Annotated in this window: 75 protein-coding genes, 6 pseudogenes and 1 riboswitch; of the genes and pseudogenes, 44 read left to right on the forward strand and 37 right to left on the reverse strand. The window is 37.3% G+C overall.

Translation table 11 applies throughout. The features are described 5' to 3' along the window. Positions 1-807 (forward strand): hypothetical protein (locus tag AVJ19_RS06860; protein ID WP_162626557.1); only part of this gene is annotated, 807 nt, incomplete at its 5' end. A 45-nt stretch (positions 808-852) separates the two neighbouring features. Here AVJ19_RS06860 and fadA read toward each other — a convergent pair. Then, the gene (gene fadA, locus AVJ19_RS06865; RefSeq protein WP_087512598.1) at positions 853-2025 is read right to left on the reverse strand and encodes an acetyl-CoA C-acyltransferase FadA; all 1173 of its coding nucleotides are present in this window, start codon (positions 2023-2025) and stop codon (positions 853-855) included. Between the two features lie 12 nt (positions 2026-2037). Beyond that, positions 2038-4191 (reverse strand): fatty acid oxidation complex subunit alpha FadB, encoded by a 2154-nt coding sequence (fadB, locus tag AVJ19_RS06870; RefSeq protein ID WP_111859026.1) that lies wholly within the window; start codon positions 4189-4191, stop codon positions 2038-2040. Positions 4192-4591: 400 nt separating this feature from the next. On the opposite strand from fadB, the gene AVJ19_RS06875 reads away from it, so the two are divergent. The 4 genes from AVJ19_RS06875 (at position 4592) to AVJ19_RS06890 (ending at position 8119) form a co-directional block, all read left to right on the forward strand. Continuing rightward, positions 4592-5617 (forward strand): hypothetical protein, encoded by a 1026-nt coding sequence (locus AVJ19_RS06875; protein WP_111859027.1) that lies wholly within the window; start codon positions 4592-4594, stop codon positions 5615-5617. Between the two features lie 229 nt (positions 5618-5846). Then, positions 5847-6764, forward strand: a complete 918-nt coding sequence (gene lpxO, locus AVJ19_RS06880) for a lipid A hydroxylase LpxO (protein ID WP_111859028.1) — start codon at positions 5847-5849, stop codon at positions 6762-6764. Positions 6765-6914: 150 nt separating this feature from the next. Next, a complete protein-coding gene (locus AVJ19_RS06885; RefSeq protein ID WP_111859029.1) occupies positions 6915-7538 on the forward strand; it encodes a PH domain-containing protein in 624 nt (207 codons plus the stop codon). 56 nt (positions 7539-7594) lie between these two features. Next, positions 7595-8119, forward strand: coding sequence for a hypothetical protein (locus AVJ19_RS06890; protein ID WP_111859030.1), 525 nt, complete (start codon positions 7595-7597; stop codon positions 8117-8119). A 96-nt stretch (positions 8120-8215) separates the two neighbouring features. Here AVJ19_RS06890 and AVJ19_RS06895 read toward each other — a convergent pair whose 3' ends face one another. Continuing rightward, positions 8216-8944: an AAA family ATPase gene (locus AVJ19_RS06895; protein ID WP_111859031.1), complete on the reverse strand. Its 729-nt coding sequence runs from the start codon at positions 8942-8944 to the stop codon at positions 8216-8218. 137 nt (positions 8945-9081) lie between these two features. Here AVJ19_RS06895 and AVJ19_RS22000 point away from each other — a divergent pair, with 137 nt between their 5' ends. From AVJ19_RS22000 to pgsA, 5 genes and pseudogenes are all read left to right on the forward strand, one after another. Then, positions 9082-9234, forward strand: a complete 153-nt coding sequence (locus AVJ19_RS22000) for a hypothetical protein (protein WP_162626558.1) — start codon at positions 9082-9084, stop codon at positions 9232-9234. Positions 9235-9261: 27 nt separating this feature from the next. Beyond that, positions 9262-11061, forward strand: coding sequence for an excinuclease ABC subunit UvrC (gene uvrC, locus AVJ19_RS06900; protein ID WP_111859032.1), 1800 nt, complete (start codon positions 9262-9264; stop codon positions 11059-11061). An 86-nt stretch (positions 11062-11147) separates the two neighbouring features. Next, complete coding sequence (locus tag AVJ19_RS06905) at positions 11148-11468, forward strand: DOPA 4,5-dioxygenase family protein (RefSeq protein ID WP_111859033.1); 321 nt, start codon at positions 11148-11150, stop codon at positions 11466-11468. A 100-nt stretch (positions 11469-11568) separates the two neighbouring features. Beyond that, positions 11569-12363, forward strand: a complete 795-nt coding sequence (locus AVJ19_RS06910) for a thioesterase family protein (RefSeq protein WP_111859087.1) — start codon at positions 11569-11571, stop codon at positions 12361-12363. Positions 12364-12482: 119 nt separating this feature from the next. Then, a pseudogene (pgsA, locus tag AVJ19_RS06915) lies at positions 12483-13069 on the forward strand (CDP-diacylglycerol--glycerol-3-phosphate 3-phosphatidyltransferase). A gap of 123 nt (positions 13070-13192) precedes the next feature. Here pgsA and AVJ19_RS06920 read toward each other — a convergent pair. Further along, the gene (locus AVJ19_RS06920) at positions 13193-15493 is read right to left on the reverse strand and encodes a DUF4132 domain-containing protein (RefSeq protein WP_111859034.1); all 2301 of its coding nucleotides are present in this window, start codon (positions 15491-15493) and stop codon (positions 13193-13195) included. Continuing rightward, complete coding sequence (locus AVJ19_RS06925) at positions 15451-16914, reverse strand: hypothetical protein (protein WP_111859035.1); 1464 nt, start codon at positions 16912-16914, stop codon at positions 15451-15453. The genes AVJ19_RS06920 and AVJ19_RS06925 overlap by 43 nt, the downstream gene beginning before the upstream one ends. 158 nt (positions 16915-17072) lie before the next feature. Between AVJ19_RS06925 and AVJ19_RS06930 the strand changes: the two genes are divergently transcribed. Beyond that, complete coding sequence (locus AVJ19_RS06930) at positions 17073-17462, forward strand: hypothetical protein (RefSeq protein WP_111859036.1); 390 nt, start codon at positions 17073-17075, stop codon at positions 17460-17462. 33 nt (positions 17463-17495) lie between these two features. On the opposite strand, the gene AVJ19_RS06935 is transcribed toward AVJ19_RS06930, so the two are convergent. Continuing rightward, entirely contained in the window at positions 17496-19298 is a 1803-nt protein-coding gene (locus AVJ19_RS06935) for an ABC transporter ATP-binding protein (RefSeq protein ID WP_111859037.1), read from the reverse strand. 134 nt (positions 19299-19432) lie between these two features. Between AVJ19_RS06935 and AVJ19_RS06940 the strand changes: the two genes are divergently transcribed. Then, positions 19433-20065: an alpha-ketoglutarate-dependent dioxygenase AlkB family protein gene (locus AVJ19_RS06940; RefSeq protein ID WP_111859038.1), complete on the forward strand. Its 633-nt coding sequence runs from the start codon at positions 19433-19435 to the stop codon at positions 20063-20065. A 91-nt stretch (positions 20066-20156) separates the two neighbouring features. Further along, the gene (locus AVJ19_RS06945; protein WP_111859039.1) at positions 20157-20399 is read left to right on the forward strand and encodes a hypothetical protein; all 243 of its coding nucleotides are present in this window, start codon (positions 20157-20159) and stop codon (positions 20397-20399) included. A gap of 4 nt (positions 20400-20403) precedes the next feature. On the opposite strand, the pseudogene AVJ19_RS06950 reads toward AVJ19_RS06945, so the two are convergent. Together AVJ19_RS06950 and AVJ19_RS06955 are read right to left on the reverse strand one after the other, a co-directional pair. After that, positions 20404-21112: pseudogene (locus AVJ19_RS06950) on the reverse strand (NAD(P)H-dependent oxidoreductase). Positions 21113-21440: 328 nt separating this feature from the next. Next, complete coding sequence (locus AVJ19_RS06955; RefSeq protein ID WP_111859040.1) at positions 21441-22256, reverse strand: IclR family transcriptional regulator; 816 nt, start codon at positions 22254-22256, stop codon at positions 21441-21443. A gap of 549 nt (positions 22257-22805) precedes the next feature. Between AVJ19_RS06955 and AVJ19_RS06960 the strand changes: the two genes are divergently transcribed. The 3 genes from AVJ19_RS06960 to AVJ19_RS06970 are packed head-to-tail and all read left to right on the forward strand — an operon-like array spanning position 22806 to position 26148. After that, the gene (locus AVJ19_RS06960) at positions 22806-24908 is read left to right on the forward strand and encodes an FUSC family protein (RefSeq protein ID WP_111859041.1); all 2103 of its coding nucleotides are present in this window, start codon (positions 22806-22808) and stop codon (positions 24906-24908) included. Then, positions 24905-25111 carry a DUF1656 domain-containing protein gene (locus AVJ19_RS06965; protein ID WP_111859042.1) on the forward strand — a complete coding sequence of 69 codons (207 nt, stop codon included), beginning with the start codon at positions 24905-24907 and terminating at the stop codon, positions 25109-25111. The genes AVJ19_RS06960 and AVJ19_RS06965 overlap by 4 nt, the downstream gene beginning before the upstream one ends. A 29-nt stretch (positions 25112-25140) precedes the next feature. Next, the gene (locus tag AVJ19_RS06970; protein ID WP_111859043.1) at positions 25141-26148 is read left to right on the forward strand and encodes an HlyD family secretion protein; all 1008 of its coding nucleotides are present in this window, start codon (positions 25141-25143) and stop codon (positions 26146-26148) included. Between the two features lie 146 nt (positions 26149-26294). Here the strand turns inward: AVJ19_RS06970 and AVJ19_RS06975 are convergent, their stop codons facing one another. Beyond that, complete coding sequence (locus tag AVJ19_RS06975) at positions 26295-27587, reverse strand: OprD family outer membrane porin (RefSeq protein WP_111859044.1); 1293 nt, start codon at positions 27585-27587, stop codon at positions 26295-26297. Positions 27588-27875: 288 nt separating this feature from the next. Between AVJ19_RS06975 and AVJ19_RS06980 the strand changes: the two genes are divergently transcribed. Both AVJ19_RS06980 and AVJ19_RS06985 read left to right on the forward strand, forming a co-directional pair. Beyond that, entirely contained in the window at positions 27876-28604 is a 729-nt protein-coding gene (locus AVJ19_RS06980) for a TorF family putative porin (RefSeq protein ID WP_228203309.1), read from the forward strand. A gap of 405 nt (positions 28605-29009) precedes the next feature. Next, positions 29010-29780, forward strand: a complete 771-nt coding sequence (locus AVJ19_RS06985) for a TorF family putative porin (protein WP_111859046.1) — start codon at positions 29010-29012, stop codon at positions 29778-29780. 110 nt (positions 29781-29890) lie between these two features. On the opposite strand, the pseudogene AVJ19_RS06990 reads toward AVJ19_RS06985, so the two are convergent. Continuing rightward, positions 29891-30553: pseudogene (locus tag AVJ19_RS06990) on the reverse strand (ATP-binding protein); the annotation flags it as partial. A 61-nt stretch (positions 30554-30614) separates the two neighbouring features. Between AVJ19_RS06990 and AVJ19_RS06995 the strand changes: the two are divergent. Genes AVJ19_RS06995 through AVJ19_RS07010 form a run of 4 tightly spaced genes read left to right on the forward strand, consistent with a single transcriptional unit; the run spans position 30615 to position 35170 of the window. Beyond that, the gene (locus AVJ19_RS06995) at positions 30615-31316 is read left to right on the forward strand and encodes a TnsA endonuclease N-terminal domain-containing protein (protein WP_213067205.1); all 702 of its coding nucleotides are present in this window, start codon (positions 30615-30617) and stop codon (positions 31314-31316) included. A 5-nt stretch (positions 31317-31321) separates the two neighbouring features. Continuing rightward, positions 31322-33229, forward strand: a complete 1908-nt coding sequence (locus AVJ19_RS07000) for a Mu transposase C-terminal domain-containing protein (RefSeq protein ID WP_162626559.1) — start codon at positions 31322-31324, stop codon at positions 33227-33229. Continuing rightward, positions 33222-34100 (forward strand): TniB family NTP-binding protein, encoded by an 879-nt coding sequence (locus AVJ19_RS07005; RefSeq protein WP_171334174.1) that lies wholly within the window; start codon positions 33222-33224, stop codon positions 34098-34100. Before AVJ19_RS07000 ends, AVJ19_RS07005 begins: the two co-directional genes overlap by 8 nt. 23 nt (positions 34101-34123) lie before the next feature. Further along, positions 34124-35170, forward strand: coding sequence for a TniQ family protein (locus AVJ19_RS07010; protein WP_111859048.1), 1047 nt, complete (start codon positions 34124-34126; stop codon positions 35168-35170). A 58-nt stretch (positions 35171-35228) separates the two neighbouring features. On the opposite strand, the pseudogene AVJ19_RS07015 reads toward AVJ19_RS07010, so the two are convergent. Further along, positions 35229-35357 (reverse strand): annotated as a pseudogene (locus tag AVJ19_RS07015) (transposase); the annotation flags it as partial. 58 nt (positions 35358-35415) lie between these two features. On the opposite strand from AVJ19_RS07015, the pseudogene AVJ19_RS22865 reads away from it, so the two are divergent. After that, positions 35416-35523: pseudogene (locus AVJ19_RS22865) on the forward strand (type II toxin-antitoxin system death-on-curing family toxin); the annotation flags it as partial. A 274-nt stretch (positions 35524-35797) separates the two neighbouring features. Here AVJ19_RS22865 and AVJ19_RS07020 read toward each other — a convergent pair. From AVJ19_RS07020 to AVJ19_RS22480, 3 genes are read right to left on the reverse strand one after another with little or no spacing between them, the layout of a single operon-like run. Then, positions 35798-37180: a hypothetical protein gene (locus AVJ19_RS07020; protein ID WP_111859049.1), complete on the reverse strand. Its 1383-nt coding sequence runs from the start codon at positions 37178-37180 to the stop codon at positions 35798-35800. Positions 37181-37183: 3 nt separating this feature from the next. Then, positions 37184-39364, reverse strand: coding sequence for a DEAD/DEAH box helicase (locus AVJ19_RS22475; protein WP_228203310.1), 2181 nt, complete (start codon positions 39362-39364; stop codon positions 37184-37186). Beyond that, positions 39361-42369: a nuclease-related domain-containing protein gene (locus AVJ19_RS22480; RefSeq protein WP_228203311.1), complete on the reverse strand. Its 3009-nt coding sequence runs from the start codon at positions 42367-42369 to the stop codon at positions 39361-39363. Before AVJ19_RS22480 ends, AVJ19_RS22475 begins: the two co-directional genes overlap by 4 nt. Positions 42370-43175: 806 nt before the next feature. Between AVJ19_RS22480 and AVJ19_RS07030 the strand changes: the two genes are divergently transcribed. Continuing rightward, complete coding sequence (locus AVJ19_RS07030) at positions 43176-44459, forward strand: RES family NAD+ phosphorylase (RefSeq protein WP_111859050.1); 1284 nt, start codon at positions 43176-43178, stop codon at positions 44457-44459. Here the strand turns inward: AVJ19_RS07030 and AVJ19_RS07035 are convergent. The 5 genes and pseudogenes from AVJ19_RS07035 to AVJ19_RS07055 form a co-directional block, all read right to left on the reverse strand. Further along, a complete protein-coding gene (locus AVJ19_RS07035; RefSeq protein ID WP_111859051.1) occupies positions 44456-45361 on the reverse strand; it encodes a DUF6685 family protein in 906 nt (301 codons plus the stop codon). The genes AVJ19_RS07030 and AVJ19_RS07035 overlap by 4 nt on opposite strands. A 15-nt stretch (positions 45362-45376) precedes the next feature. Further along, positions 45377-46216, reverse strand: coding sequence for a hypothetical protein (locus AVJ19_RS07040; protein WP_111859052.1), 840 nt, complete (start codon positions 46214-46216; stop codon positions 45377-45379). Next, positions 46158-47108, reverse strand: coding sequence for a hypothetical protein (locus AVJ19_RS07045; protein ID WP_111859053.1), 951 nt, complete (start codon positions 47106-47108; stop codon positions 46158-46160). Before AVJ19_RS07045 ends, AVJ19_RS07040 begins: the two co-directional genes overlap by 59 nt. 95 nt (positions 47109-47203) lie before the next feature. Further along, a pseudogene (locus AVJ19_RS07050) lies at positions 47204-48049 on the reverse strand (YifB family Mg chelatase-like AAA ATPase); the annotation flags it as partial. Between the two features lie 77 nt (positions 48050-48126). Then, complete coding sequence (locus AVJ19_RS07055; RefSeq protein ID WP_111859055.1) at positions 48127-48348, reverse strand: accessory factor UbiK family protein; 222 nt, start codon at positions 48346-48348, stop codon at positions 48127-48129. A gap of 275 nt (positions 48349-48623) precedes the next feature. Here AVJ19_RS07055 and glnK point away from each other — a divergent pair, with 275 nt between their 5' ends. The 7 genes from glnK (at position 48624) to AVJ19_RS07090 (ending at position 55017) form a co-directional block, all read left to right on the forward strand. Continuing rightward, positions 48624-48962, forward strand: coding sequence for a P-II family nitrogen regulator (gene glnK, locus AVJ19_RS07060; protein ID WP_005094485.1), 339 nt, complete (start codon positions 48624-48626; stop codon positions 48960-48962). Positions 48963-49022: 60 nt separating this feature from the next. Beyond that, a complete protein-coding gene (locus tag AVJ19_RS07065) occupies positions 49023-50411 on the forward strand; it encodes an ammonium transporter (RefSeq protein ID WP_111859056.1) in 1389 nt (462 codons plus the stop codon). A 153-nt stretch (positions 50412-50564) separates the two neighbouring features. Then, a complete protein-coding gene (gene nrdR, locus AVJ19_RS07070) occupies positions 50565-51035 on the forward strand; it encodes a transcriptional regulator NrdR (protein ID WP_111859057.1) in 471 nt (156 codons plus the stop codon). Between the two features lie 21 nt (positions 51036-51056). Next, positions 51057-52154, forward strand: coding sequence for a bifunctional diaminohydroxyphosphoribosylaminopyrimidine deaminase/5-amino-6-(5-phosphoribosylamino)uracil reductase RibD (gene ribD, locus AVJ19_RS07075; RefSeq protein WP_111859090.1), 1098 nt, complete (start codon positions 51057-51059; stop codon positions 52152-52154). Next, entirely contained in the window at positions 52151-53455 is a 1305-nt protein-coding gene (locus AVJ19_RS07080; protein ID WP_111859058.1) for a DNA adenine methylase, read from the forward strand. The genes ribD and AVJ19_RS07080 overlap by 4 nt, the downstream gene beginning before the upstream one ends. Before the next feature lie 252 nt (positions 53456-53707). Further along, the gene (locus tag AVJ19_RS07085) at positions 53708-54367 is read left to right on the forward strand and encodes a riboflavin synthase (RefSeq protein ID WP_111859059.1); all 660 of its coding nucleotides are present in this window, start codon (positions 53708-53710) and stop codon (positions 54365-54367) included. Between the two features lie 104 nt (positions 54368-54471). Beyond that, positions 54472-55017, forward strand: coding sequence for a VTT domain-containing protein (locus AVJ19_RS07090; RefSeq protein ID WP_111859060.1), 546 nt, complete (start codon positions 54472-54474; stop codon positions 55015-55017). A gap of 83 nt (positions 55018-55100) precedes the next feature. Here the strand turns inward: AVJ19_RS07090 and AVJ19_RS07095 are convergent, their stop codons facing one another. The 4 genes from AVJ19_RS07095 to AVJ19_RS07110 form a co-directional block, all read right to left on the reverse strand. Next, entirely contained in the window at positions 55101-55319 is a 219-nt protein-coding gene (locus AVJ19_RS07095; protein ID WP_111859061.1) for a hypothetical protein, read from the reverse strand. Between the two features lie 137 nt (positions 55320-55456). Continuing rightward, positions 55457-56080, reverse strand: a complete 624-nt coding sequence (locus AVJ19_RS07100) for a hypothetical protein (RefSeq protein WP_111859062.1) — start codon at positions 56078-56080, stop codon at positions 55457-55459. 33 nt (positions 56081-56113) lie between these two features. Next, positions 56114-56521, reverse strand: coding sequence for a DNA polymerase III subunit chi (locus tag AVJ19_RS07105; RefSeq protein ID WP_111859063.1), 408 nt, complete (start codon positions 56519-56521; stop codon positions 56114-56116). Further along, positions 56514-57968, reverse strand: a complete 1455-nt coding sequence (locus AVJ19_RS07110) for a leucyl aminopeptidase (protein WP_111859064.1) — start codon at positions 57966-57968, stop codon at positions 56514-56516. Before AVJ19_RS07110 ends, AVJ19_RS07105 begins: the two co-directional genes overlap by 8 nt. Before the next feature lie 147 nt (positions 57969-58115). Between AVJ19_RS07110 and lptF the strand changes: the two genes are divergently transcribed. The 4 genes from lptF to AVJ19_RS07130 all read left to right on the forward strand — a co-directional run bounded on the left by lptF (position 58116) and on the right by AVJ19_RS07130 (position 63153). After that, positions 58116-59216, forward strand: coding sequence for an LPS export ABC transporter permease LptF (gene lptF, locus AVJ19_RS07115; RefSeq protein ID WP_111859065.1), 1101 nt, complete (start codon positions 58116-58118; stop codon positions 59214-59216). Then, positions 59216-60286 carry an LPS export ABC transporter permease LptG gene (gene lptG, locus AVJ19_RS07120; protein WP_111859066.1) on the forward strand — a complete coding sequence of 357 codons (1071 nt, stop codon included), beginning with the start codon at positions 59216-59218 and terminating at the stop codon, positions 60284-60286. Before lptF ends, lptG begins: the two co-directional genes overlap by 1 nt. Before the next feature lie 124 nt (positions 60287-60410). Beyond that, positions 60411-61958 carry a 2,3-bisphosphoglycerate-independent phosphoglycerate mutase gene (gene gpmI, locus AVJ19_RS07125; RefSeq protein ID WP_111859067.1) on the forward strand — a complete coding sequence of 516 codons (1548 nt, stop codon included), beginning with the start codon at positions 60411-60413 and terminating at the stop codon, positions 61956-61958. Between the two features lie 19 nt (positions 61959-61977). Continuing rightward, positions 61978-63153 carry a S41 family peptidase gene (locus AVJ19_RS07130; protein WP_111859068.1) on the forward strand — a complete coding sequence of 392 codons (1176 nt, stop codon included), beginning with the start codon at positions 61978-61980 and terminating at the stop codon, positions 63151-63153. Between the two features lie 14 nt (positions 63154-63167). Here the strand turns inward: AVJ19_RS07130 and AVJ19_RS07135 are convergent, their stop codons facing one another. The 3 genes from AVJ19_RS07135 to AVJ19_RS07145 are packed head-to-tail and all read right to left on the reverse strand — an operon-like array spanning position 63168 to position 66826. Then, positions 63168-64577 carry a sigma-54-dependent transcriptional regulator gene (locus tag AVJ19_RS07135; RefSeq protein ID WP_111859069.1) on the reverse strand — a complete coding sequence of 470 codons (1410 nt, stop codon included), beginning with the start codon at positions 64575-64577 and terminating at the stop codon, positions 63168-63170. Positions 64578-64594: 17 nt separating this feature from the next. Further along, positions 64595-66169 (reverse strand): sensor histidine kinase, encoded by a 1575-nt coding sequence (locus AVJ19_RS07140; protein ID WP_111859091.1) that lies wholly within the window; start codon positions 66167-66169, stop codon positions 64595-64597. 21 nt (positions 66170-66190) lie between these two features. Next, positions 66191-66826, reverse strand: a complete 636-nt coding sequence (locus AVJ19_RS07145; RefSeq protein WP_111859070.1) for a response regulator — start codon at positions 66824-66826, stop codon at positions 66191-66193. Positions 66827-67058: 232 nt separating this feature from the next. Between AVJ19_RS07145 and AVJ19_RS07150 the strand changes: the two genes are divergently transcribed. Beyond that, positions 67059-68123: a serine hydrolase gene (locus AVJ19_RS07150; RefSeq protein WP_111859071.1), complete on the forward strand. Its 1065-nt coding sequence runs from the start codon at positions 67059-67061 to the stop codon at positions 68121-68123. Positions 68124-68195: 72 nt separating this feature from the next. Then, complete coding sequence (locus AVJ19_RS07155) at positions 68196-68966, forward strand: hypothetical protein (RefSeq protein ID WP_111859072.1); 771 nt, start codon at positions 68196-68198, stop codon at positions 68964-68966. A 278-nt stretch (positions 68967-69244) separates the two neighbouring features. Here the strand turns inward: AVJ19_RS07155 and thrC are convergent, their stop codons facing one another. From thrC to xerD, 4 genes are all read right to left on the reverse strand, one after another. After that, entirely contained in the window at positions 69245-70384 is a 1140-nt protein-coding gene (thrC, locus tag AVJ19_RS07160; protein WP_111859073.1) for a threonine synthase, read from the reverse strand. A 134-nt stretch (positions 70385-70518) separates the two neighbouring features. Next, positions 70519-71823 (reverse strand): homoserine dehydrogenase, encoded by a 1305-nt coding sequence (locus AVJ19_RS07165; RefSeq protein ID WP_111859074.1) that lies wholly within the window; start codon positions 71821-71823, stop codon positions 70519-70521. A 129-nt stretch (positions 71824-71952) separates the two neighbouring features. Then, complete coding sequence (locus AVJ19_RS07170) at positions 71953-72762, reverse strand: DsbC family protein (RefSeq protein WP_111859092.1); 810 nt, start codon at positions 72760-72762, stop codon at positions 71953-71955. Positions 72763-72893: 131 nt separating this feature from the next. After that, positions 72894-73811, reverse strand: coding sequence for a site-specific tyrosine recombinase XerD (gene xerD / locus AVJ19_RS07175; protein ID WP_111859075.1), 918 nt, complete (start codon positions 73809-73811; stop codon positions 72894-72896). Between the two features lie 170 nt (positions 73812-73981). Here xerD and AVJ19_RS07180 point away from each other — a divergent pair, with 170 nt between their 5' ends. The 6 genes from AVJ19_RS07180 to ftsW all read left to right on the forward strand — a co-directional run bounded on the left by AVJ19_RS07180 (position 73982) and on the right by ftsW (position 79601). Continuing rightward, a complete protein-coding gene (locus AVJ19_RS07180; protein ID WP_111859076.1) occupies positions 73982-74251 on the forward strand; it encodes a FeoA family protein in 270 nt (89 codons plus the stop codon). After that, on the forward strand, positions 74248-76110 hold the full coding sequence (feoB, locus tag AVJ19_RS07185; RefSeq protein WP_111859077.1) for a ferrous iron transporter B: 1863 nt from the start codon (positions 74248-74250) through the stop codon (positions 76108-76110). The genes AVJ19_RS07180 and feoB overlap by 4 nt, the downstream gene beginning before the upstream one ends. Before the next feature lie 51 nt (positions 76111-76161). Then, a complete protein-coding gene (locus AVJ19_RS07190; RefSeq protein WP_111859078.1) occupies positions 76162-76410 on the forward strand; it encodes a DUF6587 family protein in 249 nt (82 codons plus the stop codon). A 77-nt stretch (positions 76411-76487) separates the two neighbouring features. After that, the gene (locus AVJ19_RS07195; protein WP_162626560.1) at positions 76488-76871 is read left to right on the forward strand and encodes a hypothetical protein; all 384 of its coding nucleotides are present in this window, start codon (positions 76488-76490) and stop codon (positions 76869-76871) included. 137 nt (positions 76872-77008) lie between these two features. After that, a complete protein-coding gene (gene murD / locus AVJ19_RS07200) occupies positions 77009-78355 on the forward strand; it encodes a UDP-N-acetylmuramoyl-L-alanine--D-glutamate ligase (RefSeq protein WP_111859080.1) in 1347 nt (448 codons plus the stop codon). Positions 78356-78377: 22 nt separating this feature from the next. After that, on the forward strand, positions 78378-79601 hold the full coding sequence (ftsW, locus tag AVJ19_RS07205; RefSeq protein ID WP_111859081.1) for a putative lipid II flippase FtsW: 1224 nt from the start codon (positions 78378-78380) through the stop codon (positions 79599-79601). Positions 79602-79663: 62 nt separating this feature from the next. Here the strand turns inward: ftsW and gluQRS are convergent, their stop codons facing one another. From gluQRS to AVJ19_RS07240, 7 genes are all read right to left on the reverse strand, one after another. Continuing rightward, on the reverse strand, positions 79664-80602 hold the full coding sequence (gene gluQRS, locus AVJ19_RS07210; protein WP_111859082.1) for a tRNA glutamyl-Q(34) synthetase GluQRS: 939 nt from the start codon (positions 80600-80602) through the stop codon (positions 79664-79666). A gap of 2 nt (positions 80603-80604) precedes the next feature. After that, positions 80605-81132: an RNA polymerase-binding protein DksA gene (dksA, locus tag AVJ19_RS07215; RefSeq protein WP_111859083.1), complete on the reverse strand. Its 528-nt coding sequence runs from the start codon at positions 81130-81132 to the stop codon at positions 80605-80607. Between the two features lie 208 nt (positions 81133-81340). Beyond that, on the reverse strand, positions 81341-82150 hold the full coding sequence (gene cpdA, locus AVJ19_RS07220) for a 3',5'-cyclic-AMP phosphodiesterase (RefSeq protein WP_111859093.1): 810 nt from the start codon (positions 82148-82150) through the stop codon (positions 81341-81343). Positions 82151-82161: 11 nt separating this feature from the next. Continuing rightward, positions 82162-82782 (reverse strand): NUDIX domain-containing protein, encoded by a 621-nt coding sequence (locus AVJ19_RS07225; protein ID WP_111859094.1) that lies wholly within the window; start codon positions 82780-82782, stop codon positions 82162-82164. 77 nt (positions 82783-82859) lie between these two features. Continuing rightward, the gene (gene thiC / locus AVJ19_RS07230) at positions 82860-84755 is read right to left on the reverse strand and encodes a phosphomethylpyrimidine synthase ThiC (RefSeq protein WP_111859084.1); all 1896 of its coding nucleotides are present in this window, start codon (positions 84753-84755) and stop codon (positions 82860-82862) included. 143 nt (positions 84756-84898) lie between these two features. Further along, a riboswitch (TPP riboswitch) is annotated at positions 84899-85008 on the reverse strand. Positions 85009-85068: 60 nt separating this feature from the next. Then, entirely contained in the window at positions 85069-86085 is a 1017-nt protein-coding gene (locus AVJ19_RS07235; RefSeq protein WP_162626561.1) for a hypothetical protein, read from the reverse strand. A 118-nt stretch (positions 86086-86203) separates the two neighbouring features. Next, on the reverse strand, positions 86204-87286 hold the full coding sequence (locus AVJ19_RS07240) for a hypothetical protein (protein ID WP_171334175.1): 1083 nt from the start codon (positions 87284-87286) through the stop codon (positions 86204-86206). A 290-nt stretch (positions 87287-87576) separates the two neighbouring features. Between AVJ19_RS07240 and phoU the strand changes: the two genes are divergently transcribed. Further along, the gene (gene phoU, locus AVJ19_RS07245; RefSeq protein WP_111859086.1) at positions 87577-88299 is read left to right on the forward strand and encodes a phosphate signaling complex protein PhoU; all 723 of its coding nucleotides are present in this window, start codon (positions 87577-87579) and stop codon (positions 88297-88299) included. The last annotated feature ends 435 nt before the right edge of the window (positions 88300-88734 follow it).

Raw genomic sequence — 88734 nt, forward strand, 5'->3', positions numbered from 1 at the left:
ATACACCACCAAATATTTAAACAAATTTATAAAAATGCTTCTCTACATGATGATTTACTGTTTCAACAAATATTTCCTGTTTTCATCACACAATTTGATTATTCTAATGAAGCATATCAGTTGATTAGTGCGATACAGCTTAATGATCTTGAACGCGTCAAAAGCATAGTGAAATTATATAGTCAGCTTTATGACAATCAATTATTGGCAGATGAGTTTCATAAAAAATACCCACATGCAAACTTTGAAGAAGTCATGCGAAATGAAGCGGTTGCTGAACATTTGACCTATGCATTTTATAAGTTGAATGATAGGGAAAATGTACAAAAATGGATTGAACGCGCCGATTTAATCGGTGCAAGTGAAGTATCTTGCACAGCGAAAACATTAGTGGCAGATACTAATTTAAATAAATTTCTGAAACAGGATCAGGCTTGGTATCGCCCTAAATTTGAGAAACAGATGAGCAGATGCGATGAGATCTTTGCTGATATGGAGATATTATCCAAATTTGATTTTCAAAAAGTCATGAATAATTATGAACAGCATTGTGGTGCACTGTATGCTGAAAAAATTCCTTTATTACGCGTACAAAATTCTAAATTTTGGAATGATTCAGACTTTTATTTTATTATTACAATGATGAACTTACAAGCTGAGTCAGCCCGTGAACCTACTAAAGATCAATGCATCAAAGCGATTCATGCCAATCAGATTGAAATGTTACAATACTATGTCGATCATATGAAAGCTACTGCATCTAACTATGAAGATGCAAAGAATGAATTGAAAATTATAAGAAGATAAAAGAAACCCCGCACTCAGCGGGGTTCTTTTTCACGTATTTAAAACTTAAACACGTTCGATAATGGTTGCAATACCTTGACCAAGACCGATACACATGGTCGCAAGACCGATTTGCGTATCTTGTTGCTCCATTACGTTAAGCAATGTAGTCGTAATACGCGCACCAGAACAACCCAATGGGTGACCAAGCGCAATCGCACCACCGTTCAGGTTAATGATGTCTTGCTTGTCATAGATGTTCAGACCTTTCATAACAGAAAGACCTTGAGCAGCAAACGCTTCATTTAACTCGATGGTTTGGATGTCATTCATAGACAAGCCAGCACGTTTAAGTGCTTTCTGAGTTGCAGGAACTGGACCATAACCCATGATCGCAGCATCACAACCTGCAATCGCCATAGAGCGGATGACAGCACGTGGCTTAAGACCAAGCGCTTGAGCACGTTCAGCAGACATGAGCAACATTGCAGATGCACCATCAGACAAAGCTGAAGATGTTGCAGCAGTTACTGTACCGCCTTTCGGATCAAATACAGGACGTAATGCTTTGAACGCTTCAAGGTTAGCATCGGCACGGATCACTTCATCGATATCACAAAGTTGTTTAAAGCCATTTGCATCATGACCTTCAACACCAACGATTTCATTTTTGAAACGACCTTCCTGAGTTGCAGCCCAAGCACGACGGTGAGATTCAACACCGAACGCATCTTGTTCATCACGAGAAATACCATTCATACGACCTAACATTTCAGCCGTTAAGCCCATCATGTTAGATGCTTTTGCATAGTGCTTAGATGCTTCAGGGTTCAGGTCGATGCCGTGCATCATGCCTACGTGGCCCATGTGCTCAACACCACCGATGATGAAAATATCACCTTGGTTGGTTGCAATCTGTGCCGCAGCAGTGTGGATCGACTGCATAGAAGAACCACAAAGACGGTTAACCGTTTGACCGCCTACAGTCTTAGGAAGATCAGCTAAAAGCACGATGTTACGAGCAATGTTCATACCTTGCTCTAAAGTCTGGTTCACACAGCCCCAGATTACATCTTCAACTTCATTGACATCAAACTGGTTACGAGCAACTAAAGCACGAACCAATTCAGCAGATAAGCTGTCAGCACGTACATTGCGGAACATACCGTTTTTGGTTTTACCCATTGCAGAACGTACGCCATCAACGATGACAACGTCACGTGGATTTAAAGTAGCCATTCACGTTGCTCCTTAACCGTAGAATTTTTTGTTGTTAGCAGCCATGTCACGCAACATTTGTGGCGCTTCATAAGCCTTACCTAAGTGTGCATATTTGTCACAAAGCGCAACGTATTCAGCAACACCTGTCTGGTCGATGTAACGGCATGGACCACCACGGAATGGAGGGAAACCTACACCCATGATCATTGCCATATCTGCTTCAGACGCAGTAGATACGATGTTGTCTTCTAAGCAACGAACAGTTTCGTTACAGAACGTTAGCATCATACGGTCAATGATTTCTTGAGCATCAAACTCATGCTTTTCAGTGGTTGCCATAGAAGCAACAAGCTCGTATGCAGTTGGATCAACCACTTTGGCTTTTTTGCCTTTACGATCAAGTTCATACTTGTAGAAACCAACGTCATTTTTCTGACCAAGACGTTTGTTTTCGTACATGATTTCGATCGCGCCTTTAAAGTCAGGCTTCATACGGTCAGGGAAACCTTCCGCCATCACTTCTGCGCCGTGTACACCTGTATCGATACCCACAACATCGATCAAGTATGCAGGACCCATAGGCCAGCCGAATTTTTCCATCACTTTATCAACTTGCTGGAAGTCAGCACCGTCTTTAAGCAATAGGTCAAATGCACCGAAGTAAGGGAACAAGACACGGTTTACAAGGAAACCTGGGCAGTCATTGACAACGATCGGCGTTTTACCCATTTTCTGAGCTAAAACAACAGTCGTTGCAATCGCTTCTTCAGATGTTTTTTCACCACGGATCACTTCCACCAAAGGCATCATGTGAACAGGGTTAAAGAAGTGCATACCGACGAAGTTTTCAGGACGCTCTAATGCATTTGCAAGACGCGTGATTGAAATCGTAGAAGTATTTGATGCAATGATCGTATTTTCACGAACTTTTGCTTCTGTATCACGTAATACAGCTTCTTTGATTTTTGGATTTTCAGTCACCGCTTCGATCACGATATCGACTTCTTTAAACTCATCGTAGCTTAAAGTTGGACGGATACGTGCAAGGGTTTCACCCATTTTCGCAGGTGTCATTTTTTTGCGTTCAACTTGTTTGGTCAACAAGCCATTTGCTTCTTTCATACCCAAAGCAAGTTGTGGATTACCAATATCTTTCATGATGATTGGTGTACCTTTGCTTGCCGCTTGGTAAGCAATACCGCCACCCATAATACCCGCACCTAAAACGGCAGCTTGGTTTACAGGATGCGCACCTTTTTCATGTTTTTTCGATGCTTTTTTCACAACTTGGTCATTGATGAATAAACCAATCAATGCGCCTGCTTGTGGGGTAATCGCAGCTTTAGCAAACGCTTCAGCTTCAACTTTCAACGCAGCATCACGACCTTGGCTCACACCCGCTTGAAGTGAATCAAGAAGAAGTTTCGGCGCAGGGTATTGAGCAGGGTTTGCTTTGGCAAGGACCACACCTTTAGATGAGTTAAACGCCATCATTTGTTCAAGCATGTCAAGTTTAACAGGCTCTAATTTTTCTTGACGTTTTGCTTTCCAGTTTAAACGACCTGAGATTGCTTGTTTAACAAGGTCAATGGCAGCATCTTGTAATTTGTCCGCAGCAACAACTGCATCTACAGCACCATCTTTCAGTGCAGCATCAGGGCGTTTCGTTGCAGAAGTGGCAATCCACTCAACTGCATTGTCGATCCCGATCAGACGGCTTAAACGCACTGTACCACCGAAGCCTGGAATGATCCCAAGCTTAACTTCTGGTAAACCTACAGATGCAGTTTGTGACATGACACGGTAGTCACACACCAAGCACATTTCAAAACCACCGCCCAATGCAATACCATTGATCGCAGCAACTTTAGGAACTTCTAAATCTTCAAATGCGTTGAAAATATCATGTACAGGCATCGCCCATTCAATAATAGCTTGTTCGCCTTGAGCAAAGTTATCACCAAACTCAGTGATGTCTGCACCAACGATAAATGTAGATTTGCCAGAGGTAACAATTAAGCCTTTTACTTCACTGTTATTTTTTACAGCTTCAATAGCAGCTTTAAAGTCTTCAAGCGTTGCACGGTTGAATTTGTTAACCGACTCACCTTGTAAGTCAAAGCGGAATTCTGCAATTCCGTCCGCAAGCATTTGGACGGTAATGGCATTGCCAGCGTGGATCATGCCCTGATCTCCTTTTTTGGAGGACTTCTTAAATTGATGTTTTGAAGTACGTGTGCGTTTTTCCTACACACATTTCGACTTCTCTAATCTTACGATAACTATATCTAAAAATAACCTAACAAGTTGTATCAAGCCGTGACGCAAGGGTCATGAAATTTTTACATACTTTTGCTTGAAGTCTGTAGGTGATATCAAGAAAGTGATGGATAGGTTATTCTTAAAATATTATTTTTATTAATAATTTATTAATTTGTAAACGTATTTTTATGATTTTAAAACTTTAAAATATGTACATCATGTTTTGTCTATTTTGTCACTTGGGTCAATGCTAGATACAAAAAATAATGCTTTTTACAAGAAATGTTTAAAAATCAAATTGAGCTTGGTGAGGGGGCTCGTTATGATTCTAGCTTTAAAAAGAGAATTTAGTGAACCTCAAATGCTTGCAAAAAAAATATTATTTTCAATGGTTGCGACCTCTTTGATTCTGACAGGTTGTGGTGGCGGAGGTAGTGACTCAGACGATGATTATTCTTCTGTATCGAAAGATTCTTTAGTGAATGGCACACGTTATTATTATATGAATTATTCAACATCTAAAAATTCAGATGATTTCACAGCCAGTTATGAAGAAGTGCAAAATAAACAGTTTAAAGATCCAAGTAGTAGCCATAAAGCATTGGGCTATTATTTACTGACCAATAGTAAACTTTATACACCTAATGATATTGCAGAAAGAACCATTGATTTAGATGACTTAACGCGTTGGACAGTCAATACCATTGGCAATGTAAAATCGGACTGGCGCTTTGAAAAGGTGAATTTATCAGGTCGTAACATGTTTGATACTGTTTTGCCAGGTTATCGCCAAGTCGGTTTTGATGATCAAAATACCTATGGTTATGCTCGTATTTTCTTAAGTGCGTATGGCAAAGAAAAGTTTCCAAATGGCAGTAGTTGTTATCGCCTCGTTTCACAAAAAGATCGTGTAGATTCGATTAGTTTTGATGTTGATGCCGACTACGAAATTAAACAGTCTTTTGAAGACTTTGATGATGAAAATATAGACTATATCGATGACTTAAATGCTGCAAACAATGGACTTCAATATCGTTATGCCAGTGGTATTTGGCAAGCGATTCCGTGGACAACGATTTATGATTTAGATTTTGCGTTGAATGCAAAAGATGCTACCGCAGTTGAATTTCAAAATAAACTTTATGAGGCTGAATTTACACCAAGTCTGGAAAAAACAGCAGCACAAGAATATAAAACGTTGGGTAAATTACTCAATTCAGCAAAAGGCGATCGAGAAAAACGTACTTTCCAACTGCAAATGGCACAAAACCAGTCAGGTTGTTATATCTATAATGAAACAGCTGCAAAATCATTGCTTGAATTTAGATTATTGCGTTGGACAAATTAAATTTTTAGTTTAATAAGTTCCTTATTTTTCAGACATTTTTTTGAATAATAATCCCATTTTTTGTATTGAAAAATGGGATTTTTTACAATTTATTCTCTTGATATGAGAAAATAATTCAGCTTTTATGTTTTGGATTTGTTAAAATTTGTCCATCCTCGAGGTTTTAAACCTCAAAATTTCATCTAGATCAGATGAAATTCCTCCCTAAAGATTTGATAAAGAGTGCTATATGATTAAATGGATCATATTGGCGATTTTTGTGATTTCAGCGCTGTATATCCAAAATCGCGGTAAAGTGCGTCATTCGTTTTATCGTCAATTTTTTGACCATTCTACGCTGCTCGCACCGATTAATTTTTTGATGTATATGTTTTCTAAAGTGCCGAATCAGCCTTATATCGAAACACAACATTTTCAAGATTTAAAAGTGTTAGATGAAAACTGGGAAATGATTCGAGATGAGGCGCAAGCACTGTATGCGCAAGGTGGTATTAAGGCATCAAGTAGTTATGATGATTTGGGCTTTAACTCGTTCTTTAAAACAGGTTGGAAACGTTTTTATTTAAAATGGTATGACTCAGCCCATCCGTCGGCTGCGGATCTTTGTCCAAAAACGACAGCATTATTAAAAACATTACCGACCATTAAAGCAGCGATGTTTACTGAGCTTGCACCTGATAGTCGTTTGGTGCGTCATCGTGATCCTTATGCAGGGTCATTGCGTTATCACTTAGGTTTGATTACGCCAAATGACGACCGTTGTTTTATTGATGTGGATGGTCAAAAATATTCATGGCGTGATGGTGAAAGCGTGGTATTTGATGAAACTTATATTCACTATGCTGAAAATAAAACTGATCAAAATCGCATCATTTTCTTTGCGGATGTTGAGCGTCCATTAACAACTTTATGGATGGAGCGTTTTAACCATTGGTTTGGTAAAAAGGTGATGACTGCGGCAAGTTCACCGAATGAGGCAGGCGATCAAACAGGTGGCTTAAATAAAGTTTTTGGCTATGTGTACCAAATCCGTATCAAAGCCAAAGCATTGAAAAAGTCCAATCGTCAACTGTACTATGTTTTAAAATGGTTCTTAATGTTAGGGCTATTTTTCTTGATTTTTATTCGACCTTATGTTTTTCATTAAATGATAGAGTTTTGAATTTAAACGCCTTTCGGGGCGTTTTTTGTATTTTAAATTTGGAAAAACAAGGGTATTTGAATAACAATTATCAACTTGTAGCCACGTTTAAAACTGCTAAATTCTTTAACAGGATAAATTATAAGGAAATCGTATATGTTTAAAAATTTAGCCTCAGAAATGATGGGAACAAGTGATATCGGTACAATTATCGAGCCACATGATTTTAATAAAACTGATATTGATGATTATATTTTTCATGAAGATAATGAAAAAATCTTTTTTGTGATTAAAAGCAAAACCGATGAATATTGCTTTACCAATGTGGCTTTTATGCACTTGGATGGTAAAAGTGCCATGAGCAAAAAGCGCATGTTGTATCGTTATTTATATAAGCATAATCCGATCAAAAATGTATTGTTGGAAACCGCAGGTACAGTGGATTTGGATGCAGAGATTAAGTTTCAATTGGGTGAACAAAACTTCTCGATTGATATTGATAAAAAGCAAATTGAAAAAATCCGTGATCTGTACAAAGCTTTATTTACCATTGGTGAAACCTGTAAAGAGATTAATCGTAAGCGTAATATCTTGCTGCAAAGTAATGAAAATGTGCAGAAAATGTTTAATTTACGCGAGTTGAGTGAACAGGTGATTTTAAATTTACCTGAAATTATTAATCAAACTTCACATCAAGTTGAAGAATATGCCAATCAACGGATTAAAGAGATCGAAAATTATGATTTCTCTGAGATTTTTGAGCGTTATTTAAGAAATTAACATCCATTTATATTGATGAAACGCTCGAAAGGGCGTTTTATTTAGAAACTTTAAAAATGAATAATTCTCAACAAGATAATGAAAATAAACCTGCCATTTTTCAAGAGAAAAATGAGAATCTTAATCGGATACTTTATTTTATTATTGCAGCTGTGATGCTTGCGCCCTTTTTTATTTTTCCGCATTTGGATGTGAAGCCGTTTGAGGATGAAGACAAAGTGACTTTAGAGCAGCGTTTGGACTATTTACCCGATGTCATGACGCAGCTATATCAAGATGCAACATTGATTTATCAGGAAAAACTCCCAGCTTATCAATATCATCAGTTCACATGGATTACGAGTACCAAAAGCTTTGCCGAGGATCTTCCACTGTCACAGTTATCTTTGAGTGATCTTCAACAAGAGATTCTGCCACGTTATCAGCAGCAGGGCTGGAAAATGGTAGCCAATGATTTGGCGGAACCATTGACTACAGGACAGACCATTCGATGGATTAAAAATAATTGGGTGGCTGAAGTTCGATATGTTGATTCTGAGCAACATTATTGGCACATTACATTTCGTTTGAGGCAGAGATAAAAATATCGACAGACTATTAACTTTGAATCAAAAGTTTATTCTTAAGTAATAGTAATAAAATATCAGTTTGGACAGATAAGGCAGGATTAATACAGTTTAGGAATTTAGGATATGCCTTAAGAAGTCACCTTTTGAATTGATTAACTCTTTAAGCAAATAATAATGATTAGTTTCCGAAAAAGTAGTTTCATATTGGGAATTTTGAGTAATTTGCAAGAGTGTCGCATCAGGTATTGCCATGATAACAGGAGAGTGTGTGGCGATAATAAATTGTGTCCCTTGTTGACTGAGTTGTAAAATACGCTCTACAAGGTTGATTTGATTGGCAATAGACAGAGAGGCTTCTGGCTCATCTAAAAAGTATAAACTTTGTTCTTTAAAACGATGTGAATAAAGTGCAATCATTGACTCGCCATGCGAAACGGTATGTAAATCTCGCCCACCATAATAAGTATTAATTCTGCTTCCACCTTCGGGTTCATTATCTAAACGACGCATTTCACTTAAAAAAGTATAGAAGGTTTCTGAGCGGTAAAAGAAAATATCTTTAATTTTTTTACCATTTTTGGCAATCCGTAGGTGTTTTGTATAATCCAGATGTGTATCTTCAGTACTAAAATTAAAATTGATTGAACCACCTTCAGCAGGACAACCAAATTTAACTGCTAAAGCTTCTAAAATAGTGGATTTTCCAACACCATTTTCACCAACAATGACGGTAATATTTTTCTTAAAATGAAGTGGGTATAGATGATAAAAAGGAAAATCATCAGGTATTGATTGAAGTAATTCAACTTTCATTAAAAAAGGTGATTTTTCGTGCATATTATGATCAGTAAGAATGTTTTAATTCAAGATGAAGCTAACAGACTATTAATTTTTAACCAATAATTTTTTGTATCATGGTCTAATGAATGATTTTGATTCACAGATGAAAGGGATATAGAGCAAGACTTGGGAAAATGGATGGCAGCATTGAACTTGAGAATAGTCGAATGAATCAGCCTAGCAAAAAACTGATTACTTTTAATGATGAGATGATCGGTGAATTCTTTGTTTCTACACGCTCAGTAAATAAATCGCTTGAAATTGAAATAAAAAGCATCACATCATGAGATGGAACTGAAAAGAATAGGTCAACAGTGAACGAAAACGCACGTGAAAATATCGAAAAGATTTTAGCCAATATGACCACGCTTCCGGGTGTCTATCGCATGCTCGGTAAAGAGGGCGAATTGCTGTATGTTGGTAAAGCCAAAAATCTAAAAAATCGTGTGTCGAGTTATTTTGTGAAGACCATTGAACATCCAAAAACACAGGCATTGGTCGCTCGGATTTATGATATTGAAACGTTGGTGGTGCGTTCGGAAACAGAAGCCCTATTACTTGAACAAAACCTGATTAAACTGCATCGCCCGCCTTATAACATCATGCTGCGTGATGATAAATCCTATGTCTATATCTTTGTTTCGGCAGACAAACCTTATCCACGTATTGCATCGGGACGAGGCAAAGGCAAACATCAAGTCGGTAAATTTTTTGGACCTTATCCAAGTGCTTATAATGCACGAGATACGCTTTTAGTTTTGCAAAAATTATTTAATGTCCGCCAATGTGAAAACAGCTATTTTTCACAACGTAAACGCCCATGTTTGCAGTACCAAATCAAACGTTGTACTGCGCCATGTGTTGGTCTGATTTCGCCTGAAGCTTATAACGAAGATGTGCAAAACTCGATTCGCTTTTTAAATGGTGATACCAAAGAATTGAATCAGGAATTGATTCAAAAGATGGAACAGGCTGCTGAAAATTTAGAATTTGAAAAGGCAGTATTCTATCGTGATCGTATGGCTTTATTGCGTGATGTGCAGGCACAACAGGCAATTTATAAAATTAAGGGTGAGGCTGATATTCTTGCCATTGCCTACCAAGCAGGAGTGACTTGCGTACAAATCATGCATGTGCGCAATGGTAAAATGCTCGGTGGAAAAAGTTATTTTCCTGACATGTTGGGCGATGATTTGGGGCAAATGTTGTCCGACTTTATGGCGAATTTCTATTTCCAAGTTGCAGATGAAGTACCAAGTGAATTGATTGTGAATGTTGAAGTTTCTGATCGTAAAGAGTTGGAAGAAGCGCTGCATCAACAGTTCGAGAAGAAAATTCAAATCAAACATAATGTTCGAGAAACCCGTGCGGAATGGCTCGAACTCGCAGAAATGAATGTTCAGCATGCAATTAAAGGTAAGTTAGCCAATCATTTAGAACTGAATGAGCGTTTTCATCAGCTCGAAGAGTTTTGTGGTCGCCCAATCGACAGGATTGAATGCTTTGATATTTCCCATACCATGGGCGAAGCGACCATTGCTTCATGTGTGGTCTTCGATGCGGGTGGCGCACGCAAGCGTGATTATCGTCAATTCTCCATTGAAGATATTACAGGCGGTGATGACTATGCAGCGATGCGTCAAGCTTTGACTCGTCGCTATAAGAAAGCCATGTTGCCTGATTTATTACTCATTGATGGGGGTAAAGGGCAGTTACACATGGCAATGGAAGTGATGCAGGAGTTGGGCTTGGATGCCTTTATGGTTGGCGTGTCGAAAGGTGAGGGACGTAAGCCCGGTTTGGAAACTTTGCATTTTACTGATGGTACAAAAATTCAGTTGCCTGAGGACAATAAAGCCTTGCATTTGATTCAGCAAGTGCGTGATGAAGCACATCGTTTTGCGATTACACGTCATCGGGCGAAGCGGGACAAACGCCGTGGTGGATCAGTGTTGGAAGCAATTCCGGGACTTGGTCCAAAGCGTCGCCGTGATTTATTGACTCATTTCGGTGGAATTCAGGGCGTGTTGAAAGCCTCTGAAAATGAATTGAAACTTGTTCCCGGTTTAGGTGATGTGATGGCGAGAACCATTTATAAGGTTTTACATGAGTAAAGCTGTCGTACTGATCAATCATCAGCAGCAGTTGAACATTGAAGTAGAAGAACATTAAAGTAGAAGAACATTAAAGTAGAAAGACAATGAATTATCATGCCCATGTATTTTTTGATCTTGCACAAGAACCGTATATTCAACAGTTAAGAATAAAGCTGTGCGAACGATTTTCGCCTGAAATTTTTACAGGGCGATTATTGTTAAAAGCAGTTGGTCCATTACCCAAACCAATGTTTCAAATAGAGTTTGAGCAGCATTTTTTAGATGAGGTCATTTTACAACTCACAGATTTGTTTTCAGATTTTCCTGTTTTAATTCATCCTTTAATTGAAGATGAATATTTGGCACATACTGAACATGCAAAATGGCTTGGGGAAAGTTTGGTTTTACATTTAGATCAATTGTAATATTTGACCCAAAATTCTATAGACGCTACGGTCATTGATCATTCACAACATACGCTGAAATGTGCAAGATAGAGCAATATAAAAATCAATGAGAATGGTCATGCAACTCACGGAAGTATTTGAGCAAATCGCACAACAGGAATGGATTGAATTGCCAACAGGATGGTTGCAAGGACGAACGATTTTTGGTGGTTTGGTTGCAGGAATGTTGATTCATAAAGCAACAGTGACGATTAATGACCCACTGAAAAAACTACTCAGTTGCAGTGTGACGTTTGTTGGTCCTGTTGAAGACGCTCAAGTGAAGTTGACGGCTGAAGTTTTGCGTCAAGGTAAATCTGTGACCACAATAGAAGTTCGACTTTGGCAAAATGATGCTGTGCAAAGTATTTTAATTGCGAGTTTTGGCAGTCAACGTGAGTCAAGAATTAATGTACCACTTACGATCCCAAACGTTGAATTTCCACCTGTAGAACAACTGAATATTGTTCCGAAATATTTACCTTTCCCTGAATGTGTGAAAAATTTTCAATTGGCTTGGACCGATGGACACTATCCAATGTCAGGCAGTAAAACGCCTGATTTCAAAGGATGTTGTCGTTTTGACCCTGACTTACATGCTGATCGTGAAATGCAATTGGCTGATTTGGTGACGTTGATGGATGTTTGGCCCCCGGGTGTACTGCCAATGTTCCGTAAGCCTGCACCTGCAAGTTCATTGACATGGCATTTAACTTTTATTCATCCATTGCACAGTCAACTGCATGATTGGTTTAAATATCAAGTCATCACAGACCATGCGGAACATGGTTATGCAGCAGAACATGCATATATATGGGATGCACAAAATCGACTGCTTGCCATTGCTCGTCAGACAGTGACGGTATTTGCTTAGGAACAGTTTGTCCAGTCGACAGTCTGTGATGAATCGTTTAAAGTAGCGTACATAATGAAGTGTAATCTCTGATTTTTTGACTGTTTTCAAGTCAAAGAGGGGACAAACTGGCGGTGTCTATGACTACAGGTCGAATCCTGAATATTCCAAATATCTTGACGCTGGCTCGTATTGCGTTAATACCTGTGTTTTTGGTAATTGCATATTGGCCACCTGCGATTGGTGTAGGTGGACATGAGGGGGGGATGACCCGCCACTTAGTTTTGACGGGAATTTTTGTGATTGCAGCAGTGACCGATTGGTTTGATGGCTATCTGGCAAGAACTTTAAATCAAACATCTGCTTTTGGACGCTTTCTTGATCCTGTCGCTGATAAATTGATGGTGGCTGCGGCTTTAATTGTCTTGGTGCAATGGCAACCGAATGTGGCGATGGCATTCGCTGCAATTGTGATTATTTCACGTGAATTACTGTGTCTGCACTGCGCGAGTGGATGGCAGAGTTAGGCGCACGTACCAATGTTGCTGTGTCTACTGTCGGTAAATATAAAACAGCCTTTCAAATGATTGCGATCACTGTATTTTTACTGAATTGGCAGCCACTTGAATTGCTTGCTTATGGTTTGCTTTATACCGCCGTAATTTTGACTTTATGGTCGATGTTTATTTATCTAAAAGCGGCTTGGCCGTATTTAAAACAGCCTTAATCATCTTATAGATTGCAGATTTTAAAAGCCTTTATTTTTGAAAATAAGGGCTTTTTTGTGGCGTGGATTTAAGTTTTTGTGATTGGATGCAACGCTGTCTTTTGTAAAGCAAGACAAAGTCCTTTATTCAAAATAGTCTTGCCAATTTTCCATATATTGACCTTGTGCAGCAAGTTGTTGAAAGTGCGCATAACATTCAGCCACAAAAATTTGAGGAACATCTTCAATGGCAATCGTCTCATCGGGCGTTGCAAAACGGTGATGCTTTTGAAAGTTAAGTTTGTGTAAAACCACAGGCTGATTTTGCTCTTGTGACTGATTTGGACTCGTATAAATACAGGCTTTGATCTCATGACTGTCCAATGGCAAATATAAACCATCCCTCACTTGTACATCGAAAGAACTTGTTTGATAACCCAAGGATTTTAAGTGGTCTTTGATTGTTGAGAAATTTAACTGTATGCCTTGCGCATCGGTAATTTCCTGATGATTTAAACTGTTCTGATCAAGTTGTGGGAATAGATGGGTAAATTGCTCAAATAAAGGCGTGATTTTATAGTCTTGAAGATGCTGTAAACACGCAAGGCGTTCCGTTTCAGTGATGAGGCAGGCATGGGCAATTTGAATCTGACTGTCCATGTTGAGTTGGATTTCATCATCGTTTAAATCCAATAGGCATTGATCCTCACTCGGTCTAAAAATGCGAGACTGACCATCAGTATAGTGTTCAATCCACAGCAATTTTTGCGTTAAACCATGCACAATGGGATGTTGATATAAATAGGTGATCCAATCTTGCGCAGACCATACACGTTCCCGACACATATTTTCATATAAATATTGTCGTTGATCGCTGAGAGTGGTCTTTAGCTCTTTTTTACACTGATTAAAATAATTTTTGACTTCTTTTAATATCACTGCATCATCGGTAGGACGTGCTGTGGGTAAGCTTTTTACTACTTTGCCTGTTTCGATATTCTTTAAAATGAATTCATTTTTTTCATTAAGATAAGCCTCAAATTCACGCTCACCATAACTCAGGAAAATCTTTCCTGAGGCATCCATGCCTGCGGTTGGAATGGTACGGTCACGCAGCTGATCTGCTGACCAATCAAGCCGATCTGCAATTTGCTGCAACAAAACTTTGGCTTTTTCCTGAATGGAATTTGTGCGATATGCACGTGAAATCTCCATCAATAATTGAATGATATTGGCATCATCACTATAGGACAATGCACTCAGCATGTAGTCGATTTGGGTTGTACAATAATAAAAGTTTTTACAGTAATGACGCAGTAACTTAACTGTTGTTTGCCCATCTGCAAGATAGCTCAGGGCTAGGATACCTTTGCTTTTGGTGGCTGAACCTACAACCATACGCATGTAATCATTACGAATTCTGTTGATCATATCGTTCAGGGTATAGTGTGCAAATTCAGTATATTCACTTGGATAACGTTGATACATTTGTTGCATCGACTGTAAACGATCAGGTGCTTTTTCTTCTGCAATGGCAGTCGCTTCTGCAAAACTATAACAACGGCTGTCATATTCAATAAAACTTTGCAGTAAAAATGTACTTAAAATGGACTGACTTTGCGAATCTAACAGGTTGAGATAACGGATAAACAATGGGTTAGGTATCGGATCTTTGAGCTTTTCTGCCAAAATTACCCAATATTGAATAATTCTTGCATCCACCGCTGTGCCATTTTGCCAAGCACAAGCAGGTAATGTACTGAGGTCAAACCATGTAAAACTGCTGCTTATTTTGGCTTTTAAGGCTTTAATTGCATTATTCAGTAAAGTTTCTTCAGAAATAAAACTTTGAATATCATATCCTTGTTTCTCCAAAGCATTCAGCAAACTTGCATATACAATTTCTTTTTTCTCAATGCCAATCGCTTGGAGCAGGGCAGGCGTGATCTCTTCATGTTGTAAATTACCTAGCCATTCTGCTGCGGTTGCCCGAATTTCCTGTTTACTGTCGGTCAGTGCTTCAATGACACGGCTGTGAATATTGGGCACTTTACTTAAAATTTCTTGTGAAATTTGTCGATAACTTTTTTGGGTGGCAAGAGCATTTTGCAGCAAAGGTAAAATAAATTGTTGAGGCAGTTCAGGAAATAATTTGAGATATTTCAGTGCTTGCGATTTTTTAAACTGATAATAAAGATCAAGATGATTAAATTGTGGACTGATGATCTCAAGGGCTTCTTCCAAAAAGTTAAGATGTGTCATTAAGAAAGGAACAACTTGTTGAATATCAATGAGGTAATTTTCCAAATTGCAATCATCACCACCCAAGATATTTCGTGCTAAAAGAAATTCAGCGTGTTCATAACCTGCTTCTTTTAAATGCACAGCAAATTGACGTAAATCTAAATGGCAATACAAAGCTTTTGGTGCAAACCAAAAAACCATCGCCAATACACATCATCACGATCATTCGCCGTAAAACGATTAATTCTTAAATAATGTGTCAGACTAAACTCAGGAAATGTATAGATTTTCTTTTTCCAATACATCAGATCTTGTGAATATAATGCAAATCCGTCATCGAGATCAGCACCATTGATCAATGCCACTAAGGATTTAAAATGTTCAGGTTTTAGTGCGGAAAGCCTTTGAATTTCATATAAATGATCCTGATAAACATCAGGATTTAATCCATAATTGTCGATTTCTTTTTGACGTAACTTTTGTATATGGCTTAAACGTTGCTGACAGTTTTCAATTAACAATTGTTCTAATGCATCTTCAGGTAGATTTTGTGATGCTTGTGGAGTAAATGCTTGAATGTCCAAGCTTATATTTTCAGTTTTCTCAGCGACCTGAATATTTTTGAGTGCATTTTCGAGTGCAGTGATGGTCAATTTTACCGTTTCATTTTGCAGTGCATTTTCCAAGAAGCTTTGGCTGTCTTTGCCTAAACGTATGAAATGATCAATGACTTTTTTCTTTTGTTTGGCATCACCGTGTTGTAAATAGGGCAACAGTAATTCAATTTGTTGCGGATTTGGCAGTTCCAACAACTGTTGAAGTGCGGCTTGCTGATTTTTTTTATGTTTTGACAGATACAATTTTGCAAGTAAATCCATATGTTGTTGTCGCAGAGACGGAAAAACCTGAAAGATGGTCAGCAGTGTTTCATTGGCAAATTCATCATCATTTTCCTGAAACAATAAGGTCCGAATTTGTGGGAAATGTTGTGTGAAAAAGGCTTCAGTATCTTGAAAATTCAGCCAACATTTAAAGATCGAATAGGTACCACCAAAGTTGAGATGCTGAAAAAATAGATTGAAAAGATGCCTTGTTGAGCCATTTTCAACATGTTCAAATAATGCTGCAAGTTGTTGAAATGTCCAATCTTGTCGTTGAATAGGAACATAATATTCATTTTGCCAACAGCGATCAAAACTGTCTTGTAAAATAACGTTGAGCTGTGGTGGCAGGGCATCATAACGCATAAAATAATTTGGTTGATCTTGTGCTAAGGCAACTAAAAAATACCCCCAACGTTCAATTTGTTCTAAGCTGAAATAGCGAAATAAATGCTCATATAATTCGATTCGTGCAGTAGCCGCTTTTTCGATCTGTTTCTCAATTTTTTTCGACCATTGCGCTGTATAACGATAATCAGCCGCAGGATAATCAAGCAGCGAAAATGCTTTTTCATCCGTCTGTTGCTGTAGAAAACTTAAAATCTCAAGTGATTGCCCATTTAAAATATAGTCTTGAGCCTGTTGTGGAAGTTCAGCCGAAATATGTTGCAGTGGAGCAAGGATTTTTTGTAAAAGTTGTACTGTTTTGGCTGTAGATGAGTGTGCTGTGTCCGCAGTCATTGATTATTTTTCCGTGAATATTTATCTATAGAATTTAAAGTTTTAGTGCTTATTTATGACATACAATACAGCTAAAATACGTTTTAATTTGTATGGTTTTAGCTATGGATTAAAATGGCATGATGTCACAATAAAAAGGAGCAAGAAAAGTGAAAATAATGAACAAAATTTTACTGCTCGTTGCTGTGTTTTGTTGCTCAGCTGTCACATTTGCCGATGAAAATAGCGTAGATGAACAAGCACAGGCGCAGGGCTATTTACATAATTATGGCATTGCTTACTGCTTATCCCATGCAAAAAGCTATAAAGAAGAGGCAGGTATTGCGATGGGAGGCTACCTGCAACTTGGCGCACATGGACAGTTTGAATATCGCAAAGTTAAAGAATTTGTGGATGCACAGTTGAAACAAGGCGTAGGCGGTTATCAATATTCCGATTTACCTGCCTACCTGATGAGTTGTTTAAATATTTCACAAATGCCTGAATATCATGCATTAATCGAGCAACTGCGAGTGCCTAAGCATGGTGATTATTTTTTGGAGGAGTAAGCGTAATAAGCATATTGAGCTTTGCTGAAAAGTCTAACTATGCGTTTCTTCCTCTGCATCATCCTCAAAAGTCTTGGCAATTTTCTCAATATTTAAACTCTTTGCCATCGCATCAAAAATCTCTTTATACACACCATCTTGATGATACAAATCATCATGCTCGCCATGTTCTGCAATATGCCCCTCTTTCATCACATAGGTATAGTCCGCATCAATAATCTGTGACAAACTATGTGAAATAATAATCACTGTTCGACCTTGTTTGATCTCATCCAAACTCTGCTTAATTTGCTCGGCAGCAATGGCATCCAAACTTGCAGTTGGCTCATCAAGAAAAATAATCGGTGGATTTTTCAGGAACATACGTGCCAATGCAATCCGTTGTTGTTGCCCACCTGACAGCATAAGGGCATCAGCATCATAAGCCTGTGGCAGCTTTAAAATCTGCTCATGAATAGATGCTTTTTTCGCTGCATTTATCACATCTTCAAGTGTTGCATCGGTTTTGCCATAACGGATATTGTCAAAAATAGAGCCTTGGAAAATATGATTCTTTTGTAGCACCAAACCGATATGATCACGTAAATATTGCGTATCAATCTGTTCTAAATCAATGCCATCCAAACGAATGCAGCCCGATTCAGGCACATAAAATTTATCCAATAAACTGATCAAAGTTGACTTGCCTGCACCTGATAAACCGACCAAAGCGGTGATTTTATTCGGTTGAATGGTCATGTTAATGTCGTACAGTGCCTGATGCCCGTTTGGATAACTGAAATTGACATTTTCCAAAGAAAACTGACCTTGAATCTGCGGTTTCAGTGAACCACTTGATTCAATTTCATGATCAGCTTCAAGGATTTTGAAGAAGCTTTCTGAATAAATCATCGCATCATTCACTTCATCATAGATCCGATGTAAAGAGCGAATCGGGGCAGACACGTTATTGAACAACAACACATGGTACATGATCATGCCGATACTCATTTGCCCATCCAAGACAAAATAAGCAGTCAGGATAATAATCAGCACAATGCCAATTTGCTCAATAAAGGTTTTTAGACCATCAAACAGAAAACTCGTTTGACGCGTATGCATTTGGTTTTCAGTCAGTTCTTTTTGCAGTTTGAGCTGCTTGTCAGCCTCAATCGACTCACGATTAAAGGACTTGATCACGGTAATCGAGTTGATAATGCCCAAAATACCCTGACTTTTCTTTTCCCGCCCGTCCCGTAAATTTCTACGCCATCCACCCAATTTTTGTGCTTGTTTATAGGTCAACCAAAAGTAAATCGGCACAATGGCGGTTGCCACCAAACCCACCCAAAAATTGGCATAGTACATCAATCCCAACGCCACAAATGCGCTTGTAAATAACGGTAAAATATCAATAAAAAAGATCTGTACCAAACGGGTCAGTGAGCCGATGCCTCGGTCGATACGGGTTTGTAATTTGCCTGCTTGGTTATTATCATCGTTAAAAAAAGCCAAACGATAAGTCAGAAATTTCTCAATAATGCCTTGAGCCAAATCTTGTGACACTAAAATTCGCAGCTTTTCGCCATAAAATTTTTGCCCAAATTGTACGATGGCATTGATGATTTCTTTACCCAATAAAATCGCTGTGATCGTGATCAGAATGTGCCAACCTGCACTGAGTCCTTGACCTACTTCGACCAATTTATTAATGCTATCCACAGCATATTGTAAAGTCAGTGCATTGACCTGCGCTGTCAGTGAACCGATCAGCGTTAAAATCAACGTGGCAATCACCAACCAACGATAAGGTCGGACAAAAGGACGTAGTTTTTGAAATAAGTGCCAAAGGTTCATAGACAATTGTTTTTATTGGGAAGCTGATTTTTAGTCTAATTCTGAAATCATTTTGTCACAAGCATATACACTGTTTTGAATTGTGAATAAGAAAATTGCATTAAAATATAAGGATGAAAATAGGATCAACAGCGATGAATCTAGATCTATTTCAGCCTGAAGAAAATGAAAATGTCCTGCCTTATGATGGCATGGTAAAAGATTATGGCTTAATCCTGAATGATGAACAGAGCCAAAAATATTTACATTACTTTTTACAGCATTTGGCGTGGCAACAGGATGAAGTGTTTATTTTGGGGCAATATCACCAAACGGAACGTAAAGTTGCATGGTATGGTGATGAGCATTATCAATACCGTTATTCAGGTATGGTGAAACAAGCTCAAATTTGGCAGCCTGCATTATTTCGGCTCAAACAACATATTGAGAAGCTCGTTGGACATCCATTTAATACTTGTCTAGCCAATTTATATGACGATGGTACACAAGGTATGGGATGGCATAGTGATGATGAGCCTGCTTTTATGGCTGAGCGTGGTTTAGAAACAGTGATTGCATCTTTAAGTTTTGGTGCAACCCGAAAGTTTAGTTTTAAACATAAAACCACCGCCCAAAAGGTCGATTTACAATTACAGCGTGGACAATTAATCGTGATGCGAGGGCAGACACAACAGTATTGGAAACATTGTTTAGCAAAAACCACCAAGGTTTTACAACCGAGGATTAATTTAACTTTTCGATATTTTTATTCAGAGTTTAATGTATAACGAATTTTGCTTAGAGAATGAGTGGTAAGATCTTACATATCATTTCAATCTTTGAAATGAATGTTATAAAAATATTTTGATTTGTGACTTCATGATCAGTGTAGCTATCACGTTAGGCGACATGGATATCGCCACGTTGGGCAAGGGTTACATGGATGAACCCTTTGCCCCACAAAGGATTTTTGTCACTTTTTATCCTGAGCAAGAACAAAGTACGACTTTGGTCGTAGCGCAAGGTGAGGCATTGCCTACGCAAATTTATCTAAATTCTTCAATAAAATTTGGGGCTGTGTTTAATGAAAATAGATATGAATGGATTTCTATAAAATGGTAAAAATTTACCCCTTTGCCAATGGATAAAGTTTGTCATCAAACTGTTCTAAAGTTGCAAACTCAATTGGCTGTAAATGTTCAATATTATGTAAATGCTGACGATAATTGACCAACATCTGTTCACGCGCTTCCTGTGAAATATACGGCACATGATAAGCAATAAATGGCGGTAAAACCTCATAACCGACATAAGCCAAAGTACCACGTTGGATCGGAATCAGGATATTTTCCATCGAACCATGAATTGCACCCTCGCCAAACATGTGGTCACGCCCGCCCAAAGTGAAACTCAACATGGCTTTTTTACCTGCCATACCACCATGATTATAAAAAACGTTTGCCGCCATAAAAAATGCCTGAAACAAAGACTCGATCAATCCAACCCTTTAACAAAGCAGGCATCGACATCCAATACATAGGGAAACTCAAAATCAATAAATCCGCTTTTTGAACTTTTTCCACTTCTGCTTGAATGTCACTGACCAAAGCCTGTTGCTTCGATGCATGACGTTGCTCAAGTGCATAATTTAAATAGTCAGGATTGCCACGTTCAGTAAAGTCAGCAGCCGAAGCCACAGGATTAAAATTCATGGCATACAAATCAGAAACTTCAACCTGATGACCTTGCTTCTGTAATTCTTCGATCGCAGTATTTTTTAAGGCATCAGTAAAAGACTGCGGCTCAGGATGTGCATGGACAATCAGAATATTCATGTAGGATTTTCCTTAAATTTTTTTACAGGCTAATTGTTATTCGATAGGGGAATTATTCACGAAATCATCTAGCTCGCCAATCACCCAAAAAATATTTTTATGTGGAATAAGGTAAATGCAAACATTTTTCGATGACAAAATGTTTGATCAGGCATAAAAAATGCCAGTTAATTGATGATTAACTGGCATTCCTCTGAGTACGTATTATTTCCGTAAAAACAATATCGTTAAATGGCTAAACTGCTGGAGAACATAATCATAGTATGAGAATTATTTAAAACTTACAATCATAAAAATTGTAAAAATTCTTGAGATTATCAAAGATCATTTAAATATTAATTTGAAAATGTTTCACAGTTGGATTGAGTTCAGAGAGTTGATCATTTTCAGATAAGGCTTGGTAGCGCTTTTCAATTTGCTCGGCTGAATCTTGCAAAGTTTCGATTAATTTTTGTAAATTCAAATACTCAAAGCGATTTTTAGATGCTAAAACGGTCAATGCAAGTGGAGCTTCTTTGCTTGAAAATTTGATCGGGATTGACAATCCTGACACATTTGGATCAAGTTCACCTTGAGAAAAGTAATAGCCTTGCTTCTTGATTTTTTTCATTTTTTGAATGAAAGCATCTTCATGCTCTGCAAAACCAACTTCAGTCAGTTGAGCTTGAAAGCGTGCATAATAATTTTGTAGATTGTGTTTTGACAAATGTGCCATGATCACTTTGGGTGATGAGCCCATAAACACAGGGCGAGGGCAACCACGACCATAGGTTAAAAGCGTTTCATCTCGGTATACTTCATGATGAATATCAATACAATAATGATCATTAAGTTGGGTGAGCAGGCAACAGAGTTCAGTACGTTCAGAAATTTCCTGCATAAATGGCTTACTGATTTGCACTAAGGGATCTGTGGTTCTAGAGATATAGTCCATCACCGCAATTTTAGGTCCAAGTGTGTAGTCCCCTGAGGTTCCGCTCAAGCGTTGTAAGATATCTGCTGAAACGAGTTCTTTAAGATATCTGTAACTTGTTGGTTTTGATAGGTTTAATTCTTCGCAAATAACATCAACATTAATCACTGGGCGTGACACCGAAAATAAATCGAGTACGGTGAGAATTTTACCAAAACTTGAAAGCGCCATTGATTACCTACTTAGTACCTGTATACCAAAAATGAAAATTTATAATGTTACTTTATAACAAAAAAATCCTAAATAAAAAGGAATTTCATCATAAATCGCTGTGTTTTAAAAAAATCTATCAATAAAGCTTAAATACACGAAAAGTTAAAGGAAAAATGCAAAATATGATGTGTGGTCAGTCGTATGCGCTTTCATAAAATTTTAGAAAATATGGATGATAATTCGCTGTTATTTGATATAAAGATGCTTTAATTATCAATATAAGATATTTTTGTTGACTATTTATATTTTTTTTGAAAAAATTAACCAAATAAATATCCAATGATGAATTTTTAAACTTGGTTTTCTAAGTTGTCATCATGTTGATGATGGATACCCTCTGATGAAACTTCAATAAAATCTATTCTGATTTTATTGAGTCTTGCTGATATTTTAAGATTATTAAATTGCGACGCTATTTATGTAGATAAATGGTGCGCTTTTTTGGTCGCTGAAAAATGTAAAGAGGTGTTGTTCATTGTATTGATCATCTTTACATAGAGACTACGCATGTTACTCACCAAACAGCTATTGGCTTTTCGTCCCAATAAATTGGATTGGATCTTTTCGATCAAGACATTTATTGCGGGGATGCTTGCGCTGTTTATTGCATTTGAATTGAATCTTAGTTATCCAATTTGGGCGATTGGGACAGTTTTTGTGATTGCAAATCCTTATGCAGGGATGGTGGCATCGAAAAGTTTATATCGTCTATTAGGTACTGCATTTGGTGCGATTTTCGCTGTGGCGGTGACACCATATTTGATCAATACTCCTTGGTTGTTTATTTTGGTTTTGGCGAGTTGGGTCAGTATTTGTTTGTATATTTCCCTGTTAGATCGTACACCTCGTAGTTATGTGGTGATGCTAGCAGGTTATACCGCCGTTATTATTTGTTTTAACAGTATTTACTATATCGACACCATTTCGATTTTCGATATGGCATTGGGACGTTTCTTAGAAATTTCGATTGGGGTAATTTGTAGTGCAGTGGTGACCACAACGCTGATGCCAATGCATATCGGTCCTGTGGTTGAAAATCGGGTCAACAAAACCATGAGTGATACCCAGTCTCTATTTGATTCGATTTTATCGGGGACAGATCATCATGAAAAAAATTATACCCAATTGATGGCACATATCACCCGAGATACATCTGATATTCATACCATGGCAGTGCATTTGAGTTATGAAAAATCCAAATTTAAAGGCATGACCAAACCCTTACAAGAGTTATTGCATCAAGTCACCATGTTAGTGGCAAATCTAGTGGCAATGTCTGAACGGCTGAAACAGCTTGATGATATTGATATGAGCTATCGAGAACATTTAAAAACTTTACATCAACATGTGGATGCTTTTTTAGATGATCAGCATCCGATTTTGGAAAATGAACTCAATCATTTACCTGAACATTTTGACCAAGAATTTGATGTGATTTTAAGACATGCAGCTGATTCGCAACAGGTGATGTTGGGCAGTCTGAAAATGGACATTCGCCATTTTATTCAAAATGTACGTGCAGTGCGGTTGATTTGGCAACGTATGCAACAGGGTGATCATAGTTTACCTGAAAATATTGCAGCATTAACGACATCTTATCCAAGTTTACACCGTGATTATGGTGTGGCTGTCCGTGGAGGTTTGTCTGCCTTTTTGACCATTATCATTGCTTCAAGTATTTGGATTTTAAGTGGTTGGAAATCAGGTTTTATGATGGCACAAATGGCGGCAATCAGTGCGTGTATTATGACTGCATTAGATAATCCTGTGCCTGCTTTAAAAATGTTTATCCGTGCCAGTATTTATGCAGCGGTGGTGGTGTTTATTTATGCTTATGGGATTTTCCCGCATGTACAATCTTTTGTAGAACTGATGTTGGTTTTAGCACCATTGCTCATTTTCTGTTTGATGCTGTATTTACATCCGCCATTAAATGGTTTGGGATTGCCTTTAATCATGAGCAGTATTATGGGCATGAACATTCAAAATCGTTATTTTATGGATCAAGTGGCGTTTTTTGATTTTTCATTTGGTACGGTAATTGGTCCGATTATTTCAGTGTATATCGTACATATTGTGCGGGCAATGTCACCTGAAATGACTGTACAACGGATCTTGGCGCTGCACTATCAAGCGATGCGTGAAGCGGTACGGATGCATTATGGTGCAAATTTTCGGATTCACTTACGTAGTATGTTGGATCGCATCGGGGTACTCAATACCAAACAAGTGCAATCAGAAAAATTAAGCCATGATATCAACGCAGCTTTGATTGAGTCGAGTGCAGTGATTGATTTTACACGCTTACAAGAGCTGGCAGGAAAATTGTCAAATGAATCCTCAGTTGTGGCAGATATTGCACAGTTACAAAGCGATTTAGAACAATGGTTTAATGCGAAAGAAAAACAACAATCAACAGAAATTGCTTTGCAGAATGTTTTACAACAATTAAAGAAAATTCAACAAGGTGCAGATCATATTGGTGATGAAGATATTCGCCATCGTTTAAAAATTTCGGTGAATAACATCTGTAATAGTGTGTGCCATCAACAGGTCTTAGATGTTGATGAGCATGACCTTGCTCATGCCAATTTAGGAGTATCTCAATGAGTGAATTGAATATTTATGGGGTTTATATTCCGATTTTTTTGTTACAGGCAATCGTTGTATACATATTGCTTAAATTGATCAATATCTTGACAGATCGATGGGCTGAACAAGGTTGGATTGCTTTGCCGAGTATTTTTAATTTGTGTGTGTACATTGTGCTGCTTTGGGGAATCCACAGTCTATATGTGGTGTATGTGAGTTAAGCGAAGTTTGATGATTTGGATGAGGTAAAATGAATAACTTTGATATGCGTAAAGCAATACGTCCCCTTGGTTTGCTTGTGGTCGTGATCTTGGCAATACTGTGTATTGTACATTTGTGGAATTATTATAATGCTGAACCTTGGACACGAGATGGGCGTGTACGAGGTGATGTAATTCAAGTATCTTCTGATGTTTCAGGTTTGGTTACTGAAGTTTTGGTACAGGATAACCAAAGTGTTAAAAAAGGACAGACTTTATTTAAAATTGATGTTGAACGTCAGGCTTTAGATGTAGAGCAAGCCAAATCGGACATGAGCAAAGCACAATCTGGACTCGCAGAAGCAGAAGCTTCTTTGGCACAAGCCAAAGCCAATTTGATCAAATCCCAAGCCAACATTAAACTCGCAGATAAAACCGCAAATCGTTATGCGGACTTGATGGATGGCGCAATTTCACGTCAGGAACAAGATCAAGTGTTTGCGACACGTGATCAATCTCATGCGGAACATGAACAATTGCAAGCTGCGATTCAACAAGCTGAAGCGAATATTAAACAACAAAAAGCGTTGATCGAAGTGGCACAGAGCAATTTAAATCTAGCAAAACTGAATTTTACTCGTTCTGAAGTGGTTGCACCTGCAGATGGAACTTTATCAAATTTTGATATGCGTGCAGGGAATTACGTTAAAGTTGGGCAAGCTGTAGCAGCTTTATTAGACCGTAAACAACTGTTTGTGGTGGGGTATTTTGAAGAAACTAAACTGAATAAAATCCATGTAGGTGATCCTGCTACAGTACAGTTGATGGGCGATTCTGAGAAAATTAAAGGACATGTACAAGGGATTGCATCTGGGATTGAAGATCGTGAACGGACAACATCATCAGGTTTATTGGCGAATGTAAATCCAACTTTTAGTTGGGTACGTTTGGCACAGCGTGTCCCTGTAAAAATCATTTTGGATGAATTACCGCATAATGAATTGGCTTTTGTGGCGGGGCGGACTGCGACAGTGCATATTTTAAAAGCACAACATTAAACGATAAAAGACAGATCTCATCCAAATGGAAACCATCTATGTGAATAGGTGGTTTTTTATTGAAAATATATTGAAAGATAAAATGATGTAGCAATAGAAAAAGCCCACATTGAAATGCAGGCTTAGTCTTTTAAATCTCTGAAAAATTAAAATAATTTAACAGGAATATCTAAGAATACACGCCATTCATTGGTGTCACCAATATAAGCGTTGGTTTGATATGCATCACTTGCACGATAGTACGAGTGACGTACACGTAAGCTGGCATTTTTTGCAAAGCCATTTTGAACGGTATATTTGACTTGGTTAAAGAATTCACGTTCTTGTGCATCATCTGTTAAGTTTTTAACTTTGATGTCCCAACCATAAACAAAAGCAGTTGTCCAATTTAAACCAGGAACGCCATAGCCACCGAAGTCTAAATTATATTGAACTTGTGCTGATTTTTCATGATTACCAATGAAGTCAGACATGTAAGAGTTAGGTAGATAAATACTTTGGAAACCATCAGCATTTGAACCATAGTCATAACCTGTATTGCCTGTATTTTGTTGGTAAGCCAACATAACACTGTGCGGACCTTGATTATAAGTACTTGATAATGCCCAGATGTTGTTGCTACGACCCTCAACATCTTTATCCCCTAGTGGAGATGAATAAGTTTCTGCATTTTTATCCCACTCAGTGTGATAACCACTAAAATCAAAAGTTAAAGAACTTTTATCTGCAAGTGGAAGCTTATAGTTCGCATTGACATAATGACGCTCTAAAGCATTTTTAGAGTCTAAACCAAAATATGATGCACTGAGTTGATCATCAAATTTGTATTTTGCGCCCCAAACGATTGCACGATCAAGACCTTTTCCACCTACATCAGCATCACTTTTGATTTGGTCTGACATTTGGTCTTTGGTAAATTTACCTGCGGTTAATTCTAAGCCCTTGATCTCACGGCTTGTAACTAATGTACCTTCGAAATACTCTGGCACCATACGTCCTGTGTTACTTGCAAGTACAGGCAAGTCAAGGACTTGAGTACCATATACAACAGTTGTATTTGAGAAACGTGCTTTTACATTTCCGCCACCACGACCCCAATGGTCATATGCAGAACCATCATTGTGCTTAGGAATCATTTGGTTGCCAGCATTGTTATTTGAACCTAGTTTGATTGAGCCATCGCCCAATACACCTACGCCAAAACCAACAACACCTTGGGTGAAACCAGAGTTTAATTCGACAATAGCAGACTGTGCATAAGAGCTTTGATCTACTACATCATTTTTTTTATCACGATGAATATAACCAGTACGGAATAGAACTGATCCTTCAGCATCTTCAAGAAATCCTTTTGCTTCGCTTTGCTCACTTGCATACGCTGAAGACAGAAGAGCGGCCTGAATTAGAACTGCTAATGTAAGTTTTTGTGGGGTTAGCATTCGGCTTGCCTCTTACAGTGTTTGTTTCAAAATATTTAATTTCAGTGAATTGTATAATTAAATTACAGAAAAAACTAGTATTTGTAACAATTTTATTTTCTAATCTTAGCTTTTAATCTCATATTACTAGATTTTTAACAGAAAATAAAAATGCAAATAGATCACCAATCATATTGAATAATTTACCAAAAGTTTAAAAAACACAGTAAAATTCCGCCTTTCTCTCTCCCTCGGTCTATACGAAAAATGACTGCATCTTTCTTAAAAAAAATAATGGCTGTGCCATTTATGTTGCTTATTTCTGGTGTGAGCTATGCAGAAGATATACCACTCACGACCTCAAAAGGAGTTTTATCTGGAAGTATTGGAACTGTATCGAAGTATGTCTATCGTGGTGGTGTGGAAAATGATGATATTGCGATTCAAACAGGCTTGGACTATGCCCATAACAGTGGTATCAGTGTTGGCTATTGGGGTTCAACGCTAGATTATGATGCGACAGATGAAAATCGTCATCGTGGTTTTGAGCACGATCTTTACATCGCTTATGGTGATGAGATTCGCCAAGATTTAAGTTATAACTTACAAGCCACAGCTTATATTTACCATAAGGGTGGAACAGTTTACGGCGATGAGAATAAACGTAAAACCACTGCTTTTGATGTGCTTGGTGAATTGGCTTATAAGGACGTCACTTTTGCAGCATCGGTCTTACTTGCTGATGCGTCTTTTGGTAATGCAGGTGATGTCTATTTAAGTGCAGCGTATAGTCATACATTACCGAAAGATTTTGTTGTGAATGCTTCGGTAGGTGGTTCAGCATATAACAGTAGCCGTGATGATGAAATCATTCAAACGACGGAAGATTTTGCGTTCAATGAAGCACGAGTCGGTCTGAGTAAAGATTTAGCAGAAACAGGTCTCGTTGCATCTGTAGATTATGTGGTTGGTGGTGAAGATCGCTTAGGTGAAGACTTTGATAATCATGTGGTTTTTGGTTTGAATTATAATTTTTAAACAAAATATTTAAATTTGATGATTTGGATAAAGTGTATTTCTTATAAAATGCACTTTTTTTATGCATAAAATAAGCATGATCTTAAATCGTGCTTAAAAAAGTGACAGTTTTGTTTTTGAAATGTTTTATAGCATGCAAGGTGATCGTAACATGAACATCAATATGACAAGAATAAAAAGCTGATGTGTACACAGTGAATTTTAGCCATTGAAATGATTTGATCATTTTTGATTGCTTTTTAAATATTTAAATTATTGAAAAATAACATTATAAATTGATAAGTTGTATATTGAACATTCCCTTTTTGCTGAAGTTGGCATAGCTATTGCTAAACATTTAATGAGTTATATGAGTTTAAAAATTTAAGCAGAACAGATCATCAGCACGATGGGGGAGCATTAGACATGCGATTTACAACTAAACTTTTAGCATTGGGTATTTTGGCTTCAACTGCAAGTGTAAGTATGGCAGAAGATAATACACTGTCTCAATTAGGACTGACATTTTCAGGCAGTGCTGCTTTAACCAGTGACTATCGTTTTCGTGGTGTGACGCAAACAGGCAGTGATCCTGCGGTACAAGCAGGTTTTACGCTGGCACATTCATCGGGTTTTTATGCAGGTGTTTGGGGCTCAAATGTCGATTTTGGTGAAGGTAGCCCACATTTAGAGCTTGATCCTTCGATTGGTTATTCCACAACTTTAGAAAATTTTAGTAAAAAGCCAGTGATTGATGTCGGTGTGGTGTATTACAACTATCCAAGCTATAGCGATGCAAACTGGGCAGAGTTATACGGCAAAGTGACCCTGAAAGATCTCGCTGTTTCGGGTGATAGTTTATTGACCAATATTAACTTTACCAATGATTATGCAGCAACGGATACCAACAGTTGGAATATTAACTTTGGTTATGCATTACCATTTGGTGACACTGGATTTGGTGGTGTTGCAGCAGTGGGTTATACCGTGGTGGATGATGAAGAAAAATATTCATTTAATGGTGATGACAATTATGTGGACTGGAAAGTGGGCGTAAATTATGGCTTTAAATCTGTACAAGGTTTAAGTGCTGAACTTGCAGCAGTGGGCACGAACATTGACACGGATGGTTGGACATCTGCGGCGGAGCGTGGTGTGGATACAGGTGCAGTATTTACCTTGACCAAAGCATTTTAATAACAAAAAATCAAAAAGAGACATAGCAAAATAAGTGTCAAATAAAAACATCTTCTCCATCCCTCCTTAAAGACAAGGAGGGATTTTTTGATCTAAATTATTATTTTATTTTAAGCTTCTTGTTTACGATAAGATAAAGCTTCACTTAAATGTGCCGTTTCAATGTCAGAACTTTGCGATAAATCTGCAATACTACGTGCCACACGCAAAATCCGATGATATGCCCGTGCTGATAAATTCAAACGCTGTTGAGCCATTTCTAACATATTTTTAGAGGCTTGATTGAGCTGAGCATGCGCTTCAAGTTGTTGAGGTGATAGACTTTGATTGCTTGCACCTTGACGTTGGATTTGCAAATCATAGGCAGCTAAAACACGCTCACGTACTGTGGCAGAATTTTCGACCTCAGTTGTGCTTTGTAGCTCTTGGGCTTTTAATGGTGGGACATCTATGTGTAAATCAATACGGTCAAGTAATGGACCTGAAATACGATTTTGATACCGTTTAATTGACTCTGTTGAGCATTGGCAACGGTTGTCTTGATTAAATGCATAGCCACATGGGCAGGGATTCATCGCTGCAATGAGTTGAAAGTCAGCAGGAAAAGTGATCTGACGGGAAGCTCTGGAAATCACGATTTCTTTTCCCTCTAAAGGTTGTCGTAAAACCTCTAAAACCTTTCTGTCAAACTCGGGTAGTTCATCCAAAAAGAGCACGCCTAAGTGCGCTAAAGTAATTTCACCAGGTTTTGGGTGTGAACCACCTGACAATAACAAAAATAAAGTGTATCAAATAGGCATAAAACTCAATTTTTACAAAATTAATGGAGATTTTATGCCAGTACTATTAGAGACTGAATCAGGATTTACATTGTTTGGAGAGACTGGTTTGGAAATTCGAAAATCAGTTAGGATTATTCCTAAAAATTACAGAAGTGTTACAGGCATTATTGCGTCAAAAAAATCCTCAGATGAAGCACGTTATGAATCTTCATTGGAGCGTGATCTACTAACCTCACTAGAATTTAATGCACAAGTGAAATCATATACAGTTCAACCAATAATGCTTGAATGGGTAGATGATAGTGGTCAGAAAAGAACTTATACTCCAGATGTTTTTATTGAATATAAAGGAGTAGCTGAAAAACCAAAATTAGTGGAAGTAAAATATAGGGAAGATCTTAAAAAGAATTGGGCTGAGCTCAAACCAAAACTCAAACAAGCAAAAAAATTTGCTAAAGAGCAAGGTTGGATTTTCAAAATTTTAACAGAGAATGAAATTCGTAATGACTTTAATGAAAACGCACGTTTTTTATTAGGATACCGCTATCCAATTCCAGAGATTGAGTTAATTACGACCTTAGATGATGAATTACAAAAGTTAAAATACACTACCCCGAAGCAATTATTGGCAACTATTTCACAAGATCAATGGGAACAGGCACAATATCTAACAGCTTTATGGTACTTAATTTCAACTTTTCAGATACGCACAAATTTGATGTATCCCTTAACTATGGATAGTGAGATATGGTGACAACAATGCAAAATCTGAATGAAATTGTGCTTAAAGTTGGTGCAGAAATTTATTTTCAAAATAAGAAATTTTTGATTAAAGCTATCTTAAACTTTGAGGAATTATTACTTTTAGATATTGATAAAAATGAAAAAAAAATTATCAATATTTCACAGTTAAGTTATAAACCTAAAATCGCAATTGAAAATATTTCTTTTGATCATGATATTCAACGTGTCAGTGATGATCACTGGGCAAAAGCATTAAAAAAATATGAAGTAATTAAGCCCTTACTGGAATCGCCAAATAGAACTAGAGCTGATGTAATAAAAAGAGCTAAAGAATACAGTTTTAATGTCTCAGCATTGTATAAATGGATCAAAGCTTATGAAGCTGAAGGTGTAGTGACTTCATTATTGCCAAAAGAACGTGTTGATAAAGGTGGGAAGCGGTTAGATGATAATGTTGAATTGATAATTACTCAGGTCATAAATCAACATTATTTAACTCCACAAAGAAAATCAATATCTTATATACAGACTGAAATTAAAAGAATTTGTAAAAATTCAGAGTTAGAAATTCCACATCACAATACGATAAGAAATCGAATTAAAGAACTTTCAGAATATTCTATGATTTCACATAGATTTGGTAAAAAAGCAGCAGAAGATAAGTTTAAACCCAAAACAGGGCATTTCCCCAATGCTGACTATCCTCAGGCAGTTTGGCAAATTGACCATACTCAATTGGATATAATTTTAGTAGATGATATTTATAGGAGACCAATTGGTCGTCCATGGATTACAGTCGCAATTGATGTCTACAGTCGTATGACGGTTGGCTTTTATATTTCATTTGATCCACCAAGTGCCTTATCTGTTGGTTTATGTTTAACGCAAGCCATATTACCTAAAGATACATATACACAAAGTTATGAATTGAAGCAAAAATGGCCAGTTTGGGGTTTGCCTAAAAAGGTACACGCTGATAATGCTAAGGAATTTAGAGGTGCAATGCTCACTCGAGCATGTCAACAATATGGTATTAATTTAGAGTGGAGACCTGTTGCTCGTCCAAACTTTGGTGGTCATATTGAAAGATTACAAGGTACTTTTCTAAGAAAAATTCATGATTTAGCGGGAACTACTTTTTCAAATATTGCACAAAGGAAAGGTTATGATTCTGAAAAGTATGCTGATAAAACTCTATCTGAACTTGAAGAATGGTTTGCGATTTTAGTTGTAGACACTTACCACATACAAAAGCATAGTGTGATTGGCATGCCTCCACTTGCCAAATTCACAGAAGGAATTCTAGGGACTGATCAGAAAAAAGGAACTGGCTTACCTTCAAGGATTTTAGATGAAAATAAATTAAAATTAGATTTCATGCCCTTTATTTCTCGAAGTATTCAGGATTACGGAGTAGTTATTGATAATATTCATTATTATCATGACGTACTCAGACGCTGGATTAATTTTAAAGATCCGAACAATCCTAGACAAAAGAAGAAATTTACCTTTCGACGTGATTCTCGTGATATTAGCCAAATTTGGTTTTTTGACCCAGAAGTTAATACATACTATCCAATCCCATATAGAAATATTTCGAATCCTAAAATGAGTATATGGGATCTTCGTGAAGCGAAAAAGAAAGCGAAAATAGATCATTTAGATGAAAAATCTGAGAAAGATATTATCGATGCATTCAATAGGCTTAGAAAGATTGAGGAAATATCCTCAGAAAAGACAAAGGCTGCAAGAAAATCTTATCAAAGAAGAAATTCGGGCTTTAATAAGGCGAAAAATCATATTCAATCAGCAAATGAAAATGATGAGCTAAATAATGATCAACAGTTAACAGAAGATTTTCAAGAAATCAAAACAACGCAAATTTTACCTTTTGATGAGCTGGATGATTTTATTAATGAATAGTGAATATATGCATTTAAATGAATCATCAAGGAGTTATATAGATTTACCTTTAGATGAGCGAATATACAAAATACGATCTCCTCGATGGATTGGATATCCACAATCACAATTCGTATTAAAAGAACTGAATAAGTTAATGGTAATGCCTAAAACGCATCGCATGCCAAATCTTCTGATTCATGGTGAGACAAATAATGGCAAAACTATGCTGATTAAGCGATTTGAAAAAATGTATCCATCAAGTGAAAATGTTAATGGAGAAGGTGTCCACATTCCTGTCATGGTTATACAGGCTCCTCCAAAACCTGATGAAACTCGGTTATATAATATTATTTTAGATTCTCTATTTGCACATTATAAGCAAAGTGATCGAGTAGATAAAAAGTTATTTCAAGTCATTCATTTGCTTAAATATGTGCAGTTAAAAGTCTTAGTTATTGATGAAATTCACCATTTATTAGCAGGAAGTACAGAAAAACAACGTGGTTTTTTAAATGTGATTAAATATTTAGGGAATGAGTTACAAATTCCAATAGTTGGTGTTGGTACTGAAGCAGCCAAAAGAAGTATTGCAACAGATCCTCAATTATCAAACCGATTTAAAAGAGTTGAATTGCCACTTTGGAAAAATGATGATGATTTTTTACGCTTACTAGTCAGTTTTGAAAGATTATTACCACTAAAAAAACCATCTGATTTAATCACTCCTCAAATTGCGAATAAATTATTTCTTTTGTCTGAAGGCTATCTAGGAGAAGTATCTCAAATTCTTGTTGAAGCGGCTGTCTTAGCAATCGAAAAAGGTACTGAAAAAATAGATTTAACTATATTAAATGAATTGAAGTGGGAAGCCCCTTCTCGTAGAAGATAATTTAAATATATAGTGAGGTTTTCATGGAAACTTTCAAGATTTTACCAGCACACCCTCACCCATTAGATGGTGAATTGTTTTCATCTTGGTTTGCTCGATTAGCCTTTGATAATGTGTCAAAAGTACATTCTTTTGCAATTGAAATATTTGGGCAACAATATGGTCATAGTTTTTGGACTCGTGATATTGATTGTTTTATTGATCAAAATCGTTCAAGTCAAATATCATACCGTACAGGAATAAATGAGAGTGAAATATTTCAGACTACAATTAGAAGTTATGAAGGGGTTCTTTTTACTCAATTGAATTCTGGTTTTAACAGATGGATATTGCCATGTGGGATTTATCATAGAACTAGAAAAAGTAATTGGCTTGTATTTTGTCCTCTATGTTTGGCTGCTGATCAAGTTCCCTATTTTAGAAAAAGTTGGCGTTTATCTTTATTTACTGTTTGCCCAACCCATCAAATATATATGCTAGAGAGTTGCCCTAAGTGTAGTCAACCGATCAATTTTTTTAGGCAAGAGTTAGGCGAACGTTCAAAATATTTTGTAAATGCAATTACAGATTGCGCTTATTGTAAGTTTGACTTACGAAATTCAAATATTAAGTTAATAGCGTTAAGTGATTCGAGAATAATTCAAGACATTTTTGATTTAATTAAAAAGCACGATGATGGATGGTGGTATTTAAAACAAGGTCAATATGCATTGCCATATAGTTTTGCATATTATGATGTAATTCATTATTTAAGTTCATTTTTAAATTCTAAAGTTGGAACTCCTTTATATGAAGAAGCTTTGATTGATCTGAATTTTAATACTTCAACTTTTCTGCAAAATCGAAAAAATCAGGTTTTTGAAATTCGAAGCTTAAATGAACGATTTATTTTATTAGCTTGCACTCTTTGGTTATTAGATAATTGGCCAATTAGAATGGTTGAGTTATGTAAAAAATATAATTTAACAGCTTCAAAAATTACAAGATCTGAAGTTTTACCGTTTTGGTTCTCAAAAGAAATCGATTTAAATTTAAGAGGAATTGATGTTATTGCTAGAAATTTTAATTAATTTATCATCTATTTCTATTCGTTTCTTATTAGTTATTCTTGTTTCAAACGTACCACTATAACCATTTATAAATGCTGTGCTGTGATACGCCTAAACGTTCTGCGACATCAGTGACCGAATATCCGCGTTCAGTAATCAATTTTACAGCTTCATCTTTAAATTCTGGGGTATAACGTTGTCCACTCATAATGTTTTTCCTATGCAAAAAGAATAGATCATATTTGTCTAGGAGAGTGGTGGCAGTCCATACAGGTCTTGATGATCTTATGGTCGATATTGTTGAATCACAGGATGATCAAGAATTATTGGCACTACGTGTTTCTGATTTTTTATATGAAATTTCTGAAATCTAATTGCCTTTAAATAGTTTTCCGTCTAATCGTAAATAATTTGGTATATTTTAATTATATTGCCATTTCGGCTTATTAGTATGGAATATCTATTACGGTACGAATAAGCATGGCTAGTAATTTTAAGTTATAGTTGATTATTAGACAACTTGCATAACTTAAATTCCAGCTAATCAGCTACCTAAAATCTCCTAAGTGGAAGTCTCCTATTAATTCAATATAAGTCAGCCATGATTACATGACTGACTTTTCTTGATTAAGGGGGAATAGTTTCAGTTTACTTTCTTTGATTCAATAAACCGTAAATACAATTTTCTTCTGCTTCAAGTTGTTTAAAAAAATCAAAAAATCCTTCAACTGCATTGCTATCTGTGATCATGATACCTACTGGCACTGTGGTCAATATATCTTTGGATGGACTACTTACATGAATAATAAAAGCACAAAATGTATTTTCCATGACTAATATTTCAAAATTTCCTTCAAACATTAAGCTGCTTTCTCTAATTGTATGGAAGTTTTTTCCTCCTGATTGATTTGTAATTATTTTTTTATAATTACTTAGAGAATGCTTATCATCTTGAGATGAAACAGGTAGTAAGCATTTGAAGTTATTCGTCATTTTGTTAGAGGATAATCGATCAACAAAATCACCAAATCGATCAGATTTACCCCAAAAATTGTCTGAAGGTGCTAACCAGTACAACTGCTTTTGTTCTGAATGATTACTTTGACATTTCTTAACCGCGTCAAAGAATAATTCTGCATTTTCTTTGGAATAAATAGGTCCTATAAAGTAATGATTCGTACCATGATTTAATTCAGATAACTGATCTAAATGGAATTTTTGATGGCTAAATATGGATTCAATACCCAAATATTCTTCCATATCTAATTTATCAAGTACTTTAACAATATCTTTAATATTTTCCGATTTTTTGGATGATCTAAGAGCTGAGTAAAGCGCATCTTCAATTTTATCAACATTTTGCAAATGGTTAAAATCATTGATTTCAGTAGGAGTTGCATTATCATTGAATGTAAGATTAAGTTGGAAACGACGAGAATGATCTCGCAACTTTTCAACTTGACTCATTTTGTATAATTGAACTTTCTTCTCATCTTCATTTTCAGCAAGGTTGAACTTAATTAAATCTTGGTTGCTATAAAAGCGAAAATTTTTCTGAAACTCTTTATAGACCAATGACTCACTACTAGAAAGAAATTCCTTCGATGCTTCTAACTTAATTGAATTTAGTCCATTATCTGATGAGTTTTGGTTCACCGGTTCTGGGTTTAGACCAATCATTTCGAAATTCATTTTTTGAATACTATCTTCAATTTTATTTACATAGGGGATAGCGCAAACATCTGAAAACGCTTTTTCTAGCTGTTTAGTAAGTGAAAATTTACCATCTTCAAGATGTTGAATCTGTTCTCGATGCAATAAGCTTGTTAACAGCACATCAGTTTCGTGATTAGAAAGCTCTAGAAACTGAGCAATTTTTTCAGCGGACATTGGAGCGATAACCAATAGGCGCAATACCATTGAATCAATAAAATCCAAGGTTTCCTTCGTAGTATAACTAAATGCCACGTTGAATGTTTGTGATGGTAAGGTTACATCAATATCATGATAAGCTATCAGTGACTTTTCCATTAATTACACTCCTTCAACTATAGTTTTTTTACGGTTTTTTTTACGATTGGGTGAGTCTACTTGTACTTTTTTATGCTTTGATCGTTTATTAATACGCTGATATTCTAAAGACTGTTCTGTACGGTCTTTGATATAGGTTAATACGCGGCCTAAAGGCATATCTTTATTCACACCTTGCCACATTTCTTCTGCACCAAATATAACGAGTCTATCCATAGCTCGAGATAGAGCCACGTTAACTCGATTTGGAGACTGTAGGAATGCTGGAAACATACTTGAATCATTTCGAGTTACAGATAATATAATGATTTGATTCTCTTTACCTTGATAGCTATCCACCGTATCAATACGTACAATTGATCTCAATTCATTAGATACATCACTCAAAGCAAAAGCTTTTCTTAGCCGATTTTTTTGTTCAGCATATGTACAAATCACACCAATCGCTGGTTCTTTGATAGAGTTGAGTGAAGGCATTAGACGTTGTAATAAAGACTTGTCTTGGTCAACTCTTTTAAGAAAGTCAATAATTTGATCAATTTCATGTGGGTTGTAAATACTACTACCTTTTTCTAAGGTAAAGTGTTCTGCATTTCCTGTATCGACCCAAGTAACTGTTGCATTTAATTCAGTTGCAATATTGGATTGATAAATATCAGGAACTACACGTTTTAGTCTGACTCCTTCAGCCGACTCAACTCGTGAGTCAATTACAGCAGTTTCTAGTTTTCCTTCATAGAAACATGTTGAAACTAGATTGCCAATACTCGGACTCATACGATATTGGGTTAATAGTTCAGCACTAGCCTGATGACCATAATATGAATCAAAAATACGACCAAAGTCACTTTGCAACTTGATTTCAACATCATCTTTGGAAATACCAAGTTGTTTTGCTAATGCTTTTTTATGCTCAGATGAATAAAGTGGAGGAAGTTGGTTTTGATCGCCTACCAAAAGAATTCGCGTACCTGATTGCATTGCAATAGCTAACTCAGAAGGTATAGAGCGTGCTGCTTCATCAATAATGACCCAATCAAATACTTGATTTGCAATACCGATACTTTGTTGTCCTACACCAACGCATGTACCACAAACTAATTGTCTAGTTTTGACCAAAAAACTCTCATAATTAGCATTTTGGCTTTCAATCAACGGTTCATAGTCGAGTGCAATATTAATCAGAGCTTTTGCTTTTAGTCCTTCTTCATTGGATACTCCATGGTATTGATTGAGTGCGATAAACGTAATTGTGTCAATTTTATTTAACTGATTCAAAACAGATATATTCTTTTCATAGATACAAGCTTCGAGTTGCTTCATATAATCTTGATTAGCGTAAAATTTAGCTTTAAGTTTATTCATTGCTGATGTAAATGATTGTTTATATTCATCTAATGAGAAGCTGAATTTCTGCTCTATATCATCTTGATCAATTGATTGGTAGGCTGATCTAAGATGATTTAATACATCGACTCGTATTGTATATAAATCACTCAAATAATCAGTATCGAGCGCTAATTCATTAGAAAGTGCTATTACTCTCTCTCTGAGATTTGATTTGAAAAGCTCTTTTTGGCTAGTAATAATTGAACCCGTATAGACATCTTTTAATTCATTAGACACAGCACTTTCTTTGTTACTGATTCGAGCAATGCTTAATTCAGTATTATGTTTTAAACACTGTTTCCGGATACGCTCAACACTAGTATTGACAGCTTCATGTGACTGGCTGACTATAAGAATATTACCAACATTTAGTTTGTCATAGAGATAGTGTGCCAAAGTCGAAATAAATTCTGTTTTACCTGTTCCTGGTGGTCCCTTTAACATTGAAACAGGACCATACTTGACTACTTTACGAAAGGCATCTCGTTGCAATGGATTTAAGCTTTTAATCAGTTCATTTTTCGCATTAAATACATCATATTTTTCAAAATCGGCATCTGAGATTTCGATTCCATAGTCTATGGCGTTAAGCTCTAGTGTAGGCTCAAAAAAATCAATAAGATTTGTAATTCGGGCTTTATTTTCCAGAATATTCTTTAAAGCATCTGCACGTTTACGATTAGATGATTTATCTGCTTTACTTTGTAAAAACAAAGTTGCTTCAGTAGGAACTTCATTAACTTTTTTACAAAAATCAATCCACAATTCACCAATCTTGGATTGTGCAATATTCATTGTACCAATACAGAAAGTATAATCCCCCCTTTACCAGTTTCTTTAGTACACATTACATCAACTTTATCAGTTTTACTGAATTTAGCAGAAATGTCTTCTTCTAAGTCATAATATGCAATAGCACTAGTTGAATTTTTATGGTGTTTATTTTCAACAGTCTTTAATGGCTCTGATAATATAATTGTAGGGTGCGCATGGCGTTCGGTAACCATGACTTTTTTCCAAAGTTCTTTTGTTTCAATATCAAATGGTTGTTGATACGCAGACTGAATGGTATTTCCTGTTACTGTTGTCTTAGCATCATTGTTATTTTGAACAAAGTGCTTAGTCTCTTGTACTTGATTTACTTCACGTTGGATTTGTAGTGCTTCTTTTTTCTCTTTAATTTGGTTTAACTGAAGTTGATTATACCGATCTAACGCTTCAGAAAAATTTTGATCCTGTGAAAGAAAATTGTTTAAATCAACTATATTATCGCGCTTACTCATTCCAGATAAAGGGTGTACCTGAATACTGGCATCAATACTACAATCAGCGTCTTTACTTGCTCTCCACCATAACTCTTGTTGTTGTACAAAGTCTATAAAGCTCAACTCCTTTTGATGTGGCTTATAGAATCCTTTAAGTGTGCCATTAATACCACTAAGAGTAAGTCGAATATCTCCTTCACGAGCAGGTTCAAGTTGGATATACAACTTTCCATTTTCTGGATAAATAATGAAAGGTGAATCAACTTTACCAGTATAAATCATGATCTGAGGTGCTTCTTTAACATCAGCCCCTTTACATTCGAATGCTTCCATAAATCGAGTGTTATCAATATAACGAACACTTTCATCTTCAAGTAATTCTGTTTTAAAAGCTTCGTATAACCAAGTTAAAGATTGATCTAGCGGAGTATGTTGTTCAGTAGATAGAACTATGCCATATAATTCGGCGATTAACTGCAATGCAGCATAGTTATCACATTGTTTTATCGTTGGGGTTTCAATATCTTTTGGATAATAATGGCTAGATGAATCGCGTTGTAAAACCTCAGGGTGATAACAATCTGTAAAGACCACATTTAAGTTTGTGCGATCTACCAAGATATTGTGATCATCTAAATGACCATGATGATATTCATGTTCATGAAAACTTTTTAAGGATTGCAAAAGCTTAATTGCAAGATCATTTTTTTCTTGATCAGATGAGTTCTGTACCGCAATTTTCCATGGTTCACCTTTCACAGATGCTGTAACTAGATATACTGACGCTGTGATAGTCGATAAACCAAAATCAATAATTTGTGGAAGAAATTTTGGGCTAATTGACTTGATCGATTTTAAATCCTCAAAGAATCGCTTATAACAACTTTTTTGATAAGTCGTCATTGAAGACGGGACTTTCCCCATCCATGTTTTGACAAAACTATTCTCAGATGCATATAGCGAATATTGAGCATTAACTTCTAAAGGCGCTCCCAACATAGGATAACTAATATAAATATTTGTCTGATTTAAAAAAGGGTCTAAGACAGCCTCTTCAAGTTCATAGCTAATTTCTTCGGTTGGTTTCCCTGCCAAAAAGTCTTGAAATAATGTATCAGTATTTTCATATCGCCCAGTTAATGCACAAATAAGTATTCTTTCAAGCCAATGATCTTGATCTAATTGAGCTGTATCAAAGCCTTTTAATGATTTTTGACTTAAACGTTTGTTCTTCCAAATATGAACAATTATTTGAGCTAACCAATACACATCCTGTTGAGTTACTGTTAAATCTAAATTCGGGCGGTTGGCCGATGTGTTTAGAAATGGCAATATATCAACTAGCTCAGTATCTGGATGGGGTGAATGTGTTTGATCACTTGCAGCTGAAAAATTTGATAACTGTACTTCTTTTTTGTAAGAGATCCATACACTGTGATCACCTATATCACCATGGACAATACCCATTTGATGTAGTTGATTAACTTTACTAATCAAAATTTGGAATAAATCGAATTTCTCAGAATCACTCATTTTTGTAGCAAACGAACCAATAAATTCATTAATTCGATGACTATTATCTGGTAACTCATATAATTCGTTGTATTTAGATGTCATATCATCTAATGTCGGATTTGTAATAGGGTGCAAACAGCTTTGGTAAAGGTCAGGTTTTTCAGTTTTGATTCTTTGGAAAATTTGACGCTCATTACAAATAAAATCAAAACGATGTTGTGGTTGGCTCATTTTTGAGTTACTAATCTGTAACTCATTAAAATCCCAACAGCGCATTAAGGATTTTTCGCCAACTATGTTCAAAGAATGTGCCTTATATTCGGCATAAATATTTTTAGGATGACGAAAAATTAGCTCGCCACGTTCATGATTATTGATAATCAGTGAGCGTGGTTGAATTTGATCTGGAGCAAAAATTTCATCAATAATTGGATGGTATTCTTTTTTAATATTCCAAATGCGACCATCACGTTCAAGATGTGCGCGGAACATCTCATCAAAAATAGAGGGTTGAGCTAATTGTATAAACTCATCTAGTGAAAGAATATGTTCTAAATCTTCTTTTGGAAGACTCGAATAATCAGCCTTACCACACATAACGACAAAGTGTTCAACACTTTGATTATGAAAAGTAATACCTTGCTTTCGCTTTTCTTTCACCATGTCATCTAGTTTATTACGAACGAGAAACATCTTATTTTTGTTCTTTTCAACAGGACATGGATCTTTCTCTTGGTTATCTAGATACCATTTCCCTGCACTCTTTGTTACTTTCTTACCATTCCAGTCTTTAAACTCAATGACTAGAATGTTTGCGTGCGTGATTACTAGTAGATCATATTCAAACTTTTGTACATCTCGCGCACCTCTCCCTTTTTTACCTGTTGAGTGCATAAATTCAAAACCAGCATATGCTCTCCAGTTTTTGGTTTTAGGAGATACATCAAAGACCTTTTTGATCTTATCTATGGCTTTACGTTCGTGTTCGTGGATACCAGTTTCGGTATAGCTAATTTTCATTATTAAAAATCCTAAATTAAATCAATTATTTATTTTTGTACATACAAAAGTAGAGATCAAAAAAATGATGCAATATTTTTTACATTCACTAATGCCGTATATACCTGTTAGGTTTTTTAGAAAAAATACTTAAGAAAGAATTTTCTCTTGTGTTTAGTACTTTGTTTGTTAGGCTTTATGGCCCTCCGAAAGAAATATTTGTTAAGTTCAGTAGGATTTAAAAAAAAATAATTTGCCGAAAGTTTTGATAAAACATCTGAGTCTTCGTGCATGATCATTATTGTAATGATCTACCTCAATCATTGAGTTTAAGCAAAACGTATTTCACTTAAACTGAGCAGAATCTGTTTTTAAATACTATAGAAATTATTTTAGATGTCTAACATTTTTTTTTAAAAAAAGAAAAAAAACAACCTAAGTTATTGTAAATATTTGATTTAAATATTTTATTGGAGATAAGTCTTTGAAAATAGTAAAGTCAAACTACCATAATGAATTCACCAGACAGAGAATATTTCACAACTAAGCTGTAACTTTAATCTGTGCTGTTCGGATAGTTTTTTTAAATTGTGTGAAATCTTTCACTCTATTCAGATTGGCATGTCTAAATATGATTAATTAACTGAATTTTAATGATGAATTCACATTCACCTAACCAACTTTTAGTCCCTTTTTTATTTTCTATAGCAATACAAAGTTCTTCCATCTGTTTTTGCATTTGATTCTTTTAAACTTAAAAGTTGGCATGTAATTTAAATTTCTGTAAATTACATGCTTTAAATTAACACTAAATGTAAAGCTATTGTATGAAATATCAACATGATGAAGCAATATGCATGCAATGTATCGAAGATAAATTTCTTCGTGAATTAGTATTTGAAAAAAATAAAAATCAAACATGTATTGAATGTGGAAAAAATAATTACTCTATTAGTATTAAAGAGTTGGCAGAATATATAGATACATTTATTCGTGAGCATTTTAGGCACGGAACATATGAACGTAGATTTAATATTGAGCATGATGGCTATTGGGATGAGCAGGGAGGAGAGGATCTAATTTCAATAATTAGTATTATTTGTGGTCAAGATTTTAAATGTGTTGATGACATTGCCCAAATTTTAATTGAACAAGATGTATATGATGTCCGTGATGGTGAAGATCCCTTTTATGGGTTAGATATTGGATATGAAGAGAAAAAAATTTATCTTGATGACATACACAATAGTTGGCAACAAATAGAAAATGAAATAAAAACAAAAAGAAGATTTTTTAGTAACAGAGCACAAGAATTTTTTGAATGGTTATTTGATGATATCGAGCATTTACATATATATGACCATCAAAGTGATCCTACTGAAAGGAGAAAGAGCGTTATTTATGAATTACCAGTAGATACATTATTATTTCGTGCACGCAGAGCTGATACTTTAGAAATTTGTAAGCAATATATTGATAGTGCAGTTAAAAATATTTCTCCACCCCCAGCAAAATATGCAAAGGAAGGACGAATGAATGCTAAAGGTGTTTCAATTTTTTATGCTGCAACGGAAAAAGAAACATGCATTGCTGAAATGAGAACTTCAATTGGAAGTTTCGTTGTGCTTGGGCAATTTAAAACTGAAGAGCCAATTAGAATTTTAGACTTTAGTTATTTTGAAAAAGCTTTTTGGAAAAATAGTCTATTAAGTTATTTTCAAGATGATTTTGAAGAACAGGTAAAACGTAGAAAATTTTTAAAAGAAATTCATAGATTAATAAGTAAACCTATCATTTCTGGTTATGAAGATGGGTATTTAATGACTCAAGCATTAGCAGAGTATATCGCATATGTTTACCCAAAAAACATTGATGGATTGTTATTTAAATCTACACAACATGATAAAGGTTCAAATATTGTTATCTTTTCTAAAAAAAATAACAGGTGGCGAAATAATCAGGAAGGTTTTTCAATATTTCCTGTTGAACTTGTAAGTAACAGTCTTGAAATTCATAAAATTGTTGGGATAGCATACGACGCTAAAAAAATTAATTTTTCTAACTCAGATAACAATTTCTATATAGAAAGGGATTATGATGAAGATTACTAAAAATTATTTGAGTCAGAGGTATCAATTATTTTTTTAAGCTTTGAATTGTTATTTTGAGCTAATAATCGGTTCGATAATATATCAAATAATGATGAATATTTTTGTCTAAAGATTGAGATTATAATTTTATTGGTATTATTTTTTTCAAAAAAATAAATTTCAAAATTTTTATTATTCTCAATAAATTTAATAAACTTAAGCCCACTTCTATCAAATTGGTCTAATAATTTTAATAAACCATTTCGTGGTATAATAAAAGCAACATATTTTTCGTTAAATAAATTTAATTTAGCTTGATTTATTGTGTGAAATATTATTTGTGCATTTAGTTTAATTGGCTCCTTAAGCCTTGCTGCAATGTATTGCGCAGCTGCTAAATGGTGTGAACCACCAGAGTTTGATAAGAAAAGTTTGTCATTCCACCCATAAATAAGAAAATTATCACTTGTTGTTTTTGGTGAATGGATGATACGAATTTCATAATGATTCAGCATTTTTTTTAATTGTTCGACACATATTATTTGAACATAAGAAGGACAGTATTTTTCAACAAATTCATCTATAGACCGAAGTTCATTTAAAGGTGATTTTGAATTAGAAAAACCATCAAGTTCAGATATATCGACACTATAATTTTTATGGCTGTGTTTTTCAAATATTGGGTTGAATACTGATATTAATTGATTAACATCTTCTTCAGTCATTTTGAATTTAATAGTGTATCTTGGGAGTAATGATTGACTATAATAATGTGAAGTTTCTATCTTTAGATAATGAAATGGGAAAACATCATAGGAGCAAATACTATCAGCATCCTCCAATAAAATTTTTGACACATTTTCTTTTTTCAAATCATTGTAAAGCTTATTTTTTATAAAAAAATCTAATATTAAATCAAACACTTTAGCCTCCTAGTATTAAACATTTGATTTTATTAGTTTATATATTTTTTCGGCTATATGTTCTACTGTTTTGCTAGAATGCTTTAGCCCAGTTTGCTTTCTTTTTATCCCAGATGAAATATTTTGTAAATTACCTAATCGTCCGAATAATTGTGTCATTTTATCTACTATTAATTTAGTAGACATATGCAGATCACCAAAATACTGTAATATTTCGTATTTATAGCTATCATTTTCATGCCGACCTTCAGTATCTATAATGATAAATTTTTCTAACAGATTTTTATTTCTCAATGTTATTTCTGCAATCATAAATAAGCGTCGTTTTCCAATTTTTTTCTTTTTATCAAAAGAAAAGTATGACCATTGTCGTTTTTTGCTTGAAGTTAAAAGAGGTGCTGGTGCTGTTCCAAGTATAGAATGATCATCAATGCTGATTAGTTCTGCATCAACATCAGGATATTCATTTAGAATATCAATAATTTTTTTGAATGTCTCAAAATCAGCTGGAAGAGAGGCTTTATCATCTTGTAAATTAGCCTTCTTTGTTTCATTTTCTGTAAATTTACCATCCCCAGTGCCATACTGTTTATATAATGTGTCATGTATCTGAGTTTTCATTTGCCCAGCTTTATAATCACATTGATCTTTTTCTGTTTTTTTGATTTCTTTATTTTTTATATGTTCAAATCTATTGGTATCATTTTTGAATATATCTGGTTCGATACTATTATCAGGCTCCTCCGTTGAACTAAGAGGTTTCTCTTGAGTTTTTTTATTAGTTTTTTGAGGGCGATTAATTTCTTTTTTTTTCTGAGTCAGGTTTATCTGTTTCAGAATTGGCTTTACGTCCATCGTTGTCAGCTAAAACTTCAAGAGTTTCAAAAGGAAAAGGATGAGTACAGTTTAAAATTCTTAAAACTAATATACGGCGATGATTGTACCCAATAGTTTTACTTCTTACTGTTAATTCGGTTTCACCCATAAATGGCAAAATAGTTTTTGGGTGTAAGTTAGATGCTTTATTATACTTTTGGAACATTAGACTATCATGAACTTCTTGTGCGGCTTTGTATGCTGTTTCATCATTAAGTATTCGACCTAACACCCAGCAATCGTTATCACTAACAATTTGCCTTCTATGAACAACACAATAGGTATTATTTTTCATACCACTGAAATTAAGGTTAACAAATTTATTGATATTGTGTGAAATCTCGCCTGTATAAATTGCTTTTGATAGTAATGTTGATGTTGCAAAATAAAATCGAATAATTTCAGTAATAGGTATAATGATTCCTGCTGGGTCATCACCTAAAGGGAAGCACAAACACCATGAGTCTTTACCAAATCCTGATGTTCGATGATCAGCATAAGTAATTATATTTTGATTGCCAATTTTATCAGTTGCTTTAAAAAGGCTTGCATTTTCTGAATTTATGGTAAGTTTTTCTTTGCTTCCCACAGTTTGTTGTAAAAGTTTTCCATTCTTTAATAAAGATCCGACAGATAAATTAACTATTTGACCGACACCAATTTCTGTAGTTTCCCATTTTTCAATGGCTTCTGTTGAAGCAAGGTTTCCTTCATAATTTTCTTTTATTAGACCTAAAAGTATTTTCAGAGTTGGTTCAGATTCCACATTAGAATTAATTTTGATATCCCCTCCAAGCCATTCGACTCGCCATAATCTATCTTTGTATTCAGGCGCGTTCAAATGACTAATTGAATAAGGAGGCTGATTCATAGTTATTAATATGTTTAAGTAAATTGCTTTATAGAATCTATTTAAAATTAAACTCAGTCTATTATATTAATGTATCAGTCTATATTATCAATGTAATTGTCACCACCACCGACCAAGGCAATGGCAGATGCCGTATGATGTGGTGCGCGAAATGGGCGTTGTCCAAAATGATGCTGTAAATTTGCAATCGAATAAATACTGGCAACTTGCAGATTTTCTTGATGATTTAAAGGTGGCAAAATACTCGGCAGACGAGAGGCTAACAAGGTTTTACCTGTGCCTGGCGGACCTTTAAATAAAATAGAATGTCCTCCTGCCGCAGCTATTTCCAAGGCTCGACGTGGGCGCACTTGACCTTTTACATCCGCCAAATCAAATTTGTAATGTTGTTGTAAGGTTGTACCTACATTTTCAGTGGCAGAAATTTTTTGTGTTTCTGCAAAATGTTCACAAACTTGTTTTAAATGTGAAGCAGCAAAGACTTCAATATGGGGCAGTTGAGCAGCTTCTTCAGCATTTTCTTTGGGAAGCATTAAACGATGTTGAGCGTGCTGACACGCCATAGCAATGGTCAAAGTACCTGAACTTGGTCTGAGATGCCCATCAAGTGCTAATTCACCAATAAATTCAAAGTTATCTGTTTGACCCTCAGGAATCTGCCCTGTTGCAATCAAAATACCCATCGCAATCGGTAGGTCTAAACGTGAGCCATCTTTGGGTAAATCCGCAGGTGCTAAGTTGATGGTTAAGCGTTTAGTGGGAAATTGAAAACCACTGTTAATAATCGCTGAACGCACCCGATCTTTACTTTCCCTGACCGCAGCTTCAGGCAAACCGACAATGGTTAAAGAAGGTAGACCAGCACTGACATGCACTTCTACTTCAATTTGTGGCGCATGTAACCCGAGTAAGCCTCGGGTATAAATTTTGGCGAGAGACATTTTATTATTTCCAATTTGCTTTATTTTTAATCGTTTTATTATTTTTATGCACTTTTTTTGTGCAAAAATACGGTTTTTTATTTTTGAACCAATGCTTCTAGCGTTTTAACTTGTGCTTGTAGTGCAGTTAAGCGGGTATTGGCATTTTGTAGTGCAGTTTTTTGACGTTCTAATTCATCTTTAGAAACTAAGTCCATTTTACTGACTGCTTCATTCAGTAAAGCACGTAAATTATGTTCTAAATCTTTCTTCGGCTGATCAACTTGTTCCAAAATTGCTTGTAATAGTGTTTCAATCATAGGAATGTCCAAAAAATTACGATATTGGGCTAGTTTAACATTGCTTTGAAATAGACCCTAGTGCTAACTGAAGAGCATCGGTTGAATTAATAATAAAATACAAAAAATCAATCACAAATATAAAATTTTTAAAGTGAAAACTACAAGAAAATGTATAAAATAAGGTACAAGGCGATTTCTTACAAAATAACTTAACACTCCCCAACCGTTAAGTAATTTTGGCATGAAAATTGAACATAAAACCTTACTGGTGAGAAAAGCCGAAGGAAAACAACATGAAACTCGTAACAGCAATTGTAAAACCATTCAAACTAGATGATGTCCGTGAAGCATTGTCAGAAATTGGCGTTCAAGGAATTACCGTCACTGAAGTGAAAGGTTTTGGTCGTCAAAAAGGTCATACTGAACTTTATCGTGGCGCTGAGTATGTCGTTGATTTTTTACCAAAAGTAAAAATTGAAATTGCAATCAGTGATGACATGGTGGATTCAGTCATCGAATCAATCACACGTGTTGCAAGCACTGGAAAAATTGGTGATGGGAAAATTTTTGTCACTAATTTAGAACAAGTCATTCGTATTCGTACAGGTGAAACTGGTGCGGATGCTGTTTAATTTGGCATGAAGTTTGCTGAGTAACACATAACTCAGAAAAAACTTGGTTGGGGGATACGAATGAAAAAAATGCTACTTGCGCTCAGCCTGTCTGGCGCACTCCTTGGTGGATCAGTTGCGTGGGCTGAAGAAAACGTAACTGAACCCACCACTACAGTAGTCGCTGAATCAAGTGCTGCTGCTCCAACATCTCTATCAGCAACAGAAAGTGTTGCACCTGTCGAAGCACCTGCGGTGGAAGCAGAACCGACTTTAAATACAGGTGATACCGCTTGGATTTTGGTATCGACGGCTTTAGTTTTGCTTATGACCATTCCAGGCTTAGCTTTATTCTACGGTGGTATGGTTCGTAAGAAAAATGTCCTCAGTACCATGGCACATAGTTTACTTGCTGCTGCAATCGTCAGTATTGTTTGGGTGGTGGTCGGTTATACCCTAGCATTTAGCGGGGGAAATGCTTTTATTGGTAATTTAGATAAAGCTATGCTTTCAGGCATCACAACGGATGCACTCAGCGGCTCTATTCCAGAAATTCTTTTTGTTATTTTCCAAATGACTTTTGCCATTATTACGGTGGCGATTATTAGCGGTTCTATCGCTGAACGTATGAAATTTAGTGCTTATATTGCATTTATTACCATCTGGGTTGTTGTTGTATATGCACCAATTGCACACTGGGTGTGGGGTGGTGGTTGGTTAATGAATGATGGTGCGCTTGATTTTGCAGGTGGAACAGTTGTTCATATCAACTCTGGTGTTGCAGGCTTAGTGACTGCATATTTACTCGGTAAGCGTATCGGGCTGGGTAAAGAATCAATGGCACCACATAACTTAACTTTAACTGTACTCGGTGCAAGCTTGATCTGGATCGGTTGGTTTGGTTTTAATGGCGGTTCTGCTTTAGGGGCAAATGGCTCAGCAGCGTATGCTTTGGTGACTACACAAGTTGCAGCAGCGGCAGCCGCACTCGCTTGGCTATTGGTTGAAAAAGTGGTTCGTGGTAAAGCATCAGTATTGGGTGCAGCATCAGGTGCAGTTGCAGGTTTGGTGGTGATTACTCCCGCAGCAGGTTTTGTGACTGTTGGTGGCGCATTGATCATGGGCTTAATCGGTGGTGTGGTGTGTTTCTGGGGCATTTCAGGTCTAAAACGTTTATTAAAAGCGGATGATTCTTTGGATGCTTTTGGTTTACATGGAATCGGCGGTATCGTGGGTGCGATCTTAACGGCTGTATTTGCAAGTGAATTTATCATGGGTGACAAAGTACCGACTGATATGATGCATCAACTTTGGGTACAAGTTGAAGGTGTACTTGCAACGATTGCTTATTCTGCGGTAATGACTTTTGTGATCTTAAAAGTGATTGACTTGATCATTGGTATCCGTGTAGGTACAGATGATGAGCGTATGGGGCTTGATTTAAGTCAACACGGCGAACGTATCGAATAAGATAAAATAAAATCCTATCCAAAGCAGTACTATATATTGTGTAAAACAGCCCAATTGGGCTGTTTTTTTTCTATATATTGCGTAAAGCTCAACAACAATCCATTTTTTTGATACACTAAAGCAATTCTTACAAATGTGTTCAGTAAAACCATTATGCATTGTCCATTTTGCAACGCCGCAGACAGTAAAGTGATTGACTCACGTTTGGCAGCCGAAGGTTGTCAAATTCGTAGACGTCGTGAATGTATTAAATGTGCAGAACGTTTTACAACTTTTGAAACCTACGAAGTCGTCATGCCACGGGTGAATAAATCGGATGGTAAAAGTGAACCTTTTGATGAGTCTAAATTACGCCGTTCATTGATGCATGCGCTACAAAAACGTCCTGTGACCCAAGAACAAATTGAAACGGTTCTTAGCGATATTCAACTGAAAATTCGCCGTTTGGGTGAGCGTGATGTACGTTCACGGATGATTGGGGAAATTGTCATGCAGTCTTTATTTGCACTGGATCATGTCGCTTATGTACGTTTTGCTTCGGTCTATCAAGATTTCCAAGATGTAGAAGCCTTTCGTCGTCAGATTGAACTGATGCAACACCGTGATCAAGAAAAGCAAGATTGATGCTGAATGTCTGAGAAAATTATGAGCCTTACCTCTTCTGAGCAATATGCACAGCATCAACATTGGATGCGTCAAGCCATTGCTGAGGCTGAAAAAGCAATTTACCGTACTCGTCCCAATCCTGCTGTAGGGTGTGTGATTGTAAAAAATGACATGATCATTGGGCGTGGGGCTACCGCACCAGTGGGTGGTTCACATGCAGAAGTTGTTGCGATGCGTGAAGCAGGTGAGTTGGCACAAGGTGCAACAGCCTATGTGACTTTAGAGCCATGTGCACATTATGGTCGTACACCACCATGTGCAAAGGGCTTAGTTGAGGCAGGCATTGCTCGTGTTGTTGTTGCATGTGCAGATCCAAATCCTTTAGTTGCTGGTAAAGGTCTAAAAATCTTACAAGAAGCTGGTATTGAAGTCGTGACAGGCGTATGTACAGCAGAAGCCGAAGTACAAAATAAGGGCTTTTTAAAAGCTATGTCTACAGGCATGCCATATGTGCGTTTAAAAATTGCTTCAAGCTTAGATGGTCGTACCGCAATGGCATCGGGTGAGTCGAAATGGATTACGGGTAGCGAGGCTCGTCAAGATGTACAACATTGGCGTGCCATTTCAGGAGCGATGATCACAGGCATTGAAACCATTTTAGCTGATGATCCACAACTCAATGTACGCCAGTTAGTTGATGTGAATATGGATAATATTGTACAACCGCAACGGGTAATTTTAGATCGTCAAGGGCGCTTGCCTCTAGATGCTCAAATACTTAAGCAGCCTAAAACTGTGATGGTGATGGGACCATTTCGTCAAGAGCTTGCACAATTGGGTGTGGCACAATTAGAAATACAATCGCTATCAGATTTGCTTAAAACCCTGAAAGATTTCCAAATTTATGATGTGATGATTGAAGCAGGTGCAACCTTATCTACAGCTTTTCTACAAGAAAATTTGGTCGATGAAATCATCAGCTATGTTGCACCGACATTTTTAGGTCAATCCGCACGTGCCATGTTCAATGCCAATTTTGAACAAATGGCGCAACAACTTCGCTTTAAACTTGAGGATGTGACCCAATTGGGGCAAGACATCCGCTTAAGATTAATTCCTTTGCAAGAGTCAGTATGAATTCAGAGACTTCTTCGGTATATCACAAACGTCGTCACGCCGCCCGTACGACAGATGAATATCTTTTCAATCAGCTTGTGCCTTATCTGGGCAATAAGCGCCGATTGTTACATCTGATTTTAGAAGCACTGGAACAGACGGGAACATTAAACCATAAAGGTAAACGTGCCCCGATCTTTGCTGACTTTTTTGCAGGCAGTGGCGTGGTGTCACGTTTAGCACGGCAAAATGGCTATCGTGTGATTGCCAATGACTGGGAGCCTTATAGTCATGCATTGAATCATGCACTCTTGGCATGTACTGATGCACCTGCATTTAAGGAATTGGGCGGTTATCAAAAAGCTATTGATTATTTAAATCGTTTGCCTGAGGTGAAAGGTTGGGTGACGCATAATCTGTGCCCACGAAATGATGAAATTTATGATCCTAGCCGTGACCGTTTATTCTTTAAACGCCGTAATGGTATGCGTATAGATGCGATTCGTCAGCAAATTGCCACATGGCAAGCGCAGGGTGCGATTGATGATGTCGAAATGAGTGCTTTGCTTGCACCATTACTCTATTCAGCAAGCTTTGTGAGTAATACCAGTGGTGTATTTAAAAGTTTCCATCATGGTTGGGGTGGGCGTACTCAGTCTGCCTTAGAGCGGATTGAATCTTTAATTTGGCTCATGCCAAGCCGTTTCTGTGAAATTGGTGCGGATGCCAAACAAAGTACACCTATGGCTGAAATGTGGTGTGTTGATGCACAACATTTAGCCAATCAAATGAGTGGTTTTGAGGTCGATGTTGCGTATCTTGATCCACCTTATAACCAACATGCTTATAGCAGTAATTATCATGTTTTAAATTCTTTAACTTTGTGGGATCAAGTTGATATTCCAACACCTGATACCAAAGGCTTTAAGAGCGGAATTGACCGTGCATGGCGTAAAGAGCGTCCTAGTCCATATAATTCTTCTAAACATGCGCAAGAAGCGTATGAGAAATTATTGTCCACCATTAATGCGCGTTATATCTTAACCAGTTATTCAACCGATGGTAATATCGAAGTTAAAGACTTGCTCGAAGCCAATTTAAAACGAGGTAAAGTTTCATTATTGACACAAGATGTACCACGTTATCGCGTCAGTAAACAACGTCAGTCTGAACGTGCTCGTGTTTTAGAATTCATTGTGATTACCGATACACATGCCAAATCTGGACCGCCACTGCGACAGTTGCTTGGTCAGCTTTATCATTTTGCTGAATTGGGCGGGGTGGATACTTCTGGTGTCTGTACCCAATTGGATTTGTGGTAAGGTGAAATAAAAAGATGCTTGAAAACAGCATCTTTTTTTGTATTGGAAAATATTGGATGTGTAAAATTAATTTAAGCCATTCAATGACATTTAATATTAATAATATCAAATCCAATTGTTCTGATCTTTGCAGTGATATTCATTTATTCATGTTTTAAATCAATGCTCAGCAAGAATAGTTGCAAAGAAAAGATCGAATTACATAACATTCTTGCATAGAATAGCATTGCAACCCAAAAACAAAGGTGAATTATGTTTACAGGCATTATTGAAAGTTTAGGTAAAGTAGAAAGTTTACAAAGCGTAGGTGGTGATGTGCGTTTACGTATTCATACTGACTTAGATATGTCTGATGTACATTTGGGTGATTCAATTGCAACCAATGGAATTTGCTTAACCGTGATTGATTGGGGAGAAAATTGGTATGCGGCGGATGTGTCTCGTGAGAGCTTGAATCGTTCAACTTTGGCAGATTGGAAAGTGGGTCAAGCGGTCAATGTTGAAAAAGCCATGTTGCCAACCACACGTTTTGGTGGGCATATTGTCAGTGGACATGTTGATGTTGTTGGCGAAATTACGGTGGTGCGAAGTGATGCACGTTCATTGTATTTTGAAGTGACAGCACCTGCTGAAATTGCAAAATATCTCGCAGAAAAAGGCTCAATCACAGTTGATGGTATTAGTCTTACCATTAATCATTTACGTGGCAATATACTTAGTTTAAATCTCATCCCACATACCGCAGAACGTACTAATATTGGCACATGGAAAGTCGGTACAAAAGTCAACTTGGAAGTAGATGTTTTAGCACGTTATATTGAACGTTTACTATTGGGTGATAAAGCCGCTGAAGTGAAAACTGAGTCGAAGCTCAGTATGGAATTTTTAGCACAAAATGGCTTTTTGAAATAATTTTCGCTTACACTCACATTTTACAGCCTATTTTAGGCTGTTTTGATTTTTTGCTCAGTCGTTAAAATGAGTATGTTTGTACATTACTAGCAGAGAGTTTTCTATTGATTGACTTCTTAATGCATATAGAACAATTATTGCCTGTATTGCTTGATCAGTATGGATTGTGGATTTATGCCATTTTGTTTCTGATTATTTTTGCAGAAACAGGCTCAGTGTTTATGTTCTTTTTACCAGGAGATAGTTTGCTGATCGCCATTGGTGCATTGTGCTCCACTGCTGAGGCGGTGCATCTAAGCTATATGGGTATTTTGCTGATTATTGCTTCGATTTTAGGCTATATCGTAAATTATTATACAGGGCGAGCTCTCGGATTTCGATTCTTTAAACAGCATCCTAAAATTTTCAAACCAGAATATATTGAAAAGACCAATGCTTATTTTCTAAAACATGGCGGTAAGACCATCATGATGGCACGCTTTATTCCCTTTGTACGTTCATTTGCACCATTTGCCGCAGGTGCAGGGCATATGAAAATGAATAATTTTATGTTTTATAATGTCTTAGGTGGATTTATTTGGATTGGGGTATTACTGGGGATTGGTTATGGAACAGGAAATTTAATCTCGTACACAGTAGATTTATTCTAATAGGATTGTATCAGTTAAAAGATCTGTATAAAAAACCAAGTCCAATATTGTTTGAACTTGATCAGTCGAGTTTTTGATAAAAATTAATGTTTGGTGATGGTGAGTTCAGTTTTTTGAAACCAAGGGTTTTTGGGTGCATCTTGCTCGATAGAAAAAATGCCTTTTTCAGATTCACGGACTAAAAATGCAGAAATACAATGAAAATCTGCTCGGCTAATCAATAAATCTTGTACAGAAACAGTCCATTTCTCACCAGAATTGAGGATGGCAATTTGGTTCGAGATTTGGCTTAACATGTCCATTTTATTTTCCTAGTCATGTAGTTTTGAGTAACTCAAAAACTATTTTTATCATTAAGAGATTAAAACATGACTATGGTGTGACATTTGTGTGTCAGTTTAATGACAAAGTAAATCAAAATAAATGCTAAGCTTCGCTATTATTCTGCTTTAGAAAAGTGTGAATTTTTCAAAATATAAGCAATTTCTTCATCTGATGCTGCTTTGAGTTTAGCTTTAAAGTCAGCAACTGCTTGTTCAATAAAGGTTTCAGCTTCAAGTTCTAAGCGTAGGCGCACACTTTCGAGTTCAGACATGATCTGATGATCAGCGACTTTAAAATGATTATTGGCATAATCAGTTGCAGGTGTTTTGGGATTTTCGGTATAGCGTTCGGTATATTGTGAAATTTCAGTTTGAATATCTTCTTGAATGGCTGCAAGAGAAACAGTTTGTTGTTGAAACTGACGGATTTCATCATCTAAAAGCTGTTGATTATACTGTTGTTGTATGGCGCGTTTTTCTGCCAAAGACTTTTCTAAAGCCAATTGTTTACGGATACGGGCTTCTTCGATCAGCTGTGCTTTGAGATCTGCATAGGCTTGTTCAACTTTAAGCTGTGCGACTTGCATGGCACGCTTGTCATTGTCCATCCATGTTTGGATGTTGGACTCAGGTGTCAACAAATCACAAATGCGATTGAGATCATCTAAATAGGTTTGACGAACAGCCTCAGGCGTATCGAGCCAACGCTTTTTAAAATCTTGACCTACATTCAATGCCACCACGCATCTCCTTGTTGTGATTTGAAAATACTTTTAGAGTTTAAATGTTTGAGGCGCAAAGCCTAAACGTCGGTATGCTTTATATTTTTCACGACCGAGTTGTTTGGCTGACTCATCATTTTCAACAATTTCAATAATGTGACTAAATTGTGCTGCTGGTTCAAGTGCTTGATTGTTAAAATTAAACACAATCCACTCAGATGAACTTGGCAAATGTGCAGAAATGCAGATAGGTGCAGTATCTTGCTCAATGCCATGGGCAAGGAAACTACTTGGATCAAATTCCCACAGTAAATCATCAAGTTGCTGTTGTATCTCTACATCAGGACAATGAATCCAAATTTTGCTATGTTGCTTTGAAATTTTACGGCAGAGACGACAAGTGCTTTGCACCTGTCGTTCTGGGCTTTTTTCAAATAGATAAAAGCTAATTTTAGCCATTGGCTTTGGCACGATTGGCAATGAATTGCATCAATAAAGGCACAGGGCGACCTGTAGAACCTTTGGCTGCACCTGATAACCATGCAGTGCCTGCCACATCCAGATGTGCCCAACGGTATTCACGAGTGAAACGTTGTAAGAAACAAGCAGCTAGAATTGCACCTGCTTGCGGACCTGCACCACTGATATTACCGATGTCTGCAAAGTTTGAGTCCAACATGTCTTGATAGTCATCAATCACAGGTAAGCGCCATACACGGTCAAAGCTTTCTTCACCTGCAACATTGATTTCTTGTGCAAGTTCATCATCTGGAGTGAATAAACCACTGAGTACTTTACCGAGTGCAACCACACATGCACCTGTTAAAGTTGCAATGTCGATCACCACAGCAGGATTAAAGCGTTTTACATAAGTCAGCGTGTCACATAAGACCAAACGACCTTCTGCATCAGTATTTAAAATTTCAACCGTTTGACCACTCATTGTGGTGACAATATCCCCCGGACGAGTTGCATGACCTGATGGCATATTTTCAGCAGCAGCGATTGTACCAACCACATGAATAGGTAAATTCGCTTCACATAAAGCACGTAATGTTCCCAGTACTGAAGCAGCACCACACATATCGTACTTCATCTCATCCATACCCACACCTGGCTTAAGGGAAATACCACCTGTATCAAAAGTAATGCCTTTACCCACTAAAACCACAGGCGCTTGATCAGGATTAGCTTTATATTCAAGGGTAATCACACGTCCCGGGCGTTCTGAACCTTTGCTGACTGCAAGGAATGAATGCATGCCCAAATCAGCCAATTGTTGTTCTTCAAGAACTGTGACTTTTAGAACATCAGGAAATTCAGCAGCTAAAGCACGAGCTTGTTCTGCTAAATATTCAGGGAAACAGATATTTGCAGGGCAGTTACCTAAGTCACGAGCAAAGTTTTGACCTTGTTGTACTGCTTCGATCAAGCTAATTTGTGCTGCATCTAAAGAAGTGGTTGTCGTTACTAATTCAACGTCTGCCAAAGTAAATTCATTCTTTTTACTTTTGAATTCATCATAACCATAAGCAGCTTGAGTCAAGTTCAAAGCAAAGAGATAATGTAATTCAGCAGGCAAAGCAGAAATATCAATACTGATTTGTTTGAATTTTTTTTGTGACGCTTTGATAATGATTTGTGCGATTTTTGCTAATTTTGCTGCTTTTAATTCAGCCGCTTTATCGATTCCAACCAAAGTGCTATGCGTATTTTGCGCCACTTGCCCAAGTAAAGATAAAGTTTCTGCTACACCAGACTTAAATTGGCTTGCTGCGATTAAATTGTCTAAATTATTGATTTGATAATTAGATTTTATAGCTGCTAAGTTATCAGTGCTTGCCAAAATGAACAGGGCTTGGCTGTTTGCACTGCTTGAAGATGATGTTTTTAAGCTTAATTTCATATGCGATCTATATGCCTTTAGAGACGTTTGAAAACATTAAACCATTGAAACACTACCAATGATAGAATTTCAATGTGGTTTTATATTTTTAACATTCGGGTAAAATACATAACTTGATATTCCCCCAACTCACTTTGGAAGATTCCCTTGATTATAAGACGTTATCTCGTCAAACAAGTTGTTTCAACATCTTTGGTTGTTGTTGCACTGCTCACACTCATTATGATGGGTGGACGTTTGATCAAGTATTTTGGTGTCGCAGCTCAAGGGCGCTTAGATGCCACCATTTTATTTAGCATTATTGGCTATCGCTTACCTGAGTTTTTGACTTTAATTTTGCCACTTGGCTTTTTTATTGGCTTAATGTTGGTCTTTGGTCGCCTGTATGTGGATCATGAAATGGCGGTGTTGAATGGGAGTGGGGTGAGTAAAATCCAACTTGCACGTTTGCTGATTCCACTTACGGTGGTGTATTTGGCGGTGCAAAGTGTGTTGATGATTTGGATGTCACCTTGGGGTATTCGTGAGTATGAAAAATTAGTATCGACACAAGCAGTGCGAACGGGTTTTGATTTGGTACGCCCCAAAGAGTTTATTTCCTCAGGACCTTATACGATTTATGCAGGTTCTTTGTCAGATGACCGTAAGAATTTAAAAGACATTTTCTTTTATCAACGAGCAGAAAAGGCGGGTAAACCTGATGTGATGATTTTGGCAAAAGAAGCGACCCGTGTTGAAGTTGCTGATGATACAGCCAATGTTGTGGATCTGTTACAAGGTCGCCGTTATGAAATTCATCCAGGTAAACCTGAATATACCCAAGCAGAGTTTCAGTCTTATCGTTTACGTTTGGAAAATGATAAAGAAGCCAAGTTTGAAAGCAGTGATGTAGAAGCTTTGCCATTTTCCAAATTGCTTAAAAATACAGATGATCCTGTCATCAGTAGTGAGTTAGGTTGGCGAATATTTGTGCCATTTAGCATGATTGTTGCAGTGATGTTGGCAACAGCATTGTCAGAAGTAAGTCCACGTCAAGGGCGTTATTTAAAACTTTTTCCAGCACTTTTAATTTTTGCCAGTTTGATTGTGGCATTAATGGCGATCAAAACCCGTATCAGTAAAGATGAAGTAGGTATATGGGCATATCCTGCGGTGTTACTTTTCTATGCGATTGCTGCTGCGCTATTTTCCCGTAAACAAAAATTAGCACCGAAAATTAAGAAACAAATTCAGCGAGTGAAATCATAATGTTAGCACGTAAAATTGTCGCCAAGCATGTGGTCAATACAACAGCACTTGCGATGTTGGGTGCAACAGCAGTATTGTCTGTTTTACAAGTTTTATTCACTTATTTGGGTGAATTAGGTGACTTAAAAGAAGGTTATACCGCTTGGAATGCGTTGCAATATGTGTTGTGGGGTGCGCCAAAGTATTTATATGAAATTTTACCTATTTCTGCTTTGATTGGTGCTGTTTTAGGCTTAGGCACATTGGCATCGAACAGTGAACTGATCATCATGCGTGCGTCAGGTATTAGTTTATGGCGTATTGTTGGTTGGGTGATGCGTTCTGCGATGTTGTTGGTGGTACTGTCTTTTGTGCTTAGTCAATTTGTTGTACCTTATACCAATGAACAAGCCAAAAGTATTAAAAGTAAAAAAAGCGTGGCAGCTTTAGGTGAAGTCAAAGGTTATTGGTCAAGAGAAGGGCAGCGTTTTATTTATATTGACTATGCCAACTCCAAAGGGAATTTAAAGCAAGTGCAAGTGGTCGATTTTGATCAAGATTATCGTATGGAATCAGTATTAAATGCTGAGCAAGGTAATTTTGTCAAAAATGGACAATGGAGCCTGACTCAAGCCACACAAGTAAATTTGCAAGCAGATGGACGTGCGACAGTAGATCATGATAGTCAGCAAAATCTAGCTTTGGCATTGCAACCGAAATATGTGCATATGGTCACGATTGACCCTGAAGATTTAGCACCTAGTCAGTTAATCAGTTTTATGCGCTATATGGATCAATACAGCCAAGTGCCGAAAACTTATTTATTGGCATTTTGGCAAAATGTTGGTTCGCCATTTGCTCTATTAGCATTAGTGTTAATTGCTTGTTCCTTTATTTTTGGACCATTGCGTCAACAGTCGATGGGCTTTCGTTTAGTGATTGCTTTATTTGTGGGGCTTGGTTTTTATTATATCCAAGACTTTTTAGGCTATGCGAGTTTGGTGTATTCACCATCGCCTGCGTGGTTTGTATTCGTGCCAATTGTATTGATGTTTGGTGTAGGTAGCTATTTATTACATCGAGCAAGATAATAATAGTTCTCATTTAAAATACTGATGGTGCTTATAAATGAATACCATCAGCTTCACATAGAGTCTTATCTAAAAAAAAGGTAAGATATGACGATTAATTTGTAAACAGAAAAGAGTGTAAGTTATGACGGATGCAACTGCTGGCAAAATCCCTCACGTTCTAGTGATCATGGACGGTGTGGGTCATCGTGAAGCGGTCGAGGATAATGCGTTTTTAGCAGCAAAAACGCCAAATCTAACCATGATGCAAGACCAGCATCCGCATAGTTTAATTTCAGGCTCTGGTGAAGATGTGGGTTTGCCTGATGGGCAAATGGGTAACTCAGAAGTGGGTCACATGAACCTCGGTGCTGGTCGTGTGTTGTATCAAGATTTTACCCGCATCACCAAAGATATTCGTGATGGTGCTTTTTTTGAACATGAAGTTTTAGTTGATGCTGTAGAAAAAGCCAAAGCTGCCAATGGTGCAGTGCATATCATGGGTTTATTGTCACAAGGTGGCGTACATTCTCATGAAGATCATATTGTTGCGATGTGTGAGCTTGCACTTAAACGTGGTGCAAAAGTGTATTTACATGCTTTCCTTGATGGTCGTGATACGCCACCACGTAGCGCACAGCCTTCTTTAGAAAAGCTGGATGCTTTATTTGCTCAATATCCAAATCAAGGTCGTATTGCGACCATGATTGGTCGTTACTTTGCCATGGATCGTGACAACCGTTGGGATCGTGTTGAACAAGCCTATCATTTGATGACCGAAGGTGAAGCGGTTCGTGTGGTGAATTCTGCGGTTGAAGGCTTAGAACAAGCCTATGCAGCCAATGAAAATGATGAGTTTGTCAAAGCAACCCGTATTGGTGAGATTGCCAAAGTTGCGGATGGTGATAGCATTGTATTTATGAATTTCCGTGCAGACCGTGCCCGTGAAATTACCAAAGCATTTGTAGAAAAAGACTTTGCCAATTTTGAGCGTAAAGTTGTGCCAAATCTGTCTAAATTTGTGATGTTAACGCGTTATCAAGCAACCATTGATGCACCTGTAGCTTATATGCCTGAAGAGCTTAAAAACTCAATTGGTGAATATTTATCATCACTGGGCAAAACCCAATTACGTATTGCTGAAACTGAAAAATATGCACATGTAACCTTCTTCTTCAGTGGTGGTCGTGAAGATGAATATCCAGGTGAAAAACGTATTTTAATTCCATCACCGAAAGTCGCAACTTATGATTTACAACCTGAAATGAGTGCGCCTGAAGTGACTGATCAATTGGTTGCTGCGGTGAATTCAGGTGAATATGATTTACTTGTGGTGAACTATGCCAATGGTGATATGGTTGGGCATACGGGCGTATTTGATGCAGCAGTGAAAGCAGTTGAAGCAGTGGATGTGAGCCTTGGGCGTTTGTATGAAGCAGTGATGGCAAAACACGGGCATATGTTGATTACAGCGGATCATGGTAATGTAGAACAAATGCAAGACTATGTCAGTGGTCAGGTCCATACTCAACATACCACTGAACTTGTGCCATTTATTTATGTAGGTCCAACATCAGCAACGATTGCAGAAGGTGGTGTGTTGGCAGATGTTGCACCGACATTACTTCATCTTATGAATATCCCTGCACCGAAAGAAATGCAAGGACGTAACTTGATTACGCTCAATCCATAACATTAAAGAAGGCAAGTGCATGGCTCAAACTTGGAAATATCGTGTTATTTTAAGCGCTTTACTTGCAAGTACAAGCCTGTCACTGTGGGCTGCAGAAAACTCTGCAGTCCTTGATTTTGATGAAGAAATGGAGCAGAGCAGTGCTGAAGTACCGATCGAGTCCATTGAACAATTTGTACAAATTTATGGCATTGTCAAAGGCAATTATGTGCAAGAAAAGCCTGATGATGCTTTATTTTTACAAGCCATTAAAGGTTTGGTGAGTGGATTAGACCGTTATTCACGTTATTTAAGCCCTGATGACTATAAGCAACTGATTCAATATACCGAAGCAGATTTAGCAACCGTTGATTTTAAATTAATTTTGGATAGCCATAGCCATCAATGGCAAATTTCTGATTTAAAGGAAAACTCAGATGTTGCCAAACAAGGGTTAAAAAATGGTGACAGTGTTTTTAAAATTGATAATCAAGAATTAAAGAATTTAAATGCAGAGCAAGTCGATGATTTGTTACATGGTTCGATTGGCTCAAGTTTTCAACTTCAATTGGGAGCAAAAAGCCCTGCAATTTCTTTAGTGCGCAATAAAAAATTAGAAATAGCCGATATTGAACCTGCTTTATTACACAATCAGGTTTTAGTTTTAAAAGTAAAAGTATTTCAACAAGATACTGCAAATGAAATTAAGCGATTGTTAGAGGAATATAGTGCAGCACGGATCAAAGCGGTGCTGATTGACCTACGGAATAATCCTGGTGGATTACTTTCCGCTGCTGTTGAAACGGCTGATTTATTTTTAAATCAAGGTACAATTGTCTCAACTAAAAGTCGTTCAGAAGGCAACCAACAGTTTCAAGCACTACCAAGCAATGAATTTTCAAATCTTAAAATGGGAATTTTGATTAATAATCGTTCTGCTTCTGCAGCGGAAGTCTTTACTGCTGCCATGAAAGACCATCAACGTGCATGGGTGATGGGGGAAAAAAGTTATGGCAAAGGGGTAGTACAAAAGTTATTTCCATTGCCTAATGGTGCGGCACTACAAATGACAGTATCACACTATTACACACCCAAAGATACGATGATTGATGGATTAGGGATCACACCAAATCAAGAGTATCCTTGGAGCTTGGAAATGAAAGAAGATAACTATTTAAATAATGTATCTGAACTTTTACTCAAACATCGTGATTAATCTTGGGTAAAGTGTCAGTCATCATCACTGTCTAAGCCAAACTTTTTCAAACGGTAACGTAAAGAGCGAAAAGTCATACCGAGTTTTTTTGCGGCTAAGGTTCTATTCCAATGCGTCTGGTTTAAGGCATTGAGTAATACTTCTTTTTCCACTTTTTCTAAGAACTGTTCTAAGCCCTCAGAGGGTATTTTTCCTGAAGCCTCTTGCGATGTCGTTAAAGTTTCAGAACTTAAAGAAGGCTCTGATTTTTCAACATGAAAATTACGTTTTTGTGAATATTGTAAATGTTCAATACAGATCAGATGAGTATCACATAAAGTAATGGCACGTTCGATCATATTGCGTAATTCACGGACATTACCAGAATAGGGCTGTGCTTGTAAAAAGCGTTGAGCATCCTCAGACAGTTCTTTACTCGCAATATCCCACTCTAAACAAATATTTTTTATAAAATGTTCTGCCAAAATGAGAATATCTTTGCCACGCTCACGTAAGGGGGGTAAATGTAAATCCATGACATGAATGCGAAAGAATAAATCTTGTCTAAATTTGCCTTGTTGTACCCGTTCTTCAAGGTTTTGATGAGTCGCACTGATGATACGAAAATCTACATCAATTTCTTGTTCACTGCCAAGTGGGCGAATCTTTTTTTCTTGTAACGCACGTAATAGTTTGCTTTGTGTGTTTAAGGACAGTTCCGCAATCTCATCTAAAAATAGGCATCCGCCATTAGCAGACTGAATTAGCCCAAGTTTGTCTTGGGTTGCTCCTGCAAAACTGTTGCTGACATAACCAAACAGCTCTCTTTCGATCTGGTCTTCAGAAATCGCACCACAGTTAATCACCACAAAAGGGCTGTCACTACGGTTACTTAACTTATGAATTAGATTGGCAACCACTTCTTTGCCTGTACCAGATTCACCTGAAATAAAAACGGGTGCTTGTGAACGTGCAACTTTTTTGATGGTTTCCTTGAGTTTCAGCATAGGTTTTGATTCACCGACCAGAAGCTGATGTTCAAGTTGCAGATTTTCTTCACTAAAATCGATTAAAGGTACATGTAAGGCTTTGGTCAGAAGTTGGTGTAAATGCTGCTGATTGATCGGTTTATTGACGAAATCAAAAGCACCAGCTTTGAGTGAAGCAATCGCAATTTCCATATTGCCATAGGCTGTCAGTACCGCAATAGGTACTTTGGGATAATGCTGTGTGACATGTTTGACCAAATCTAAACCACTACCATCAGGTAGGTTTAAATCAGTAATGCAGGCATTGTAGTTGTGTTCACTAAAGAACAATTTGGCTTGTTGTAGATGATGTGCGATATGGGTTTTAATGCCCATGCGTGACAAAGTCATTTGCATGAGTAAGCATAAATCATGTTCATCATCCACAAGTAGAACTAATGGTTGTCGTGTGGTCATATCCCCAATAACCTAAATTAAGTTTTCAATGGGCACTCTATTCGAAAACATGCCCCTTTTTGTTTTTGCTCTATATACATCAACTTGGCTTGATTTGCTTCACAAATACTTTGTGATAAATATAAGCCCAATCCTGTTCCATTGATTTCCGTAGTAAAAAAGGGTTGAAACAGTTGTGCAAGATTTTGTCTCGCAATCCCTTCACCGAAGTCTATCACATCAATATACAGATGTTGAGCATCTGCATGTACCATAACTTGAATAAAATGCGCATCTTCAGCATTATGACGGATCGCATTACGAATTAAATTGATTAAAACTTGTCGTAGTTGAGATTCGTCAAATTGCACAATGAGTGGTTTTAATAAATGTAGTGCAATTTGATTTTGAATATCTGCTAAATCATTTTTAAATAAGTCTTTAAAAAAATGTTCTAAGACAATATCCGACATGATGGTTTTTCTATTTTTTGCCATGTCTAAGGTTTGTTGAATAATTTGATTAATACGCTGGCTTTGGCGATCAATCATTTGATTCAGCATTAGGCGTTGTTCAGCATCTGCATCTAAAGCTAACTCATTGGCTTGGGCAATGGCTGCTAAAGGATTACGAATTTCATGAGCGATACTGGCGGACAGTTGTCCTAAAGAAGCCAGTTTTAATTGTTGCACTTTTTGATTAATTTTTTGAGAGTCTTCTAAGGTCAGTAGTGTTAACGCTTGATGTGGCACAATTAATTTTTGTACCCGAATATCAACAGTATAATGGCTTTGATTTGATTGAAACTGAAAGCGTTGTCCTTCTTCCAAAGGCTTTTCTTGTAGTAAATCAAATAATTCTTTTTGAAATTTAATCAGAGAATATTGTTCATGTGCATAAGCATATAGCGGGGCAATTCCTAACAAAGAACATGCAGCAGGATTGCAGACCACAATACGATAATTCTCATCCAAAACCAAATAGCCAAGTTCAATTTGTTCTAAGATATAACGGTTAATATTTTGTAATTTTAATAACTCTAAAGACTGTAAAGAGTTAATGGTTTCTAACACTCTAAAGCGTTGGATCGAGACTTGTCCGAGTCCATAGACAAGAAAAAATAAAAAAGCTAAAAGTGCACTGTTACTGATATTGTTGAGATTAGAAACATCAAAAAATGTACCAACAAATTGTTGATAAATCACAGCAATGATGGAAATTAAGGTTACGATCAAGGCTTCATTTTTTTTCAATAAAAAGTTTGCTGAAAAAACCATGATCACGAATAACAGACTAATCGAAAGACTAGGACCACCAAGTGCAAATGTGAGCGTGCTTAGAAATAAAATATCAGCGAGAAAAATAGCAAAAAGCTGTTCTGAAACAAATCTAGTAAAAAATTTCAGTGAGAGTAATTGTATAAAGCTAACAAAGCTAAAAATAATTAAGCTGTCAAAATATAATGTGCTATGTAAAAAAGTGAGAGCGTGGCGTTCAGCGGTAAAAATAAAAATGACAATTAAACACAGTGCTAAACTCAGTCGATAAACTGAATATAATGTGCCTAGACGGTAAATGGTTTGTTGTAAGGAGCTTGCCGCCGCAGGCCACATCGTATTCATTGGCATAGCATTCTAGGGTTTGATTAGACCATAGCGTATGGCTAAATGAGTTAGTTTTACATCGCTATCAATGCCTAATTTCTCAAAAATACGATAGCGATAAGTATTAACCGTTTTGACACTGACAAAAAGTTTGTCTGAAATTTCTTGTGCACTGATACAGTTGACCACCATCATAGCGACTTGCATTTCACGTTCAGATAAAGCATCGAAAGGTGAGCTTTGATTGTCAGATAAATAAGAACTAGCGAGTTGTTCTGCAATATCTGCACTAAAGTATTTACCGCCTTGCATGACTTTATTGATGGCACGAACCATTTCAGAAATAGGTGCTCCTTTGGTGATATAACCACGTGCGCCAGCTTTTAATAATAAAGAAGGATAGGGTTCTTCGGCTAAGCCACTTACTGCAAGAACTTTGGTATCGGGTGCTGTTTGTAATAAACGACGAGTTGTTTCAACACCGCCAATACCGGGCATATTTACATCTAATAAAACCACATTGGGATGTTGCTGTCTGACGATGGCAATGGCTTCTTCGCCTGATTCAGCCTGACCAATCACTTGAATATCGGCTTGATCTTCAAGCATACGACAAATGCCTGTACGCACTAATTCATGGTCGTCTACCACTAAAACCGTGATCACTAAGACCTCCTTATATTTTCAAAAAAGCAACTTTTTTGTTACACAAAGCAAAAAGTACTTGCAATGTCATAACAAAATTAGCAATGCTACTCATAATCTTTCTTCAATATTTATGCACAATGACCTAGCTAATTTGTTTCTTCAATATTAGTCATGTTTCGGTGTAAATGTAAGCCATAATTGAGGTAATAAGCAATAGCGCAAAAAGCCTCCCTGAAATGAGTAAGTTACCGTGAAAAAGTCAAAAAAAACGTTAATGCATGCCCTGTCTGCCGCAGTGCTACTCAGTTTGAGTTCAGCAAGTTTCGCAGATCTTGTGATGAATTCTTCGGGGGGGACACAGCGTGCTTCGATGAGTTGGTCAACTGATGATGCAAGTCAGTTGCTTAATGGGGATTCCATTGGTGATGATGGGGATGAGCCATCTCCACCAGGTTCAGTGACTTATTTGTCAGCACCACCAACCACAAAATCATACAATACAACCACAGCAGTACCTACACAACAATCTGTTCAAATTTCAGATACTAACCGATATTTAAACCAACCATCAGTCAGTGCACGTGCTGCATTGGTGATGGATGCCAATACAGGTGAAGTGCTCTATAGTAAAAATACCAATACAGCTTTGCCAATTGCCTCTATTACTAAGTTAATGACAGCGGTTGTGACAGCAGATGCACATTTAAATATGTCTGAAGACATCATGTTGCAATCTATTGATTTTGCAGGTGCGGGGGGTAAAAACTCAAGCTCAACTTTAAAAGTTGGCGATACGATGAATCGTGCTGAAATGCTTTTGGTGGCATTGATGAAGTCTGAAAATCCTGCTGCTGCTGCTTTAGCACGAACTTATCCGGGTGGTCGCCCTGCTTTTATTGCCGCAATGAATGCTAAAGCTCGTCAATTGGGTATGCACTCAACGCATTTTACCGAGTCTACAGGTTTAGACCCACGTAATGTGTCTTCTGCACGTGATTTGGGTGTGTTGGTGAGTTCTGCATCACAGTATGGTTTAATTCGTCAGTTCTCGACCACAGCACATTATGACTTCAATCTTGGCTATCGTGTATTAAAATCGAACAATACCAATGCGATGGTGCGTAATGGTGGTTGGAATATTAATATTTCAAAAACAGGTTATATTAATGAAGCAGGACGTTGTGTCGTAATGCACACGACTGTAAATAATCGTCCTGCTGTTGTAGTGCTATTGGGTGCAAGCACATCACAATCTCGTACCAATGATGCAACGAATTTATTAAATTGGGTGAGTAATTTACCAAAACGTATTTAAAAATAAGTTGTAAAATGACCCTTCCATTGTGAAGGGTTTTTTATCTTCATAAATAAAAATCAGGGAAATAAGATGATGACTTATGTGATTAGAGAAAAATATTTTGGTTATAACGATGAAGTTTTTTATGCTTCAGGCAATCGGATTGCAGGTATTTTTGATCATAAAGAACAAGCGGAAATGATCTATAAGCAACTTGAAATTAATGGGGCACGTGATTTTGCATTATATGAGGTTGAGGCATTGTTTGATGCAGATGAGGCACTATTAAAAAAATTGGATGATTTTGTCTTTTCACGTTGTGGTAAACATATTTATCAAGAGGGTGAGGTTTCTCGTGATTCATTGCCTGAAAGCTTGAGTGATGAGGATACTTTGGAATTTATTCAAATTGCAAATATGCATAAATTTCAATTGGTTAAATTTGAAAATGAAGTTAAATTTTATGCACTTTGGTCAGTCAAACAGCAGAAATGGGTGGAAGAACATGATGAGTTTTTTGCAAGTCTAGTTTATGCAGACCAGCCTGAGCAATTAAAAAGTAATGTAAGAACAATTTTTGCAGATTACGATTATGGTGATATTCAGCTTAAGGGTTCTTTTGAAGAGTTATCTGATCAGCCTGTACTTTTGCAAGCAATGATCAATGCCCAATCTGGGTTGAAATATAATCAGAAAACTCAAACTTTAATTATTATGCAAGGCTGGGAAGAAGAGGGATTATATGCGGTTAATCCTTTATTAAAACAGCCTTTATTTGAGATTAGGGAGATAGAGCTTGAAGAAATCCAAAGAATTGAAAAAGAGTTAGCTGTACAATATAGTTATGATAATTACGAATAACGTTTCTTTTTATGGTTGTAAATAAAAAACCTGCACTTGGTATAATGCTGATCAGTTAAGCAAAATTATTTGAAAAATTCCTAAAATCTCCCCTCTTGCGTAGCCTAGCTACTCATCTTTGAAAAAGAGGGGAACTTCTTGTAACTAAAATGGTTTTTAGTAATGAAAAGCCCCCTCCTTTGGAAAAGGTGGGGAACATGTTCCGCAAGGGGAGGATTCAAAAATCCTTGACTGACTGGCATTATGCACTTGGCAGGTTTTTTACATCCATTCAAATTTTACATATTTGAAAGAATAGAATCACGAACTTGATTAAGTTCAGCATCAATTGACAACATCACTGCATCAGCACATTGTTTGATTGCAGTATCAGGGTCTTTCAAGCCATTCCCTGTTACAGTACATACGATCACAGAACCTTCAGCAATTTTACCTGCTTTAATATCACGGATCGCACCACCGATAGATGCAGCAGAAGCAGGTTCAACAAACACGCCTTCATACATTGAAAGCATACGCTGTGCTTCTAAGATTTCAGCATCTGTCAATTCATCAAACCAACCGTTTGAATCACGAACAACCGCTTTCGCATGGTTAAAGCTCTGTGGATTACCGATACGGATTGCAGTCGCAACAGTTTCAGGGTTTTCTACAGGACCACCGCGTAGGAATGGTGCTGCACCAGATGCTTGGTAACCGACCATGATTGGGCGACCTGCTGGTGTTTGACCCGTGAAAGCATCAGCTTCTGCATCATAAATCACTTGGTCTTTTTCAAAGCTGAAATTTTCAGTTAAAGCTTCGGTATAACCCATCCAATGTGCAGTGATGTTACCTGCATTACCGACTGGCAAGCAGTGATAATCAGGTGCACGACCCAAAGCATCTACGATTTCGTAAGCAATGGTTTTTTGACCTTGTAAACGGTAAGGATTGATTGAGTTTACAATCGTTACAGGTGCTTGATCAGCAACTTCTTTCACAAGACGCATACCATCATCAAAGTTACCGTGAATTTGTAAAGTCACAGCGCCGTACATCATTGACTGTGCCATTTTACCCATAGCAATTTTGCCTTCAGGGATTAAAACAAACGCTTTGATGCCTGCACGTGCAGCATAAGCAGCCGCAGCCGCAGAAGTATTTCCTGTAGATGCACAGATGATGGCTTTAGAACCTTCTTCTACAGCTTTGGTTACAGCCATGGTCATACCACGGTCTTTAAATGAACCAGTCGGGTTTAAGCCCTCATACTTCACATAGATTTCAACATTTTTACCGATCAAACGTGGAATATTGTCCAGTTTAATGAGTGGGGTATTCCCTTCATTTAACGAGATAGCACGTGTAGTTTGAGATACTGGTAAGCGGTCACGATAGCGATCAACAAGTCCTGTATAGCGATTTGCATTAGACATGAGGGTGTTCCAAGTGTTATGTAGAGCAAATAGAGATATTTGTTAATTGACCTAAGCTACGCATTTTCAATGAGTTTGCTTGCGTAATGACTCCTCTTAAAGAAAAGAGGAGCTTTAGGAAAATTTAAACCCGATTAGTTATCAAGCAATTCTAAACGAATTCGTACGATTTCGCCATGAATCACAGGTAAAGCTTGAATTTTTGATAAAGCTTCGTTCATTTTCGATTCAACCACTGGATCAGTTAAAATCACAATAGGAATCAAATCTTTCAAACGTGGTTGTTGCATAATGGCATCAATACTAATGCCTGCACGACTTAAAATCGTAGTGACATCTGCAAGTACACCTGTCTGATCTTCAGCATTGATACGGATGTAATAACCTGTTGTCATCTCATCACTTTCTAAGATGGGTAGATCTGAAAGTGCTTCAAATGCCAATTGTGGAATAGTTCCTGAGCCATCTTCTGTATAGATAATGTCACGAACAATGTCAACGACATCAGCAACAACCGCAGAAGCTGTAGGACCTGCGCCTGCACCTGCACCGTAATACAATGTTGGACCAACGGCATTGGCTTGAACAAGAACCGCATTTTTCACGCCATTAACATTTGCAATCAATTCTTCAGCAGGAATTAGAGTTGGATGTACACGTAATTCGATGCCTTTAGCAGAACGGCGTGCAATACCTAAGTGTTTGATGTTATAGCCAAGCTCAGCCGCATATTTGACATCTTGTGCGGTGACTTTGGTAATACCTTCGGTATAGACTTTATCGAACTGTAATGGAATACCAAATGCACATGATGCCAAAATCGTGAGTTTATGTGCAGCATCAATGCCTTCAACGTCAAAAGTTGGATCAGCTTCGGCATAACCCAGTTCTTGTGCTTCTTTTAAAACGTCATCAAAAGCACGACCTTTTTCACTCATTTCTGTGAGGATAAAGTTACCTGTGCCATTGATGATCCCCGCAAGCCATTCGATTTTGTTGGCAGCCAAACCTTCACGGATGACTTTGATAATTGGAATACCACCCGCAACAGCCGCTTCATAAGCGATCTGTACATGATGATCATCAGCTGCTTTAAATAGCTCATTGCCATGTTCAGCAAGTAGTGCTTTGTTTGCTGTTACGACTTGTTTGCCATGCTTAATCGCTTCCATGATCACTTCATAAGCAGGATGAATACCACCCATCACTTCAACCACGACATCAACATCAGGTTGGCGGACAATGTCGAGTAGATCAGCACTTTGTTTCACACTTGCAGGTAAATTTAAATCTGGACGTGGGCGACGTGTGCCTACGTGGGTAATTTCAATTTCACGACCGGTGCGACGTCTAATTTCAGCAGCGTTTTCTTGTAATAGTTTAAGGGCACCACCACCTACGGTTCCAAGACCGAGTATTGCCAGACGTACTGGTTTCACGTCACACTCCAATTATGCATATAAATTTTAATAAGCTTAGATCATAGCTAAAAAATGCGCCAGACTCTAGAGGCTGGCGCATCTTTATGTTTTACTATAAAAAATAGTAAATTAACCTATAAATATTGGTTATTTAAGGCGAGAAGCTAACTCATCTGCAGTCATATATGCACCGATATGTTCACCCTCTGCATTATAAATCGCAGGTGTACCATTCACGCCCATTTTCAAGCCAAGTTCGTACTGGGCACGAACAGGATTTTGACATGTTGCAGGTGGAAGCTGTGCACCTGCAATCGCTTGGTCAAACGCTGTCTGACGATCAGCACTACACCAGACACTTTCCATCGCAGGCATAAATTGTTCACCACGTGGCCATGCGATATAACGAACTTCAATGCCTTTGGCATTAATTTCAGGAATTTGCTCATGCAGTTTATGGCAATACGGGCAACTTGCATCAGTAAAGACGTAGATCACATGTTTGGTTTTGCCTTTAGCTGGGTAGACCAATAAATCTTCAGTTTTTAATTGTGATAAATGCTTTTTATTTTCGGCAGCTTGCAGTGATTCACCAATACTACTGAGTTCCTTGTCCCCTAAACGAATGACATCACCTTGGATTAAATATTTACCATCACCTGTGGCATAGACAGAACTCATCCCTTCTAGGCTAACCCAGTATAAATTTGGCATTTCGGTGGGTTTTACATCCAAAATTTTGGCATTAATATTGGCTTTCTTAAAATGCCCTTGTAAGGTTTGGATCAAGCGTTGCTGTGCATTACGTTCAGTCAAATTTGATGCTTCGCCTGTCGCAGGTGCAGTCGCTGTTAAGGTATCATCTTTTTTTGCATCAGGAGATTTAGAGCAAGCGCTGAGTGCAAGACCACTCGTAAGCATACAAGCAAGCATTAATTTTGAATGTTTTAATTGCATAAATAACTCTTTTGGTTGTTCAGCATGATTTTTAGGAATGCATTTTGAGCGAATAAGCATAGCAAAAAAAATCATGGTGTACGTTAAAACTTGATTAAGGGCGGTAAATTAGCGATATAAAAATTGATTGTTTAAGCACGTGGGTGATGTTGTGCATGAAGCTCTTGCATACGTACTTGGGCAACATGAGTATAAATCTGTGTGGTAGATAGGTCACTATGTCCAAGTAACATTTGTACAACCCGTAAATCTGCGCCATGATTGAGTAAATGGGTTGCAAAGGCATGTCGAAGCGTATGAGGTGAGAGTTCAGTTTGAATACTGGCTTGCAAGGCGTAACGCTTAATTGCATACCAAAAATTTTGTCGACTCATGATGCCACCATGTTGGGTCAAAAATAAGTAATCCGTGCTGCTCTTATACAGTTGAGCACGTGCTTCATTTAAATATTTTTCAACCCATTCACAGGCGATTTGTCCTAAAGGCACTAAACGTTCTTTATTGCCTTTACCTACAATACGTAAATAACCTTGTTTTAAATTAATCAAATCCAAACGTAGATTTAGCAATTCACTCACCCGTAAACCACAAGCGTATAAGACTTCTAACATGGCACGGTCACGTAGCCCTAAAGCTGTGTTTAAATCAGGCGCTTGAATTAAGGCATCAACATCTTGTTCAGACAGGTCTTTCGGTAATGCTCGCCCAATTTTTGGGGTTTTATGCGCCACCATGGGGTTGTCTAAACGTATTTTTTGTTCACGTAAGAATTTATAAAATGAGCGTAATGCAGATAGACAACGCGCAATAGAGCGAGGGCTTTTCCCTTGTTTGGTCAAACTAATTGTTACATCTGAAATGTCATCATGTGACCAGTCAGGTAAATATTGTGTTGAGCATTCACTGCATTGAATGAGATCAGATAAATAAGCGTTTCGAGTATGTGGGCTAACTGTTTGTGCAATTAAATAGTCTTTATAACCATTTAAAAAACTCAAATTTTCAGGAATGGTCACAGCCGTTGGAATGCGGGGTTTTTTATTGAGCATGAGTGAAATGAACTAAGCTTCTTAAATCTATAATGGCAATGTAGACCAAAAAAAAGTAGAAGTCGAATATGTGCAGAGAATGAGAATTGTAATCAAACCTTACTTGGTAATTATTCTCATTTGTATGTATAATCGACCTAAATACCGTTTCTTTTTTAGGGTCAGTTGCAGTGCGTTTGTCAGAATTGAAAGTAAAGCAGACTGCTATTATTACTAAAGTTAATCGAACATTAGCTGATAATTCAAGTCAACCCGATCTCGTTGCGAGTCGTTTAGAAACCTTAGGTTTTGTGCCTGGTACAACTGTGCAAGTAATTACCAAAGGTATTTTTGGGGGTGATCCGATTTTAATTCAGGTTGGATTTACCCGTTTTGCCTTACGTAAAATTGAAGCGGCACGTATTGAAATTGAACAAAATATACAAGGAGCTTCCGCATGAGCGAAACTTTAAGAGTTGCTTTGGTCGGAAATCCAAACTGCGGTAAAACCTCTCTTTTTAACCACTTAACAGGAACACGTCAAAAAGTTGCCAACTATGCAGGGGTGACAGTTGAACGTAAAGTTGGTGCATTTACCTTGCCTTCAGGGCGAGCAGTACGTGTGTTGGATTTACCTGGTGCATATAGTTTAAATGCAACCAGTCCTGATGAAGAGATTACCCGTGATGTGGTTTTAGGTAAAATTGCAGAAGAGCAAGAACAAGATGCTTTTTTGTGCGTGGTCGATGCCACCAACTTAAAATTACATTTAGGTTTAGTACTTGAAATTATTGCTCAAGGTAAGCCAATTTTACTTGTCTTGAACATGATGGATGAAGCACGTCGTCGTGGTATGCAGATCAGTACTGAGAAGCTCGCACAGCGTTTGGGTGTTCCTGTGGTGGAAACAGTTGCAGTGCGTAATGCAGGTATTGAAAACCTCATGGGTGCACTGGATCAAGAGAAATTCCGTACACCTGACGCAGCACTAAGTGATGTGATTCTAACAGGTTCAAATCATGACAAAGTGACTCAGATCTTAAGAGATGTGGTGATTTTTGTTGATCAAGAAGATAAACGAACAGATGTTCTTGATAAAATATTTTTGCATCCTGTTTTAGGTTTAGCAAGTTTAGCATTGATGATGTTTGTGGTGTTCCAAGCGGTGTTTGCTTGGGCAGAGCCGATCATGACCTTGATTGAAGATGCATTTGCATGGCTTGGTGAATTTGTTGGTCAATTCATTTCTGCACCATTGCTCAATAGCCTTGTCGTTGATGGCGTGATTGCAGGTGCTGGTGGTGTTGTGGTGTTCTTGCCACAGATTTTGATTTTATTCTTCTTTATTTTGGTTTTGGAAGAATCAGGCTATTTACCACGTGCAGCATTCCTCTTAGATAAATTGATGTTCAAAGCGGGTTTAAGTGGTCGTTCATTTATTCCTTTGCTTTCAAGTTTTGCTTGCGCCGTACCGGGGATTATGGCGACCCGTAGTATTAGTGATCCACGAGATCGTTTAACCACGATTTTTGTGGCACCCCTGATGACTTGTTCGGCACGTTTGCCTGTATATGCTTTGTTGATCGCAGCATTTATTCCATCGCAAACAGTATGGGGTTTCTTGAATTTACAAGGTTTGGTGCTCTTTGCTCTGTATATGTCAGGGATCGTCAGTGCCTTGATTGTTGCAACTGTTTTGAAGTTTTTCCAAAAAGATAAATCAGAACATGCCTTGTTAATGGAACTACCGAGTTATCGTATTCCTGATGTGCAAAGTGTGTTGATTGGCTTGCTTGACCGTGCCAAGATCTTCTTAAAGCGTGTCGGTGGTATCATCTTCGCTTTGTCTATTTTGCTTTGGTTCTTGTGTACTTTCCCACAACCACCAGAAGGTGCAACTTTACCTGCAATTGATTATTCATTCGCTGGGATGCTTGGGCATTTGATGCAACCAATTTTTGCACCACTTGGTTTTAATTGGCAAATCTGTATTGCATTGATTCCAGCGATGGCAGCGCGTGAAGTCTTAGTGGCATCACTAGGTGTCGTGTATGCTTTGTCTGCAACAGATGAAGATGCAGTCTCTCAAGGTTTGTCACAATTGATCAGTCAGGGTGATTTGAGTTGGTCATTGGCAACAGGTCTGTCGTTATTGGTATGGTTTATTTATGCACCGCATTGTTTGGCGACATTAGCAACAGTGAAGCGTGAAACAGGTTCGTGGAAAACAGTAGCAGGTATGACAGCTTATTTATTTGGCTTGGCATATTTGATGGCATTTTTAACTTATCAAATTGCATCACATTATTTCGGTGCTTAGGTTTTAATCGTATAGCGTTCAAGATTTTGGGCAATCAGTGAGGAATTTGAAATGATTCAATTTTTGATTATTGCAGCATTGGTGGTTTGGAGTGCAATTTTTGTATTTAAGAACGTATTTCCCAAATCAGCCTATTCAGTATTTTCTAAACTTGCCCAATTTTGCCGATCTAAAGGTTGGAATAGTTTAGCAAAATGGATTCAACCTGCGATGGTGGCGGGTTGTGGCGGTGGGTGTGGTTGTTCAACTAGTGATGCACCTGCGAAAAAAGCTGAAGTTCAAGCGGTAAAGTGGAAATAAAAGCTCTTAAATTGTTTAAAAGCCATTCTGATAGTAGAGTGGCTTTTTTATTTGGATGTATAAAAATGAAAAATAAAATGCGAAAAATAACAGTCAATAACATTGTTTATTTATACAGAATTCAATCGAGATATTATGGTGATAACACGGCAGTTGTAACGCTGAGAATTTATATGGAAGGTTGTCGAAATGCACCTTATATCATGGGCTTTCAGTGTTTTGAGGGAAATTATGATGGTGCAGTTTTAGCGGTAGGGACAACCGTATTCAATACACAAACCCATCTCACAGAATATGTTAATTTGCATCGTCCTTATTTTGTCCGCTTATGCATTTTAAAAGCCTTGGAAGAGGGTTGGGATGCTTCAGAAAAACAAATCAACAATGATGGGATGCAGTTTTTGTCTGAGCTTAATCTGGATATTTCCAAAATTATGCCTAAAGCAACTCAGATTGAATGATACAGTTTGGTAAAATATGACAGTTTTTTTACGCACTGACACAAAAATTCTCAAGAAATCTCAAACAGAAAAAGCTTTCAAATCGGCAAAGTGCTAACATTTTGCAAGTTTCAAAATTTACTTCGAGTGGGACAATAATGTTAATTCAACGTGGTGGCTTAAAAGTCGTTGCAGGGCTAGGTATTTCAGGTGTTTCAGCTGTTAATTTTTTACATGAAAAAGGTTATCGGGTTGCAGTGACTGATTCACGTGATGTTCCACCGGGGCATGACAAAATTCCAAGCGATGTGCAAACCAGTTTTGGACATTTTGACCAAGAATTATTATTACAAGCCGAAGAAATTATTATTAGTCCGGGACTCGATCCGAAACTCCCTGAAATTCAAGCGGCGATTGCACAAGGTATTCCTGTGATCAGTGAAATTCAGGTTTTGCGTCGTGCAACTGATAAACCGATTGTAGCCATTACTGGTTCAAATGCAAAAAGTACCGTCACCACTTTAATTGGTTTAATGGCACAAGAAGCAGGCGTAAAAGTGGCAGTTGGGGGAAATCTAGGGCGTCCTGCATTGGATTTAACCCATGATGATCCTGATGTGTATATTTTAGAACTTTCAAGCTTCCAACTCGAAACCACATCAAATCTCAATGCTGAAGTGGCTGTGGTGCTGAATATGAGTGAAGACCATTTGGATCGTCATGGTGATATGTTTGCTTATCACACTGCAAAGCATCGTATTTTCCAAGGTGTAAAAAAAGTGGTCTTTAACCGTGATGACTCTCTGACTCGTCCTTTAGTTCCTGATGTTACTCCAATGCAAAGCTTTGGTTTAAATGCACCTGATTTAAATCAATATGGTGTTTTGCGTGAAGACAATGGCTCGATTTGGTTGGCACGTGGTCGTGAACGTTTGCTCAACAGTGCAGAGATGTATATTCAAGGTACACATAATGTTGCCAATGCTTTGGCATGTTTAGCATTGGGTGAGGCGATTGGTTTACCTTTAGATAAAATGCTGGAAACTTTAAAAACCTTTAAAGGTTTAGAGCATCGTTGTGAGTTCGTTAAAGAAGTCGATGGCGTACGTTATTATAACGATTCGAAAGGAACCAATATTGGCGCAACTTTGGCTGCAATTGATGGTTTAGGTGCTGCAATTGATGCGAAAGGTGGCAAAGTTGCTATTATTCTCGGTGGTCAAGGCAAAGGGCAAGATTTTACTGCATTACGTGAATCTTTAAGTAAATATGCCAAAGTTGCAGTGCTGATTGGTGAGGATCGTCCTATCATCGAAAAAGCCATTCAAGGAACTACAACACTTTTACATGCTGAGTCCTTACAAGAAGCAGTAGAATTGTGCCAACAAAATACCCATGTGCATGATGTGGTTTTACTTTCACCTGCATGTGCAAGTTTTGATATGTTTACAGGTTACCCAGAGCGTGGTCATCGCTTTGTAGATTATGTAAATGCACTAAACTAAAAAAAATCATAAGGATGTACGTATGGCTGGGTTTGCTCAGACAACAGTCAGTAAAATTACAGCGGTGTGTGAACGTTGGGTTCCTAAAATTCCTGCGGAAATTACACCTCGTAATTTACTTATTTTTTGTGTCATTTCACTTTTATGTTTGGGTACGGTAATGGTGGCTTCAGCCTCTATGCCGTATGCAGAACGTATGCATGAAGCGCCATTTCACTATGTGATTCGTCACACGATTTCGATTGTGGTTGCCGCAGTTGCTGCTGCGATCACTTATCGTATTAGTCTAAATGTATGGTTTAAAAATACGTTTTTACTTTGGTTTGTCACCATCTTATTGCTTGCAGCGGTACTTGTTGTGGGGACTGAGGTAAATGGTTCGACACGTTGGATTCGAATAGCAGGTTTTACCTTGCAGGCAACAGAAGTTGCAAAAGTGGTGATGATTATTTTCACTGCGGACTATGTAGTGCGCCGTTCAACTGAGGTGAAATATGGTTGGGCAGGTTTCTTTGTCTTAAAGAGTTGGAAAGGGCTTGGGCGACTGGCTGTGGTGATGGGGTTAACTGTATTGTTAATTTTGCTAGAACCAGATTTAGGTGCAACCGTTGTAATCGCTGCTTCGATGCTGGGTGTTTTTTTCCTTGCGGGTGCACCAGCTATTCAGTTCGGTATTGCATTTGGGGCGATTATCACCGCATTTATCTTCTTGATTATTTTAGAGCCATATCGTTTAAGTCGTTTGATGTCATTCTCAAATCCTTGGGAAGATCCATTGGGTACAGGTTATCAATTGTCCAATGCATTGATGGCATTTGGACGTGGTGAGTGGACAGGTGTGGGCTTAGGGCACAGTATCCAAAAAATGGCGTATTTACCTGAAGCACATACCGACTTTATGTTGGCAATTTTGGGTGAAGAATTTGGTTTCTTTGGTATTACCACTGTTTTAGTTTTATCTTTCGGCATGTTGTTTTGTTGTATTCGCATTGCACATCGTGCCTTGAAGCATCAATATTTACGAGCAGGTTATTTGGCGTATGGCATTAGTATCATTTTCTTATTACAGATTTTGGTAAATGCAGGCATGAACATGGGCATGTTGCCAACCAAAGGTTTGACTTTGCCCTTCATTAGTTATGGTGGTTCATCGTTGATTATGTGTGCAGTGATGATCAGTTTGATTTTGAAAATTGATGCCACAACACGTATTTCTAATCCGTCCAAAGAAGAATCAAGTTTCTAAATTTGATTATTGAAAATTTAGCTTGAAGCATGGTGCTATGAATGAATATTCTAGCGCCATTTTTATTGGAAAATACCTTGAATTTCGGTTCCTTTTGGAATGCGTTGAATATCCCATTGAGCGATTGCTTGAGCAAGCATTTTGTGTGGTTGGTCAATATCCACAGCACTTTGTCCTAATGCTAAAATTGCTTGTTGTAGAAGTTGAGGTGCATTTTGAATATTAAGAGCTTGTGCCAAATTTTGTTTAGACAGTTTTTGCCCTTGATCATTCATCGCTAGAGGAAGGTGCATATATTCTAATTGTGGGTAGCCGAGACACTGTCCAAGCCAGATTTGTCGTTCAGTATTGTCCAAAAGATCTGCACCACGTACCACATGGGTCATGCCTTGCAGAAAATCATCTACAACCACAGCCAATTGATAATTGATAATGCCATCACGGCGTTTTAAAACAAAATCACCTAAATCATGCTGTAGATTTGAACAATGTTGACCTTGTAGGCGATCTTCAAAACAGATGTTCTGATCGCTGACTTTGATGCGAATGGCTTGATGCTCAAAGTCTAAATGTTTGTCACGGCAAGTACCGCTATAGATATGATTTGAACCCAACATTTTGCGGGTACATTCACAGGCATAGACGAGGTTTTTTTGTTTGAGCTGCTGAATGACAGCTTCATAAATGTCTAAACGCTCTTTTTGATAAATGATCTCGACATCGGATTCAAATTCAAAAGCATCTAAACATTGTAGAATGTGTTGTTCGCTGTTGGGGTAGATTCGAGGGATATCGGTATCTTCAATGCGAACAATCCATTGTCCATGATGCGCTTTGGCATCACAATAACTAGCAACAGCTGTAATCAAAGACCCAAAGTGTAAAGGACCAGTTGGCGATGGCGCGAACCGTCCCTTATATGAGCAGCGATTAAGCAAAGCATCGCTTTGCCGCTGCGCAAGAGCCAAGCTGTGCTTGGCTGAGATATCATTAACAGTCACAATTAACCGTTATTTTGCTTCTCTTTGATCTCTGCAAGTGTTTTACAGTCGATACATAAAGTCGCTGTTGGACGTGCTTCTAAGCGACGCAAGCCAATCTCGATACCACAAGTTTCACAGAAACCATAGTCATCATTTTTAATCGCTTCAATTGACTGCTCAATTTTACGGATCAATTTACGTTCACGATCACGGGTACGTAGTTCAATCGCAAATTCTTCTTCCTGTGTTGCACGGTCATTGACATCAGGTAGGGAAGAAGACTCATCTTGCATCGTATTTAAAGTACGGTCTACTTCAGACATTAACTCAGCTTTCCATGCAAGTAAAATCTTGCGGAAATGCTCAAGTTGCCCTTCAGACATATATTCTTCATTTTTCTTTGGCTGATAAGGCTCAATACCAAAAAGACTTGCAGTGCTACCGCCTTCAGCCGCTTTTGGTTTGGTTTTTCGTACGCGTTTTACAGTCTTGTCGTCCAAAACATCGGTTTGTTCGTCCAAGACTTGGTTTTGGTTGTCATTCGCCATAAAGGGCATTCCTCATCATATACGTATGGTTATACGTAAAAAATATGGTGATATGCAAGTATTTTTATCGCTACCGATAGAATGCTGCTATCGGGGGGCGTCATCATATAGACTTTTTCATCAAGATGAAAGCAGTCAAACTTGCAATTTCGCACTCAAAGTCCATTTAAGGTGGAATAACTTAAAGCAAAATTGTTGAAATGAAAAGCTAATAACCTGAAATTTCATCATTTATTATTTTGTTATAGTCTTTTAGGCGGAAAACAGTGCTTTCAAATTGCCCATCAGATTTTAAATGTAAATAACGATAACCAGGTGCTGTATCATCTAACGCAAAATTTTTACTTAAAGGTTTAAATTGAGCACAGGTTGCAGGCGTTGATAAAAATTGAATATTTTCCCAAACTGTTAAAGATTCTTGATGAACGTGTCCAAACAATACTGCTTTAATATTGGTAAATTGTGACAATACGTTGGTTAAATGCTCAGTATTTTTGAGTTTGTGTTGATCGATCCAATCAGAATGCATATCTACAGGATGATGATGGCAAGCTAAAATCACAAATTTATCTTGAATACGAGTGAGTAAGTTTTCTAAATGATTGAGTTGTTCAGCCTGAATCCAGCCATCCACTTTATGAGGAACAGCACTGTTGAGTAAAATAATACACCAATCTCCAATTTCTACACATGCAGGTTTAGGATTAGGCACTAAAAAGGGAAATAAATTGATGTCATCATGATTTCCCGGAATTTGGAAAAAGGGAATACCTAAACTACGCATATAGTTTTGATAGCGCTGATAGGTTTCAGTGGTTGCTTGCTGCGCAAGATCGCCAGTATGTACAATCGCATCAATACGTGGATGTTCTTGTAAAATTTGCGCAATAACAGCATGAAAGTTTTGTTCAGGAAAGATTCCAATAAAACTTTCATTGGGGTCAGTCATTAAATGTGTATCAGTAATTTGAATAATGACATGATCTTGGCGTTTTGAGATGATCTTATATTTGGACATGTCATCTCCTTCTACATTATATTGAGTAATGCAATGCGTTGTTTTAACCATTGCAATGCAATAATAATAGGTGCATTACATAGACGAGTTCCAGTAAGCAACTCATCTAAAACAGAATAATCTAAAATATGCAGTTGGATATTTTCACCTTCATCAGCAACACCAAAAACACCACCTACTGTTGGCAGTTCTGCTTGTGCGGTATAAAGGTGGAAAATCTCATCACATGCACCAGCTGATGGATAAAAACTAAAAATATGTTGTAGTTGGCTGAGTTCACAGCCCGATTCTTCTAAACTTTCTCTACGAATACAGGCTTCAGGTGATTCATCACCATCAAGTACGCCTGCAATAATTTCAATTTGCCAAGGTGATACAGGATCATTCATTGCCCCAACACGAAATTGTTCAATTAAGGCAAATTTTTGTTGTTGATCATTGTAGATCAGTACGCCAGCAGCTTGTTTACGTTGAATCAGTTCACGTTGAATGGGTGCTATATAGGTTGTTTGGTTAAACAGACGATGTCTTAAACTGACTTTTTCGACACGTATAAAACCTGAATACAATATTTCACGAGATTGTATTTCAACATCTTGATGAGAATAAGTCGCACATTGGGTAATATTCATGAATAAAAAATTAGGATGAAACATAGTCGTTCCATCCTAACGGAGAATTGATCAAAGACAAATCATTTTTTAATGCTTTAAACTTTATGGTACAACTTTTGCCCATGTTCCTGATAAGCGGTTTTCATGGCAGCGAGACCTGCTTCAACATCAGGATTAACTTGAGTATTTTGCTCAGCTTTATTTTGATTTTGTGCATAATCTCGCACATTTTGGGTAATCTTCATAGAACAGAACTTTGGACCACACATTGAACAGAAGTGCGCTGACTTGTGGGCTTCTTTCGGCATGGTTTCATCATGCATTGAACGTGCCGTATCAGGGTCTAAACTCAAATTAAACTGGTCTTCCCAACGGAATTCAAAACGTGCTTTGGACAGAGCATTATCACGAACTTGCGCTCCTGGATGACCTTTAGCGAGATCCGCAGCATGTGCTGCAATTTTATAAGTGATAATACCGTCTTTGACGTCTTTCTTATTCGGTAAGCCCAAGTGTTCTTTGGGTGTGACATAGCAAAGCATTGCAGTACCGTACCAACCGATCATCGCTGCACCAATCGCAGAAGTGATATGGTCATAACCTGGTGCAATATCTGTGGTTAAAGGACCAAGTGTGTAGAATGGCGCTTCCTGACAGACTTCAAGTTGCAAGTCCATATTTTCCTTCACCATGTGCATTGGTACATGTCCTGGACCTTCGATCATCACCTGTACATCATGTTCCCATGCACGATGGGTCAATTCACCTAAAGTACGTAGTTCAGAGAATTGCGCTTCATCATTAGCATCTTGAATACAGCCTGGACGTAAACCATCCCCCAGACTGAAAGACACATCATAGGCTTTCATGATTTCACAGATTTCATCGAAATGGGTATACAGGAAGTTTTCCTCATGATGTGCCAAACACCATTGCGCCATGATTGAACCACCACGCGACACGATCCCTGTCAAACGATTTGCTGTCATTGGTACATAACGCAATAATACGCCTGCATGAATGGTAAAATAATCCACACCTTGTTCAGCTTGCTCGATCAACGTGTCTTTGAAAATTTCCCATGTTAAATCTTCTGCGACACCATCAACTTTTTCTAAAGCTTGGTAAATCGGTACAGTACCAATTGGCACAGGTGAGTTACGGATAATCCATTCACGGGTTTCATGGATATTTTTACCTGTCGACAAATCCATGATCGTATCTGCACCCCAACGGGTTGCCCACGTCATTTTCGATACTTCTTCATCAATAGATGAGCCGAGTGCAGAGTTACCAATATTGGCATTGATTTTTACTAGGAAGTTACGCCCAATAATCATTGGCTCACATTCAGGGTGGTTAATATTGGCAGGAATAATGGCACGACCTTCAGCCACTTCTTTACGGACAAATTCAGGCGTGATTTCCATTAGATTACGTGCGCCAAAGTTCTGTCCTGCATGTTGACGCATATCGACGCCTTCACGCTGGCGTTGGTTTTCACGAATCGCAATATATTCCATTTCAGGAGTAATAATGCCTTGCTTGGCATAATGCATTTGCGAGACGTTTTTACCTGTTTTGGCACGACGTGGTTTTTGAATGTGGGCGAAACAAATTTCAGCAGTACGAATATCTTTTAAGCGTTCCTGCCCGAAAGCAGAAGTGAGTGTGTCTAAGTGTTCAGTATCTTCACGTTCCGCAATCCATGTTTCACGAACATTTGGCAAACCTTTATTCAGATCAATTTGCACATTTGGGTCGGTATACACGCCAGAAGTATCATAGACCATGATTGGTAGATTTTTTTCACCACCTAAGCCTGTAGGCGTATCCGTGAGTTCAATTTCACGCATCGGCACTTGAATATCTGGGCGTGAACCTTGGATATAGACTTTTTTCGATGCAGGTAAAATTCGAGTGAGATCTTTAGCTTCTTGTTCATGTTGAGCGAGTTGATCAACAGGGGATAGATTTGTTAATTGGTTCATTGCAATGATCCTTATGAATGACATCAACGAATCAAGCACGACCAAAAACGATGGCGATTTAGTCTATTATCTGGCATTTATTCACAGTTTTATGGAGTGAATAAATGGTATTTCTACTGAAACAGATAAATCTGGAGCTGTGGTTTTCAGACTGGCTTGATTCCTACGCAGGTTTTAACCTGATCAGGTTCAACGGTACTCATCTTCATTAGATGATCTCAGCGAGGGAATACTCGCGCTCCGTCAAGCGATGTCACGATACTATCATGAGATGTCGATAAAAACATCTCTATTCAATGGGGTAGTAAATGGATTAGTAAGAAATGTCTTTACATAAAACGTGATGATGACAATCACGTTGATCATTGCGAGATTCTAAGCTCATGTATTGTTTGACAAAATTATAGGCATCTTGCTCATCATTTAACTTTGGTGCAGGTTCTGCTAATGCTTCACGATAAAATTGTGCACTGAGAACAAGCGGTGTATCAGGTTGTGTTTCAAGCCAATCCAGTGCTTGTTGAGTATCTGGTTGAATAGTAAAGCGATGGTTGTAAAAGCTAAATGCAGGTGAATTGTCCGAACCGATAAAGATGAGATGTTGATATTCGTTGAATAATAATTCAGCATCTTTACGGTACTTACTCTTTGGATACTGCTTAATATAGTTTTCCCAAAATAATGCCCGTTCAGCAAGCGCTTGACCTGAAATCGCAATCGCTGAATCTGAATATAAAATATTTGCATTGTCTTTTGCCATGCGTTGTATAAACACAGCTTCATCTTTAGGTAAATACGCTGTGAACATATCTACTGCATATTGCGGATGCTGTTTCAGCTCAAAATAGCCCTCACCAATATCTAAAAATTGGATGTATTGTTTTCCGACTTGATCCATTAAATATTGATCACGTTGTGGCAAAGTTTTTTTGATGGTTGCAGCATCGCCTTGTCCTAAATCTTGCGCATTTTCAGGATAATCTTTTGCATAGCCATAGGCGTTTAAGCCCTGCATTGCCTCATCACCTGAAGTGGTGGTTAAAAAGCGTTGATACATCAAATGAGAATGATCAATTAACTGATAAATTTGTGCATGACTCAATTCAGGCACACATTTTTTGAGGGCAGTATTGGCAGCAGTCAGTTGTTGAATCGAACTTTTTTGATCAATACGAGATAAAATGTCTTTGGTATCGGAAAAACAATCCGCGGTTGTTAAAATAGGTTCGACTTTTTCTTGTTTAGAAGAAAGTTGTTCTGTTGAATTGTTTTTTTGATGACAAGCACTGAGTGCAATACAACTGAGTAGACAATAAACTATTTTTTTCATCGTATGGGCTTTATTTAAAATCAAAAAATGAAAATGAATCGTGATGATAAGTGTTTCTATGAGCATACATAGATTTTTATACATAAAGAATATTTTATTTGAAAATCAAATACGTCATTTAACTATTTTGTGTCATACAGATAGAATCTCGAAAACAATCACGATTTTTACTGTTTAAATTTATATTTTTTAAATTCAGAAAATGATTTAACTGTGCTACAGCCAATTGATGAGGATTATTGACCACTTTCTCAAGTTGTGGTGTGGGCAATACAATTTTTTCTAAACGCTGTTCAGGTGTCATGTTGATATATTCAACAAACTTATGCGCTTGTTTCGCTAATGTGCTGTCATTTTGCTGTGCTAAAGTCTCGATTTCTAACCAAACAGATGCTGAAATATCATTTGAATCGCTATATTGTTCTGAGATCGGAGAAGACTCTAAACCTTTGAACAATAAAGCTTGATATGTCTGCGCTAAATATTGAGCATCTTTTAGATAATGACTTTGTGGATAGCTTTGAATATAACTTTCCCAAAAAATCGCCCGTTGTACGATTTCATTCGGTGTGATGCTAAGCTTTTGGTTTTGTAATAATACTTGGCTGTTTTGTTGTGCCAATTGCTCAATAAAAACACGTTCTGCTTCAGGTAAATAAGGGGCAAAAACTTTGGCTAAATATTGTGGATTACGGCGATAAAAAATTTGTTTTGGACCTTGATCGACCAATTCGATATATGCTTGACCTTGATGGCGAATCAAATATTGATCACGAATATTTAACTGTTCAAAGTGGCTTTGTTGAATAGTCGGGTAGTCTGATTTGCTCAACGTATAATTTTCAAAAGCAAGTTGTTGTGTTGGCGTACGTTCAATACTTAAAAATTGTTTATACATTTGATTGGATAGGGTAATGAGCTCTTTCTGTTCATCCCATTCCATCAAAGGTAAACATAAACGAATATCTTGGTTGACTTGCTCAATGGCTAAAGCGGTACGTTGAGCATTCATTGCCAACATTTCTTTTTTTAAATTTTCACAAATTAATGTCAAATCGGGTTGTACTTTCTCCGCTTTCGGTGCTTCTTTGGTCTCGACGATGATCTCTGGTTCAGGTTTTTGGCATGCCGAAAGTACAGCGCAAAGACTGCAGAGTATACTCAATGACTGTATGGGTTTAAGTGAGAATTTAAAATTCATTTGATCATAAAAAACAGAACAGTAGGGGGAATTTACACAGACTATTGTCACTTAAATCGCATGTAAAGAATGCAATATTTTGTAGTTTTCTGACGTGAATACGTTACATCAACCATAGTTTTTTATACATTAGACAGATGTTGTATAGCCGAAATGTATTTTTATTATACTTTTGAAAAGTAGATGACTCACTGTGAAATATTTAACAGTTGTCATTAAAATTTCATAATAGCTATGTTTAAATACGCCAATTTAATTCATGTCATTTAATTGGTTGTGGAGTGAGCATCTTGAGCCCAAATAATCCTGCATTAGGACATCATATTTCTTCACAATTCAATGAAGATTTACAAGGTGTAAATACTAAATTTATGACCATGGGTGGGTTGGTTGAACAACAAGTGGCAAATGCCATTCATGCTTTATTAGATACCAATGCCAATTTAGCCATTGATGTGCAATTCCAAGACAATGCAGTGAATCAATTTGAGCGTGAAATTGATGAAGCACTGACATTGATTTTAGCGCGCCGCCATCCTGCTGCGATTGATTTACGTATGGTGATTGCGATGAGTAAAGCCAATACAGATCTAGAACGTATTGGTGACGAAGCAGCAAAAATAGCCCGCATTGCTCAAACACTTTGTGAAGAGGGTGAGTCACCACGTGGTTATATGGAAACTCGTCATATTGGCAATCAAGTTCGTGTCATGATCCATGATGCACTGGATGCATTTGCCCGTATTGATGCAGAGCAAGCCTTAAAAGTGTTATTGGCAGATGCCGATATTGACCGTGAATATCAATCAGCAACACGTACTTTGATGACTTATATGATTGAAGATCCTCGTCATATCAGCCGTGTAATCAATGTGATGTGGGTGCTGCGTTCTTTAGAGCGTATTGGTGATCATGCACGTAATATTTCAGAGCAAGTGATTTATATGGCGAAAGGTTTTGATGTGCGCCATACCAACATTCAAGAAATTGAAGAAAAAGTACAAGGTAAATAAGCCATTTAAGTTTATATTTATGTACAAGAGCCTTAGCGAAAGCTAGGGTTTTTTTATGTTTAAAATAATGTTGTGATGAGTGTAAAGCTAAAATTTAGACAAAAAAATTCCTAGATTTTTGGGGGAAAACCTAGGAAAGAAAAACAGAAATATTCTGGAGAATATTTGTCTAATGTATTGTCTTGGGGGAACAATGTTTCATTAGCTGATGTAGTTATCATATGAAAAAAAACTGCAACAGTCATGATGACTCCTGTGTGTTGAATGTAAAATTGCATTTCAACGTGTAATTAAAATGCCTAAATTTACTATGTAGATATATTTTAGAATACTTTTTTTGTGAAAAAGGCTGAAATATTCGAGTTTTATTTTATCTACAAAGTGAAAATAATTTATCTCTAAGTCAATTTTCGGTGTATGACTGGATTTTGATTC

This window comes from Acinetobacter sp. CFCC 10889 (assembly GCF_003268395.1).
Lineage (GTDB): Bacteria > Pseudomonadota > Gammaproteobacteria > Pseudomonadales > Moraxellaceae > Acinetobacter.

Excerpts from the sequence above, each read along its gene's own strand:
- AVJ19_RS06970 (WP_111859043.1), top strand. The coding sequence starts at position 25,141 with ATGAATAACTTTGATATGCGTAAAGCAATACGTCCCCTTGGTTTGCTT.
- AVJ19_RS22475 (WP_228203310.1), bottom strand. The coding sequence starts at position 39,364 with ATGAATATTGCACAATCCAAGATTGGTGAATTGTGGATTGATTTTTGT.
- ribD (WP_111859090.1), top strand. The coding sequence starts at position 51,057 with ATGAGCCTTACCTCTTCTGAGCAATATGCACAGCATCAACATTGGATG.
- AVJ19_RS07170 (WP_111859092.1), bottom strand. The coding sequence starts at position 72,762 with ATGCAATTAAAACATTCAAAATTAATGCTTGCTTGTATGCTTACGAGT.
- AVJ19_RS07000 (WP_162626559.1), top strand. The coding sequence starts at position 31,322 with ATGCAAAATCTGAATGAAATTGTGCTTAAAGTTGGTGCAGAAATTTAT.
- AVJ19_RS07055 (WP_111859055.1), bottom strand. The coding sequence starts at position 48,348 with ATGATTGAAACACTATTACAAGCAATTTTGGAACAAGTTGATCAGCCG.
- ftsW (WP_111859081.1), top strand. The coding sequence starts at position 78,378 with ATGGCTGGGTTTGCTCAGACAACAGTCAGTAAAATTACAGCGGTGTGT.
- AVJ19_RS06910 (WP_111859087.1), top strand. The coding sequence starts at position 11,569 with ATGCAACTCACGGAAGTATTTGAGCAAATCGCACAACAGGAATGGATT.
- AVJ19_RS07195 (WP_162626560.1), top strand. The coding sequence starts at position 76,488 with ATGCGAAAAATAACAGTCAATAACATTGTTTATTTATACAGAATTCAA.
- dksA (WP_111859083.1), bottom strand. The coding sequence starts at position 81,132 with ATGGCGAATGACAACCAAAACCAAGTCTTGGACGAACAAACCGATGTT.
- AVJ19_RS06905 (WP_111859033.1), top strand. The coding sequence starts at position 11,148 with ATGAATTATCATGCCCATGTATTTTTTGATCTTGCACAAGAACCGTAT.
- AVJ19_RS07030 (WP_111859050.1), top strand. The coding sequence starts at position 43,176 with ATGAAATATCAACATGATGAAGCAATATGCATGCAATGTATCGAAGAT.
- fadB (WP_111859026.1), bottom strand. The coding sequence starts at position 4,191 with ATGATCCACGCTGGCAATGCCATTACCGTCCAAATGCTTGCGGACGGA.
- AVJ19_RS07110 (WP_111859064.1), bottom strand. The coding sequence starts at position 57,968 with ATGAAATTAAGCTTAAAAACATCATCTTCAAGCAGTGCAAACAGCCAA.
- AVJ19_RS07010 (WP_111859048.1), top strand. The coding sequence starts at position 34,124 with ATGGAAACTTTCAAGATTTTACCAGCACACCCTCACCCATTAGATGGT.
- AVJ19_RS07045 (WP_111859053.1), bottom strand. The coding sequence starts at position 47,108 with ATGAATCAGCCTCCTTATTCAATTAGTCATTTGAACGCGCCTGAATAC.
- AVJ19_RS07065 (WP_111859056.1), top strand. The coding sequence starts at position 49,023 with ATGAAAAAAATGCTACTTGCGCTCAGCCTGTCTGGCGCACTCCTTGGT.
- AVJ19_RS07020 (WP_111859049.1), bottom strand. The coding sequence starts at position 37,180 with ATGGAAAAGTCACTGATAGCTTATCATGATATTGATGTAACCTTACCA.
- AVJ19_RS06955 (WP_111859040.1), bottom strand. The coding sequence starts at position 22,256 with ATGGCGCTTTCAAGTTTTGGTAAAATTCTCACCGTACTCGATTTATTT.
- murD (WP_111859080.1), top strand. The coding sequence starts at position 77,009 with ATGTTAATTCAACGTGGTGGCTTAAAAGTCGTTGCAGGGCTAGGTATT.
- AVJ19_RS07225 (WP_111859094.1), bottom strand. The coding sequence starts at position 82,782 with ATGAATATTACCCAATGTGCGACTTATTCTCATCAAGATGTTGAAATA.
- cpdA (WP_111859093.1), bottom strand. The coding sequence starts at position 82,150 with ATGTCCAAATATAAGATCATCTCAAAACGCCAAGATCATGTCATTATT.
- AVJ19_RS07080 (WP_111859058.1), top strand. The coding sequence starts at position 52,151 with ATGAATTCAGAGACTTCTTCGGTATATCACAAACGTCGTCACGCCGCC.
- AVJ19_RS22000 (WP_162626558.1), top strand. The coding sequence starts at position 9,082 with ATGGATGGCAGCATTGAACTTGAGAATAGTCGAATGAATCAGCCTAGC.
- AVJ19_RS06995 (WP_213067205.1), top strand. The coding sequence starts at position 30,615 with ATGCCAGTACTATTAGAGACTGAATCAGGATTTACATTGTTTGGAGAG.
- AVJ19_RS06980 (WP_228203309.1), top strand. The coding sequence starts at position 27,876 with ATGTTGCTTATTTCTGGTGTGAGCTATGCAGAAGATATACCACTCACG.
- lpxO (WP_111859028.1), top strand. The coding sequence starts at position 5,847 with ATGATTAAATGGATCATATTGGCGATTTTTGTGATTTCAGCGCTGTAT.
- AVJ19_RS06930 (WP_111859036.1), top strand. The coding sequence starts at position 17,073 with ATGAACAAAATTTTACTGCTCGTTGCTGTGTTTTGTTGCTCAGCTGTC.
- AVJ19_RS07095 (WP_111859061.1), bottom strand. The coding sequence starts at position 55,319 with ATGGACATGTTAAGCCAAATCTCGAACCAAATTGCCATCCTCAATTCT.
- AVJ19_RS06885 (WP_111859029.1), top strand. The coding sequence starts at position 6,915 with ATGTTTAAAAATTTAGCCTCAGAAATGATGGGAACAAGTGATATCGGT.
- AVJ19_RS06940 (WP_111859038.1), top strand. The coding sequence starts at position 19,433 with ATGAATCTAGATCTATTTCAGCCTGAAGAAAATGAAAATGTCCTGCCT.
- glnK (WP_005094485.1), top strand. The coding sequence starts at position 48,624 with ATGAAACTCGTAACAGCAATTGTAAAACCATTCAAACTAGATGATGTC.
- AVJ19_RS22480 (WP_228203311.1), bottom strand. The coding sequence starts at position 42,369 with ATGAAAATTAGCTATACCGAAACTGGTATCCACGAACACGAACGTAAA.
- AVJ19_RS07190 (WP_111859078.1), top strand. The coding sequence starts at position 76,162 with ATGATTCAATTTTTGATTATTGCAGCATTGGTGGTTTGGAGTGCAATT.
- AVJ19_RS06960 (WP_111859041.1), top strand. The coding sequence starts at position 22,806 with ATGTTACTCACCAAACAGCTATTGGCTTTTCGTCCCAATAAATTGGAT.
- nrdR (WP_111859057.1), top strand. The coding sequence starts at position 50,565 with ATGCATTGTCCATTTTGCAACGCCGCAGACAGTAAAGTGATTGACTCA.
- AVJ19_RS06965 (WP_111859042.1), top strand. The coding sequence starts at position 24,905 with ATGAGTGAATTGAATATTTATGGGGTTTATATTCCGATTTTTTTGTTA.
- gpmI (WP_111859067.1), top strand. The coding sequence starts at position 60,411 with ATGACGGATGCAACTGCTGGCAAAATCCCTCACGTTCTAGTGATCATG.
- AVJ19_RS07105 (WP_111859063.1), bottom strand. The coding sequence starts at position 56,521 with ATGGCTAAAATTAGCTTTTATCTATTTGAAAAAAGCCCAGAACGACAG.
- AVJ19_RS07085 (WP_111859059.1), top strand. The coding sequence starts at position 53,708 with ATGTTTACAGGCATTATTGAAAGTTTAGGTAAAGTAGAAAGTTTACAA.
- thiC (WP_111859084.1), bottom strand. The coding sequence starts at position 84,755 with ATGAACCAATTAACAAATCTATCCCCTGTTGATCAACTCGCTCAACAT.
- feoB (WP_111859077.1), top strand. The coding sequence starts at position 74,248 with ATGAGCGAAACTTTAAGAGTTGCTTTGGTCGGAAATCCAAACTGCGGT.
- AVJ19_RS07240 (WP_171334175.1), bottom strand. The coding sequence starts at position 87,286 with ATGAATTTTAAATTCTCACTTAAACCCATACAGTCATTGAGTATACTC.
- AVJ19_RS06925 (WP_111859035.1), bottom strand. The coding sequence starts at position 16,914 with ATGACTGCGGACACAGCACACTCATCTACAGCCAAAACAGTACAACTT.
- AVJ19_RS07135 (WP_111859069.1), bottom strand. The coding sequence starts at position 64,577 with ATGACCACACGACAACCATTAGTTCTACTTGTGGATGATGAACATGAT.
- AVJ19_RS06895 (WP_111859031.1), bottom strand. The coding sequence starts at position 8,944 with ATGCACGAAAAATCACCTTTTTTAATGAAAGTTGAATTACTTCAATCA.
- fadA (WP_087512598.1), bottom strand. The coding sequence starts at position 2,025 with ATGGCTACTTTAAATCCACGTGACGTTGTCATCGTTGATGGCGTACGT.
- AVJ19_RS06985 (WP_111859046.1), top strand. The coding sequence starts at position 29,010 with ATGCGATTTACAACTAAACTTTTAGCATTGGGTATTTTGGCTTCAACT.
- AVJ19_RS06945 (WP_111859039.1), top strand. The coding sequence starts at position 20,157 with ATGATCAGTGTAGCTATCACGTTAGGCGACATGGATATCGCCACGTTG.
- AVJ19_RS07130 (WP_111859068.1), top strand. The coding sequence starts at position 61,978 with ATGGCTCAAACTTGGAAATATCGTGTTATTTTAAGCGCTTTACTTGCA.
- AVJ19_RS07155 (WP_111859072.1), top strand. The coding sequence starts at position 68,196 with ATGATGACTTATGTGATTAGAGAAAAATATTTTGGTTATAACGATGAA.
- lptG (WP_111859066.1), top strand. The coding sequence starts at position 59,216 with ATGTTAGCACGTAAAATTGTCGCCAAGCATGTGGTCAATACAACAGCA.
- thrC (WP_111859073.1), bottom strand. The coding sequence starts at position 70,384 with ATGTCTAATGCAAATCGCTATACAGGACTTGTTGATCGCTATCGTGAC.
- AVJ19_RS07235 (WP_162626561.1), bottom strand. The coding sequence starts at position 86,085 with ATGAAAAAAATAGTTTATTGTCTACTCAGTTGTATTGCACTCAGTGCT.
- AVJ19_RS07140 (WP_111859091.1), bottom strand. The coding sequence starts at position 66,169 with ATGTGGCCTGCGGCGGCAAGCTCCTTACAACAAACCATTTACCGTCTA.
- AVJ19_RS07005 (WP_171334174.1), top strand. The coding sequence starts at position 33,222 with ATGAATAGTGAATATATGCATTTAAATGAATCATCAAGGAGTTATATA.
- AVJ19_RS06975 (WP_111859044.1), bottom strand. The coding sequence starts at position 27,587 with ATGCTAACCCCACAAAAACTTACATTAGCAGTTCTAATTCAGGCCGCT.
- AVJ19_RS06935 (WP_111859037.1), bottom strand. The coding sequence starts at position 19,298 with ATGAACCTTTGGCACTTATTTCAAAAACTACGTCCTTTTGTCCGACCT.
- AVJ19_RS07040 (WP_111859052.1), bottom strand. The coding sequence starts at position 46,216 with ATGGACGTAAAGCCAATTCTGAAACAGATAAACCTGACTCAGAAAAAA.
- AVJ19_RS06875 (WP_111859027.1), top strand. The coding sequence starts at position 4,592 with ATGATTCTAGCTTTAAAAAGAGAATTTAGTGAACCTCAAATGCTTGCA.
- xerD (WP_111859075.1), bottom strand. The coding sequence starts at position 73,811 with ATGCTCAATAAAAAACCCCGCATTCCAACGGCTGTGACCATTCCTGAA.
- AVJ19_RS06890 (WP_111859030.1), top strand. The coding sequence starts at position 7,595 with ATGAATAATTCTCAACAAGATAATGAAAATAAACCTGCCATTTTTCAA.
- AVJ19_RS06920 (WP_111859034.1), bottom strand. The coding sequence starts at position 15,493 with ATGGTTTTTTGGTTTGCACCAAAAGCTTTGTATTGCCATTTAGATTTA.